This window comes from Actinoplanes sp. DH11, assembly GCF_020873875.1.
Lineage (GTDB): Bacteria > Actinomycetota > Actinomycetes > Mycobacteriales > Micromonosporaceae > Actinoplanes.
Map to the genome: position 1 here is coordinate 55,756 of NZ_JAHWGU010000001.1, position 112,010 is coordinate 167,765.

Consider the following 112,010-nt stretch of genomic DNA (forward strand, 5'->3'; position numbering starts at 1 on the left):
TGATCCGGGGCACCCGCTCGCCGGCCGTGAACTCCAGCGTCTCACCGGCCCGCACCGACCGCACCCCGTCGAGCACCGCGTCCCGCTCGATCACCACGGTGGTGGCGGCCGGGAAGACCGCGCCCTGCGGCGGCGTCGCGGCCGGGCGCCCGTCCGACTGCCACTGCAGAATCAGGAAGATCATGGGTACGGCCAGCGCGGTCAGCTTCAACCAGTACTGGAAAGCCTGCACGAACGTGATCGCCCGCATCCCGCCGAACGCGACGTTCGCGGTGACCACGACACCGACGAGCAGGGCGCCCCACGCGTACGACCCACCGGTGATCGTGGCGAACGTCAGGCCGGCGCCCTGGAGCTGCGGCAGCAGGTACAGACAGCCGATGAACAGCACGAACGCGGTGGCCAGCCGGCGCAACGCCCGCGACCGGAGCCGCACCTGGCAGAAGTCCGGCAGGGTGAACGCGCCCGACCGGCGCAGCGGTGCCGCCACGAAGAGCAGCAGGGCCAGGTAACCCGCGGCGAACCCGACCGGGTACCAGAGCATGTCGACGCCGTAGCAGAGGATCAGGCCGGCCACGCCGAGGAAGGACGCGGCCGAGAGGTATTCCCCGCTGATCGCCGCGGCGTTCCAGGCCGGGCTCACCGAGCGGGAGGCGACCAGGAAGTCCGAGGTGGTCCGGGCGAATCGGAGCCCGTACGCGCCGATCGCCACGGTCAGCAGCACCACGACGATCAGGCCGGGGCCGAGGTACGGGTTCATCGCTCGGACCGTCTCACTGCTCCGGCCTCCGGATCACCGCGGCGAAGTCCTGCTCGTTGCGTTCGGCCCAGCGCACGTACGCCGCGCCCACCCCGACCAGGAACGGGAACGACAGCAGCCCGAGCAGCAGCCACGGCAGGTGGACGCCGAAGACCCGGAACGTGGCGACGCCGGGTGCGGCCACGAACAACAGCGGCAGTGTGCCGAGCCCGGCCGCCACCACCAGCGACAGCCGCAACGCCAGCGCCAGCTGGGCCCGGACCAGGCCCTTGACCAGCGCCTCACCGATCGGTGTCTGCTCGGCGAGGTCGCTGGCGGCCCGGTCGGCGGCGTCGCGCCGGGCTGCCGCGTCGGCCAGCACCACCCGGGTGCGGTGGGTCGTGGGCTGATCGGCGGCCATGTCCGGCAGTCTGTCCGCCCGTCCGGAAATGTCAATACCGATGGATCAGGTGTGCAGCGGAAGTCGTACTTGGATGTGGCAGCCGCGGTCGCCGTCCGGCTCGACCACGGCGATGGTTCCCCGGTGCAGCTGGACCACCCAGCGGGCGATCGCCAGGCCCAGCCCGGTCCCGCCGCCGGTGGCCCGCTCGCCGCGGGTGAAACGCTCGAAAACCCGTTCCCGCTCCGCCGGCGGGATGCCCGCGCCCTGATCCACCACGGCGAGCAGCAGATCCTCGTCGCGGCGCTCCGCGCGGACCGTGACCATGCCGCCCGGCGGACTGTGCCGGGCCGCGTTGTCCAGCAGATTCGCCAGCACCTGGTGCAGACGCTCGCGGTCACCGGAGATCGCCATGCCCGGCGCGGAAACCTCGAACCGCACGTCCTGCCCGGTGCCACCGGCATTCACCGCCGCCGCGCGCACCGCCTCGTCCAGGAACGCCGGCACGTCGATCACGTCGCGGCGCAGCGGCATCACGCCGGCGTCCAACCTGGACAGGTCGAGCAGGTCGCCGACGAGCCGGCTGAGCCGCTGCGTCTGTGCCAGGGCGGTGCTCATCGTCGCCGGTACCGGCTCGGCCACCCCGTCGACGATGTTCTCCAGCACGGCCTGCAGCGCGGTGATGGGCGTACGCAACTCGTGCGAGACGTTCGCGATCAGCTCGCGCCGCTGCCGGTCCGCGGCCGCCAGGTCCGCGGCCATCTGGTTGAACGCGGCCGCCAGCTCACCCACCTCGTCCTGCGAACGGGTCCGGACCCGCCGGGTGTAGTCGCCGCGGGCCATCTCCCGGGCGGCCACCGTCATCTCCCGCAGCGGCACCGTCGCGCCGTGCGCCATCACCTGCAGCGTTGCCAGGCCCAGAGCTGCCGCGACGGCGATCCACAGCAGGTCGCCGCGATAGAAGTCGATGCTCCAGAGGAAGACCAGCAGACCCACGCCGCCCGCGAAGCCGAGGGCCAGCGACAGCTTCGCCTTGATCGAGCGGACCGGGTCGAGCGGCCGGGGCAGCCAGCCGAACAGCCGGGCGACGACGTCGTGGACGAACTGCAGGAACTGGGCGGTCACCGGCCGGCCTCCAGCGCGTACCCCACGCCGTGCACCGTGCGGATCAGGTCCGCACCCAGCTTGCGCCGCAGCGCCTTGATGTGGCTGTCGACGGTGCGGGTGCCCGAGGCGTCGGCCCAGCCCCACACCTCGGCCAGGAGCCGTTCCCGGGGCAGGACCGTCCGGGGCCGGCCGGCCAGATGCACCAGCAGATCGAACTCGGTCGGCGTCAGGTGCACCTCGACGCCGGCGCGCGTCACCCGCCGCTCCGCCGGGCTGATCTCCAGGTCGCCGAGCCGGATCCGGGACCCGTGCGCCGCGGCCACCCGGTCCGCCCGCCGGACCAGAGCGTGCACCCGGGCCGCGAGCTCGCGCATCGAGAACGGCTTGGCCATGTAGTCGTCGGCGCCCACCGCCAGCCCCACCAGCAGATCCGTCTCCTCGCCACGGGCCGTCAGCATCAGCACCGGCACCGGGCGGTCCGCCTGGATCCGCCGGCACACCTCCAGGCCGTCGAACCCGGGCAGCATCACGTCCAGCACCACGACGTCCGGCAGGGAGGTGCGGGCCGCCTCCACGGCAGCCGGCCCGTCGCCGACCACCCGGACGGCGAACCCCTCGGCGCGCAGTCGCGCCGCCACGGCATCCGCGATGGCGGGCTCGTCCTCGACCACCAGAACCCGCCGCTCGGCCGTCTCCACGCCCCGCCACCCCCGCCCGATCTTCTCCGCCGATGGCTCAGCAGCTTATTGACCTGCGGCGAAGGCGTGGAGGTGGAGTGGTGAACGATGTGTGGAGAAACGGATCAGCCTGTGGATAACTCTGTGGAGAACCCTGTGTACCTGTGGACAACCGTGTGGATTAGCGGGTCCAGTCGTGCTTTGCGGCCCGGATCAGGCGGTCCTTCAACTCCCGGGTGTGCCGGCGGCTGACCGGCAGCTCCACGCCGTCCACCGACACCACATAGCCCGAATTGGTCAGCCGCAACTCGGTGACCAGCTTCAACTGGACCAGGTACGACCGGTGAATCCGGGCGAACCCGGCGTTCGCCCAGCGTTCGGCCAGGGTGGCGAGCGAGACGCGGACCAGGTGGGAGGCCTCGCCGGTGTGCAACCGGGCGTAGTCGCCCTGCGCCTCCACCCACCGCACCGAGGAGCGCGGCAGCATCCGCGTCGTGCCGGCCAGTTCCACCGGGATCGCCGGCTCGTCCGGCGGCAGTGCCGGCGCCGGCGTCGCCCGCAACCCGGCGACCCGGCGCAACGACTCGCCCAGCCGCTCCGCCCGCACCGGCTTGCGCACATAGTCGGTGACACCCAGGTCGAACGCGTCCACCGCGCCGTCGTCGTAGGCGGTCACGAAGACGATCGCCGGCGGTTGCGCGAACCGGCGCAGGATCCGGGCCAGCTCCATGCCGTCCAGGCCCGGCATCCGGATGTCCAGGAAGACCGCGTCGACCTCGGTGTCCCGCAGCACCCGCAACGCCTCCGTCGCGTCACCGGCCCGGTGCACGTGGGCCACCCGGCCGTCCGCGTTCAGCAGATAGGCGAGCTCGTCGAGCGCCGGTGGTTCGTCGTCGACGGCCAGGACGACCAGACTCATGCCCGGACCCGTTTCATGCCCGCACCTGTGGGTGGAATTTCGGTACCCGCATGCTCACCCTCGTCCCCGCGCCGGGCGCGGTCTCCACCACCAGACCGTTGTGATCACCGAAGACGGAACGCAGCCGCTCGTCCACATTGACCAGACCGACGTGCTGACCGTCCTCCACGTCCGCGTTGTGCTGCGCTTTCTTCTGCCCGAAGACCGCCGGATCCATGCCGACACCGTCGTCCTCGACCGTGATGTGACATTCCGCGCCGGCGTCACGGGCCTCGATGCTCACCATACCGACGCCCGGTTTGCGGGACAGGCCGTGCCGGACCGCGTTCTCGACCAGCGGCTGAAGGCAGAGGAACGGCAGGCCCACCGGCAGCACCTCCGGCGCGATCTGCAACCGGACCTGCAACCGGTCGCCGAACCGGGCCCGTTCGATGGTCAGATAGCGGTCGATCGACCGCAGCTCCTCGGCGAGCGTGGTGAACTCGCCGTGCGCCCGGAACGAGTACCGGGTGAACTCGGCGAACTCCAGGATCAGCTCCCGGGCCCGCTCCGGGTCGGTGCGGACGAACGAGGCGATCGCGGTCAGCGCGTTGTAGATGAAATGCGGACTGATCTGGGCTCGCAACGCCCGCACCTCGGCCCGCGCCAGCCGCTCCCGCGACGACTCCAGTTCGGCGAGCGCCAGCTGCGAACCCGCCCACCGCGCGGTCTCCAGGGTGGCCTGCACCAGACCCGGCGCCGGTTGGTCGTCGGCCACCGCCACCAGCGCCGCCACGGCCGGTCCGTCCGGACCGTCCGGACCGGCGAGCGGCGCGATCACCGCACCGCGCACCACACAGTCCACCCGGTCACAGGGAAGGTCGGACCCGTTGAGGACGACCGAACGCCGCGTACCGGTGGCCCGGCGCGCGGCAGCGATCAGCTGGTCCTCGTGGTGGGAGCCGCGGCCGTCGTACCCGAGACAGCGTTCCTCGTCGACGATGGCCATCCCGACCGCGCCGACCAGGGTCCGCAGGTGCCGGACCGCCTTGCCGGCCGTCGCCGGGGTGAGCCCGGCTCGCAGCGGCTCGGCCGCGAGCGCGGCGGTGTGCAGCACGTCGTAGGTGGCGCGCTGCATCGCCGTCGCGATCCCCCGGCGCTGCCGCAGCCGCACCGTCCCGGCGACCGCGGCACCGAGCGCGGCCAGGACGGCCAGGACCGCCAGCACACTCCCCGCCTGTCCAGCCACGGGAGAGATGGTCGCGCGTCCCGCCCCGAAACGCCATCCCGCAGGGTCAGTAGGCGCCCTTGCGCTTCAGGACCACCCAGATCGTGCGCCACAGGATGCTCAGGTCGTAGGTGAGCGACCAGTTGTCGACGTAGTAGAGGTCGAGGCGGACCGCTTCGTCCCAGGAGAGGTCGGAGCGGCCGGAGACCTGCCACAGGCCGGTGATGCCGGGACGGACCAGCAGGCGGCGGCGGACGTCGCCCAGGTAGTCGCCGTCGTCGGCGGGCAGGGGACGCGGGCCGACCAGCGACATCTCGCCCTTGAGAACGTTGATGAGCTGGGGCAGCTCGTCGAGGGAGGTGGCGCGCAACTTGCTCCCGAACGGGAAGATGCGCGGGTCCTCCTTCATCTTGAAGAGCATGCCGTCGGACTCGTTGAGTTCCTCGAGCGTGGCCTTGCGTTCCTCGGCGTCGACATACATCGTCCGGAACTTCCACACCCGGAACGTGCGGCCGTCGTGGCCGACACGGGTCTGCCGGAAGAACACCGGGCCCGGGTCGGAGAGGCGGATGCCGAGGGCGATGAGGGCCAGGATCGGGCTGATCAGCAGCAGGCCGAGGCCGGCGGCGACCCGGTCCATCAGGTTCTTCACCAGCCAGCCGGGGCCGGAGAGCGTGGGCTCCTCGACGTGCAGCAGCGGCAGGCCCTCGATGGGGCGGATGTGCACGCGCGGGCCGGCGATGTCGGTGAGCTGCGGCGCGACCACCAGGTCGACGCCGGTGCCTTCGAGCTGCCAGGCCAGGCGGCGCAACTCGCCGGGTTCGTTGCTGGCCGAGCCGCACACCGCGATCGTGTCGGCGCTGACCTCGCGGACCAGCGAGAGCACGTCGCGGCCGGCGTAGACCGGGACCGGCGTCTCGATGCCGCGGGCGGCCGCGTACCCGTCGGTGAGGTGGATGGCGACCGGGATCAGACCGGCCGCGGGGCTGCGCGTGACGTGGGTGTAGACCTCGAGCGCCTCGGGCAGCGTGCCGACCAGGACCATCCGGTGCGCGCCGTGACCGGTGCGGCGCCGGGAGAAGTGCAGGACCTGCCGGGCCATCACCCGGTTCATCAGGATGAGCACCAGGGCGCTCAGCGACACCGTGGCGACCGTGCCACGGGACAGGTCGGCCTTGGTGGCGAACGCGAGCAGGGAGACGCCGGCGACGACGGTGACCGAGGTGCGGACGACCCGCTTGAACTCCTCGCTGCCCAGGCCCAGATAGCGGCGGTCGTAGGTCCCGTTGGTCCAGAGCAGGAGCAACCAGCCCAGGGGCAGCACGACGTAGGCGAAGAAGTTGAACAGCTCGATGCCGTCCAGGAAGAGCCAGGAGCGGTTGATGAAACCGCTCTTCGACTTCTCCAGGAACGAGTCGGCGATGTAACTGGCCACCAGGGCGGAGGCCAGATCGACGATCACCAGGGCGAAGGTGTAGGGCCGGTGCCAGCGGGACAACCGGCGGTGCTGCCGGGTCCAGGCGGATCTGGGTACGCCGTTGCTCGGTGGCGGCGGCTGCTGCCACTCGAAGCTGTCGTACCCCACGGGCTGGCTCCGGCTGCTGTCGGTTGTTGGGTGATGCAGGCTAGTCGTCACTTCGCCTACGTCCTCCCGCATCCGGAAAAAGATTACGCACCGCCACGACCTCCGGGCCGTCGGCGGGTCCGCCGATACCCGTTCGCGTCACAACGGTTGCCAGGGACCGGGCCACTATACCGATGGATCGGCCGGGCGGAAGGTGACGTTGGGGCGGCAATCCCCACATGCACGCACCGTGACCGATCGGTGGCAGATTCACCGGCCGGTTCACCGCACGAGCTTGGACAGGCGACGGTCGGCGAGCGGTTTCCCACCGGTCTGACAGGTGGGGCAGTACTGCAGGCTCTTGTCGGCGAACGAGACCTCGCGGACCGTGTCGCCGCAGACCGGGCACGGCAGGCCGGTCCGGGCGTGCACCCGCATCCCGGCTCGCTTCTCGCCCTTGAGTTCGGCTGCCTTCTGCCCGACGGACCGTTCCACGGCGTCGATTTCCACTGAGCGCATCGCCTCGTACAACGAAATGATCTGTTCGTCGGTGAGCTTGCCGGTGAGGGCGAACGGTGACAGCTTCGCGGCGTGCAGGATCTCGTCGGAGTACGCGTTGCCGATGCCGGCCAGCACCTCCTGGTCGGTGAGTACGCCCTTGACCTGCCCGTTGCGCTGTTTGAGGAGCTCGGTGAACTCGTCCAGGGAGACAGCCAGGGCGTCCGGGCCGAGGCGCGACACGCCCGGCACCTCGGCCGGGTCACGGACCAGGTAGGCGGCGAGCGACTTCTGGGTGCCGGCCTCGGTCAGGTCGAACCCGGAGCCGTCGTCGAGCCGCACCCGGATCGCGATCGGGCCGCTGCCGGGCTTGAGCGGCGCCGGTGACTTGAACGAGTCGCGGTAGTGCAGCCAGCCGGCCCGGGCCAGGTGGACGACGAGGTGCAGGTCGGGGCCGAGACCGACGTCGAGGAACTTGCCGTGCCGGCCGGCGCTCGTCACCGGCAGACCGGCCACGGCGGAGGGCGCCGGGTCGTACGTCTTCAGCGCGCTGAAAGAGGCGACTTCGAAGCGGTCCACGGTGTGGCCGAGCGCGCGCTCGCGAAGGTAGGCAGCGAGCGCCTCGACCTCGGGGAGTTCGGGCACCACCTCACGGTAGCGTCTCGCCCCATGAAGGTGGTGGTTGCGCACAACCGGTATCGCGAGGCGATCCCGTCGGGTGAGAACGTCATCGTGGACACCGAGATCGGCCAGCTGCGCGAGGCCGGGGTCGCGGTGGTGCCGTTCCAGCGGAGCTCGGACTCGATCGCCGGGATGCCGGCCGCGCAGAAGGCCCTGCTGCCGATATCCCCGATCTACGGCGCCCCGGCTCAGAAAGATCTCGCAAATCTGCTGAAAGTCGAGAAGCCCGACGTTCTGCACCTGCACAACCCGTACCCCCTCCTCTCGCCGTGGGTGATCCGCACCGCGCACGCGCACGGCGTGCCGGTGGTCCAGACCGTGCACAACTACCGGCAGGTCTGCTCCTCGGGGCTGTACTTCCGGGACGGCCACAACTGCCGGGACTGCCGCGGCAAGCTGCTCGGCTGGCCGGCGATCAAGCACCGCTGCTACCGCGGGTCGGCGGCGCAGAGCGCGATCATGGCGACCACGCTCGCCGTGCACCGGCCGACCTGGCGCTCGGTGGACCGCTACATCGCGCTCACCGACAAGATCGCGGCGCACCTGGTGGACTACGGCATCCCGCCCGAGCACATCGTGATCAAGCCGAACGGGCTGCCGGACCCGGGCACGCCGGCGCCGCTCGGGGACGGCTTCCTCTACGGCGCCCGCCTCTCCCCGGAGAAAGGCCTGGACCTGCTGCTCGACGCGTGGCGCCGGCACCCGGACGGCTCGCTGGGCGTGCTGCGGATCGCCGGGGACGGCGAGTTGCGGCCGCTCGCCGAGCAGGCCGCCGCCGACCGGTCGGACGTGCTCTACCTGGGCCCGCTGGACCGGGCCGGGATGACCGCGGCGCGTACCGCCTCGGCCGTGGTGATCGCGGCGCCGACCTGGGAGGACGTGCTGCCTACGGTGATCCTGGAGGCGATGTCGAGCGGCCGGGCGGTGCTCGGCACGGCGGTGGGCGGCATCCCGTACCTGATCGGTTCCGGACCGGAGGCGGCCGGTTGGCTCGCCGAGCCGGACCCGGCCGCGCTCGCCGCTGTGCTGCCGGTGGCCCGGGCGGGCGCCGCCGCCGCGGCCCGGGCGGCCCGGGAGCGGTACCTCCGCCACTTCCATCCCGACGTGCTCACCAAGCGGCTCATCGAGATCTACGCGGACCTGGATTCACAGCCGACGAACAGATAGTTCTCCCGGTGGCCGGGGAAATCCGCGACCGTGAACGAGCGATCAGGCATCTCCCGGCGGACACTGCTGACCACTTCCGCCGCCGCGGCCGTGCTGGCCGGCGGCGGCGGATTCCTCCTCGGGCGACGAGGCGACGGGACCACCACCGCGGCGGCCCCGGCGGCGCAGCCCGCCACCCCCGAGGCCAAGTACCGGTCCCGGCCCGACCTCGACACCCTTCCGGACGTCACCGTCACCACGCCGGCCACCGGCACCTCCGGCGGCTTCGTCTTCCTGACCCCGTTCGCCGGCAGTGCCCTGCGCGGGCCGCTGATCGTGGATGAGCGGGGTTCGCCGGTCTGGTTCCGCGAAGTGCCTGACCCGGCCACCGTCGCGATCGATTTCAAGCCGCAGACCTACCGCGGGCGTCCGGTGCTGACCTGGTGGGAGGGGACGATCGGCGGCACCGGCGGGCAGGGCGTCGGGCAGGGCGAGTTCGTCGTCGCCGACCAGTCGTACCGGGAGATCACCCGGATCCGGGCGGCCGGCACCGAACAGGCCGACCAGCACGACCTGGTGCTGACCACGCAGGGCACGGCGCTGTTCTGGGTGTACGACCCGGTGGCGTACGACCTCACCGGGCAGGGCGGGCCGGCCGACGGGGTGCTGCACGACGGCGTGCTCCAGGAGATCGACGTGGCGACCGGCCGGAAGGTCTTCGAATGGCGGGCCCGCGACCACATCGGCATCGACGAGTCCTATGCGCCGCTGCCGCAGGGCGACTCCGCCCACCTGCCCTACGACTACCTGCACCCCAACTCGGTGAGCGTGGACACCGACGGCCACCTGCTCTTCTCCGCGCGGCACACCTGGGCGGTGTACAAGGTGCACCGGCGGACCGGCGAGGTGATCTGGCGGATCGGCGGCAAGAAGTCGGACTTCCGGGTCGACGAGCGGTCGGCCTTCTCCTGGCAGCACGACTTCCAGCGGCGGCGCGACGGCAGTTACAGCGTCTTCGACAACGGCGCCGGGATCACCGTCGAACGGGACCACTCGCGCGGCCTGGTGTTCCGGGTCGACGAGAAGGCCCGGACGGTCACGTTCGCCGCCGAGTTCGTGCACCCGGAACGGCTGTCGGCGCCGACCCAGGGCAACTTCCGGGAGCTTCCCGACGGCGGGTCGTTCGTGGGGTGGGGCGAGAAACCGCACTTCACCGAGCACCACGCGGACGGCACCGTGCGACTGGCCGGGCACCTTCCGGCGGGCAACCAGTCGTACCGCGCGTACAAGGCGGAGTGGGCCGCGGCCGCCCACGACCAGCCGGCGCTGGGGCTGCGGGTGGAGGGCGGCAACACGATCGTCAGCGTCAGCTGGAACGGCCACACCGGGGTACGCCGGTGGCGCGCGCGCACCGGTGAGCAGCCGGGGAGGTTGTCGGCCGGGGCGGAGGCGGAGCGGTCCGGGTTCGAGACGACGTTCCCGGTCACCGGCATCCCGCAGTACGTGGTGGCGGAGGCGCTGGACGAGGCCGGTCAGGTGATCGGCTCGTCCAGCGCCATCCCGGTGCGGGTGTGATCCGTCAGCCGCGCAGCGCGGCACGCCCGGTGAAGGCGATGCTGGCGGCAAGGAAACCGCCGTTGATCAGGGTGAACAGCCCGACGAACCAGACCGTCAACTGCGGCGCCACGGTCAGCACCACGCCGGCCAGCGTCACCACGGCGCCGTAGTCGCGGATCAGTTTCACCGCGCGGACCGGCAGCGACTGGCTGGGCACCATACTCGACGCCTGGCTGCCGGTCTGCATCACCGAGGTGACCAGGTTGACCATCCAGGTGGCGGCGAAGGCGGCCAGCAGCCAGGCCGGGGTGTCCGGCTCCTGTGCCTTCGCCACCGCCGCCAGCGCGGCGACGAGCGACGACTGCACGGCGACGTCGCACAGCACGTCGAGCCGGCCGCCGGCCGGGCTGGCCTGCCCGGTCACCCGGGCCAGCTGGCCGTCGGAGCAGTCGAACGCGTACGCCAGCTGCCAGCCGATCAGCGCGAGCAGGCCGACCGGCGCCGCCCAGAAACCGTCGGCCACCGGCCCGGCCGCCGCGATCACGGCGAACGAGGTGATGCAGCCCAGACCGAGGTTGAACACGGTCAGGACGGTCGGCGACAGGTGGTGCTTGTGCGCGAACACCGCGATGCGCGAGCCGATCCGCTGACTGATCGCCTCACTGAAGAGGCCGCCGCCGCGATTGGCGGCGTAGTAGTCGGCAGCGGTCGGCGGGGCCTCAGCGGGCCGCGACGGCGTCGTCATACTCGGCCAGCCTCCGGTGGATCTCCTCGGGAGTCATCGCGAGGTGCTCCAGGATCGTGTAGCGGTCGGGACGGGTACGCGGTGCGAACTCGATCACCTGGACGAACTGCTCGGCGTCCAGGCCGACGTCACTGGGCGTCCGCGGCAGCTGGTGCCGGGCCAGGCAGTCGGCCATCTGGGCGAACCGGCGCTCGTCACCGCGCAGGAAGGTGCAGAAGAGCGCGCCGAGACCGGCCAGTTCCCCGTGCGACGCGGTGCCCGGGAAGAGCGAGTCGGTGGCGTGGATGATCTCGTGGCAGCCCCCGCTGCACGGCCGGCTGCTGCCGCTGACCGCCATCGCGAGACCGCTGGAGATCAGGGACTCGGCCAGCACCGTGACGAAGGCGTCGTCGTTCATGTCGCCGGGCATCGACAGGACGGCCTCGGCGCCCATCCGGGACAGCGAGGCGGCGAAGCCGTCGACCGGTTCGCCACGCACCTCGCGGCCCAGCTCCCAGTCGGCGAGCGCGCTGATGTTGCTGATCACGTCGCCGATGCCGGCCCGGTTGACGCGGTCCGGCCCGTTCTCCACGAAGTCCAGGTCGACGATGACGCCGAACGGGATGTGCACCCCGTACGACCCCTTGATCCCGTCGTTGACCAGGCTCGCCACCGGCGAGGCGATGCCGTCGTTGGCGAGGCTGGTCGCCACCGAGACCATCGGCAGGCCCCAGCGGCTGGCCGCGTACTTCGCGGTGTCGACGGTCTTGCCGCCGCCGATGCCGACCACCGCGTCGTAGTTGCCGGAGCGCAGCTTGTCGGCGAGCTCGAGCGCCGCGTCGAGCGTGCCGCCCGTGGTCACGTAGATGCCCGCCGAGGAGAGCGAGGGACGCAGCAGGTCGACGATCTGCTCGCCGATGCCCGGGCCGACCACCACGGCGACGTCGCCGCCGGCGGAGATCCGGCCGTCGGCAAGAATCTTGCCGAGGTCCGCGACCGCGCCACGCCGCACCTCGATGTGCAGCGGGGTCTGGACGCTACGGGCTAGTAGCGGCATGCGATTTCCCGCGCCTTGGCGAGGTCGTCGTGGTTGTCCACCTCGACCCACGGGAGGTCGCCGATCTCGGCGGCCCGGACCTCGCCGCCGCGGTTCGCGAACTCCTGGAAGCCGTCCTCGTAGTAGAGGTCGGGGTTGCGCTCGAAGGTGGTCTTGAGCGCGTCGGCCAGCGCGGACGCGGCGGACGCCTCGATGATGTTGGCGCCGATGTACTCGCCGTAGGCCTCGGCGGGCTCCATCAGCTTCGTAATCTTGGTGAGCTGGCCATCTTCATTGAAGACGGTCTTCATCTCCTCGTCGGCCAGCTTCTTCACAGTGTCGACAGCGAGAAGGATGCTGGGGCCGCGCTTGGCCAGCAGCGTCTGCTCCACGCTCACCGGGTGCACGGTGTCGCCGTTCACCATCAGTGCGCCCTGGGCGAAGTGGTCCCGGGCCAGCCAGAGGGAGTAGGCGTTGTTCCACTCCTCGGCCTTGTCGTTGTGCACGAGGGAGATCTTCACGCCGTACTTCTGCTGGAAAGCGTCGACGCGCTCCTCCACCGCGCCGGCGCAGTAGCCGACGACGATGGTCACGTCGGTCAACCCGGCGGCCGCCAGGTTGCGCAGCGAGATGTCCATGATCGTGGTCTCTCCGTCAACCGGGACCAGCGCCTTCGGGAGGGTGTCCGTGTACGGGCGCAACCTGCGCCCGGCCCCGGCGGCGAGTACCAGACCGATCATGGGGATGGTTCCTTCCAGCGAAGAGGTATGTGGTGCTGCCCCGCGAGGATAGCGGCATGTGTCCCAACAGCAGGACTCGCGAGGACCACAGGGAAAATGGTATAGACCCGGCTTCTAAGCTGATGGGCATGACCGCTGAGCAGCTGATCTCCTTTGCCCGTGGCGCCCCGTCGCTGGACATCGTCGACGTGGCGGGCCTGAAGGCCGCCGCCGCCCGTGCCTTCGACGCCGATCCGGCCGGTGTGACCGCCTACGGCACCTCCGTCGGTTACCTCCCGCTGCGGAAGTGGATCGCGGACAAGCACAACGTCTCCCCGGACCAGGTCATCGTCACGAACGGTTCGCTCCAGGCGGACGCGTTCCTCTTCGGCCACCTGGTGCGTCCCGGCGACGACGTGGTGGTGGAGAAGCCGACCTACGACCGGACGCTGCTCAACCTGCAGAACCTCGGCGCCAAGGTGCACCAGGTGACGCTCCGCGAGGACGGCATCGACATCGAGGAGCTGCGCGGCCTGCTCGAGTCCGGTGTCCGGCCGAAGCTCGCGCACATCATCCCGAACTACCAGAACCCGGCCGGCCTGACGCTGTCGCTGGAGAAGCGGCAGGCGCTGCTCGCCCTCGCCGCGCAGTACGAGTTCATCATCTTCGAGGACGACCCGTACGTGGACATCCGGTTCCGTGGCGAGCCGCTGCCCTCGATGCTCTCGCTGGACACCGAGAACACGGTCGTGCACGCCTCCAGCTTCACCAAGACCGTCTGCCCGGGTGTCCGGGTGGGTTACCTGGTCGGCCCGGCCGCGCTGATCGACGCGATCGCGAAGAAGGCCACCAACCTCTACATCTCCCCGGGCATGGTCTCCGAGGCGATCGTGCACCAGTTCTGCGTCTCCGGCGACATCGAGAAGTCGGTGCGCACGGTCAGCGCGGCGCTGGGCGAGCGGGCCCGGGTGCTCGCCGAGTCCATCCGCAAGCACATCCCGGGCGCGACGTTCACCGACCCGGACGGCGGTTACTTCCTCTGGGTGGACCTGCCCTCCGACGTGGATGTGGACAAGCTGTTCCCGGCGGCCATGAAGAAGGGCGTCGCGGTCGTCAAGGGCAGTGACTTCCTGCTGGACGGCGGCAAGAACTCGCTGCGCCTGGCGTACTCCGCGGTCACCGTCGACCAGATCGACGAGGGCGTGCGGCGGATCGCGGAGGCGATCGAAGAGGTTCGGGGCTGACGGCGTCCGCGCCGGTTCGGGTTCTTCCGAGCCGGCGCGGGGCGGACCGGGTAGCCTCGACGGGTTTGGCGATCCGGGGGAGGTTGGCATGACCGAGCGGGACACGGGCGCTTGGACCAGGGGCCGGCCTCTCGGCAAGCTCTGGGCCGCCCGGATGCGAGCGATAAACCCCTTCACCAGCAACGGCGACAACGGCGATCACCGCGTACGCACCGGTCCGCACGCGTTCGTCATCGACTGCGGCGTCTACGTGGCCGGCGAGCGGATGCCCGGTGAGTTCACCCCGGACCAGGCGCTGATCGAGGCGTCCCGGCGGGATGGTTTCGTCTGGATCGGCCTGCACGAGCCCACCGCGCACGAGATGGCGGCGATCGCCCGCACCTACGGGCTGCACGAGCTCGCCGTGGAGGACGCGGTCAAGGCGGAGCAGCGGCCGAAACTGGAGCAGTTCGGCTCGGTGCACTTCCTGGTGCTGCGTACCGCCCGCTACGTGCCGCACCAGGAGCTGACCGAGAGTTCTCAGGTGGTCGAGACCGGCCAGATGATGATTTTCATCGGCGAGCGGTTCGTGATCACGGTCCGGCACGGCGACGCGTCCGAGATGGCGCCGGTCCGGGCGGCCCTGGAGAGCGATCGTGCGGCGCTGCTGGAGCAGGGGCCGTGGGCGGTGGCGTACGCGGTGACCGACCGCGTGGTCGACAACTATCTCGAGGTGGCCGACCAGGTCGAGGCGGATCTGGACATCATCGAGGAGGGCGTCTTCTCCCGGGACCGGTCCGCACCGATCCAGCAGATCTACCAGTTGAAGCGGGAGCTCGTGGAGTTCCGCCGCGCGGTGGTGCCGCTGCAGCGCCCGCTCGCCGCGATCACGTCCAGCCACGGTCTGGTGCCCAAGGAGATCCGGCGGTATTTCCGGGACGTCCAGGACCACTTGACCCGGACCGTCGAGCAGGTCTCGTCCTACGACGACCTGCTCAACTCGATACTTCAGGCGCGCCTGGCCCAGGTGACCGTGGACCAGAACAACGACATGCGCAAGATTGCGGCCTGGGCCGGTATCGCCACGGTGTGGACCGCGTTCGCCGGCATCTACGGCATGAACTTCACCTACATGCCGGAACTGGACTGGAAGTACGGCTACCCCGGGCTGGTCGCCATCCTCTCGGTGATCACGGTGCTGCTCTACCGGGCCTTCCGCCGCAACGACTGGCTCTGATCATCGACGTTCGCCGATAGGATCGGCGGCGTGCACGAACTGCACTCGCATCGGTTCGCGGTGCAACGCGTGGTGTCCGCGGTGGTCGGTCACGAACCGGACCCGCCGCGCCCGCCGCTGCGCCGGGGCTGGGCGGCCGCGCTGGCCGGGCTGCTCGTGGCGGCTGTCGCGGTGGGTGCCGCCGCGGCGTACGGGCTGTTCACCGGGCACAGCCGGACCGTGGCCACCGATCCGGACGCGATCCTGCTCGACCGCCAGACCGGGACCCGCTACGTCTACCGGCCGGCGTCCGGGCGCCTGCACCCGGTGCTCAACTACACGTCCGGGCTGCTGCTGACCCGGGGGGACCGGCCGCGGCTGCGTACCGTGCGTGCCGATCGGCTGGCCGCGGTGCCGCTGGGTGAGCCGCTCGGCATCCCGGGCGCGCCGGACTCACTGCCGGCTGCGAAGGACCTGCTGACCGGGTCCTGGTCGGTGTGTGTGGCGGCGGGCGTGACGACGCTGCTGGTGGGCGCGGTACCGGCGGGTGGTGGCCGGCCGGACGGTCTGCTGACGCGCGACGGGGCCGGGCGGATCCAGCTGCTCGCCGAGGGCCACCGGTTCGCGGTCGCCGATGGGGCGCAGCGCGCGCTCGGCTGGTTCGGGCACCCGCCCTGGCCGGTGCCCTCGGCCTGGGTCGACGTGATCCCGGCCGGCCCCGAGTTGTCCGCGCCGCGGATCCCCGGCGCGGGCGGTCCCTCGGTGATCGACGGGCGTCCGGTGGGTCAGGTGGTGACCGACGGAAGTCAGTTCGCGGCGGTGCTGCGTGACGGCATCACACCGGTGAGCGCGTTGCAGGCCCGGCTGCTGGGCCCGGTGATCGCGATCGGCGCCGAATTCCGCCGGTTGCCGGCCTCCACCGCGCGCCTGCCCGCCGCGATCGGCCTGCCGGCCGGGATCCCCCGGCTGAGTGATGCCCCGGTGAGTGCGTGCGTCACCCTCGCGGGTGCGGATCAACCAGCGGTGGTACGGGTGGACGCGACGTTCCCGAGCGGCGCGGCACCGGCCGGGCCGACCCGGGTGGACCGGGTGCACGTGGCTCGCGGGCGCGGCGCGCTCGTCGCGCCGGCCGGTGACCCGGTGGACCTGGTCACCGACGCGGGCCTGCGGTTCCGGCTGTCGAGCCGGGACCTGCTGGCCCGGCTTGGATATGCGAAAGTCCAGCCGCTCCGGGTGCCGGCGGGGCTGGTCTCGTACCTGCCGGCCGGGCCGGCCCTGGATCCTGTCCGGGCCGGCCGAGCCTGACGGCGTTACCGGGGGTTCTGCTTGGTGGAATCGGCGACCGTGCCGTTGGCCGTGGTGTAGACGACCGGCTCGATCGGCTCGAACGCGGCGTCGTCCGCGCCACCGGCGTGCGTGGCGGGAGCCGGCTCGTACTCGTCCCACTGGGAGTCACGGCGACGCCGGGCGACGTACGCCGCGCCGAGGCCGACCGCGGTGCCGAGAAGCGCGTAACCGGCGAGCTTGCCCTTGCGGCTCGGCTTGCGCCCGGCCGCCTTCACGGCCTTCTTCTGGAGCTTCTCGGCGGCCTTGCGGTCCGCCTTGATCTCCTTCTTGCTCTGCTTCTTGGCCGTCTTGCCGGCCAGCCGGACGTTGTCCGTCGCCGCGGCCACCAGCGGGGTGAGCGCCGCGAGCGCGCTGTCCCAGCTGTCCGTGGCGGCGTCCTTCGCCTTGGTGGCAGCGGGCTGGACCCGGTCCCGGGCCGCGTTGAACTTGGGCGCCACCGTCGCACCCGTCTCCTGTGCGGCGATCGACGCAGCGCGCTTGAAGTGATCCACGCTCTGGCCGAGCTCGTTCCGCATCTTCGCCTTGCGGCTTCTACGGCGCAATGTTGCGAACACCAGTGCCCACCTCCTGTGGTCTTCTCCCAGGCCATGTTGCCTTCTCGGGTACCCCCGCGCGGCCGGATCCCCGACATGGGGGAGGATCCGAATTGACGAGAGCAATCCCATCACCGCAGACGGGAGTACCCGTGGCCGAGAACATTTACGCCACCCTGCACACCAATCACGGCCCGATCCGGCTTCAGCTCTTCCCGGATCACGCCCCGGCGACCGTCCGCAACTTCGTGGAGCTGGCCGAAGGCACCAAGGAGTACAAGGACCCGCGTACTGGTCAGACGGGCAACGGCCCCTACTACGACGGCACCATCTCGCACCGGGTCATCCCCGGTTTCATGGTCCAGATGGGTGACCCGACCGGCACCGGTCGCGGCGGCCCGGGCTTCCAGTTCGCCGACGAGTTCCACCCGGAGCTCAGCTTCGACCGCCCGTACCTGCTCGCCATGGCGAACGCCGGCCCGGGCACCAACGGTTCGCAGTTCTTCATCACCGTGGCGCCGACCCCGCACCTGAACCGCCGGCACTCGATCTTCGGTCAGGTCGCCGACGAGCAGTCCGCGAAGGTCGTCGACTCGATCGCCACCACGCCGACCGGACCGGGCGACCGGCCCCGTGAGGACGTCGTGATCGAGCGCGTGGAGATCGAGCGTTCCTGACCACTCCGGGTACCTTTGGTGCCATGAGTGAGGCTCCTTCGACCGCGCCGGTGTGTTACCGCCATCCGACGCGGGAGACGCTCATCACATGCAGCAGGTGTGGGCGACCGATCTGCACCAGCTGCATGAACGACGCGTCCGTCGGCCACCAGTGCCCGGACTGCGTCAACGAGGGACGTCGCAGCCAGCGGCCGGCACGCACCGCCTTCGGGGGCAGTCGTGCCGGCCACCTCGGCTACGTGACGACCGCCATCATCGTGATCAACTCGCTGGTCATGCTGGCGTCCGCGGTCATCGGTGGCCCCCGGGCGCTGGCCGGCTCCGGCAGCTGGTTCGGCCTGCTCGGCTCCGGCACCGGGCTCACCGACTGGGGCGAGGTGCTCGGCGTTGCGTACTACCCGGACGGCGAGCTGCACGGCATCGCCACCGGCGAGTGGTACCGGCTGGTCACCGGCATGTTCCTGCACTACGGCCTGCTGCACCTGCTGCTCAACATGCTGCTCGTGGCGCAGCTCGGCCGCTACCTGGAGGCCCAGCTCGGCCCGCTCCGGTTCGCCGCGCTCTACCTGCTCGCCGGTCTCGGCGGCAACGTCGCGGCCTACGTCTTCCAGGCGCCCAACCAGCCCTCGGCCGGTGCGTCCACGGCGACGTTCGGCCTGGTGATCGCGGTCATCGTGGTCAACCGGCGGATGATGCGCGACTCCAGTCAGCTGGTGCCGCTGCTGGTGGTGAACCTGATCTTCACCTTTACCATTCCGGGCATCTCGATCGCCGGTCACCTGGGTGGCCTGGTGGCGGGCGCGGCCGCGAGCGTCGCGCTGGTCTATGTGAACCGGCCCAACCGCGGCCTGAAACAGGCGATCGGCTGCACCCTGATCCTGCTGGCCATCGTCGCGGCCGCGGTCTATCGCACGCAGGGTCTGCTGGGTTAGCTTGGCTCAGCGGCGCAGGTCGGCCAGCTGGGTGACCACGTCCTGCGGGAGGGCACCCAGGTCGTTGGCGCTGTACAGGTAGAGGGCGTCGCCGGCGTCGATCTCCAGGAGCTCACTGCGCAGGCCGCGGCGGACGGTGCTGTCCACCCGTACTCTCTCGATCTTCGACCAGGGCAGATGCCGGCGGCGGGCCAGGCCGGTGACCACCGTGACGCCCTGAGCGTCCGCCGTCAGGCGGACCGGGATCAGCAGATCCCGCAGTGCCCAGCCGGTGAGGCCGGCCGCGGCCGCGATCGCGAGACCCCAGCGCACCGGGTCGCCGCCGCCGAACGCCGCGACCAGAACCAGCGCGGCGACCGCGCCCATCAGCTTCGTGACCGGGAGGACCGGCCTGACGCGCCACTGCATGACACAACTATGTCAGCGCGTCACAGAATGAACGGCACCACGCGTACCGCTTGGCTGTAATTCGATATTCAGCCGGGTCGCCGACTCCTCGTCCGTTCATCCCGCGTTGAACATCACATGGACGTGTTCGCCAGTACGTTCCACCAAGCCGCAGATGCCGGATCGGCCAGTCCGGCCGCGAATCGGCACATGACCGTCTTCCGAAGCTGCGTCGACCAGGACGACCCCGCAGTCCTGGTGGTCCGGTGCGCCAGGCCCGGCGCGCCGCTCTCCGGCGACTACCACCTGCTGCTGACCCAGCGCCGTCTCGTGGTGACCCAGGAGACGCGTGCGCTGCACCGGGTCCGCCTGCACCTCAATGCGAACCTGCGCCACCTGAGCAATGTGACGTGGCGCCTCGAAGGCTCCAAACCCGGCATCGAGCTGGCCGCCACGGCGGTGGACGGGGTGCGCGAGCGGTTCCGCCTTCGGCTGGGCGACACGGCGGCCGTCTGGCGGGTGGAAGACCTGCTCCGCCAGGTCTTCCACGGCCGCCGTGCCGAGCCCGCCCCCGCACCCGCGCCGGCCTCCTCCCCGGCTCCTGCTCCGGCGCCCGCCCCCGTGGCGGCGCCGGCGCGCCTCGCGTTCGCCTGAGCCGTCTCCGCGCCTTCGCCGGCCGCGCCTTCGCCGGCTCCGGGCCCTCGCGTTCGCCTGGATCCGGTTCGGCGCCCTCGCGGTCGTCGTCCTTTCAGAGGAACGCGCTTATCGACCGGCGCAGGCCGGCCGGGTCGAGGCCGTGCTCCCGGGCGTGATCGCGCCAGGTGCCGTACCGGCGCACCTCGGCGGAACCGACACCCAGGTGCAGCGCCCGGTGCCTGGTCGTGCGCAGCGCCCGGCTGACGTGCCGCGCCGAGGTGCCGGCCAGGTAGGGCTCGACGACGACGACCTCGTCCGACGCCGGGATGTCCACGTTCCAGGGGCGCGGCGTGTTGGTGTAGACCACCGTCACGTCGAGCCCCTCGGTCGCCTCCAGCACCGGGTCAAGCATCGGCCCGACGGCGACCACCGTGGCGCGGCCCCGGCGGAGGACGCTGCCGTCCGCGTACGCCTCCCGGTTCTCCCGCTCGGAGAGCCGCACATAGACCCGGTCGTCGTGCCGGACAGCCGCGCGGAGCAGCCCCGGCACTTCGTCGCGGTGGCCCGGCACGTGCACGGTCCAGCCTTCCAGCGTGTCCAGCAGGGCGACGTCACCGGGGGACTGATGCGTGTACCCCTCGGCTGCCGCGTCGTACGAGGCGCCGATGCTGACCAGCACCGCGCCGGCGTCCTGATGCCCGAGGTCCAGCTTGATCTGCTCGTAGGCCCGGTCGACGAGGAACGGCGCGTACGAGTGCAGGATCGGCCGCATCCCGGTGAGCGCCAGCCCGCCGCCGACCCCGGCCATCAACTGCTCGCGGATGCCGACGTTGAAGACCCGGTCCGGGTGGTCGCGCAGCGCCGGTTCGAAAGCGTCCCCGGAGATGTCCGCGAGCACCAGGGCGGTACGCGGTTCCTCGGCCAGCAGCGCCGTGGTGGTGGTGACGAATGTCTCGCGCATGACTTCAGCCTCGCTTCGGCTCGACGCGGGCGACGACCAGGTGCGGCCGGCCCGGCTCACGGAGGGCACGTTCGATCGCGTCGTGGTCGCGCCCGTCGACCACGTCGGCGCTCCAGCCGGGGAACCGGGTCTCGATCCCGCCCGGCCACCCGTGCGTGGACGACTGGTTGTCGATGACGACGGCGGTGAGGGCCAGTCCGGCGGCGGCGGCGTACGCGATCGCCTCGTGGTTCGAGCCCTCGTCCAACTCCGCGTCGCCGACCAGCACGAACGTCCGCGTCCGGTCGAAGCCCTGCGCCCGCAACCCGAGCGCGGTGCCGACGGCCAGACCCAGGCCGTGCCCGAGCGAACCGGTGCCGGCCTCGACGCCGGGAATCAGTACGCGGTCCGGGTGGTGGCCGAGCGGGCTGTCCCAGCCGCCGAGGTCGTCCAGCCACTCCTCGGGGATGAAGCCCTTCGCGGCCAGCACGGCGTAGTAGGCGGCCGGCCCGTGTCCCTTGGACAGCAGGAACCGGTCGCGGTCGGGTTCGTCGGCGGTCTCCGGCGAGATTCGCAGAACCCGGTCGTAGAGCACCCAGAGCACGTCCAGTGTGGAGTGGGCGCTCGGCGCGTGCTTGGCGTCACCGGTGACCCGGCTCAGCAGGTTGTGCAACGGATTGGTAGGTGCGCTGATAGCGGTCATGTGTCTAGGCTGCAAGTTGAAGTTAACTTCAGCTCAAGCCTTATGTCGGAGGACCGGATGGAGTCACTGACCATCGGCGAACTGGCCGTCCGCAGCGGTGTGGCGCCGTCCGCCCTGCGTTTCTACGAACGCGAAGGCCTGATCCACGCCAGCAGAACCGGCGGCAACCAGCGCCGATACGACCGCGCCGAACTGCGCCGGGTGGCCTTCATCAAGATCGCGCAGCAGGTCGGCGTCTCCCTCGACGAAATCCGCGAGGCGCTCGCCTCCCTGCCGGAAAACCGCACCCCCACGAAAAGCGACTGGTCCCGCCTCTCCGCCCGCTGGCGGCACCGCCTGGAGGAACGGATCGCCGTCCTCGAACGCCTCCGCGACCAGCTCACCGGCTGCATCGGGTGCGGCTGCCTGTCCCTGCAACGCTGCAAGCTGGTGAACCCCAGCGACCGCCTGGCCGACCGGGGCGCAGGCCCCCAGATGGTCCTGAACCCCCCTTCCCACTGAGCCCGCCCTTTCCGGGCGCCGCACCCCCGGATCACCGTCCAGCCGAAGCCGCCCGCGGCACATGAAGGCCCGCGTTCCCCGGTGGTCCCGGTGGCAGCAGCGGTGGCCTCGGCGTGGTGGCTCTGGATCCGGTTGCTCAGGTGGCACCGGTGGCCGTGGTGGTCTGGGTGTGGTGGCTGGCCGCGGTCGCCTGGGTGGCGTCGGTCGCACTGGTGGCCGGCGTGCGGCTGGCGCCCGTTGCTCCGGTGGCGGGCCTGTCATCGGTGGCCGTCGTTGCTTCGGTGGCGGCCTGTGGTCACCTTGGCTTCCGTTGCGGGGGTGGCGGCCCTGGCCGGAGGCCGTAGTGGCACTGGTGGGGCCGGTGGTGCGGTGCATGGCGAGATGTTGATCTGCTAGCGGTGCGAAATCGCTGTGATCAAGGGGTTGAAACCGCGATTTCGCATCGCTAGCAGATCAACACCGCCGGGCGGACGCCGCGCAGCCGACCGCAGGCGCTTGTACGACCGCAGCCGCTTGTTCGGAGGGACCTCAACGGAGCCGAGGGCAAGCAACAGCACGCCACACTCCGCTGCCTTGCCTGCCGCCGCACTGACATCCTGCGCGCCATGCTCCGAACCCTTTTACCAGCGCAAACCGGCAGAAAAGCCGGAACTCGCTCTCCAGTAAGCAGCACAGGAACCCTCGCCGTCGCTGCCGGCTTCGCTGCCGCCTGCCGTCGTCATCGCCGTCGTTGTCGCTGCCGCTGCTGTTGTCGCCGTCGGCATCGGCGTCGGCATGGGCCCGGTGGCCAGCCGCCTCAACTCGGACGCAGCGGCAACCACGCCTCGCCGCACGCTGCCGCAGATCGAACGCGGCCCCGGAATCCCCGAATCGGCCCGTTCGCCGCACGGGTCCAGCCGCCATGAGCACCCATATCAACCGCACACAGTCCCCGGCACGCCGTCCATGAACGATCAGCACCGGCTCGTGCTCGTCCGAAAGCATCGGCCAACGCACCGGTCAAGCGAGCCCACCAGCTGCCAGCTCGCGCTCAGCGCGTCCGCCGGGCTCGATCCGCACCCAGCAGCACGGCCGCACTATCTGGATGTCCCGCCGAACCAGCCACAGAACTCCCCGCCCCACCCGGTAGCACCCCGCGATTGCCGCCGGTGAGTTGGCAGACGTTTTCCGCCGCCGCGGGGTGTGCGGCGGCGGAAAAACGCCTACCAACTCACCGGTTACAAGGCAATCGCCGCGAAGCGAAGCGAAGCCAGCTAGTCGAGCGGAGGGCGTGGGATTCGAACCCACGAAGAGTTTCCCCTTACCGGTTTTCAAGACCGGCGCCATCGGCCACTAGGCGAGCCCTCCCGTGATGCCGCTTCAGTCTGCCACCCGCTCAGGTTTCTTGTCGTACCGGTGGGGCAGAGTCGGCCTCATGCACGCGATAGTGATCGAGGACAAGCGGCTGGTCTGGGCCGAGGTGCCTGACCCTGAGCCGAGGGATGGCGAGGTTGTCGTCGACGTGACGGCGACGGCGGTGAACCGGGCTGATGTGTTGCAGCGGCAGGGGTTTTACCCGCCGCCGCCGGGTGCGCCGGTTTATCCGGGGCTGGAGTGTTCCGGCGTGATCAGCGCGGTGGGGCCGGGTGTGACGGGTCACCACGTGGGTGAGCGGGTGTGTGCGCTGCTGTCCGGCGGGGGTTACGCGGAGCGGGTGGCGGTGCCGGCGGGGCAGCTGCTTCCGGTGCCGGCGGGGTTGTCGCTGGTGGAGGCGGCAACGTTGCCGGAGGTGGCGTGCACGGTGTGGTCCAACGTGGTGGACCGGGATCGGCTGCGTGCCGGTGAGACGTTGCTGGTGCACGGTGGTGGGAGCGGCATCGGGACGTTCGCTGTGCAGCTGGGTGTGGCGCTCGGCGCCACTGTGCTGGTGACGGCTCGCGGGGCGAAGCATGAGCGGTTGCTGGCGCTCGGTGCGTCGTTGGCGGTGGACTACACGACGGATGACTTCGTCCGGGCGGTGCGTGACTTCACCGGTGGCCGCGGCGCGGATGTGATTTTGGACATCGTGGGTGCTAAATATCTGGCCCGCAACGTCGAGGCGTTGGCGCCGGACGGCCGGATCACGGTGATCGGGATGCAGGGCGGTTCGTCCGCGGAGCTCGATCTGGGGGCTCTGATGGCGAAGCGGGGGCGGGTTTCGGCGACGTCGTTGCGGGCGCGGCCGCTCGAGGACAAGGCGCGGATCGTGGCGGGTGTCCGGGATCGGGTGTGGCCGCTGGTCGAGGCGGGCCTCGTGAAGCCGATCATCCACACCACGTTTCCGCTGTCGGAGGCGGCGGAGGCGCAGCGGCTGATGGAGTCCAGCGACCATCTCGGGAAGATCCTGTTGCAGAGTTGATCACTCTTCTGGGGGAAGAATCGCGGAGGTATATGCCCGATTAAGTCGGATATGCGGCGAGTCGTGACGGTATTCCGGGGTGTCGAACCCCAGCATGGACGGACAGCGCGTCCGTTGGTCGCGCTCTGCATCCGACCGCTGGGGGACTCCGTGACGTACGCACCGCACCGTTCCGCACCCGCCCACGCCGTCGGGTCGTACGACGACGGCCCGGAGCCGGGCTCGTCCGCGCTGCGGATGAAGCTCTGGATCGCCGGGGGGATCGTCGCGGTCGTCGCGCTGATCAGCTTCGGGGTCTGGGCGGTCGCGACCGCGGACCGGCAGCCCGCCGTGGTCGCCACCGGCGCCCCGGGTGCGGCGGCGGTGGCCGGCCACTTCGAATTCGCGGTGAAGGGTGTCCGATGCGGTCTGGACTCGGTGGGTCCGGACGGCTTGGAACAGCGGGCGGCAGGCCATTTCTGTCTGCTCGAGGTGTCGGTGAAGAACGGTGGCACCGAACCGGAGTTGTTCGACAGTGGTTCGCAGCGGGTGTATGACGCGAACGGCGTAGCGTACGCCGCCGCCGATCAGGCCGCGGTGTTTCTCAACGATCGCAACCCGACGTTGCTGAACGAAATCCCGCCGGGTGACACGGTTACCGGTGTACTCGCCTTCGACGTGCCGGTCGACGCCGAGCTTGTCGAGGTCTCGGTGCACGGGGCGCTGTCCACACCGGGCGTGCGCGTCACCCTCCCACCGGCCGGGTGACCGCAGCACGTTTATCTTTGGCGAGATCGGGGGGATCAATTAGCGGAATCCTGCCCCGGCTCATTCGATCTTGTGTTGGCATGGTCCACGGAATACGCATGGTTGTCCGGGTTCCCATTGCCCACCTTCGACGGAGGCAAAAGCACGGCATGCAGCATCCGCCGCGCTGTTGATGGGATTCGCGCGAGTGCCCCGGGCCTATTTCGGAGGCAACACTGCACGGTTCGTCCACCCGCCGGGTGCTGACCGCGGGCGCTATGGCGCTGGCTGTCATCGCGCCGGCCGTAGAGCCCGCCGACCACGCCGCGGAGGCCGTCGCCACGACGACACCGCAGGCCACGCCGGGCATGACTCCCGTTACGCGCCTCAACCCGGAACTGCCGCCGGCAGCCGGAGATCTTTTCAAGAGCGACAATTTGCTGAGGGCCCGGATGGCGGGTGACTCCCGGGTGTCCCGCTCGGTTCTCCGCCGGCCGGCGGTCCGGCCGGCCATCCCCCGGCGCGCGGCCGCGCTGAAGGTGACCCGCCCGGCACAAGCCCTGCGCCCGACAACGGCAAAGGCGACGGCGACGTCGACGGCAGCAGCAAGGGCAACGGCAGCAGCGAACGCGCGGGCCGAGCGCCTGGCGGCCGGAAACGCCCAGCGCCTCGGTGCGAGCACCGCGCAGACCCAGCGCTCGGCAACGAACGCGCAGACCCAGCGCTCGGCAACGAACGCGCAGACCCAGCGCTCGGCAACGAACGCCCAGGCCCAGCGCTCGGCAACGAACGCCCAGGCCCAGCGTCCGGCGAGGGCGGACGCGCGGACCCAGCGCCCGGCCTCGCGGAAGGCGGCACCGCGTCGCGTCGCGGTGCAGCAGAAGCGGGTGACGGTGGCCAAGCGCGGCGCCGTGTCGGTGCGCAAGACGACCCGGAGCACCACGGTCCGGCGGCTGCGGGCGGCCGGCGGCCGGGGCCTGAACGCGGTGGTCGCGTTCGCCCGTTCGCAGGTCGGCAAGCGGTATGTGCGCGGCGGTGAGGGACCGCACGGCTTCGACTGCTCGGGCTTCACGAAGCGGGCGTACGCCCGGGCCGGCTACCGCCTGCCGCACTCCTCGGGGGCGCAGGCCCGCCGGGCGCGTACCGTCCCGAGGTCCCAGGCCCGTCCTGGCGACCTGGTGGTCGGTCCCGGACATGTCGGCATCTACATGGGCCGAGGCATGATGATCGACGCCGGGAACAGCCGGACCGGGGTGGTCTACCGGAAGGTCTACCGGGGTCTGCGAGTGGCACGTCTGGGCCGGTAGGGCCGGACAGCAGCGGGCACCCGCCACTTGGCGGGTGCCCACTCGCTCGATCACCACCGGGCGCGGGGATCTCTGCCGCACGCACCCGGTCGGATGTCTGACAGAAGCATGACCCGGGACGCCTCAAGCCATGCGCACCACCTGTGCGTTTACCCGGTCGAGTGACAGGGCGCCGCAATGCGGACGAAAGACGCCTGTGACGTCGGACGGTTAATCTCAGGCGATCGTGGGAAAACCTGACCAGTTGCTCACCACGCCGCCGGAGGCCTTCATGAGTCTTGACCGCGCCACGGCTCCCGATCCGTACGATCTCTTGCCACAGGTCCCGTCCTTCGCGGTGACCAGCACGGACGTGACGGACGGGCAGCCGCTCGACGAGTTGTTCGCGCACACCAGCGTCGGCGGGAAGAACCTGTCGCCGCAGTTGTCCTGGTCCGGCTTCCCGGCCGAGACCCGCGGGTTCGTCGTGACGTGCTTCGACCCGGACGCCCCGACGGGCAGCGGCTTCTGGCACTGGGTGCTCGTCAACCTGCCGGTCTCGGTGACCTCGCTGGACCGCGGCGTCGACCCGCTGCCGGAGGGCGCGTTCTGCGTCCGCAACGACTACGGCGAGCAGAACTACGGTGGTGCCGCGCCGCCGCCCGGCGATCGCACCCACCGGTACGTCTTCGCGGTCCACGCGATCGACGTGGATCGCCTCGAGGTGACGCCGGACGCCTCCCCGGCGTACGTCGGCTTCAACCTCGCCTTCCACACGCTGGCCCGGGCCACCCTGCGCCCGACGTTCCAGGTCCGCGGCTGACCGGCGGGCACGACAAAGCTGAGGACACGAAAAGGCCGCCGGCTCGCCGGCGGCCTTTCACGTGCTCGTGCTTCACACCCCGCAGGGGTACGAGTCAGCGCGGCACCCGGGCGACGCAGAAGACCGACTGGCCGAACGGCGGCTTGACGATCCGCTCGGCGGCCTTGGTCACCGGGAGGACCACCGAGTCGTAGACCTTGACCATCGGGCCTTCCTTCGGCGCCAGCTTGAAGATGCTGGTGGCGCCGTAGTAGCCGATCAGGCCCAGGGCGTTCGCGTAGTGGATCTTCTCGATCTCCAGGCCGGCGTCGACGAACGCGGCCGAGAGGGTCTTCTTGGTGTAGCGCCGGATGTGGCCGGTCGCGATGTCGACCTGGCTCATCGCGAACATGAACGCCGGCACGATGATGATCACTCGGCCGCCGGGGCGGACCAGTTCCTTCATGCTGCGCAGGGCACCGACGTGGTCCTCGATGTGTTCGAGAACGTTGTACGACACGGCGGCGCTGTACTCCCCGTTCGCCTCGGAGGCGGGCAGGAGCATCTGCTTCACATCGATGTTCGGGTACTCCGCCATCCGCTCCTTGAGCAGGACGAGACGGTCGGGGTCGGCCTCGGTCGCGGTGAACCGCGGGAGGTGCTCCGACCACTCGATCGCGTAGTCACCGAGGCCGCTACCGATCTCGATCGGGTTGTCCCCGAGGTACGGGAGCGCGAGCTCGACGAACCACCGGCGGTGGTTCACGGCCGTTGCGAGGCCTTCGAGCACTTCGGACTGGATCCGCTGGTCTCCAGTGATGTCTGCCATAGGTGAGGTTCCCTCATCTTGCCGATCTGAGCTGACAGCGGGACCGGAGAAGTTAACCACTTGACGCGCCTATCCGAAAGTTGAGCACGGGTCGGCCCTGATTTTTTGGCCTGATTGAGACATAGGGCGATGGGACACTCGTACGGGTTACCGGCTGAAAGCTTCCTGGGTATGGACACTCCGGGAGCACGCGGAAAACACGCGTACATATCGGCTCTATCACGCATCGGCCGCACACTGCGGAACTCTTCCGAACCTCGGTTAGGCTCGCCGATGCTATGACGATTACGGGTTTTGACTCGACAGGCCAGTCGACCGGCGAGAACGTTCTCCCGTCCCGCCAGGTGACCGCCGCCGACGACCTGGACGCGGAGCTGATCGCCCTTGAGGGCGAAGTGCGGGCTGGTGCGCCGGCGGCTGCCGCGCCCACCGTGGAAAGGACCGAGGAGCAGGAGATACGCCCTGCTCCGCGCCGCCTGCCGTGGCGCGTGCTGTCCTGGCGTGACGTGTGCGCCATCGGCAGTTTCCTTGCCGTTGCCCTCTTCGTCACCGCGCCGTTGTGGCTCAATCTCGATCATGAGTTACGTGATGATCCACAAGATCAGGCATTCTTCGAGTGGATGCTGGCGCACGGTGCCCGCGTGCTCACGGATGGCGTCTATCCGTTCTTCTCGGACCGCCTGAATTACCCCGACGGGGTGAACATGATGGCCAACACCTCCGTGTTGGCCGTTTCCGTGCCACTGACGCCGATCACTCTCCTGTTCGGCCCGCATGTGTCGTTCAACGTATTTCTCACCGGCGCATTGGCACTAACCGGTACTTCGTGGTATCTGGTGCTCTCGCGCCGGTTCGTGTCATCCCGGCTGGCCGCGTGGGTGGGCGCGCTCTTCTGCACCTTCGCGCCGAGCATGGTGTCGCACGCCGGCGGCCACCCGAACATCGTGTCGCAGTTCCTCGTGCCGCTGATCATCTGGCGCACCCTGGAGCTGCGGGCGCCGCGCCGGGCGACGCGCAACGGGCTGATCCTCGCCGGGCTGCTGATCTGGCAGGCGTTCATCAACCTCGAGATCCTCTTCATGACCGCGGTCGGTGTCGGCATCTTCTGCGTGGTCATGGCGATCCTGCGGCGCAGGACCCACCGCGGCGAGGTGCTGACGTTCCTGCGCGGCCTCGGCGTCACCGCGGCTGTCACCCTCGCCGCGCTCGCCTACCCGCTGAGCGTGCAGTTCTTCGGACCGCAGAGCTACCACGGGCTCGCCGAGTTCGTCCGGCACTTCGGCGCCGACCTGGCCTCCTTCACGGCGTACGCGAGCCGGTCGGTGGCCGGCAACGAGGCGGTGGCGGCCGGCCTCTCGCAGAACCCGGCGGAGGAGAACGCGTTCTTCGGGTGGGGCCTGATCGTCCTCTTCGTGGGCCTGCTCGTGTGGATGCGGCGTACCCCCGCGGTCCTGATCCTCGGCGGTGTCGCCGTGCTCTTCGCCGCGATGTCGCTCGGGCCGCGCGTCTACGTCAACGGCGTGAACACCGGCATCCCCGGCCTCTGGTCGCTCCTGCACAGCGTGCCGATCCTCAACTCGGCCGTGCCGACCCGCTGGGCGATGGCTATCGCGCCGATGGTCGGCATCCTGCTCGCCCTCGGCGTGCAGCGGGCCGTCGACATGGTCCGGACCCAGCCGCAGAGCCGGGGCCCGGTCCGCGTCGCGATGATCACCGCGGTGGCGATGGCCCTCGTCCCGCTCGCGCCGACCCCGCTGCAGACCACGCCGATGGACCCGGTGCCCGAGTTCGTGACCACCGGCGCCTGGAAGCAGTACGTCGACGACAACCACACGCTCGTCGCGCTGCCGCTGCCGGACTCCAGCTACCCGGACCCGCTGCGCTGGACGGCGTACACCGGGCACGACATGCGCATCGCCGGGGCGTACGCGCTGCTGCCCAACCAGGATCCGCGCAACCCGGACGACCGGACCGCGATCTTCTCCCCGCCGTGGCGTCCCACCAGCGGCCTGATGGCGTCGATCCGGCAGGGCAACCCGATCCCGGAGATCACCGACACCCGGCGCGAGATGACCCTGGCCGACCTGCGTTTCTGGAAGGCCGGCGTGGTCGTGCTGACCCCGCAGGCCCGGGACATCGAGATGCTGCGGACCTTCTCTGAGCTGATCGGTTTCCGTCCCACCTGGACCGGCGGGGTGTGGATGTGGGACGTGCGGGCGCTCGTCGACAACCCGGACGCGATGGTCACCGCGATCGGCATGAAGTAGCCGGACAGGCCCGCCCCGGCATGGATGTGCGTAACCATGCCGGGGCTCTCGTCGTTCAGGGAGGAGGCAGTGTCCTCCCCGCGCCCCAAGGCATCGAAGGGTTTCGTTCGGAGGGTGGGCGCCGCCGTCACCTGGGCGACTGACGCGGCGGGAAGGGGCCACAAGTGCCGCATCTGCGGTTACCTCGACTCGGCCACGTGGCCGTCGCGGGAGGCGTTCTCTCCGTTCTCACCACCGCATTGATCAACTATGCGACCGCCGACGCGAAGTGGTGGCTCCTGGCCGGCCCGTGTGCCGCCGCCTCCATATTCTGGGGTGTCAAGAACAGCGGGGCCGACGGAAGCCAGGCGAGTTCCGATCCCGGTTGCGGGTCGAGCGCTGAGGGCAACGACGAGTCATGCCCGCAGGGCGGCCGTGCGAGTCCCATGAGGTCGCGAGCCGGGGCCATCCTCCAACAAGGCTTCTGGGCTGCTGTCGTCCTGACGCTGATCCTTTCCATCCCGCTGGCTATCCTCCCTGCCATCCGCGCGAGTACGACGCCGGAAGCGCTGCGCGTACGGATCGACCCCGCCAGTTATGAGGCGTCGAGCAGCGAGTGGTCCCTCGCCGGGCCGGTGTACGAGACCGGGTCCGAGCTGCTCAAGAACGGGTTCGCCAATGAGTACGTTCATGGGGCTGGCGCGGGGTCGATCAGGTACGAGGTTCGCATCGACCGGGTCGTCGGATCGACGGCAGGTTTGAGCGCTTACCTGTCCTCCGACAGTCGCCAGCACCGCAAAGGCAGTCAGCAGTCCGATGCCACGGTGATCATCAACGGTCATGAGCTCAACGTGCAGCGGGTCTCGCCCAAGGACGGCGAAGGCGAACTTCACGAGTGGAGGTTTGCCGTGGAGAAGCTCCGGGTCGGGGTCAACGTCATAGAGTTCCGGGTCGAGGCGAGAAGCGAGCTGCACAACGGCCTCTGCGTCTATGGCAAAGCGTTGGTGAAGGCCGAACCCGACAAGTGGGTCACGCTCGAGATGCTCGGGTGAGCCTTACTTGATGCAGCAGCCGGGGCAGACCTTCGGCTTGGGCAGGGTGAAGGCCAGGCAGCAGGTCTTGCGCCGGACATCCAGCTTGCCGTGCCGGCCGGGGTAGAGCTCGATCAGGTCGCGGACGCCCAGGACGCCGAGGAGCCGGTCGATGCTCTCCGCCGAGGAGCCGGGCAGGGCGTCCGCCGAGCGCAGCACGCCGTAGGCGATGCCCGACGCGAGCGAGCCGAGCAGGGTGCGCTTGCCGAGACGCACCTGGCCGTGGATGGCGTCGAGCAGTGGGCCGAGGTGCTCGTCGTAGACCGCCCGGCGGAACTCGGCCAGCAACGCGTCCTCGTCGGCGACGACGCGCACGTGCGGGTGACCGGTCAGCGCGAGCGGGTCGCCGGGCAGCACCGCCACGGTGGTGGCCGGCCGCACGCCGAGGGTGACGAGCGGCCGCGGGTCGTCGAAGTGCATGACCGCGTCGGTGGCGGTGAGCAGCGGGACGCGGCGCGCGGAGGCCCAGCCGAGAACGGCCGGGAGGGTGAGCCAGTAGGTGTACGCCTTCCAGGCGAGCGCGGCGGCGGCGTGCGGCTGTGCGTTCCACCGGCGGGTGGCGTTGCCGAGCAGGGTGTCCAGGTGGACGTCGGTGAGCCGGGCGGCAGGCGTCCAGCCGGCGAGGTCGGGGACCACCAGGTCGGGGGCCAGGCCGGGGATCTCGGTGCTGGTGCCGAACATGGCGCGGAGCGTGGCGGTCACCGGCGCGAGCGGCTGATCGGCGAGGCGCGAACCGGCGAGCTCCAGGGTGCTTGTCACGGGCGTTCACCTGCCCGCGGCGACACTCGTCGCTGAGTCACCGCAATCTCCTCGCCGGCTGGATCGGAAGAGCTCCAAGGCAACCCACCGTACCCGGTTAAGGGTAGCCTAACCACAGCAACTAGCGGGATCTTTCGGGCGAATACCCTCAGCGAGAATCACTTTACGTAGCGTTGCTGCCCGGATGGATTAGTCAAGGCATTTGTCGGCAACGCGCTACTAACGTCTTGCGGCCCCGAGTCCCGGCGACACTGAACTTGCCGTCGCGAAGGGGACATCCGTGATGACCACCTCGCCCATTGAACGGGCCGCAGATCAGTTCGTTACGGCGCTTGCGCAATGGCGGGTCGAGCGCGGGATGACAAAGAAGCAGCTTGCTGCGCGGATGGGTTTCGATCCCTCCTATGTCAGCCACGTCGAGGGCCGGCGACACAAGCCCACCGAGGACTTCGCCCGCCGTGCCGAGGCGGTGCTCGGTGCCGGCGGCATGATCTGGCAACGCTTCCAGGAGTACGACGAACTCCGTCACGCCCGCGGCTCGGCCCTGCACCGGGATCCGCCGGTGCCGGTCCAGTGGCTGCCGCCCGGGACCGGACTGGTCGTCGAGCAGGAGATCGCCGAACTGGCGTACACCGACGGAGCCTACCGCTGTGTGGTCCGCCGTGCGCTCTACAACGCCGGGGTCGAGCCGGTTACCCGCTATCTGGTGAAGATCGCCGTGGATCGTTACCCGCACGACCCGGCCGGTTCCAACCGCCACCACCGCGAGCATCCGCTCACCTTCGACGAGATGAACGTGCACGCGCTGGCCGGCGAGGGGATGGCCGCCGAGCCGATGCAGTGGCGGGTCAAGCTCGACCGGGACGCCGCCAAGGAGATCTGGCTGCTCTTCGCGAACGACCGCGGCCAGTTCCCGCTCTACCCGGGCGAACGGACGGTCATCGAGTACGCGTACACGGTCGGCGAGGAGAAATGGGGGCAGTGGTTCCAGCGGGCCGTCCGCCTGCCCACCCGCTCCCTGACCGTCCGGCTGAACTTCCCGGAGAGCTTCGAACCCCAGGTCTGGGGGGTGGAGGTGTCCCTCGCCGCCGAGGTGCCCGTCCGTACCCCGTTGGAACGCCGCACCGAGGGAGGTCGCGCCATCTTCGAATGGTCCACCGACGCGCCCCTGCTCAACGCCAGGTACCGGCTGGAATGGCGGTACCGAGGCGCCGACGCTCCGATCTACGACGAAACCGGGCCGCCGGAGCCGACCCTGCCACGTGCGTCGCACCGGATGCGCGGCATCGGCATCATCCAGCGCGGATCCCACCTGCTGCGGCAGCGGGCCCGGCACTTCCAGCTGCCCCGCGAGGGTGAAGCCGCCCAGGAGACCGTCACCCGGCTGCTTACCTCCCTCGGCCGCCTCCAGGACCTGCACGAGTTCAGCAAAGGTGTCGGCCTGGCCGCGCCACAGGTCGGCGTGCCGGTGGCGGCCGCCGTCGTGCAGCCACCCGAGTACGAGGCCGAACCCGTCGTCCTGCTCAACCCCCGCGTCGTCGGCGAATCCATCGAGTGCGACGAGCAGTACGAGGGCTGCCTCTCCTTCTTCGACTACCGCGGCCTGGTGTCCCGGCCGCTGCGGATCGACGTGGAACACGCCAGGTTCGACGGGACCAGGGTCGTCACCAGGTTCGATCGCGCCCTGGCCCGGCTGATCAGTCACGAGATCGATCACCTCGAAGGCCGGCTGTACGTGGATCGGATGGACCCCGACGCCAACCTGGTCCCCGTCGCGCAGTACCAGCAGACCGGCCGGCCCTGGGATTACTGACTTACTCGTTGAAACTGTCGTACTTTATGCGCACCGACGGCACCTGCAACTCGGCGAGCTTCTTCAGAGTGGACCGAACCATGCCGCCCGCTCCGGAGACGAAGAAGTCGTGTTCCTGCCACGGGCCGTACCGGGCCACCACGTCCGAGATCTCGCCCTGCTCGCCGGGGAAGGTCGGATCGTCGCTGCACGCGGTCACCACCGACAGCCAGGGATAACGAGCTGCCAGCCGATTGAGGTCGGCCAGGTCGTACAGGTCCTCCCGGGTCCGTGCGCCGAAGAAGACGTGCACCCAGCGGGTCCGGTTGTACCGGGTCAGCTCCTCGAGCAGCGACTTGATCGGCGCCAGGCCGGTGCCGCCAGCCACGAACACCGCGTCCCGGGTGGAACGGCGGTCCAGGGTCATCGACCCCATCGGTGCGGCCACTTTGATCATGTCGCCGACCTGGAGCCGGCGTACCAGTGCACTGGAAACCCACCCGGCGCCGACCGCACGCACATGGAAATCGATGGTGTTGTCGCGCCGCGGCGCGTTCGCCGGTGAATAGGTGCGCCACAGCCGCGGCTGGTACTTCGAGCACTCGATGCTCAGGTACTGCCCGGCGCGGTACTCCAGCGGCTGCATCGGCAGCACCGTGAAGACCGCGATGTCCTTGGCACGTCGCTCGTGCGCCACCACCTCGGCGTACCAGTAGGGTGGATTCTCGTCCGCCTCGGCGCCGGCCAGCATCTTCGAGGCGATCACCGCGTAGGCGTCAGCCCAGGCCTGGTCGTACTCGATGCTCCATTGCTCGCCCGCGAAAGCCCGCATCGCCTCGATCAGCGCACCACCCACGACCTCGTAGTGTTCTGGTTCCACGTGGAACTTGCGGTGATCGCGGCCCAGCGCGCGCAGGTACTCGCCGAACCGCTCCGGATCCTCGAGCGTCTGCACCGAGGTCACGATCGCGTTCAGCAGGCGGGCCCGCTGCACGTCCATGTGCACCGGAAACAGATCACGCAGATCCGGGTGCGACAGGAACATCCGTGCGTAGAAATAGCCGGCGACCTTGTCCTGATGTTCCTCGACGAGACTCCAGCTCTCCTTGAGCAAGCGTGCGAGGTCTCCCATGCATTCAGGGTGGTCAGCACAGTCGGGAACACGACGCACGCGTAGTGCGACTCGTCACCGCTCCCGGCGCGGCGCTTTGCCCGATCGGGGCCGTCCATGCCTGCCGTAAAGTTGCCGGGTGACACTCGAGGACCGGCAGCAGACCACCCGCCCGGCGTACACCGCCGAGATCGTCATCGTCCTGCTGCTGTCCCTCGGACAGTCCGCGGTCTATGCGATCGTCTCGCTGACGGCCAAACTCACCGCCGACCGGCCGCTCGCCCAGCAGACCGCCACCCTCAACCCCACCCAGTCGGCCCGGCCCTACCTGGACCTGACCTACCAGCTGCTCGGCATCTTCTTCGCGCTGGTCCCGGTGGCGCTGGCGCTGTACCTGCTGATGCGCGACCGCATCTCACCCACCCGTGAGCTCGGCATCGACTACCGGCGGCCCGCTTTCGACCTGAGCTGGGGCTTCGGCCTGGCCGCCGGCATCGGTCTGCCCGGCCTCCTGCTCGTCTGGGCGGCCCTGCAACTCGGGATCAACGCGCAGATCGTCCCGTCCGGCCTCCAGCCGTACTGGTGGGCCGTGCCCGTCCTGATCCTCTCCGCACTGCAGAACTCGATCCTCGAAGAAGTGATCGTGGTCGGCTACCTGATCACCCGGCTCCGGACGACCCGGCTGTCGATCGCGGCGATCGTCGCCATCTCCGCGGTCCTGCGCGGCTCGTACCACCTCTACCAGGGCTTCGGCGGCTTCATCGGCAACGCGGTGATGGGCGTGGTCTTCGCCCTGTTCTTCCTGCGCACGAAGCGCGTGATGCCGCTGATCGTGGCACACGCGCTCCTCGACATCTGCGCTTTCGTGGGCTACCAGTTGTTGCCGGACTCGTGGCTGTCCTGGCTGACCGTGTAGTCCCGTCTTCCCCTAGTCGTCCGTCGTCGTTCCGCTTCGGTCCCGCGGCGCCGTTTCGTCTTGGTCCTGCGGCGTTGTTTCGTCTTGGTCTTGCGGCGTCGTTTCGCTCTGAGCCTGCGTCGCCGTGTAGTGGCGCCGAGCCCTTGCCGCCGTGGCCGCCACCGCGGTGCGGCTGCCCAGGACGGCACCCACCACGCTCGCGCCGGGCAGCGCACGGTCGATCAGCCGCAGCGCGACCCAGGCCACCACCGCCGGAACAGCCGCCGGTGCGCAGAGCATGATGTCGTCGGCCCGGCGCGGATCCGCCGGATCCAACCCGTGAATCGCGGCCAGGTGCAACACCAGCTCGGCATGCGTGAGCGCGGCGCTGCCGGCAACAGCGATCGGAGCGTACGGGCCAGCGATCGCCCCCAAACCACCCCGCACTCCCGCAGACCGGGTGAAGCGGTCCACCGTGAGCCTGGTCAGCGCCTCCGTGGTAGCTGCCGGGTAGGCGGCGCGCAGGTCACCGACATGCTCCCGGATCTGAGGTCCGAGGGTGCGGACGGCCGCTTCGGCGAGCGTTCGCGGTGCCTGGGCGGGGTTGGCGGTGAGATCAGCCCAGAGACCGGCCGGGTCCAGGCGGGTAGTCCCCGCAGTCCGCGGTGTTGCCGTCTCGGCTTGCGCCACGGTCCGGGCGGTGGTCGTCGTAGCTTCCACCTGCGTGGCCGCTTCCGGGCGTGCCTGCGTGGCCGTTTCCGGGCTCGTTCGCGTGGTTGCTTGGGTGGCCGTTTCCGGGTTCGCTTGGGTGTTTGCCTGCACGGGCGTTTCCGGGCGTGCCTGGGTGACGGCCTCCGGGCGAGCTTCCACGGTTGGCGGCGGGGTTGCCTGCATGGCCCGTTGCGGCGCTGCTGGCGTGGTCGCTTCGGGAGCTGCCTGCGTGGTTGTCGGCGGGACGGTCGTCTCCGCCAGCGGGACGGCCTTCTTGGCGGGAGCGGACCTCTTCGCCGGTGTGGCCTTCTTGGCGGGTGGTGCGGCTTTCGTTTGCTTCACCGCTTTCGTACCTTTTGCCGGGACAGCCTTCTTGACGGCCGGCCTTGGTGTCGGAGCAGGCACCGCTGCCGCTTCTCCGGGCGTCGACGTCGCCGAGACCGCCGGGGTGGCTTCGGCTGGCCTGGCCGCCGGTTCCGTCGCCGTGGGTTCGCTGGCGGTGCCTTCCGTCGAGTTCGATCCGTCGGCCGCTGAGTCCGTCGCGGTGGGTTCGCTGGCGGTGGGTTCGCTGGCGGTGGTTTCCGCCGGGCTCGATTCGCCAGCCGCCAGGTCCGTCGCGGGCGGTCCGCCGGCTGCGGGTTCGGCCGGGGCCGGCTTGCCGGCCGAAGGTCCCGCCGAGCCGGCTCTGCGGGCCGCCGGCTTGGGCTTCGCGGCAGAAGGCCCCGGTTCCGCCGCTGCGGGCTTCTCCGGAGGGGCCGGCTGAGTAGGAACCGTGGCAGCGCCCGGCGCCGACGGGCGGCCGGGCCGCCGTGAACTCTTGCGAGCCGGTTCGGCGGCAGCCTCTGAAGAGTGACCTTCAGCACTGGCACCGGGACGCGGTGGCTGGAAAGTAACCGCCGGCGGTGCACCGCGACGCCGGGAACGGGCGGCGGGCTGCTCGGCGGAGGCCGGTTGCTGGGGCGCGGCGAACGGCGCCCGCGGATCCCGGGCGCGCGGCGGCGTGTTCTCCTCCATCGAACGGAGCCTAGTCCCTGCCGCGACGTTTCGCCTGTTGACGACCCCTTAGGGAGATCTTACGTGTGCCGGAAGTGGCCCTCTTTGTGCGACGTCCCACGGGTCCGGTATTGTCAAGCCTCGGTGACCCACGGGCCACCGGGGAGACTTCGCCTAGTCTGGTCTATGGCGCCGCACTGCTAATGCGGTTGGGGTTTTAAAGCCCCTCCCGGGTTCGAATCCCGGAGTCTCCGCGCGAAAGTCGGTGTTGTAGGCTGACTGAGCACTGAGAGAGCGCCCGTAGCTCAATGGATAGAGCATCTGACTACGGATCAGAAGGTTAGGGGTTCGAGTCCCTTCGGGCGCACTTCCTGAAAATGCCGTGACCTGCGGAAACGCGGGTCGCGGCATTTTTGTTTCCCATGGGATGCCTGCCGGGATCCCGTTATTTGGGACATGGTGATCCTGTGGTGATCGGTTGTTCTGGATTGGCCTATCGGTCCTCGTGGTGACCAGGGCTTTTGCGTCCGGGTGCGTCCAGAGCCGTGTCGGTGGCCTGTTTGGTGCGTCCCACGTTGCCGGCTGGGGTCAGGCCGCTTGAGCTGCGGCGTTGCCTGGTGAGCTGGACCTGTGGGTGGGTGCACCCGGGAGTGATCGAACCGCGTCCGATCGGAGCTGAAGAGTTCGTTTAGCGGCGCACTTCTCGCTGCCGGGTGATCCGGCGGTTGATCGGCTGTTCGGCCGCGTATTCACCGCGGATCTGGATGCTTCGCCGCAGGCCACCAATAGCACTTGATCTATGCCTCGAGTCACGCGATCGTTCGTGCACCAGCCGGGGTGAGGTGACCGGTCGGCACCGTGGCGGACGGATCGCAAGTCGGCCTTCGCTGTGGCAGCGTCGCCGGGCTCCTCGTTGCGGGGAGTCCGGCGCGTGGCGTTCGTTCGTCGTGATGTGTACGTACGATCGAAGGCGGGAGGTGGGTCGGATGGTAGGGGTGAATGGTGCGCCGCCAGGATCGCGGTATGCCGATCAGCGGCACTATGTCGTCCCGTCGAACTTGGCTGACCTGCGGGGCCCGGTTGGCGGCACGGTGACGCTCGACCGGTCGCTGGACTGGTCCGGTGACGCGACCTATGACCTGGACGATGCCGGAGACCGGCAGTTGATGTACCAGACCGTGCTCAACCAGGCGGCGACGGCAGAGGACTTGTGCCGCTGGCTTGACTGCGGAGTTCTGCGCCGGCTGTGGCCGGAGCTCTGGCTTCCCTCACGGTTGCGGGCGCTCTGGCAGTCGCGCTTTCCTGAGCTGGCCGTTCCGCCGCGGGCGCTGGCCGGCTGAGCGTGGATCCGGGTCTTCTCAAGCTGGCGGAGATCGCTCTTCGGGTGGCTGGTAGGTACGGGTTCGCTCTGGCCGGTGGGTATGCCGTTCAGGCGCACGGCCTACTTGAACGGCCGAGCGAAGACATCGATCTCTTCACCGCTTGGGAGCGCCGCGGTGAGTTCGCGGCGGCGGTGGAGGCCGTTGTCGGCGCCTATCGTGCCGGCGGGTATGCCGTGGAGGTCACGCAGCGGTTTGAGACCTTCGCCCGGCTTGCGGTAACGGATCCCAGTGGGCCGGAGGGACCATACAAGGTGGAGCTGGCGGCGAGCTGGCGTTCGTTGCCGCCGGTGATGATGGATGTCGGACCGGTCCTGCATGTCGATGACGTCGTGGCCGGCAAGATGTCCGCGTTGTTCACCCGGGCGGAGCCGCGGGACTTCCTCGACGTCGATGCCGCTGTTATCTCGGGCCGCTACACCTACGAGCAGTTGCTCGAGCTTGCTGAGCAGGCCGATGCCGGATTCGACCGCCGAGTTCTGGCCGACCTGTTGGCGATGTTGCCGCGGTATCCGGATCGGCGCTTCGCTGCCTATGGCGCCACTCCGGATCTGATTGCTGGGATGCGAGGACGTTTCGCGCAATGGCGCGAGCAACTCCTCGCCGGCCAATAGAAGCGGGCTGAGCGTGGCTCAGCCGGTGGAGTGGGTGCCTTGCCGGTATTGCTGCCACAACTCCGAGGCCGCCACGATGCCGCGTGTCCAAGGATCGATGCTGCCGGCACCGATCTCTGCCCACATCCTCGCGTTGGCTTCGGCGAACGCAGTGACGCCCTCGATTGTCGCCGTTCGCCAGGCCGGGATTTGGGCTGCCCACCATTCAGCTTGCTCGGGACGGTGGCCGGCGGTGATCAGCCAGCTCACCCAGTAGGCGGCGTCGAGCCATGCCGCGCCGCGCGTCGCCCAGCCCCAGTCGACGATGCGGGCCTCGTCGTCGCCGACGATGACGTTGGCTGGGTTCAGGTCGGTGTGCAGCAGGCTCTCGCCGGCGAAATGGTGAAGCAGGCCTTCGCTGGTGTAGGCAGCGAGTCGCTGCTCAGCCAACCGGAGTGTGATGCCCGGACACGGCAGTTCCCCGATGCGGCCGATGAGCCGGGCGACGTGTCCGAGGTCGTTCGAGTCAGGCGTGTAATCGGCGCGGTGCCCGTCGAGGGCCTCGAAGATGAGGACGTCCCAGCCGTCCTCGACGATCCGCGCGATCAGGGCGGCGCCCACGGTGTCGACGTGCGGTGCGATCTGTGCTTCGCGCCGTTGGGTCCAGGCCCAGCGGTGCTCGGACGGTAGTGCCTTGAGAAAGTAGTCGCCATCGGGTGTGTGCAACCGTGCGGCGATGGCGCTGTTGAGGCCTTCGGTCGCTGAGTCGGCGTCGGTGATGACCGGGTCGACGACGTCGCTGATGCGGTCTCGGACAGAGGCCGGCAGTTGCCGGTAGGTGATTCGTGTCGGCGACAAGGTGTGTGGTCCTCGGCGGATAGGTGGGTGCCCGGACCGCCGCGCCCATGGCGCGACGGCGGTCCGGAACGCTGATAGGTCAGTTGTACGGGTTGTCGTCGCCGCAGCCGCGCTGGTTGCCCGCGGAGATCTGGTCGACGGTGGTGAAGACGATGCCTGCCGGTTCCGACCGGCGGGCCTGCGGCAGGACTGATGTCGGGGCGGCGGTCGCCTCGGGACGGCGTGTGATCTGAACCGGGGTCGGGCTCATGATTCCTCCTTGTTCCCGTGCTGGCAGTAGTGACTCAGTGGTGCCTCGCCGCCTGGTAGACCTTGGCCATGGGTCGGCATACCCGGCAGGTGGACGACAGGGTGCAGCCGGAACATCCACCCGTGCGAAGCATTTGGGCGTCTGCGATCGCGGGCAGGCGCAGTAGGCCTTGCGGCCCTTCGGTAATGATGTTGATCGGGTTCTCCCTGCCGACCTTGCACATGGTCGCGTTGCCGTGCGGGTCGACGTGGAAGCTGGTGTGCCCGGCCGGGCAGCCCTGGAAGATCGCGGACTTGTCCAGGTAACCGGGCGTCTGGGAGTCGAGGGTTGAGGCGCTGCCGCTGTAGGTCGGCGAGATCGACCCGAACTCTTTGAAAGGCAGGCCGAGGTCGCGTACCAGAGCACGCATCTCGTTCAGCTCGTCGATGTTGTGCTTGGTGATGATGATCGTGACTTCGACCGGCAGTGTTGGCCCTGCTGCTGAATGTTGTCGACGCGCCGGTCGTGGCGAGGGTCGGCACCACGTGGATGAGCATCGACTCCGTCCGCAAGTCCGAGGGCCGCTACGTCCTGGAACTCGATCCCGAGGACATGCAGACGGCTGTTGAACATCTCGTCATCGACAGCGCAACGGCGGCGAAGGCCAGGGCCATGCCGACGAAGAACGACGAAGCAGCAGACGCGAAAGGGGCATCGGATGTTTGAGGCGATCGTCAGCCCACAAGAGGACCAGTTCGTCGCCGTCCGACCCGGTCAGCCTGCCGCGATGCAACTGCCGGCCGCGCTGTACGCCATGCTCGCCGACCTGGCCGACCAAAACGGCGTCGTGCCCGACTGGTTCGCCGACGCCGCCGCACAGGCCTGGACCGTGAACCTGCGGCACCGGCCCGTTCGCGACGCGCTACTGGTCCGGCCTCCCTCGACGCTGCCCGTGACCTACTGCCGCGCCTCATGGGAGATCAACCTCGGTTGCAACTTCTCCTGCGAGCACTGCTATCTGGAGACCCGCCCGTTCGCCGGCCTCGACCTGCCCGAGAAGCTGCACCTGATCGAAACCCTGCGCGACATGGGCGTTCTCTGGTTCCAGATTACCGGTGGCGAACCCCTGATCGACCCGCACTTCGCACCGGCGTACCGAGCCGCCCACGACGCCGGAATGATGCTCGAAGTCCTGACGAACGGTTCCCGCCTCGCCCGGCCGGAAATCCTCGACGTCTTCCGGGCCTCCCGCCCGCACAAGATCACCGTCTCGATGTACGGCGCGAGCCCGGAGACCGCGTACGCCCTCACCTGGACCAAGAGCGCGTTCAAGAACACCTACGCGGGACTGGTGGCAGCCGCGGATGCAACAGTCCACTGCGGTTCTCAGCCGGCGCCCGCCCGGTCATGTCGCGGCTTCCCGGGCGGTCCAGCCGAGAAACCGCTCGTAGAGGTCGGGCGGCGGCCCGCTCATCCGGGCTGCCCAGTCGTCGATTGCCTCGAGCAGGTACGAGCCGAGCAGGACCGACAGCCCGTGGGGGAAGTTCTGGTACTGCTCGGCGAGTTCGACTTTGGCGATGGCGCACGGCCACGGCTCGCCGCATATCTTGCAATCCCAGGCCGGTCGCTCTCCTTGGTGGTCCGTCCGCGGCGTCAACATCGCCCGCCTCCCACGGCTCGGGCCGGCGTCATTGCTGCCTCGCAGCAAACAGTTCCTGGCCGCTGCGCCCGGCGACGGGAACCCGCCGGGCGGAGATGAGCTCCGGACGACTCGCTCCCGGCTGGCGCACCGGTAGCCGCAGGCTCCGCGAGAAGATCACCACCGCGCTCTCCCGCCGCCAACACGGCCCCGGCGAATCACACGCCAGGCAACGCCCCGATGCGCTCGACGTCACATGCTCGTCAAGCGTCATCTGAGCTCGGCTGAGTAGTTGCTCGGCCGACACCGCGTAGTACGTGTTCCCCGCCATGCTGTCCTCCCTGCCGCCGAGGCCCGGCCGGTCACCCACCGCCACGGAGGCACTGCTCACGTAGCGGCGGGGAGTCATCGCCGGTATCGCTCATGAGGCGGCCGGAACTCGTGGGCCGCCGTCTGCTTCGCTGCTGATCGCCATGCGTTGTGATCGAGAGTGGCGGGCCGGTGGCCCGTAGTGAAGGCGACAGTCGTCAGCCGCCGTCAGCCGACGCTGACCAGCAGCGGAGTACGCCCATACGAGTCTGCGGATACTGTGCGCTCATGAGCGCGGAGCCGAAGCGAGCCAGTGAATGGACCATCCACGGAGAACGCGTCATCGACGACACGCGCCGCGCGGTGCTGAGCATCGCCGACGTGGAACTACCCGACGGCGTGCGGTTCGAGCAGTACGTCCTGCGGATCCCAGGTGCGGCCATGGTCATCGCCCTCGACGACGAGCAGCGCGTACTGATGATGTGGCGGCACCGCTTCATCCTCGACCGCTGGGTCTGGGAGCTGCCCGGCGGCTACCTCGACCCCGCGGAGGAGCCGATGGCCTGCGCCGCCCGTGAAGTCGAGGAGGAGACCGGCTGGCGGCCGCGCAGCATGGAGAAGCTGGTGTCCTACCAGCCCATGGTTGGCACCATTGACCAGGACAACGTCGTCTACCTGGCCCGTGGGGCCGACTTCACCGGTGCGGACCCGGACGTCAACGAAGCCGAGCGCATCGGCTGGATCCCCCTTGACGAGGTCCAGCAGCACATCGACAACGGGACGATCGTCGGCGCTGGCTCCGTGGCAGGTCTGCTCGCCGTACTTCTGCTGAAAGCGACTGGCAAGCTCTAAACGCTCTGCAACAGCGGAGCCGCACGCTCGGTGAACTCCCGCACAGCGGGAAGCCCGGCATGCTTCGAGAGCCGGTCCGCCAGGTCGGCCAAATAGTCGCGAGCCCGTGAGGAGTGCAGCCCCTCCACCGCGTCGACGGCCTCGACGCCTACCCGGGCGGCCTCCTCCACCTCACCGGTCTGCACGTGCGCCACCGCCAGCAGGACAAGGTTGAACTGACGCCCCCGGGCGTACTGCCGCCCGTCCATGTCGAGGGACCTGGTGGCGAACCGCTGCGCGAGGTCACCCCGGCCCAGAGCCGTGAAGCAGTGCCCGAACTTCGCCGCCAGATACGACTCGTCGAAGTAGCCGATCCACTGCGGCTCGCTGCTCCTGTCCGCCTTGTCGAAGATGCTCTCCGCCCGGCTCAACGCAGTAGCGCAGGCAGCCTCGTTCCCACCGACCGCGTATCCCTGGGCTTCCAGCACCGCCGACTCCGCCTGGATCGCGGCGATGCCGACCTCCGTCGCCGCCCGCCCCGCAGCACGAGCCAGATCAACCGCCTCGTCCGAGGCCCGCAGGTAGGCGGCCTGATGACTCATCGCCGCCAGGATCTCCGCGCCCAGCGCCCGGTCTCCGGCACCGGCCGCAAGCCGAAGGGCCTGGATGAGGTACCGCTGGGCCAGTCCGTGCATGCCCGCGTCATAAGACGCCCAGCCGGCCAGTTGCGTCATCTCCGCCACCGCGGACAGCAATTGACGGCCGGTCGCGGCGTCGTAGCGGCCATTGACCAGGTCAGTGACGTCACCGTCGAGGAAGCGCACCAAGCTCTCCCGGATGTGGCCACCGCCGAACTGGTTGTCCAGCGTGCGATACGTCGAGGTCATCCGCCGCACGGTCTCCACGTCAGGTATCCCGATGAGTCGTTCCCCCGTACCCGAAGGCTGCTCGTCGAACGAGGCCATCAGCCATCGCATAGCCGGAGGAAGGAACGCCGTCGCGCTGAATCCGACACGCCGAAGAAGGTCTCGCCGCTGCATATCGCCTCGCCAAAGATCCACGGCGACATCAATGCCGTGCCGCCAATCCGGCGCGAACTGTAGCCCGGTCGGCGCGCCGGCACCCGTGGAATCGACATCGACAGGCTGTAAGCCGCTGTCGGCTGACATTTCCTGAACCATGGCGGACAGTCGTCCACCCGCGTTGAGCGCGCCATCGAGCAGCACCGCTACCGAAACACTTGGCCGCTTGGTCCCGGTCTCCAGGTCCCACAAATAACCGTGCGAACAGTGGATCATCTGACCCAGTCGCCGCAGCGATACACCTTGCTGTTCGCGCAGCTCCTTGAGCTTTCGCGAGAAATTGGGATCGACGACGACGGTCCGTCTCGGCATGATTCGCTCCCCAGGCTTTAGCCGAGAAGATCGGCTTTTGCATTCCCTTGGTCGCGTAGCTTGTGCGAACGATACCGGACCCATTTCGATCCATCCGGCCTCGATCGGTGTGAACAGCCCGTAGCTCACGCACCGCCTCCGCGCTGGTGGACTCCCGTGCCAGGACGACGAGCCGGAGCTCCGGGTGGTCGTGCAGCAGGGCTGCAGCGGCGAACCGTCCGATCCCTCGGGTAGCGCCGGTCATGACCAATGTGTGCATATCGTTCTCCTTTTGACTCGGCTGGCAACGTCAGCACAGGTTCAAGGCCAGGAGCCGCACGCCGAGGTTCGCGGGCAGAAGGCGACACGGGCGCGGCTGGCAAAGCCGGACATGGCATCGCCGGCTTCGGACTTTCGCCGGCTGGCGCCGGTCCGGAACATGGCCAGCGTGGTGGGCGACGGTGTGCTGTGGCGATGCCCAGCGGAACGTTTGAACAGCTCAGCGATGCGCCTCGAGCCATCCCTGAACTTCCGCGATCACCCGTGGGTCTGGTTCGCCCAGTTCGTCGGCGAACTTCGGCGAAATGTTCATGGTGTGCCCGATGCCCGGGTAGATGATCACCTTGTGGTCTTTGTTGCCGGCCGCTGCCATGGCGGCGTCTGCGGTGAGCGCTGCTCGGGCCGGGGTTTCCAGGTCGTTCTCACCGTTGAGTAAGAGCGTTGGGCCGGAGAACCGGGGCAGTGCCTTCCCAGCATCCGGGAACCGGGCAAGGTCTTGGATGTATCTGACCAGGAAGGGGTCCAGGCCGGGGATGGCCGGGTACGCGTCGATTCCGGTGATCGTGCGCAGCACCGCGCCGGCCTCTGTGTCGATGGCGATCTGACCGTCGTGGTTTCGGTCGGTGCTTGCCTTGACCATCTTGCCGTCGAGCAGGACGGAGCGGAACAGGTCGGCGACCGGTTGCGGCTGGCCCACCAGGCCGTCGGTGGCTTCGGTGGCGGTCAGCCGGCCGTCGCCGTCGATGTCGAACTCGTCGTGTAATTGCAGCGGCAGGCGACCGTAGATCTGGAACGTCAGGAGTTCCTTGACGGGCTTGCCGAGGACTGCCATCGCGACCACCCCGGCCGGTTTCGGGATGCCGAAGTTGTGCGGGTCGGCGGCGAGGTTGGCGGCCACGTTGGTGCCTTCGCTGTGGCCGATCAGGAAAATCTTCGAGGGGTTCACTCGCGGTGATTTGGCCGCGAACCGGAGCACCGTGGCAGCGTCCTGCTGGGTCCGGTCGTAGGGGCGCTTCGGCTCCGACTGGGCGGTATCAGTGGTGGTTGTCGGCCCGATGTCGCTCACCCCGCGCTTGTTGAAGCGCAAGGTCGCGTAGCCCGCACGGCCGGCTGCCTGCGCAAGCCCTACGAAGGTCGAGCCCTTGCCGCCCGGCAGCGTCTGGTTCATATCGTTGCGTCCGCTGCCGTGCAGGAGCACGACCAGCGGTAAGCGTCCCTGGGCAGCGTTTGGATAGGTCAGTTCGGCCTTGGTGACCCAGCCGTGGCCGAGGTCGATCCTTACTTGCTCGCGGGTGATGTCGTCCCAGCCGGACGACGAGGCGGGCTGGGAAGGTACGTCGGCGTTGGCGGCCCCCGCACCCGCGGTGAGCAGAGCGGCGCCGGCGAGAACGATGAGCAGCTTTCTCATGTCAATTGTCCTTGTTCGGCGAGGGCCGACATCGTCAGGTGGGGCCGCGCCGTCGATCGGAAAGACGCGGCTCCACCTGACGAACGGGCTCAGCGGGCGTTGCAGAGGGCGTGGTCGACCAGGTCGGTGGTGATGTCCACGGTGGGCATCGGCACGCCGAGGTCCGGTTTGAGCGAGTCGGTGTTGATCGACACGGTGACGCTGCGGGAACCGTCCGGGGTGACGCCGTTGCGGGTCATGAAGCCAGGGATGTCGCCGCCGTGGCTCCAGTAGCCGCCGCACGAGTTGTCCGACCACACGATGCCCAGGCCGTACCGAGCGCCGGGCCACCTGGCTCGCAGCCTGTCATCGGTCTCCACGGTGCGCAGCATCTCGGCGAGCTGGGCGGGCTTGAGTACCTTGCCGGTCATCAGTGCCCGCAGGAAGGTGTTGGCGTCGTCCGCGGTGCTGATCATCTCGCCGGCGGGGCCGGCCAGGGACGGGTTCAACAGCGTGGCGTCGATCGGTTCGCCGTAGCGGGGATCCTCCGGCGTTGCGTCCGGGCCGGGGAACCGCTGGTAGCCCACCGGGTGTGGGCGGGGGATGGTCGGGGTGGTGCCCGGCAAGTAGGTGTCGCGCAGGCCGAGCGGCCGCACGATTCGGTTGCGGACCTCCTGCTGCCAGGTCCGGCCGGTGACCTTCTCGATGATCATCGAGGCGACGACGTAGCCGGTGTTGGAGTAACTCCACCGCGTGCCCGGCGCGAAGTCGGCCGGGAACTGCATGGCAAGACCGACGAGTTCGGCGTTCGTCCAGGTACGCAGGCGCGACTGCTGGAATCCCTCCTCGGTGCCCAGAGCGGCCATGGCGTTGGTGTACTCGGGCAGACCGCTGGTGTGCTGCAGAAGTTGCCGCACGGTGATCTTCCGGCCGTCGTTGCCCTTGTCCTGGATCAGGCCGGGCAGGAACCGTTCGACCTTGTCGTCCAGCGACAGCTTGCGCTCGCCGACCAGCTGCAGCACAGTCGCCGCCACAAACGGCTTGGTGTAGCTGCCGATCCGGAACTTCGCCTCCCACGCGATCGGGGCGCGCTTTGCGACGTTGCCGTATCCGCTGCGCACCTGCACGTCTCCGCGCGAGGTGTCCAAGGCGACCAGCACACCCGGCGCGCCGTACTTGCGCAGTCCATCGGCGTCGGCCTGCAGAGTGGCGCTCAGGCTCGGCCGGAACGCGGCTGGCGTCAACGAGCTGGGGGTCGTGGCCTGAGCGGCTCCGATACCGACGACGGCGGCTCCCGCTATCGTCGCCGCGACCATGACGGTCACAAGTGATTTCCTCATGCCGACGACGCTAGAGAGATCGATGAGAGAAAACGTCACCACTCAGTGGACACTCGTCTGTCCCTCTCACGAGGGACAGGAGGTCCGCCACACTGATGTCGGCCCGTGGCCGGCCTCGAACCAGACGGTTGCGAGCTCAAGGTGTACACGGTGACTTCGCCCGGCGCGCGCTGAACCGGGTGAAGTTCGTCGGCGAGACCCTGCGGGCGGTCCTGAAGGTCCTGGCCGCGGCCGCACCGGCATGGCCGGCGCCGCGCTTGATACAGGCTCGGCCGAGCGCTACGGCGCCCGCATCGACTCGCATCGGTTCCCGAAGGGTGACGACGTGCGGACCTGCTGGGCCGAGCAGGTCGGCCGGGACGGCTACCTGATCCTGTACGCGGTCACCGCCAGCGGCGCTCCCGGGTGGCTGCGCGAGATTCCGCAGTGCAGGTCCCGGCTCAGCTGTGGGAGCAGTAGTCGCTGCGGCAGGGGCCCCGACGTCGTGCCGCACTACTACCGGGCCGGCAAGCTCTCGTTGGGGTTCGTACTCGCATGCTCGTTCAACTCGCTGTTCAAGGCCGAACTCGTCCGCAACAAAGGCCCGTGGCGCGGCCTCGACGACCTGGAGATGGCCACCGTCGAATACATCGACTGGTACAACGACCGACGCCTGCACGGCGAACTCGGACACGTCCCACCCGCCGAACACGAAGCCCTACACGCGATGACCCACCCGGTCACCGCACCCCTGGAAACCAGCTAACCAACTCTCCATCAAACCCGGGGCTTGACAAGCCAGGGGTGTTTGGCTGTCCTGAGCGCAGAAGGCCACAGGTCACCGGTCTGGGTCACGAACTGGTGAGATCTTGATGGTCGCTGTCGCGCGCATGTGGGTTCGCTCGCCTTGCCTGCCGAGCAGTGCGAGGATCTCGGCTGGCTGTGTACCGGCGGTGCCGAACCAATGCGGTGCGCGCGTGTCGAACTCTGCGGCTTCGCCCGGCTTGAGCAGCATCTCTTGTTCGCCGAGTATCAGTCGTAACTCGCCGTTGAGGACGTACAGCCACTCGTAGCCGTCATGGGTGGTCAGTTCGGGCACGGCGGGTGAGCCTTCGCCGGGCAGAATGAGTTTGTAGGCCTGGATGCCGCCGGGTCTGCGGGTCAGTGGGATCAGGGTCTTGCCGTTGCGTACCACCGGCCGCAGGTGGACGCGCGCGTCGCCTGTGGACGGCCCGCCCAGCAACTCGTCGACCGAGACGGCATGCGCCTCAGCCAGAGCGAGCACCTGTTGGAGTGTGGGCTGGCGATGGCCCTTCTCCAGCCGAGACAGGGTACTGACCGGGATGCCACTGGCCAAGGACAAGCTGGCAAGGGTCGCACCGCCACGTTGCCGTAACGCTCTCAGACGTGGGGCCAAGTTGCGCAGAGTCTCGTCGACGACAGACATCGTTCGAGTTTGACAGATCAGCAAATGTTGCCGTGGATTGCCGGCCCACCGTTCACGCTGGGCCGATCCCCGATGTCCTGGAGTAAGAATGCGCCCCTCAATGGCCGGCCGCCTGGCCGTGCTGTTCCTGACCCAGATGATGCTGGTGGTCGACACCACCATCGTCAACGTCGCTCTTCCCAGCATCGGCGCACAGCTCGGCTTCTCCGCTGCCGGATTGAGCTGGGTAGTGACGGTGTACGCCCTGTTCTTCGGCGGCCTCATCCTTCTCAGCGGCAGGATCGGAGCGTTGGTCGGCGCCCGCCGTGCCCTGCTGACCGGTGCTGGAGTCTTTGTCGTCGCGTCGCTGGCGGGTGGTCTCGCGTTCTCGCCTGGAATGTTGATCGCCGCGCGGGCGTTCCAGGGTGCCGGTGCTGCACTGGCTGCGCCGAGTGTGCTGGTGTTGCTGACCGCCATCACCAAACCGGGTCCGCAGCGGGCACGGGCGATGGCCCTGTTGGTGCTGGCCACCGCATGCGGTGCTGCTGTGGGGCTGATCATCGGCGGCCTGCTCACCGGAGCTTTCGGCTGGCGGCCGGTGATGTTCGTCAACGTGCCAATCGGTGTCGCAATCATCGCGGGCGGACTGTTCTTCCTGCAGGAGCTTCCACGGCAGTCACAGAAGTTGGATGCCGGCGGAGCGTTCACCCCGGTATGGCATGGGCGGTGTACGACTCGACTGCCGTCACCGCCTTGATTCTGCCGTCGATCGTCCTTGGTATCTCTGCCGGCCTGACCTTCGCCCCGGTCACCGGCATGATCATGAGGCAGGCCCCGGACGGCAATAGCGCTGCGGCCGCAAGCCTGCTGCAGGGCCTGCAGCAACTCGGCGGCGCCATCGGCCGGTCCGTGGTCATCGGCGGTGGCCACAGCTACACCGGGGCCTTCCTCACCACTGCCCTCTTCCCGCTCATCGCCCTCGCGCTGTTCACCGGCGGCGCACGGCGGATCGATTCACTGACAGCAACCTCGAAGGGACAATCGTGAAGATCTTCCTCACCGGCGCGGCCGGCTACATCGGCGGTGCCGTCGCCACCCGCCTGGTCGCCGACGGGCACGACGTTCGGGGCTTGATCCGTGATCCGGCCCACGAGCCACTAATCACCGAGGCTGGCGTCACCCCGGTACACGGGGATCTCGACGACTCCGACCTGCTGGCCGCAGAGGCGAACCTCGCCGACGGCGTGGTCAACGCGGCTAACAGCGATCACCGCGGCGCGGTCGAGACGTTCTTGCAAGCCCTACGCGGCACGGGCAAGCCACTCGTGCACACCAGCGGATCCAGCCTCATCGCTGACGACGCGAAAGGCGACTACACCGCTCCGAAAGTCCACGACGACATCGAACAGGTCGTCGCCGGCTCCCATCCCATCCGGCAGGCCCGCTTCGCGATCGACACCATGCTGGTCGACGCAGCAGACGACGGGATACGAACCGTTGTCCTGTGCAACTCATTGATCTACGGCACCGGACGGGAACCCCGGCCGGACACCGTGCTCCTCCCTCCGTTGGTCAACCAGGCCCGTGCCAGCGGAGTCGTGCGCGTCGTCGGGCAAGGCCACAACCGCTGGTCGACCGTCCACATCAACGATGTGGCGGCGCTCTACTCCCGCGTCCTCTCCGATCAGACCGCGTCCGGCTTCTACTTCGTCGAGGCCGGCGAGGCCTCGTTCGCCGAGATCGGAGCCGCGATCGCCGACCGCCTCGGTTTGGGGCCCGTCCAACCTTGGAGTCTCGCCGAGGCATCGCAAGAATGGGGCGCGGGGTTCGCCCGGTTCGCTCTCGGATCGAACAGCCGGATACGAGCAACCCGCGCCCGGCAACTCGGCTGGACCCCTGCACATACCTCCGTCGCTGCCTGGATCCGGGACGAGATGAGAGCCGACTGACCAACGCCCAGAGGAGCCGCTTGAACAGGTGATGGCCGCGGGCACCGATGTCCACCGGCCACTCGGCGGACCCACAGGGAGGATAAGCACAGGCTGACGGCGGCGCCTCAGCCTGCATCTGACCGCGCTTCCTGCCGGCCGCCTACGCCGGGGCACCGGTGGTCATGGCGTGCCGACCCGCAGCGCCGGCTCCGGCGCGAGGACCGGAAGCGATACGCAGTCAGGCGCTGCAACCCACGACGGCGCCCGGCCACCCACAGTGCCCGTCACGGCCGCCCGCCGCGGCCCGCCCGAGGTAGACGACCGTCTCGGCACTGCGGGCCACCCGCGAGATCACCTCGAAGTCGGCGAGGGATCCCCGGGAGGCCCCGAAGATCGCGGTCAACGTGTCCATCCATGCCGGCGGGCTAACCGGACGGTACGCCCCACGCTGTGTCCCGCACCATTTGTCAGGGCTTGCTCACGCACAGTTACGAGACGATTACTTCGATGGTTGGTGCACCCCTAGAGGCCAGTCGGACCGTTCTTCCCCCGAACAAGGAGGCATCCGATTTGAGATCCGATGACGAACAAGCGTTCCGCGAGTTCGTGACCTCGCAGATGGCGTCGCTGCGCAAGCAGGCCTACATGACCTGTGGCGACTGGCACACGGCCGAGGACGCCGTGGCCAACGCGCTGGTCAAGCTCTATCCCCGCTGGCGCAAGCTGGAACGACCCGACCTGTACGTCAAGACCATGGTCTACCGCGCCGCGATCGACGAGACCCGTCGGCCGTGGCGGCACGAACGGGCGGCCGGCGATGGCATGCCGGAGGTGGCACTGCGCGACCCGGCGGGCATGACCGACGAGCGCCTGCGCCTGCGGGCGGCGCTGGAGGCGGTGCCCGCCCGCCAGCGGGCCGCCGTCGTCCTGCGCCACTACATGGGCCTCAGCCTGGAGGACACGGCCAGCGCCCTCGAGTGCACGGTCGGCACGGCGAAGAGCCAGGCCTCCCGAGGGCTGGCCAAACTGCGCGAGCTGCTCGCCGCCGAACGCATCAATCTCACCGGGGAGCCGATGGAGGAATGGACCAATGCAGTTGCATGAATTCGTGGACGCCGTGACGGCCGACGAGCCGCCGATGTCCCGCACCGCCGACGACATCATCGCGGCCGGCCGGCGGGCCGAGCGGCGCCGGCGGGCCGGGTTCGCGTCGGCCGGGGCGGCCGGCCTGGTCGCGGTCGCGGTGGCCGGCGCGTTCGCGCTGCCCACGTTCGGCTCGTCCGGCGACGCCGCGCCGGGCACCACCGTCGCGGCGGGCGCCACGGCGGCGCCGACCGCCGCCGCCACGTGGGCCGAGGCGGCCCCGTTCACATGGACCTTCCAGGGCTTCGAAGCCGGCCCGTTTCACGTGCAGGACCCGATCGTGGCCTCCACGGCCTACCAGATCGCCTCGGTCTACCAGGACGGCCGCACCTCCAACGACAAGTCGGTGTCGGGCGACGAGGCGGCCCGCGCGATGGCGGACAAGATGAAGGGCAAGACCAAGCCCACCCTGTACGCCTACCTGACCGTCTACCGCCCGGGCGCCTTCGATCCGGCCGGGATCCGCGCGGGCAAGCAGGTTACCGTGGCCGGGCACCGCGCCGTGCAGGCCAACCTGCCGACCGGGCTCGACCCGAAGAACCCGCTCGAGCCGGGCAACAAGCTGTTCGCGTGGGAGTACACCACGGGCGCCTGGGCCGCCGTCACATCGATCTCCAACGACGACGACGCCCCGTCGTTCGCCGACTTCGCCATGCTCGTCACCGGCCTCAAGCCGAGCAAGCCGACGCCGGCTACGGTGCCGTTCGAGGTCGGCTACGTGCCGGCGGGCTACGAGCCGCTGCAGGTCGGCTCGCACGCCATGCCCGGCCTGGACGGCATCTCGTCGGCCCGCGACGGCAACTACGGCGGCGCCACCTACACCCGCCCGGCGCTGCCCGCGTCCGGCCTGACCGCGCCGTTCGACTCCGGCGAGGACGCCATCACCGACGGCTTCCACATCTACGTCACGCCGAGCCGCAACTCCAACCAGTCGGCCCAGGCCGGCAAGTCGAAGTGCTACGACGGCGGCTTCTGCAACGTCTGGAGCGTCGACGGCAAGGTCCAGGTGCAGGTCAGCGCCCAGACCACCGGCAACAAGCTACCGATGTCGGAGCTGCAGAAGGTCGCCGCGTCGATCAAGGTCGCCGACGTGGCCAAGGAGTCCACCTGGACCCCGGCCGCAGGCGCCCTGCGCCCGTAACCCCGCACCCCGTCCCCACGGCGGCGCCGCACCTTGCGACGCCGCCGTTGCGGAACCCATGACGAGGTCTTTGTGTTGCTCGTTCCTCTAGCCGAGTGCGTTACGTACAGAGCCTTTGGCTACGTGCTTAGTGTCCCGCGCCGAAAATTCGGCTTCAAAACCGGGCGAGTGATTCGAGGATCTCTTCGGCGGTCTTGGTCCAGATGAACGGTTGCGGGTTCTGGTTCCAGGCGGTGATCCAGGCTCGGATGTCGGCTTCCAGGGCTTGGACGCTCTTGTGGGCGTCGCGGCGGATCCTCTGGTCGGTGAGGAATCCGAACCAGCGTTCGACCTGGTTGATCCAGGAGGAGCCGGTCGGGGTCGAATGCATGTGAAACCGGGGATGCCGGGCGAGCCAGGCCGGATCGCCGGGGTCTTGTGGGTGCCGTAGTTGTCGCAGACCAGGCGCACGTCCAGGTCGGGCGGGACCTGTCTGTCGTGGCGATGAGGAACTGCTTGAACTCGGTGGCCCGATGCTGGCGGTGCAGTTCACTGATCACCGTGCCGTCGGCGATGTTGAACGCCGCGAACAGGCTGGTGATGCCGTTGCGGTAGTAGTCGTGCGTGCGCCGTTCAGGCATATTTCGGTTACAGTGCGTTACTCCTGTGCGGTGTTCGGCGCGCCGGTCAGAGCGTCCACGGGGCCGTGCAGGATGGTGCTCAGGGCGGTGACGGGCGGCCGGTCCTGGGCGAGCCGTCTGCGGGTGCCGGGGCCGTGTCGCGTCGCCTTGTTCTGGGCGTGTCCGGTGGCGGTCGCGGGCGCTGCGGATCCGGATCCGCAGGAGCCGGCTTCACCGCGGTGTGGTGATCGCTGCCGACGGCAGCCCGTCTGGCCGGACGGAGACATCCGGTTCACGAGGCTGTTTCAGGAAAGCCGGAGCCGGAGCCGGCGGCGCCAGCAGAGGGGTTACCGCCGGATCAAGCAAGGGGGATCGCGATCGTGCCGGAAGCCCTCCCACGCCGGCTCCGCTACCACCATGTGGTCCGCGCGAGTGCCGCCGGCCAGCCCGGTGGATCCTCACAGAGTCAGGCGAGAGGGCTGCCCGCAGCTCTAACACCCACCATGCAGGGCTGACGGGGCTCCTAAAGCGAGGTTCCTCAAATGGGCGACTATCGGTTCGAAGTGTCTTCAGCGTGACGATTGATGCAGTAGAGGTCGTCGCGCGAAGGCGGTGATTGCTGTGCCTGCTCCGGTCGTTGCTCGTCGCGCTGTGGACGACGTCGAGCGGGCGCGGGTGCGCAAGCTGGCGGTGGCCAGGCATGCGCCGGTGGATTGGGTGGTGCGGGCCAGGATTGTCGCAGCCTCGTGGAGGGGTGCTCGGTGCCGGCGATCGCCGGGCAGGTCGGATGTCACGCGCGGACGGTGCGGTCGTGGATCCACCGGTTCAACGCCGAGGGAGTCCCTGGCGCTCACCTACAAGGAGTTTGAGCTGCTGAAATACCTGCCCAGCACCCGGGCCGGGTGTGCAGCCGCGATCAGCTGCCGCGCGAGGTGTGAGGTTACGACTACTTCGGCTGCACCCGAACCATGGATTTCCACGTCCGGCGGTTGGGGCCAAGCTGGGCCCCCGCTGCGAGACGATGATCGGCACGGTACGCCAGGTCGGCTACAAGTTCGTGAGACCCAGCAGCACGCAGTCCACGCCGGATGCCTGGGACCAGTCGCTCATCGATTCGCTGCGCCTCGACCCGGTTGCGCGATAGCGGAATCCAGGTCCCACCGATCGGGGGATGACGAGGCCGGCCCCGGGGTAGCCAGCCTGTCACCACCGACTGGATGATCGGCGGGCGCCACGGCGACGCGGCATTCGGCCGAATCGCCATTCCGGGGCGCCCGCATACGGCGAAACCGTGCCCCAGCAGCGATGTTTTCACCCGGTGATCCACGAGCCCGCCGTGACCTCGCGGCTACCGTCGGCGTTGAAGCCTCGAGGCTCAACCACGCCTCGAGGAATATCGTCTATAACCGGACGAGTCATCGCCCGGAAGTGCAAGGATGGCCGTGACACCCTTAGAGACGGCGTGGCACTATGACCCGATGTCCCTGGGGAAACGTCGACACCAATGGATGCTTGACCGTGGCCAAATGGGGAGGGCGTGAGTGGTCTCATCGCCTTCCACCCTGGTGCCGACTCCTGACGGCAGGAGACTAGGCGTCGAGATATCCGGAATGGAACCCGGCTCGACGGTCTTCCTCATGCACGGCACACCGGGCAGCCGCCTCGGCCCCAAGGTCCGCCCCATCGTTCTGCACCAGCTCGGGGTCAGGCTCGTGTGTTACGACCGGCCGGGCTACGGCGATTCGGACCGCCGCAAGGATCGCACCGTCGCGGACGCCGCGGAGGACGTCAGGCACATCGCGAACCACCTCGGCGTCGACACCTTCTCCGTGGTGGGCCGCAGCGGTGGGGCGCCGCACGCACTGGCCACCGCCGCAATCCTCGGCGACCGGGTTGACCGGGTGGCCGCGCTCGTCACCCTGGCACCCCCGGACGCGCCCGACCTCGACTGGTACAGCGGGATGACCGACGCCAACGTCCGTGACTACTCGCACGCCGACAACGACGAGGCGAAGCTCATCGAGAGCCTGCGCCTTCAGGCCGATCGGGCCAAGCGCGATCCCGCCAGCATGCTGGACAACCTTCGCTCGCAGATGACCCAGGCGGATCAATCAGCGGTGCGGAGCTCCACGATTCAGGGCCTGCTGACCGACACCTATCGCGAGGCGATGCGCGTCGGGCCCTACGGTTGGATCGACGACGTCCTGGCGCTGCGCCGCGAGTGGGGGTTCGAGCCCGGGAAGATCCTGCAGCCGGCTCTGTTCTGGCATGGCGAGCGGGACAATTTCGCACCGGTCGAACACACCCTGTGGCTCGCTCGCCAGATCGAGAACGCGGAAGTCCGCATCCAGCGAGACACCGCGCATTTCGGCGCGATGGGGATCCTTCCCAGCGTCCTCGGCTGGCTGACCGGATCAGGGCACCGGCCCTTGCAGTCCATCGGCCCCTATTACGCCAATCCACGGTAGACCCCGGCGCGAGCACTGTAGGCGGTTGGTCACTGGATGCTAGTGTCGGCCCTCTCCGGTGACGTGATCGTAGGGGGCGGGCAGTGTCCAAGGAGCTTCCGGAGACGCCGGACGCTCCCCTGTTCTTCGTCAGTTACCGACGATCGTTCATTCCGGACCGACCCACCGTTGCCGGCCGCCCCTATGGCAAAGAGATCCTCCAGTTCTTCGACGACCTGACGGATGACGTCGGGGAACTGATCGGCGCCCCGCTGAACTACAAGCCCGGATACCTGGACCGCGCTGACAGCTTCGGAACGGAGTGGGAGCGCCAGCTGCTCACCGCGATCGGCACCTGCCAGGTGCTGGTCTGCCTGCTGTCCGAGCCGCTGTTGCGGGACAGCGAGTGGTGCGCCCGGGAGTGGCACGCCTTCGCCCGGCGCGAGATCATCCGCGACCCGGCCCTGGCGCGAGAGCACCAGCGCGCGATCGTGCCGGTGATCTGGATGCCGCTGCACCCCACCCTGGAGCTTCCGAAGAGGGTCTCCCAGATCGGCATCTACTTTCCGCCCGGCTTGCCTGATCCTGGTTATGAGACGGCATATCGCGAGAACGGACTGCTCGGCCTCATCCGTTCCGGCCAGCACACGGCTTACCGCGCCATCGTCTGGAAGATCGCGATGCACGTGGACCACGTACGCCGGTCGTGTCTGGTCAGACCGGATGTGCCGGCGGACAGCTCCATCCTGTCGACGGACTTCGAGGAGGATGTGTGACACCATCCGATCCGGCTCGATACGCGTTCTACCTCAGCTATGCGAGGACGGCCCCGATGGGCCCGGGGACGCCGGGGGACGGCGACAGCACGGTGCGCGACCTGTTCACCAGGCTGTCCGATGAGGTCCGGGCACTTCTCGGCAGCAACAGTCCCCCGGTCGTGGGGCACTTCGACGACATTGACCAGCCGTCGGCCGACTGGAAAGCGGACCTGAGCCGGGCGCTCAGTCATGCGGACGTCTTCGTGGCGTTGTACTCGCCGAAGTACTTCAACAAGACCCTCCCTCTGCAGGAGCGTGCCGCCTACATGCGACGGCTGACCGGGCGGGAGCGGGCACTGCGCCTGCTCCCGGTTCTCTGGGTGCCGTGGGAACCCTGGAATCATCAGGAGGAGCGGCTCGCGTCGCTGACGCTGGACACCCAGGCCGAGGCTTACAAGGAGAACGGCCTGCGGGCGCTGTGTCGGCTGGCCGCTTACGAACCGGCGTACCACCAGATCGTGGGCACCCTGGCTCGCCGGATCGTCGCCATCACCAAGGCCGCCGGGCCGCGCCCGGCCACCCCGGCGGTGATCGACGACGCGGAGGCGCCGGAGCCCGGCCCGGCCGGAATGCGGCTCACCGTCATGGTGCTGGCGCCGGTCCGCGCCACACTCCCCCGCGACCGGCCCCGAGCCGGTTACGGTCAGCTCGCCGTCGAGTGGCATCCGTTCAGGGACGAGACGCCGCTCTCACCGGCGCAGATGGCCGCCAACCTCGCCGAGCACCGCCATCTGGCGCCTCGGCTCACCGACGCGCAGATCGGATTCGGGCCGCTGGCCGAAGGCGCGGTTCTGGTGCTCGTGGATCCGTGGATCCTGGACTCGCCGGGGGGACGCGAGATCGTGGACGCCGTCGCGGATCGGCTGCCGGAATGGGCCGAGGTAGTCGTGATCGCCGACAGCGACGACCCCCAGTACCGCGATCGGGGGGCGGAACTCACCGCCACCTTGAACGTTATGCTGGGCAGCGTCCGGCGACAGGTGCGACGCATTCTGTACGCCGATCAACTGGTCGAGAGAATGCCGATCGTAATCGACGAGACCCTCCGGGCATATCTGAAGACGGCGCCCGTCTTCCTGCCCAAGGGCGCTGTGGTTCCGATGCCCAGGATCACCGACGATGCTGGTCCATCCCAGGAAGAGGACATCGATGACTGAGAACCGCGATGGCACCGTTGTCACGTTCTATTCGTACAAGGGTGGCACCGGCCGGACCATGGCCCTGGCCAACGTGGCCTGGATCTTGGCGAGCGCGGGTCATCGGGTGCTGGTCGCCGACTGGGATCTGGAATCACCGGGATTGCACCGATTCTTCCACCCGTTCCTTCGACGGAGCGCCATGCAGGACGCCGACGGCGTCGTCGAGATGGTCAACCGCTACGACGAGGCCACCCGGCGGGACGCCGACCGGCCCAGCGACTGGCAGGCCGAATACGCGCGGGTCAGCCAGTTCGCGTTCTCGCTGGATTGGAAGCACTTCCCCTCGGGCGGCAGCATTGATTTCATGCCGGCCGGCCAGAACAACACGAGTTACGCCCGGAGCGTCTATGAACGCAACTGGGACGAGTTTTACGACAAACTCGATGGCGGAAAACTGTTCGACGCCTTGCGCGCGGACATGAAAAAGAACTACGACTACACGTTGATCGACAGCCGGACCGGCGTGAGTGACGTCGCCGGAATCTGTACGCGCCATTTGCCGGACGTGCTCGTCGACTGTTTCACCTTCAGCGACCAGGGCATCTACGGTGCTGCGGAAGTCGCCGCGAGCATCGGCCTGAGCGTACGCCCGGTCCGCGTTCTGCCGGTGCCGATGCGCGTCGACTCCGCCGAGAAGGAACGCGTCGACGCCGGCCGGTTCCTCGCTCGTGAGCGATTCGCCGGGCTGCCGGCCGGCATGGAGGCCTCCGAGCGGGATCGATACTGGGCGACGGTCGAGGTTCCGTACCGGGCGTTCTACGCCTTCGAGGAGACGCTGGCAACCTTCGGTGACCAGCCCGGCGTGCCCACCTCGATGCTGGCGTCCTACGTCGCCCTGGCCGGATACCTGACCGACGGGGTGGTGACCGAACTCCCGGCGATGAGCGAGGATCTCCGCATCCGCACCGTGGCGCAGTTCGCCCGGCGGGTGACCCCGGCCGAGGAGAAGGTCGATCTGAGGTACGCCCCGGTCGATCGCCTGTGGGCGGAGTGGGTGTCCGATGTGCTGCAGGCGGCCGACATCACGGTCACCATGGTGGAGACGGGCATTCGAGCCGACCCGGGCACCGAGGGCGCACGCCAACTGAGCCTGGTGTCCCAGGCCAACGCTGAAGCCGAGGCCGCGCGGATCTCCCTCGACCGCCCTGACCCGCGCGCTCCCCTCGTGGCCTACATCGCCGACGTGCGGCCGTTCCGTGGCCGCGCCGCCGAGGACAACGCGTTCCTGTTCGGGCAGCCGGAAGCGACGGCCATCGAGCGCCTTCTCAAGCTGGTTCGCCGGCCGACGGCCGAGATCGATATGAGCCGGATCGGCGTCCGGTTTCCCGGCACGCCGGCCGCGGTGTTCAACGCCCCGATCCGCAACATGCTGTTCACCGGCCGCGAAGGGGACCTTCTCCGACTCCGCGAACAGTTGCAGGATCAAGGCGCCAGCGCGCTCTTGGGCAACCAGTCGGTGGCCCTGCAGGGCATGGGCGGCATCGGCAAGACCCATGTGGCGCTGGAGTACGCGCACCGGTTCCGCAACGCGTACGACGTGATCTGGTGGATCGACGCCTCCGACGTCCCCTCCCTGGACACCCAACTGGCGACGCTGGGCAAGCGCGTCGGGTTGGGCGAGGAGGGCACGATCGCCGATCAGGCCGCGGCGCTGCTGCAGAAACTGGAACGCGGCGACGTGGTCGACCGCTGGCTGGTGGTCTTCGACAACGCGGAGGACATCGAGAAGGTCAAGCCGTACCTGGCGTCCGGGCCGGGCGGCCACGTGCTGATCACCGCCCGCAACCGGCAGTGGTCGGAGCATCAGGCGACCATCCAGATGGACGTCTTCCAGCGCGCGGAGAGCGTGGCGCACCTCCAGCAGCGGCTGCCCACGATCCGCAAGGAGCACGCCGGCCGGATCGCCGAGCTCCTCGGTGACCTGCCGATCGCGGTCGCCGCCGCGGGCGCGTGGCTGGCCGAGACCGGGGCGCCGGTCGAGGACTATCTGCGCGACATTCAGGAGCGGCCGGACGGCGTGCTGTCCAGTCCCGGTAACCCGTCGGTGGAGAAGACCTGGGACCTGTCGCTGTCCCAGCTCCGGGAGACCTCGGCCGGGTCATACCGCCTGCTGCAGCTCTGCTCGCTGCTCGCGCCGGAGATCTCGCTCGAGTTGATCTACGGCGACCGGATGGCCGAGGTCCTGCGTCCCTTCGACCCGGCCGTCACCGAGACCGCCTATCGATGGTCGCTCGTCCACACGATCAGCAAGCTGGCGCTGCTGCGGCTGGACGTGTCCAACCGCCGGGTGCACGTCCACCGGCTCCTCCAGCACGTGGTCAAGCAGCGCATGTCGGAGGAGGAGATCGCGGCGACCCGGCTCGAGGTGCACGCCGTGCTGGCCGCCGCGCGGCCCCGTGACGACGTCGACAACCCGTTGACCTGGCCACGATTCCAGATGATCTGGCCGCACATCGAGCTGTCCGAGGCCTATGAATCGCGCGATGAGGCGGTCCGCCGCCTCATCATCGACCGGGTGCGCTACGTCTGGTTGACCGGTGACAACAAGGGCGCGCGCGCCTTCGCCGAACGCCATGTCGAGCGATGGCAGGACCTGATGGACCGGCTGATCACCGACGAGGAACGCGATTCGCTGCGGCGTCAGATCCTGCACCTGCAATTCAACCTGGGCAACATCGTCCGCGACGAGTTCGCGTTCGCCGAGTCCCGCGCGCTGAACGAGAAGGTGCGGGCCGAACAGAGCGACCTGCTTGGCGCCAATCATCCGCACACTCTGATGACAGCGGGCAGCCTCAGCGCCGACCTGCGTGCCCTCGGGCTCTATGCGGAGGCTCTGGAGCAGGACAAGGTCACCTATGCCGCCTGGTCGACGGTCTTCGGCGAGGAACATCCGCGCACGCTGACCGCACTGAACAACCTCGCCGCGTCCTATCGGCTCGTCGGCGACTTCAGGTCCGCACGCGAGCACGACCAGACGGTGTACCAGCGCAGCACCGCCAATCTCGGCGACGACAGTCCGATGACGCTGCTGGCCGGCACCAACCTCGGCCGTGACCTGCGCGAAGCGGGCGATTATCGGGGCTCGGCCGAGTTGCTCGCCCAGCTCGCTGAGCGATTCCGGGCCGCCGTCGGCGAGCGGACCCCGCGGTACTACAACCTACTGGTCAACCAGGCCGTGTCGATGCGCAGCGCGGGCCAGATCGATGAGGCGGCGCCGCTGCTCGAGAGGGCGTACGAGCAGTTGAACCACCTGCTGGGCCCGGACAAGCCGGATACCCTCGGCGCCCGGCTGAGTCGTGCGGTGAACCTACTGGCGAGCGGCGAGGTGGACAGTGCCGGCTCGGAGTTCGAGTTGATCGACGGCTCGTACGAGCGATTCGGCCTGAGCGACACCCACCCGCACCGCCTCGCCTGCGCGACGAACCGGACCGCGACGGCTCGCGCGGCGGGCGACCTCGTGCGTGCCCGCAGTCTCGCCGAGCACGCCAGCCGGGGCCTCGTCACCGCGCTCGGGCCCGAGCATCCGTACACGATCGCCGCGGGCATGAATCTGGCCATCGTGCTGGCCGAGCAGAACGACCTGGCCGGCGCGCGGGAGAAGTTCGAGTCGCTGCTCCGGGAGATGCACGACGTGCTCGGCCCGGACCATCCCGACTCGCTGCTGTGCGAGGGAAACTTCCTGCTGGTCCGCCGCGAGCAGGAGGGCCGGCGGTACGAGTCGGAGCTCAACGACGTCGTCGCCCGGCTCATCTCCTCGCTGGGCGCGGAGCATCCCGCGGTAGGCGCTCTGCGCGAGTCCCGGTACCTGCCCCGCACCTTGGACCCGCATCCGTTCTGACCGTTGCATCCCATCGAATTGCTAGATCAAGAATTTTCCCACCACATCACATATTCGCAGCATGCCACCGTTGCCGGTGACGCGATTGCAAGATCGCGATTATCGACGTCATGGTGGCTGGTTGTTCACGGACGGCGGACATGCGATCCTGTGAATGCCAGACCGCCGAGACAGATGCCGGTTTGGCAGGAGGTATGGAGGTCACAATGACTGTCGTCCACTCGGACGAAACGCGCGACGCGACCGATTGGGCGGCCACGCCCGACGTGTCCGCCGAGCCCGTCACGCCGCTGGACGCGGACGACGGCACCATCGTCGGCCGGTGCGCCGACCAGGTGCTGAGGTCGCTCGACGACCCCGACGGCGTCTTGAGCGCATTCAGCTCGCTCACGCCTCCGCCGAATCCCTGAGGCTTGCCATTGACTCCCGCCACGCTGTTCGACCGTGTCCGGGACGTCCAACGCACCATGGCGCCCTGGCCCTATGCCGAACTCGACGTCGAGGCGCTGAAGGCCACCGGCTGGCGCCCGAAACCGTTCAGCGAGGTCATCCTCAAGGTCCATCAGCGCTGCAACCTGGCCTGTGACTACTGCTACGTCTACGAACACGCTGATCAGAGCTGGCGGGACCGTCCGCCGGCGATGCCCGGCGAGGTGCGTGACGCCGCGATCGCGCGGATCGCGGCGCATGCCGGGCGACACGGCCTGAAGGACCTGCGGGTGGTGCTGCACGGTGGCGAGCCGATGCTTTATGGCATCGACCGGCTGACCACCCTGGCCGAGTCCCTGCGCCGGGCGGTGCCGCCCGGCTGCCACGTCGAGATCGGCATGCAGACCAACGGCGTGCTGCTGACCGAGGCGACGGTCCGCGCCCTGGTGGCCCATCGCATCAGGGTCGGCATCAGCCTCGACGGCACCGCGGCCGGCCATGATCAGCACCGCCGGTTCAAAGACGGGCGTGGGAGCTTCTCGGCCGTCGCCCGCGGGATCGAGCTTCTTCGCCGCCCGGAGTTCCGCAGTTCGTACTCAGGACTTTTGACAACGATGAACGTCAATATCGATCCGGAACTCGGATACCAGCAATTGATGGCCTTCGAGCCGCCGGCGATGGACCTTCTATTGCCGCACGCGACGTGGAGTGATCCGCCGCCACGACCGATGGGCGCACCCTCGTACGCCGAGTGGCTTATCGCATTCTTCGATCGCTGGTACGCCGATCAGTCGCCGACACGCGTCCGCCTGTTCGAGTCGGCGATCCGGGTCCTGCTCGGCGGCCGCAGCGACAGCGAACAACTCGGGCTCAGCCCGTCCGGCGCCATCGTCATCGAGTCGGACGGGGATATCGAGCAGGTCGACGCGCTGAAGGTCGCGTACCCGGGCGCAGCGGCCACCGGCCTGAACGTCCGCACCGACGACCTCGACGCGGCCCTCGACGATCCGGGTGTGGTGGCACGGCAGATCGGCCGGGCGGCGCTGGCCGACGAGTGCCGGGCGTGCCCGCTCGTCGATGCGTGCGGTGGCGGGCACTACGTGCATCGCTACCGCGCCGGCGCGGGCTTCCGGTCGCCTTCGGTCTACTGCACGGACCTGGACGTCTTCGTCCGGCACGTGCAACGGACGGTGTCGGCCGATCTGCGTAGGAGACGATCTGTTGACGGTTTATAGTCTGGCGCCGGCGATGTTCGACCGGATCGGCAGCGGTCTCGGCGGCGCCGCGGCGGTGAACCGGCTCACCGAGGTCCGGCGGAGCCGGCACCTCATCATGCTGCGGCGCCTGCTCACGCACTGGCCCGGTGACTCGGAGCCGCTGCGTGACGTCCTGGAACGGTCCCGGATCGCCGCACCGGATCGCTTCGCCGACGTGGTCAGCGCGCCGATGGTCGGTGGCTGGGCGGCCATCGCGGGCCGCGGCGTCACCCGTGACCCCGCGGACGTGCAGGCGATGGGACATCTGGCCGCCATCGCGCTGGTGGCGGCCGCCGCCGCGGAGATCGACGCCTCGGTCCGGATCCCGGTGCACCACGGCGCGGCCATGCTGCCCGGTCTCGGCGCGGTCGTGGCCGGCGGCCACCACGAACTCGAGGCGACGACGAGCCACGGCCGCATCGTGGTCTTCGTCGACGGCGCCGGGCTCGAGGTCCCGGCGGATCCGGCGGGCGAGGCCCGGGGATGGCTGCCGCTGCGCAAGCTGGACGGCGGCACGTCCCGGGTCGACCTGGAGGACCTGCACCCGTACCGGCACGGTCACCACACGCCACCGGCCGGGCGGCTCAGCACCGAGGACGCCAAACGGTGGGAGGCCCTGTTCGGCGAGACCTGTCAGCTGCTGACCGACCATGTGGCACCGCGAGCCGTCGAGCTGAGCGCCGGGATGAGCTCACTGGTGCCGCTGCACCGGGTGAATCCCGACGCGGCGCAGAGCGCGTCGCTGCGTCACGTTTTCGGCGCGTGCGGGCTGACCCAGCCGCTCTCCGCCCACGACTTCGCGGTGACGCTGGTGCACGAGTTCCAGCACTCGAAGCTCAGCGCGTTCCTGGACATGTACCAGCTGACCGATCCCCGCGACCGGCGTCTGCATTTCGCGCCCTGGCGCGTCGATCCGCGACCGCTGGCCGGCCTGTTACAGGGGGTTTACGCCTTCGCCGGCGTCGCCGACACGTGGCGGTCGCTGCGTGACGAGGTCACCGAGGCGGAACTCCGGTTCGCCGAGTCCCGCCTCCAGGTGGATCGGGGCCTGACCGCCATCGAGCGGTCCGGCTCGCTCACCCCGGACGGCGTGCGGTTCACCGCGGCGCTGCGCCGCACCGCCGACGAACTGCTCGCCGAACCGGTCGCCCCGGGCGCCGCCCGGTCCGCCGAGCGCCTGCTGGCCGACCTCAAGGCCGGCTGGGAGGCGCGCAACACCCTCGACGCCGACGTCACCGCGCCACGACGAGCGTGATCAGCCCGATGACCGCCAGCGCACCGTAGAACGGCGCGATCGACCAGGACAGCCACACGTCCGCGCCGGGAAACCATCGGGCCAGGCCGCGCCGGACCTTCGCGCCGAACGTCGTCGCCGCCGGGCCCGCGTCCTCGGCGTCCGCGGGGTTGAGCGAGAAAGATGGAATGGTTTTGGTCCCACGCGCCACCGCGTCGTAGAGCCGCCGGTACGCCTTCTCCTGCCGCAGATAGTTGGCGTCGAGGAGCGAGAAGAGCAGCACGGCCGCGATCCCCAGCAGGGCGATCGCGAACGCCTTCTTGGTCAGCGCGAACCCGTAGGTCGCGGTCACGACCGGGAGCAGCCACCCTTTCGCCGTGCTCGACGCCGCCGACATCCGCGTCACGACGGCCTGGATGTAGTCGAGATGCTTGCGCCGGTCGTCCGCGGCGATGCCCGGCTGCGTCACCGCTCCCCCACAGCCAGGCACTCGCGCCGCACGGACTGCCAGACGTCGTCCGTTCCCGGTGCCCGCCTCGCGGCCGGCCAGATCGGGCCCATCCGATCGTCAGTCCACCGCGGGACGATGTGGACATGCAGGTGGAACACCGTTTGCGTGGCCGCCTTGCCATTGGACTGAATGATGTTCAACCCCTCCGGATCGGTGGCTCGCCGGACCGCTTCCGACAGCCGCAACGTCGCGCGCGCCAGGTGCGCGGCAACGTCACCGTCCAGTGACCACAGATCCGGGACGTGTCCGCGTGGCACCACCAGCGTATGACCCGGTGTCGCGGGCTCCAACGGCAGAAAAGCGACCACATGCTCGTTCCGGAACACCTCGCGCGCGCCCGGATCCTCGCCCCGGACGATCCGGCAGAAGGGGCACCCGAGTTGATCGTTGTCAGTCACCGTGCGAGTGTGCCCGTCCGAGCCGTGGGAAAGAACCCTGACCAGCCGGGACATTCGAAAGAAAGATCAAGTGGAATTCTCCGGTACGGGTAATCGCCTGCGTACGTCCGCCATTCGCTCGATGTCAGTTCCCGCCCCACCATGCGGCAGACATGCGCGACGTCCTCTTCGGTGCCGAGTCGATAGCCGGTGATGGCCCTGTCGCGCGCCACCAGAAGCGCGGTGCCGTCGGCGTTGAAGAGCACCCCGTTCGACTCCAAATTCTCGACCTGCCGCACCAACTCGCCGCTCCGCAGGTCGCGAACCTCGATCGGGTTGAAGGTCTTGCCCGGCTCTGCACCTCCAACGCGATCATGGTGCCCTGCCGGTCGAACGGGGCGACGCCGGTGGCGGTGAAGGTCCGGGGCACCGTCGGTTCTCGAGGTCCCAGAGCGACACGGAATCCTTGCCCGTCACCCCCGTCTCGGGAACGAATCCGTCTCCGAGCGGAACGGATATGACAGCTCCGGGCGCGGTGTTCACGAAATAGGCGCGGGCCTCCTCGGCAACGGCGAGAAAAGACACCCGCCGCGCCGAAGCCGGTGCGCATAGCCGTGGGTCGACTTGACCCGAGGCCTCTAATACTGCAACGGCACTTCATCTCAATGGATCGCCTCGACGTTTGTAGTGGCTCAGGCGGGCCTGGTGTTGGCGTCGTCGTCGCCACCGTGACCACCACCAAACGTGTTTGGGCTGGTGGCGGCGGACGGACAGTGCGGCGAGCAGGCGCCGGATCTCCGGTATCGTGTAGCCGATCATCATGTCGTGACCGCTGCTGTTTGCTGTTGCGCGGTCAAAGTCCGGGCGACGACGAGCCAGGCGTAAGCGCGCATCGACAAGGTGATGTGGGCATACCAGGCCCGCCAATCTCGGACCTGGTATTCGGCCAGGCCGGCGGGGCGTCGGTGGCGAGTTCGTAATGGCCGCGGCGGAGGTTCTGCATAGGCGGCTCAGTCCGGCGATAATGACCTGTGCCGAATGGCTGTGACCAGCGGAAACGCGGGTCGCAGCCATTCTTGGTTTCCCACGTCTGGGCGCGCGGATTCCGCTTCGTGGCACTGTGGTGATCCGACGGTCGCCACCGCGCCATGCGGCACGCCTTGCTCGGCGTCGCCTTTCTCGCCACCGAACTGTCAACGCGTCGAGCCCCCCGCACGCCACCCGCTGCGGCGATGTTCCGCCCGTGAAGGGCTCGATCAGACGAGCCGGGACCTCCTCGACGTCGATGCCGCTGTGTTCTCCGGCCGGTACGGGTCATGCAGCGCCGGGTCGCTCGCCGGCCTGTCGTCCGGCCGTGCCCTGACCTGATGCTCTCCGGCGGCGTTGGTGCGCCCGGCTCCGCCAGGTGAGCAGCAGGCCGCCGATCATGGCGGAGGCAAGGGATCCGATCAGGATGCCGGCTTTGACGGGCTCCGATTGCGGGGTGCCGGGGGCGAAGGAGAGTTCCCCGATCAGCAGCGCGACGGTGAAGCCGATCCCGGAGACCACGGCGACGGCCAGCAGGTCCAGCCAGGTGACCCTCTGGTCCAGGGCCGCTCGGGTAAGGGTGACCAGCGCGAACGTTGCCAGCATGATGCCTAGGGGTTTGCCGGCCACGAGCCCGAGGATGACGCCCTGTGCGGCGGGTTCAGTCAGGGTGGTTGCCAGGGCGTCCGGGCTCAGGCTGACTCCGGCCGCGAACAGGGCGAAGACCGGGACGGCCAGCCCCGCCGACACCGGACGCCAGCGGTGTTCCCAACGTTCGGCCACGCTGCGATCCTGCCCGTCCCGGGCCAGCGCGGGAACGGTGAACCCGATCAGGACGCCGGCGATCGTGGCATGGACTCCGGACAGGTGCATGAAGGCCCAGGCCAGGACGGCGAGCGGGACCAGGATCCAGGCGGTGACGTGGCGACGGGTCAGGCCGGCGAGAACACCGATCGTCAGGAGGGCCGCGCCCAGCCACCCGAAGGCCAGGCCGTCCGCGTAGAGCACCGCGATGACGACGATGCCGAGCAGGTCGTCGACGACGGCGAGGGTGAGCAGGAAGGCCCGCAGCGCGATGGGCAACCTACGGCCGAACAGGGTGAGGACAGCCACCGCGAAGGCGATGTCGGTGGCGACCGGAATGGCCCAACCGCCCATCGAAGGGCCGCCGTGGGCCAGGTTGACGAGGGCGTAGACGGCGGCCGGCGTGATCATGCCGCCGACCGCGGCGACGATCGGGACCGCTGCGGTGGCGGGATTGCGGAGCTGGCCCGTGACGAATTCGCGCTTGAGTTCCAGGCCGACGACGAAGAAGAAGATCGTCAGCAGTCCGTCGGTGGCCCAGTTCGCGACGGAGAGGTTCAGGTGCAGGCTGGCGGGGCCGACCACGGTGTTGCTCAGGTCGGTGTAGGAGTCGCGCCACGGTGAATTGGCCCAGATAAGGGCCAGCACGGTCCCGATGGCCAGCAGGATCGCGCCGGCGTTCTCGGCCCGGAGGGTGTCGGTGAAGTTGCGCCTGCCGCCAGGCGACAGGCTGCCGAAGGCGTTTATCGTTCGGTCGTTCATCGGGGCGGTGACCGGGTGCGGGGCCGGATCAGCCGGCAGCGCGAGCAGCGACGATTTGCGCGAGGGTCGCCTCGACAACCGCGAGCCGGGTCGCCACGTCGGCGTCGACAGGGCGGATGCCGAACTTCAAGCCGATGCGCGGGGTGTCACCCACCGCGCGGAGGGTTTCGGCGATTTCGTCGGGCCCCAGCAGGGAGGCCTCGGAAGCGGCCAGGGCGGGTGCGTCACCGCGGCTGGGGATGTGCATGTCGGTCCAGGCGGGCCCCCACATGGTGTCCTCGCCGGTCGCGCCGGAATAGATGTAGGCCCGCAGCAGCCCGGCGTCGGTGACGGCCTGGATGTGCTCCATCGGCAGCCGTGTTCCGTGTCCCTCGATGGCGCAGCGGCCCCAGTTCAGGCTCATCCCGAGAACGCCTGCGGGCAGGCCGAAGGATTGGACGACAGCGATCTCGTCCGCCAGCGGGAAGAAGCCCTTGGCCGGTGTCTGGCCGGGAACGTAGGCGTCGCAGTGCTCGACCAGGAGTTCGGCGCCGGCCCGGTCCCAGGTCAGGATCTCGGTGAGGGATCGCTGGAACGCTTCGAGGGAGCCACCGCGGGGGCCGGGGGAGGTGTGCACCTCGATCGCGACCACCCGCCGGGTCCCGTACTCGGCGGCGAGGCTGACGGCCAGGTCGCATGCCCGCCCGACGTCACTCAGCGCCCGCTTGCGTTGCACGTCGTCGGTCGAGGCCAGACCGTAGTTCGGAGTGTCGCCGAGTGCGGCCATCATCGACGGCACGAGCGAGACGATCAGGTCGTGTCCCGGGTTGACGTGTGCCCGGATCCAGTCCGGCTCGAGGGTTCGGGCGCCGGACGGGAACAGGGCGAACTCCAGGCCGTCGATGTCCAGCCTGGCAGCCGCGTCGTAGAAGGCGTCTTCAGCGTCGGGATCCGTCGGCGCGGAGATGTACGCGGACAGGAACATGCCGGCGAGGTTGGTCATCGATTCCTCCGTGGAGTGGGGTGCCAGGACAGCAGCCGCGACCGCAGGCCGGAGCTGTCTCTTGGCGGGGTGTTGGTGATCACAAAAAAGTGTTGACGCTTCGGTTACCCCTGGTTATGGTTCCGTTCGACGGAACGCGGTTCCACGTGAGTCTTGCACCGAGATCGAGTGTCCCGCAAGGACCGTCCTCAACCCCTCAGGGCCCCCGCTCCCGGGACCGCCCTCGGACCTGCGGACCGCCGTAGTGCGGCACGCGCTGGTGTACCGAGAAGGAGTCAGCATGAGAAGGAACAAGGTCGTTACCTTCACCGCCGCGGCCATGGTCGCCGCGTTCGCCCTGGTGGGGTGCTCAGCCGGCGACGGAACGAGCAGCAAGGGCGACACGAAGGACGGCGGTGCGAAAGCCGAGAAGACCCTCAAACTGGCGTTCAACCAGCAGCCGAATCACCCGCAGTTCATCGCCCTCGACGCCATGGGTGAGCGGCTGAAGCAGCGGACTGCCGGCAAGTACGACATCGAGGTCTTCCCGAACGAAACCCTGGGCACGCAGAAGGACACCGTCGAGCTGGTCAAGGCCGGCACCATCGAGATGTCGATGGTCGCCGCGCCGCTGATGGAGAGCTTCAACAAGGACTTCATCGTCTTCAACCTGCCGTTCACGTTCGACTCGCAGGAACACCAGCGGAAGACGACGAACGACCCGGCGATCGTCTCCGAGCTGTACTCCTCGCTGGACAGCCAGGGCCTGCGCGTGCTCGGTTCCTTCCACGGCGGGGTGCGGAACATGTACACCTCGAAGAAGCCGATCAACACGCCCGCCGACATGAAGGGCCTGAAGATCCGCGTCATCGAGTCGGACACGAACGTCGAGATGATGAAGCTCATGGGCGGTAGCCCGGCCCCGATGGGAATGGGTGAGGTCTACACCGCCATTCAGTCCGGGGTGCTCGACGGCGCCGAGAACAACGAACTCACGTACGCCAACGTGAAGCACGCCGAGGTCGCCAAGTTCTACAGCTACACCCGGCACCTGATGCTCCCCGACTACCTCCTGATCAACCCGAAGGTCCTGGACGCGATGCCCGAGGACGTCCGGAAGATCTTCCTGGAGGAGATCGCCGTCGCGGTCGAGGAGGAGGGACAGCTCTGGGGTCAGGAGATCCCCCGGTCGAAGGCCCTTGCCGAGAAGGCCGGTGCGCAGTTCAACGAGGTCGACGCGGCCTCCTTCACCAGCCTGATCGCCCCGCTGACGCAGCAGAAGCTCGACAACGACAAGATCCGCGGCATCCACGCCAAGGTTCGTGCGGCCGCCAAGTGAGCCGGCGATCCGGGTGGGTGACAGCAGGAGGGCTGGCGGGATGACCGCAGTCAAGAATGTGTTGGATCGAGTGCTCGGCTGGTGCTGCATCGTGTTGTTCGCGGCCCTGGTGCTCGATGTCGGCTGGCAGGTGTTCGCCCGGCAGGTGCTGGACGCTCCCAGCGGCTGGTCGGAGGAGTTGGCCAAGTACCTGTTCATCTGGCTCGGCCTGCTGGGCGGAGCCTGGGTCTTCGGCGAGCGCGGGCACGTCGCGGCCGACCTGGCAGTCCAGCGGATGCCGGAGAAGGTTCAGCGTGTCACCGCCGTCCTCGTTCAGTTCGCCACGCTGATGTTCGCGGCGCTCACCCTGATCTGGGGCGGTTACCGGGTGGTGCACCTGACCTGGGACCAGACCCTGACCGGACTACCGGTGAATGTCGGGTGGATGTATCTGGCCCTGCCCATCTCCGGCGTGATCACCGCGTTCTACGCCATCTACCACACGATCTCGATCAGCAAGGGCGACGAGGTCCCCATCGACCTGGAAGCCGAGACCGCGCTGTCGTAGGAAGGAGGAATTCATGGAAGCTGCAGCACTTGCGGGTCTCGTCCTGGTCGGCGGCATCGCCGTTCTGCTGCTGATCGGAGCCCCGATCAGCGTCGCGGTCGGGTTGTCCTCGACGCTGGCCATGTTCGTCGTGGTCGGCTTCGACAACGGGGCGCTCACCGCGGCACAGCAGATGTTCCGCGGGATCAACTCATTCGCACTACTGGCCATCCCGTTCTTTGTGTTAGCCGGTGTGATCATGAGCCAAGGCGGCATCGCCTTGCAGTTGATCAATGCCGGCAAGGTGCTGGTCGGCCGGGTGCCGGGCTCGTTGCCCCAGACCACCGTGGCGGCCAACACCCTGTTCGGGGCGGTCAGCGGTTCCTCGATCGCGGCGGCGGCCGCGATCGGCACCACGATGGGCCCGCTGGAGGCCAAGGAGGGGTACAACAAGAACTTCTCCGCGGCGGTCAACGTCGCCTCTGCCCCGGGCGGGATGCTGGTGCCGCCCAGCAACCTGATGATCGTGTACTCGCTGGTGTCGGGATCTTCGGTCGCGGCCCTGTTCGTGGCCGGGTACCTGCCCGGACTCCTGTGGGCGGTCGCCTGCTCCGCCGTCGTGTATCTCTACGTCCGCCGGCACCCCGAACTGCGGGAGACCCAGCGGGTCGGCCTCCGCGAGGGCGCCCGGGTGCTGCTCATCGCCCTGCCGTCGCTGCTGCTTATCGCCGTGGTGATCGTCGGCATCCTGGCCGGCTTCTTCACCGCGACCGAGTCCGCTGCCATCGCGGTGTTCTACTCGGCGATCCAGTCGGCGTTCTACCGCACGATCAAGCTCCGTGACGTCCCGGGCATCCTGCTGGAGTCCACCAAGATCACCGCAGTGGTCATGTTCCTGATCGCCGTTTCGACGATCATGGGCTTCGTCCTGTCCTTCTCGAAAATTCCCGAGCTGGTCTCGGACGCGATGTTCGGGTTCAGCGAGAACCCGGTCGTGCTCCTGCTGCTGATCGCGGTCATCCTGCTGATCGTCGGCTGCTTCATGGACGCCACCCCGGCCGTCCTGATCTTCACGCCGATCTTCCTGCCGATCGTGACCAGCTTCGGCATCGACCCGATCCACTTCGGCATAATGATGATCTTCAATCTGAGTATCGGCACCATCACCCCACCGGTCGGGACCGTGCTCTTCGTCGGAGCGAAGGTGTCCGGCCAGCCGATCGAGGGCATCGTCCGCCAACTGATGCCGTTCCTGGCGGCGCTGACGATCTGCCTGATCATCGTGATCTTCACACCGGGGCTGTCGCTCTGGCTGCCCGAACTCTTCGGCCTCATGCCCTGATCGAGGTCGGCCGACCTGAATGAGCTTCCACCACATCCCAAGGAGAACGATGGAACAGCGTTACGCCACCAGCCCCGAGCACATCCCGGGCATGGACACCGAGGAGCTGCGTGACCGTTACCTCGTGCCCGGCCTGTTCGTCGACGATGACGTCAACGCCCTGTACACGCACCACGATCGGGTAGTCGTGGCCGGCGTGAAGCCGGTGACCAAGCCGGTCGCACTCCCGACGTTCCCGGAGATTGTCAGCCCATACTTCTTCGAGCACCGCGAGGCCGGGATCGTCAACGTCGGCGGCCCCGGAACCATCACCGTGGACGGCACCAAATACGAGGCCCAGCACGGCGCGTGCCTGTACGTGGGGCGCGGTGCCGTCGACGTGGTGTTCGAATCCGGTGACGCGGCGGGCGAGGCGGGCCCGGCCCGGTTCTACCTGTTCTCCGCTCCGGCACACACGACCTACCCGACAACCTTCGTGGCTCCCGGCGAGGGCACCGTCCGGGAACTCGGCGACCCGGAGCAGTCGAACCGGAGAACCCTGAACCAATACATCCATGAGAACGGTGTACGGAGTTGCCAGGTGGTCATGGGCGTCACCACCCTGCACACGGGCAGCATGTGGAACACGATGCCCGCGCACACCCACGCCCGGCGGACCGAGGTCTACCTGTACTTCGATCTGCCGGCCGATGCCCGGGTGGTCCACCTGCTCGGCGAGCCCACCGAGACCCGGCATCTGGTGGTCGGCAAAGAGGAGGCGGTGATCTCGCCGAGTTGGTCGGTGCATTCCGGTGTGGGCACCGCGAGTTATAGCTTCGTGTGGGCGATGGCAGGAGAAAATCAGTCGTTCGACGACATGGATGGCTTCGCCATCGCCGACATGCGCTGATCAGACGCCCTTCAGTTAGGTGAGTTCATGACCAACGAAACGGTCCGAATGGCCGACCAGCTGCTTACCGGCGGTGCCAACGCGAGCGAGAAGACCCTGCTCGTCCTGGAAGCGGTCATGACTCATGCGCGGTTCTCGGAGGTGGTCGAGGCGACAGGTCTCGCCAAGGCCACCACACACCGCATCCTGGCGACCCTGATCGACCGGCGGTTCGTCACTGTCGCGCCCGACGGCGGCTACCTGCCCGGCCCGAAGATCCTCTCGCTGGCCGGGCAGGCCTTGCGGCGGATCGACATCTCCGCGATCGCACAGCCTTTCGTCGACGCTCTGGTCGATCAGGTGCATTGCACGGTCCACGTCGGCGTGGTCAACGGCGACGAGATCATCTACCTGATCCGTGCCGATTCGGACAAGCCATACCGGATGCCGTCGCGAGTCGGTCTTGCGATTCCCATGCACACATCGGGCATCGGGAAGGTGGTGCTCAGCGGGTACAACGACCACGAGCTCCACCGATTCGTGGCTCGCGCGGAACTGCCGGCCCTGACCGGGAACACGATCACCACCCTGGACGCGTTGCGGGCCGAGCTCGCCGAGATCCGCGCGGTGGGATACGCATTCGACCGCGAAGAGAACGTGCCCGGGGTCATCTGCGTGGCGGCACCGATCCGGGACTCGACCCACAAAATCAACTACGGAATCAGCATCTCGACCCTGACGATCGAACACACTCTCGAGCAACTGGAGGCGATGGCCCCACTGGTCGTCGAGAGCGCCGCGCAGATCTCAGAAGCCCTCGGATTCACCCCCACATCGTCTTTTGTGCCACCTGAAGGAGCCTATCCATGACGCGCCCAGCCGGCAGTCCTGCCGCGTACCTCACCCGCAGCTTCAGCCTGGAGGGAAAGGTCGCAGTGGTGACTGGCGCCGGCCGGGGGATCGGGCTGGCGATCGCGGAGTCGTTGGCCGCCGCGGGTGCTGACATCATCGGCGTCAGCCACAACATGCCGTCCGGCGCCAGCGAGACCCGATCCCTGGTGGAGCGGCTGGGGCGCACCTTCACCCCCGTGCGAACCGATTTCTCCATCCGGCCGGACGTAACGGCGCTGGCAGCCGATCTGGCAGGCCGCGAAGTCGACATCCTGGTCAACAACGGCGGCACCATCCGTCGGACCCCGGCTGCGACGCATTCCGACGACGACTTCGACCACGTAATGGATGTCAACCTCCGCGCGACCTGGGTGCTGTCCCGCGAGATCGGCCGCTCGATGCTCGAGCGCGGCCACGGGAAGATCGTGAACATGGCATCCATGCTGAGCTTCCAGGGCGGAGTGAACGTCCCGGGTTACACATCGTCCAAGTCGGCTGTCGCCGGTCTGACGAAGGCACTGGCGAACGAGTGGGCCGGTCGGGGCGTCAACGTCAACGCCGTCGCTCCCGGCTACGTCGCCACCGACAACACCCACGACCTGCGCCGAGACCCCCAGCGCAGCGGCGAGATCCTCGGTCGGATCCCCGCCGCACGCTGGGCCGAGCCCGCCGATATCGCCGGCGCGGTGCTGTTCCTCTGCTCCAGCTCAGCCGACTACGTCAATGGAGCCATCCTTCCGGTCGACGGCGGATGGCTTGCCCGCTGACGCCGGCATTCACAAAGCTCGCACGAACCGGTGAGTTCGGCGACTCCGTTCCATCGAGCATCCGCGGCTCGCGGTGGAGATGGCCGAACACCCGCGCACGATTCGCGACGCCGGGACGCTCCCCGGCCTGGAGAAGGTGATCCGATGAAAATCTTCGAGGAACATCCCATTGTTCCGGTCGTCGTTCTCGATGACGAATCCCGGGCAGCGGACCTGGGACGGGCACTGGTGGGCGGCGGGCTGCCGATCGCTGAGGTCACGTTGCGTACGCCGGGGGCGCTCGCAGCGATCGCCACGATGGCGCGCAACAAGGACTTGCTGGTCGGGGCGGGGACCGTGCTCACCCCCGAGCAGGCGACGGCCGCTGCGGAGGCCGGTGCCCGCTTCGCCGTCTGCCCGGGGCTGTCCCGCGCCGTGGTGGAGCGGTGCGGCGCGCTCGGATTGCCCGTACTCCCGGGGGTGGCCACCGCGACGGAAGTCCTGGCCGCCCGGGAAATCGGCCTGGAGGCCGTCAAGTTCTTCCCGGCCGAGACTTCGGGAGGAGCGCCGGCTGTGGCCGCGCTCGCGGCGGTCTTCGGCGACATGCGGTTCGTGCCGACGGGCGGTATCACCGCGGCCAATGCCGGTGACTATCTCGCGCTGCCCTCGGTGCTCGCGGTCGGCGGTTCCTGGATGGTGCCGCGCTCGGCTGATCTCGACCAGATCCACGAGCTCATCGGAGGGGTGCGTGACGTCATTGCGGCTGCGGGACGCTGATTCCTGCAGGTACGACCTGGTCAGTCTCGGTGAGGTGATGCTGCGCCTCGACCCGGGCGAGGGGCGGGTACGGACCACGCGGACGTTCCGGGTCTCCGAGGGCGGCGGCGAGTACAACGTGGCCCGCGCGCTGCGGCGCGTTTTCGGGATGCGGACCGCGATTGTCACGGCGCTCGCCGACAACGAGGTGGGGCGGCTCGTCGAGGACTGCATGCTGACCGGCGGGGTGGACACGTCGCTGGTGCGCTGGGTGCCCTATGACGGGATCGGTCGTACGGTACGCAACGGGCTCAACTTCACCGAACGCGGTTTCGGGGTACGGGGAGCGCTGGGGGTGTCCGATCGTGGTCATAGCGCAGCGTCACAGATGCGCCCTTCCGACGTGGACTGGGACCACCTGTTCGGGGTCGCCGGGGTGCGGTGGTTGCATACCGGTGGAATCTTCGCGTCGTTGTCGCCGGTGGCGGCTTCCACAGTCCGCACCGCTGTCGAGGCCGCCCGGCGGCACGGGACCGCGGTGTCGTTCGACGTGAACTACCGGCCCAGTCTCGGTAATGACCTGTTGCCCGACGTGCTGCCGTTCGTGGACGTACTGATCGGTGTGCGCGACGTCGAGTCGTACCCGGAGACACCCGTTGTCGCGACCACCACACGGCGGGTGGTGAGCGCCAGTCGTAACGACTTCGGCGCCGTGGCCTGGTCGCCGTCGACCGGCGTTGTGCGAGCCACGGAGAGGCCTGACCTGGACGTGCTGGACCGGGTCGGCTCAGGTGACTCGTTCGCCTCCGGGTTGATCTACGGATTGCTCTGCGGGCGTCCGCTTCAGATCGCTGTCGAGTACGGCGCGGCACACGGTGCGCTGACGATGACCACTCCCGGCGACACTTCGATGGCCACGGCTGCTGAGGTGATGGCACTCGCCGGAGGTGCCAGCGCCGCGGTGACCCGTTGAGCGTCACGATGGCGAGTCCCTTCGGGCGCACAGACGATCAAGGCCGTGACCTGTGACGTCGTCCGGGATGCTCGGTCCCGGGCTGCGCCGCACAGGCAAGATCAAGTGACACTGGATCGGGGCGGCGCGAGACGGTGGTGATCTCTAATATGTGGCGCGATGATCTTCCTGCGGGGAAGGAACCCTTTGCTCCCTCACTCCATCTCCTGGCGGGTCCTCGGTGGACTGGCCGCGACCGCGGTGTCGGTCGCCGGCCTGATTGCCCCGGCCTATGCAGCAGATGCTCCGGCCCACAACGCGGCGCTCGTCGCGAATACGTCGGTTGACGACATCAAGCCGGTGATCGAGGACGCGGGCCTGGCCGTGTACGACGCGGTCGCCTACACCACCTACTTCTGGCCTTGGGTGCGGGACAACGTCAAGGTCACGAGGCTCGAGGTCACGGGCTCGCCCGCTTCCGCACGCGCCACCTGCACGCCGCGTACCTCGTCCGACACCTGGGCGTGCAAGATGACCCAGGAGGTCGCCGACGGCACCGAGGCCAAGAACGTCGTCACGATCAAGGCCTACGACGCGGCCGGCAACGCCAGCGAGCCGGTCAGCACCCCCGTGCTCGTGGACCACAAGTTGCCCGAGTACACGGTGTCGCCCGCGCCGGGGACGTCGGTGCGGTCCGGCCCAATGACCATCGAGCTCAACGGCGTGCCAGCCGACATGACAGAGGTACGGGTCTTCGACCGCGATGCCGACAAGGTGCTCGCCACCCTCACCAGTGCGCCTTGGCGTTACGTCTGGAACGCGTCGGACGATTCGTCGCCCATCTTCGTGGCCGTCGACAAGGTCGGGAACCCCTGGAATGTCGGCGCCGACTACATCGTCGATGACAAGTCACCGGTCATCAACCAGGTGAGCACGGTCAGTCGATACCTGCCGAACCGGCTGGACACCGGCAAGGGCTGGGCCGGCACCAAGGCCCTCCTGGAATACTCGGCCTCCGACGAGTCGCCGATTGCCCGTACCGAATGGTGGGTCAATGGGGTCCGGGCCTCGACCGCACCGCGTTTTGCCTGGGACACGCGCGCCATCACCGCCCCGACCGCACGGGTGGAACTGCGTCTCACCGATGCGGCGGGCAACACCGCGGCGAAATCCTTCACCGTGAACATCGACCGGACTGTTTCGGCGACAGTCGTCGCACCGGCGCAGAACACGCTGGTCAGGGGCACGTCGTTCGTCACTTCGGTCAAGGTCGGCGACCCACGCGGCCGGGCCTGGAGCACGCTCCTGTCGCCGGCCCGCCTTTCGGGCTCGCGGACGTCGGCCAGGGTGACGGCCGGCAAGGACGGCACGAAGACGATCATATGGGAGGTCGCCGACCGGCTCGGCAACGTCGCGCAGTTCAAACGGACCGTGATCGTCGACAACACCGCCCCGGCGGCGTCGTTCAAGAGCGCTCCGAAGAACAACACGAAGCGGACCAAGACCTTCACCGTCACCGCCAACGCGAGTGACCGGAACGGCATCGGACGCGTCGAGCTGCTGATCAACGGCAAGAAGGTGGCCACCGACCACCGGGCCGGTTGGCGTTTCACGATCAACCCGAAGAAGTACGGCAAGAAGTTCACCGTCCAGCTTCGCGTTTACGACCGGGCGGGCAACAGCAAGCTGACGACCAAGCGGACCTACCGCCGGTAGTCCTCTCGGCATGACGGCTGCGGCTGATGGCGACATCGGTCGCGGCCGTCATGAGGCAGCGCTACGACACAGATGCCCTTGGCCGGCGTCGTTGCTCGCCCTCACCACCGTCACCGAGCGCTGATGCATCAGCGGGGCCTTGTCCCCCGTGCGAGCTACCCGCAAGTGTCCACTGCACGGTGACGATTCTGGGGCTGAGAATTCATAGGTTTCTTCGTGTCCGCGGCGTCCGGCCGCGGATTGCGAAGGAGTCACCATGCGATTCGTCAAACAGCTTCTCGCCGTCGTCGCCGTCGCCCTCGTCGGTGGGCAGGGCGCCGCCGCCGTCGAGGGCAACTTCTTCCTCACCTTGGTGATCGGCGCTGCGACGGCCGTACTGGGCGTGGTCGTCTACCGGTGGGTGGTGCGGCGCACCGAGCACCGCCCGCCGACCGAGCTCGGGATGGACGGCTGGGGCGGGAAGCTGGGCCGCGGGACGCTCATCGGCTTCGCCATGTTCGCGGCGGTGATCGCCAATATCGCGTTCCTCGGCGGCTACCACGTCGAGGGCTGGGGCTCGCCGACCGGAGCGCTGGGTCTGCTCGGGTTCATGGCGGCCGCCGCTGTCACCGAGGAGTTGCTGTTCCGGGGGGTGCTGTTCCGGATCATCGAGGAGCGTACGGGCACCTGGATCGCTCTCGCTCTGACCGGTGTGGTGTTCGGCGCGATGCACCTGGCGAACCCGGACGCCACCCTGTGGGGGGCGACCGCCATCGCGATCGAGGCGGGGTTCATGCTGGCCGCCTGCTACGCCGCCACCCGGAACCTGTGGGTCCCGATCGGTCTGCACTTCGGCTGGAACTTCGCCGCCGGCGGCGTCTTCAGCGTCGTGGTCTCGGGCAACGGCGAGTCGAAGGGGCTGCTCGAGGCCTCGACGTCGGGTCCGGTCGCGGTCAGCGGCGGCGCCTTCGGGCCGGAGGGAAGCCTGTACGCGGTGCTGGCCGGCGTGGTGCTGACCGTGGTGTTCCTGTGGCTCGCCAAGCGCCGCGGGCACATCGTCCCGCGCCGCCGCCGCACGGCGCAGGCCCCGGCGACCGCTACAGTCACCCAGTGATCAAGCTCCGGAGGCTCCCGGATCTGTGGCGGCAGTGGCCGGTCACGGTCCGGGATCTCCCGCTCGCCCTGGCCTTCGCCCTCGCGGTGATCGTCCCGGCGCTGGAGCAGCAGCGGACGCAGCTCGGTGGCCTGCCCGACCGCCCGTACGACGCACTGACCGTCGGTGTCGTCGCCTTGGAGTGCCTACCGCTGGCCGTTCGCCGCCGGTGGCCGGTCGTCTGCCTGGCGCTGGTGTTTCTCGGCTTCGCGATCGACCAGCTCCGCGGTTACCACACCACCGCGGGTGCCGCACTCGCCATCGCGCTCTTCAGCGCGGCGGCCTACGTGGAACGGCACCGCTGGGTCGTCGTGGGTCTCGCCTCGGCGGCGTACGTGGCCCTGGCAATCTCCCTCGACCGGCTCGGTTCGGTTGAGGGCGTCGCCGGCTTCACCACCTTCTACCTGCTGATGGCGCTCCCGTGGGGCGTCGGGGCGTGGCTGCACCAGAACCGGGCCGCCGAGGCGGAACGACGCCGCCATGTCGAAGAGGTCACCCGTGCCGCGGAGCGCACGCGCATCGCCCGGGAACTGCACGACGTCGTCACCCATCACGTGACGGCGATGGTCGTGCAGGCCGAGGCGGCGCGCTACCTGACGGGTGCCCCGGACAGACTGGACCAGACCTTGACCGCGATCACCGGCACCGGCCGCCGGGCCGTCGGTGACCTGCGGCAGCTGCTCGACCTGCTCAACCCGGATCACAGCACAGGCGACCCGCGTACGCCTTCCGTCGGTGACCTGGACACCCTCGTCAACCAGACCCGGCAGGCCGGGCAGCCGGTCGAATTCGTCCGCAAGGGCACGCCGGCGGCGGCGACCGGCAGCGCCGAGGTGGCGGCGTACCGGGTGGTGCAGGAGGCGCTGACCAACGCGCTGAAGTACGCGCACGGCAGCCGGACCACAGTTCACGTTCATCACGGGAAAGGGGAGACGACCGTGGAGATCAGCACCGACGGCTCCGGATCCGGCAGCGCGTCCCCGGGCGGCAGCGGGCGCGGCCTGGCCGGGCTCCGCGAGCGGGTCACCGTCCTCGGTGGCGACTTCAGTGCGGGCGCGCAGACCGGCGGCGGCTTCCTCGTGCGGGCCCGGATCCCGGCCGGAAACCCGTCGTGACCACGCCGATCCGGGTGCTGGTCTGCGACGACCAGGAGCTGATCCGTGCCGGCTTCGCGACGATCATCGACGCCCAGCCCGACATGGAGGTCGTCGGCGAGTGCGGCGACGGGCGCGCGGCGGTCGGCCTGGCTGCCCGGCTACGGCCGGACGTGGTGGTGATGGACGTCCGGATGCCGGTGCTCGACGGCATCGAGGCGACCCGCCTGCTGGCCGGCGCCGGTGTCCCCGAGCCGGTGAAGGTCCTGGTGGTGACGACGTTCAACCTCGACGAGTACGTGTACGAGGCGCTGCGCGCGGGCGCCAGTGGCTTCCTGCTCAAGGACGCCCCGCCGGGGCAGTTGCTGGGCGGCATCCGCACGGTCGCGACGGGCGCCGCGCTGCTGGCCCCGGAGGTGACCCGGCAGCTGGTGGGCCGGTACGCGGCCCGCATCCGCCCGGCCGAGGGCGACCCGGGCGGCGGCGCGCTGACCCCGCGCGAGCTGGAGGTTCTCCGGCTCATCGCGGAGGGCCTCTCCAACAGCGAGATCGCCGCGGCGCTGGTGATCAGCCAGGAGACGGTCAAGACGTACGTGTCCCGCATCCTCACCAAGCTCAACCTGCGCGACCGGGTGCAGGCCGTGGTGTACGCGTACCGCCGGGGCCTGGTGACCTGAGCGGCCCCGTACGCCAAGCCTGATCTGCGCGGCCGAATCACCACCTGGCGTTGTTAGGGTGGTGGTGCCGTGCCGGCGCCGCGGCTCGGCGCTGGAAAGATGCTTGGAGCGAGGTGGCAGCTGTGTCGACCGGCACCCGACGGGCCCGTGAACGTGCGAACACGCGCGAACGGATCATCGAGGCCGGGTTGCGCGTCCTGGAGAGCGAGGGCGTGTCGGCGCTGACGATCCGGCGCATCGCCACCGACGTCGAATACGCCGCGCCCATCGTCTATCAGCATTTCGCCAACAAGGACGCACTCCTGCTGGAGCTGGCCGCCCACGGGTATCGCCTGATGCTGGCTGAGCTCGAACACACCGCCGAAGAGCCCGACATCGACCGGCGCATGATGCAGCTCGCGTCCGAGTACGTCCGGTTCGCCGGCGAGCACCCGCACCTGTATCAGGTCATGAACGGTGGTGCCGTCGACGCGCAAGATCGCCGACGGGCGGCGGCCGCCGCCATCGCTGTCCTGGAAGAACTGGTGACCGCATGGTCGGCCGCCCACGACGTGGTCCTGGCCGATTTCGATGACGCCTGCGACATCATCTGGGGCACGCTGTACGGCATAGCCTCGCTCGGCTACCTCGACACTGTCGGCAATGAGCGGGCCCGGCGGCTCGCCCAGCAGGCGCTGCGCACGTTGCTCCGCGGCTGGCGGACCGACCTGCCGGAGAACGGGTAAGCACCGGAACGGCTGCTTCGGAATTGATTGCTGAGATGCGCGAACGTTTCGCGCAATGGCGCGAGCAACTTCTCGCCGGCCGATAGAAGACAGCTGCGCCCCGCCCAGGCGCTGCGGTTGCGGCGCCGCGATGCAGCGGCTGGGACATCAGGTGGGTGCCTCCGGCGGAGGCGGTTCCGCGCTGATCGGGGCGGAACCGCCTCGGGGAACTGTCAGGAGGTGTAGTAGCCGGCTTCGAGGTCCTCGAGCAGCGTCGGCCCGGTCGGTTCCCAGCCCAGCAGTTCGCGGGTGGCGGCGCTGGAGGCGGGCTGGTCGCCACCGACCAGGTCGCCGAAGGGACCCATCCGTGCGGGGGCGACGGACGTCGCCGGCAGGCCGGTCTTGGTGGCGATGACTTCGGCGACCCGCCGCATCGGCACGCCCTCCTCGGCGACCGCGTGCAGCACGGAGCCGGCGGGGGCCTTCTCCAGGGCGAGCCGGAACAGCGGGCTGACGTCACTGCGGTGCACGGCCGGCCAGCGGTTCTGGCCGTCGCCCACGTACGCGGCCACGCCCAGCTGCCGGTCGAAAGCGACAAGCATGGCGATCAGGCCGTGGTCTCCTTCGGCGTGCACGGTGCGTGGCAGCCGGACCAGGCCGGAGCGGATTCCCCGCTCGGCCAGAGCCAGCACGGCTTCGGCCGTGGCGGCGCGAGCACCGGCGGGCCCCGAGTCGTTCATGGCGTCGGTCTCCAGGGCGGCCCGGCCGGCCACCATCGGGGTGCCGGAGGCGGCGAAGAACGCCTTGCCGCTGCCCTCCAGGGCTGCGGCGACCTTGGTCAGCAGTTGAAGCTCGTTCTGGACCGTCTCCCCGAACTTCGAGAAGTCGAGTGTGAACGCCAGGTGGGCCACGGCGTCGGCCTGCTTCGCCTGTTCCACGATCACGTCGTGGTCGGACATGTCACCCCGCACGACACTGCCGCCGGCGGCGAGGATTTTCTCGGCGGAGGAGTCCGAGCGGGCGAGCCCGACCACCGTGTGACCCGCTGCCACCAGGTCCTTGGTCAGCGCTGTCCCGATCCAGCCTGATGCGCCCGTGATGAAAACCTGCATGGTGTGACCTCCGTGGGAATGGAGAGAAGGGCCGTCACGCATCGTGATGTGACTGCGTTTCATCAACGTAGCCGATGTTACTCAGTAACATCAACCTGCGGATGTGACTGAGTTACATCAACTAGGATGGCGCCCATGGCGAGGTGGGATCCGGACGCGCGGGGGCGACTGCTGCGGGCAGCGATCGAGTTGTTCACCGAGCAGGGCTACGAGACGACGACCACGGCACAGATCGCCCAGCGGGCCGGTCTGACGCGGACGACCCTTTTCCGGTTGTTCTCCGACAAGCGCGAGATCCTGTTCCAGGGTCAGGGCGCACTCATCGCAGGCGCGACCGAGGCGATCCACCGGGCACCCGCTGACGCGTCCGCCGGCGAGGTACTCACCGCCGGGGTGACGGGACTGGCCGGCGTCCACACGGCTGAGCAGCGGGAAACAGGCCGGCTGCTGGCTCCGCTCATGGCCTCGAGCCCGGAGTTGCAGGAGCGCGCCGCCTTCAAGCGCGACACCATCGCACGGGCGATCGAACACGAACTCTCCGAGCGGTTCGAGGATCGGCGCCTGGCGGGCGTTCTGGCTGACATCGGTGTGCGGTCCTACTACGCCGGATACGCCTCCTGGATCGCCTCCCCGGACGACCTCCCGCTCACCCTCCTGGTCCAGCAGGAGCTCGCCGAGCACAGTGCCGCGCTGCGCCAGATCCTCGTCGAGTGAGAAGGGCGCAGGTCAGGCGGACGTATCTGCCGCCGCCGGCACCTTTGAACCACTTCGGCGGGCCGGGTCCGTCATCCGGTGCATCATCTTGGCGGTCGAGCGTCGGCTGATCAGGCGCATCAAGCTCACAGCGGCCCGGTTGGTCGCGCCGTCGATGACACTCGGACCCGGGTTGCGGCTCTCGAGGTGAGCGAGGGCGGTGGTGACGACATCTTCAGGCGTACGCATCTTCGCACCGGCCGTGGCATCGTCGGTTCCGACGACCGCGTTGAACTCCGTGCTCGTCGCCCCGGGTGACAGCACGAACGTGGTGACGCCGGTCCCGCGTAGCTCCGCCCAGAGGGATTCCGTGAAGCTGAGGACGAATGCCTTCGCGGCCCCGTACACGGCCATGCGGGGTGTTGGCGCGTAAGCGGCCATGCTCGCGACGTTGATCAGGAATCCGCCTGCCGCGATGATGTCGGGCAGGAACGCCGCGCTGAGCTGCACAGGCGCGGAGACGTCGACGGCTATCTCCTGCGCCAGGCGGGCGGGGTCCTCGTCGATGAAGTCGCCGAAGGTGCCGAAGCCGGCGTTGTTGATCAGACTCGTCGCGCGGACCCCCGCGGCATCGGCGGCTGCCTTCAGGTCGCGGCCCGCAGTCGGCGAGGTGAGGTCGAGTGCGATGACAGTCGCGGTGATCCCATGGGCCTTCTCGAGCTCGCCGGCCAGCGCTTCGAGGCGATCGACGCGGCGCGCCACGAGGATCAGGTTCGATCCGCGGGCGGCCAGGGACCGCGCGAAGGAGGCGCCGATCCCGGAACTCGCTCCGGTGACGATGACGGTGTGGCCGCAGTAGTCCGTTCGGGGCATCTGAACTCCAAAGGTGAAGGGTCACCGAGAATGCATCGTATGCCCATCTGGCACCGAGTGCCAAGCAGGCATTTCGATTATGGTGGTGGCATGAGCAAGCAGGAGAGCCTTTGGACGCGATCCCGGCAGGCGGTCTACGCCGAGATCACGAGCGTTGCCATGAAGCTCTTCCTGGAGCAGGGGTTCGAGCAGACGACGATCGACCAGATCGCTGCGACCGCCGCCATCTCGCGGCGATCCTTCTTCCGGTACTTCGGGACGAAGGAGGACATCGTTCTCGGAGATCTGGCGAGCCAGGGGATCCTCATGCGCGACACCCTGGAGGCGATCCCCTTGTCGGTGGCGCCCTGGGAGGCCATCCGGGAGGCGCTCCGCCGGGTCGGAGGGCTGACTCAGGAGCCGGACGTCATGCTCAAGGTCGCCAAGATGATGTACGAGACACCCTCGTTGCGGGCCCGCAGCATCGAGAAGCACCTCCAGTGGCAGGAGCTGCTCGTGCCGAACATCCGGCTGCGGCTCGGCCTTGACGCCGACGACCGACGCGACCCGGCAGCGGATGCGATCGTCTCCAGCGCCATCGCCTGCCTCGATGTCGCAGGGCAGATCTGGACGCGGACCGGTGGGACCGCCGACCTCGCCGACCTCTACGACCGCGCGGTCCTGGCCGTCCGGGCTCCCGATGACAGGACGGCCTGAACCGAGTTCAGGCCGGGAGTGGCGACAGCGGCATCCCGGATGCTCCGACCGGGACCGGTAAAGGTCCTGTTCCATCGGCAGTGCTCGAAACAATCAAGGCCGTGACCTGCGAGAAGGTCACGGCCTGAATGGTGTTGCACACTCGGCTGGTGCTGTGCGGACGGCGTTACTGGGTGGCGGTGTCGTTGCCGGGGCCGCCGACCAGCTTGTCGTTGCCGAAGCCGCCGGAGAGGTTGTCGTTGCCGGTGTTGCCGTAGAGGGCGTCGTTGCCGTTGCCGCCGAGCAGGAAGTCGTTGCCCGCGCCACCGTGGATGGTGTCGCCGCTGTCGGGCATCTCGCCGTCGAGGTCGCCGCCGATGAGGTCGTCGTGACCGGCCTCGCCGTACAGCTTGTCCTTGCCCGGACCGCCCTCGACGTGGTCGTTGCCGGTGCCGCCGCGGAGGGTGTCGTTGCCGCTGCCGCCCTGGACGTCGTCGGTGCCGGCGCCGCCGGTGAGGGTGTCCTTGCCGGTTCCGCCGTAGACGGTGTCGTTGCCGGTTCCGCCGTTGGCGGTCAGGCGCACCGCGGTGTGGTTGTCGACGAAGTCGTTCTTGTCACCGAGCGTGACGTTGAGTCCGGTGGGCTTCTTGGTGGTGCACTTGACCTTGGTCTTGTCGCCCTTGACCGCCTTGCAGCCCTTGCCCGCCTTGATGGCGACCTTGTCGTTCAGGGTGATGGTCCGGCCGGAGATGGTGATGGACAGCGAGTTGGCCTGGCCGGCGGCCGCCGTGAATCGGACGACGGTGCTGTTCTTGCCCACGACTTCGGCCTTGGCAGCCGACGCGGCCTGAGCCGGAGAGGCGAGGAGAGCGGTCGTGACGGCGGTGGCGATGCCGATGACAGCCAGCTTCTTACGGTTCGAACTGAACATTGGATCCCCATCCCTAGCTGCTGATATGGAGACCCTATGAGGATGTGAGAGCTGTTCGTCTCCCGCTTTCGTGTCACACCGCAGAAGGCGGCGCGGCGGGTGTCGGCTCGGACGCCTAGAAAATCTGGGTTGAACGCACTAGACATTTTCGGAAGACGTGGCTAATGTTTCTCTCGTCGGGAGCGAAGATCGCTCGAGATACCGACGAATCATGACCGAGCGTCAAGCAGGGCCCGGACCGTTCGTGGCTCGCTCGGCATCGCGGTGGAGATGTGTCACCGCCCGGAGTTCAGTACGGCATGTGCACCACAAGACCTTGACGTAATTCCAGGTCAGGGCAAATGCAGGCGGGGCTGAGGCTCGGTTTGGGGCTCCGGCTGATGAGAGATCACCTGCTGTACGTGTACGGGGCCATGAGGTTCGCGTGGGGTTCCGGCACCAGCAGGTCGTACGACAGCACCACAGGCGATGGAAGCAGAGGAAAGGGAGGGCCGAGCACCGTTGGATCGCCCGCCGTCACAGAACGTCGTTTCGTTCTGGGGTGGACGGTCACGCTTATGCGATCCTCGCGCCGCACGCCGCTGACGGTGGCAGGCGCGGAAAAGACAAGCCGGCGAACCTGCCGGTAGATGGTGTATTCAACCCGTAACCCCGGGCCCCGGCGCTGCACGCGCCGGGGCCCTCGTCGTGCGGGCCGCCGTCGGTTGCGCCGCGCGGGCGCGAAGTCCCCGTTGGCGACCTGCCGCACCGGATCCCGCCTATGCTGCGTCGCGTGAGCGAGAGCGCGATGAGCAGTATGGATCTTGATGATGTGCTGCTCGCCGTGGAGAAGGCCGCCCCGGTCGACGCCGTGGAGGCGGTGACCCGCAGCATCGGGGCGCGGCTGGACGCGCTGTGGGTGTCGTTCCTGGTGGCGGACATGAGCGGCCGTGCCCTGGTGAGGCTGGCCCACAACGCGATCGGCGAGGTGGGCGACGGCCGCCGGCAGGATCGGGACGTGGCTCTGGTGCTGCCGTTCGACGGCGGCCCGCAGGAACAGGCGCTGCGGGCCCAGCGGGTGCTCGTCGAGCAGATCGGTGACCGGTACGTCGTCCGGGCACCCGTCACTCAGCGGGGTGAAGCGATCGGGCTGCTGGAGATGGCCCTGTCGGCAGCCCCCAGCGACGAGGCCGTGCAGCGGGTGTCGCGGGCCGCGCACACCCTGGCCTTCGTGGTGATCGCCAACCGCCGGCACACCGACCTGTTCGAATGGGGTCAGCGGACGACGCCGTTCACGCTCGCCGCAGAAATCCAGCGGCGGCTGCTGCCCGAGTCGTTCACCTGCGAGGCCGACTCGTTCACCCTGTCGGCGTGGCTGGAACCGGCGGCGAACATCGGCGGGGACACCTTCGATTACAGCCTGGCGCGTGACCTGCTGCACCTGAGCGTCACCGACGCGGTGGGCCACGGTGTCGACAGCGCCCTCACCGCGACCCTGTGTGTCAGCGGGCTGCGCAACGCCCGTCGTCGCGGTGCCACCCTGCACGAGCAGGCGCTGGCGGCGAACCAGGCGATCCTGGACAACAGTTCCCCCGGGTCACTGTTCGCCACCGGACTGCTCGGCCGCCTCGATCTGACGACCGGGACCCTGGACCTCGTCAACGCCGGGCATCCGGCGCCGCTGCTGGTCCGCGCCGGAACCGTACGGCCCGTGGCGTTGCCGGCCAACCGGCCGCTCGGGGTGCTGCCCCGCAAGCCGTACCGGGAAAGCCGGCTCTCCTTGCAGCCCGGTGACCGTCTGGTGATGCTCACGGACGGCATGCTGGAACGTGGTGCCGCCGGGCTCGATCTGCCGGATCGGCTGCGGAACCTGGTCGCGCTGCATCCCCGCGAGGTCGTCCGGGTCCTGGGCGACCTGGTCCTCGACGTCGCCGGTCCGGTCCTGCCCGACGACGCCTGCCTCTTGGTCCTGGATTGGCACGGCGGCCACGGCGACACCCGGTCCACCGCGGCCGGCGCCGACCCCAGCCGGGCCAGCGGCACCGTTCATCCCCTGCCGAACGGGGCAGTCTGAGGGTTCAGGAGGTCGAGCCGAGGCGGTCCACTGCGGCCTTGGCGTCGATCAGGCTCGCACCGGTCCGCTGACGGTAGAGCTTGATGGCGGCGACATCTCCACTCCGGGCGATCTCGCCGGCGATCTCGGCGCGCAGTTCCTCGGAGTCCGGGTGGTGGCTCGGGGCGGTGGCGCGTGCGCGGCGCCGGAGCAGCGCGGCGGCGATGAGCAGCAGCAGGCCGACGGCACCGGCGGCAATGATGGCAGTCGTCATTCTTCGGACTCCTTCTGATCGATGCGCGAACCCGCGACGGTAAAGGTAGCCACAGCGGTAAAGGGGTCCGCGGCGGTGGAGGAAACCCTGGCGGCCAGGGGATCTGCGGCCGCGGAGGGATTCGGGGTCTCGAGGAGCGCCCACGTCAGCGCCTCGGTGAGCCACGTCTCGGACTGGTCAAGGGTCCAGCCGAGGTCGTCGGTGCGGATGAAGTAGGCGGCATTGCAGAGGTGCAGCCACAGGATGTCGGTGGCCCGGGCGGCGTCCACGCCCGGACGGAGGGCGCCCATCGCGGCCAGTCGGTCGGCCACGAGCCGGAAGCCGCCGCGCATGCTGTCGTGTGCGATGGCGAGGCTTTCCCGCACACCCGGCTCGCGCGGGGCGGCCGCGACGACCTGCCGCATCAGCCCCGACCACTGGTCGAACGTGGTCCGGGTCGCGTGGATGAGGAAGCCGAGCAGTTCCCGCGGGTCGGTGATGGCCTGGATGCGGGCGATGGTTCCGGTGATGTCCTCGGCGGTGGTGCCGGCCGTGATGAGGGTGCGCAGCAGGCCGTGCTTGCCGCCACCGACCGCGTAGACGGTTGCCGGCGCGACCCGGGCCGCCGCCGCGATCTCCTCGACCCGCGTCTCGAAGTATCCGTTGCGGACGAACAGGTCACGAGCGCTGTCCAGGATCGCCTGGCGCGTCAGCCGCGCGTACTCCGCTCTTCTGCCGCGTGGAGCGGACCCGCCACGTCCGGATGCCATGCGCTGATCATAGCTGCTACGTTTCATCAGAGTTAGCTCTATTGAGCAGAGCTGAGTATGACGGAAGCGGAAGAAGAGGTGCTGCGATGCGAGCGGTGTGGTTGCGAGAGTTCGGTTCACCAGCGGTTCTGCACGTGGAGGACACCGCCGAGCCGACGGTCGCGTCCGGGCAGGCACTGATCGGCGTGGAGTTCGCCGGGATCACGTGGATCGAGACGTCGTTCCGGGCGAGCGGCTTCGGGCCGTTCCCGGCGCCGCCGATGATCCCGGGCAACGGGGTCGGCGGAACCGTGCTGGCCGTCGGGGATGACGCGGACCGGCACTGGGTCGGCAGGCGGGTGGTTGCCGGCACCGGCGGGTCCGGCGGCTACGCGGAGCGGGTGGCTGTCGGCACCGGCTCGCTGATCGGCGTGCCGGACGGCGTGGCGACGGACGAGGCGGTCGCGTTGCTGGCCGACGGGCGTACCGCTCTGATGATCATGGCGGCGGCGGATGTCCGGCCCGGCGACCGGGTGCTTGTCGAGGCGGCGGCCGGCGGCGTCGGTTCGCTGCTCGTGCAGCTGGCCGTGGCGGCGGGCGCGCGGGTCGTGGCGGCCGCCGGCGGGGCCTACAAGGCCGGCGTGGCACGCGACCTCGGTGCGCACGCCGCTGTCGACTACCGCGAGGTCGGCTGGGCCGACGAGGTGCGCGCGGCGGCCGGCGGTGTCGGGAGTGGCGACGGTGTCGGCGGTGTCGGCGGTGTCGACGTCGTGCTCGACGGCGTCGGCGGTGACATCGCCACCACCGCCTTCGACCTGCTCGCCGACGGCGGCCGGATGATCAGTTTCGGGTTCAGCGCGGCGGCCGGCTGGCCGGACATCTCCGACGAGGTCGCCGCGCGCCGCGGGATCCGCGTGCAGCGCGGCGTCTTCGGACCGCCCGACGAACAGATCCGCCGCACCACCGAGGCCCTCGCCCTGGCCGCGTCCGGCGGGTTGCGGCCGGTCATCGGTCAGTGGCTGCCGCTGGAGCGGGCCGCCGAGGCCCATGCCGCGATGGAGGCCCGTTCCGTCGTCGGCAAGACCGTCCTGACCGTCTGAACCCATCTTCCGGAGAGAATCATGCGCATTTTGTTCTCCAGCGTTCCCGCCTTCGGTCACCTGATCCCGATGCTTCCGCTCGCCGCGGCCGCCCGCCGGGCCGGCCACCGGGTGGCCCTGCTCACCCACCCGTCCATGAGTGGTGCCGCTCCGGATCTGGATCTGCTTCCGGCCGGGCCCAGCATGGCCGAGACCCTCGAGGACGTCAGCCGCCGGACCCGGCTGGACGCCCTCGATGACATGGCACAGGGCGCGGTGGAATTCTTCGTCGAGTCCCGGCTCACCCTCGGCGCCGACGAAGCGCTCGCCGCGGCCGAGGATTTCCGCCCCGATCTCGTCGTCGCGGACATGGTCGATTTCGTCGGCCAGCTCGCCGCCGCAGCCCGCGGTGTCCCGTTCGCCGTGCACGGCTCGACCCTGCCGCTCGCCGAGCCGCTGGCCGTCGCTTTCGAGCGGGCCGTCACCGCGAGGTTCGGGCAACGGTCGGTGACCCGCGGCGCGCCTGTCGCCTACGTCGATCCGTGGCCGGCGAGTCTGCTGCGGCCCACCGACCGGTACCCGGTCACCCGGATCCCGATCCGGCCGCAGCCGCACAGCGTGCCGGGTCAGGCGTGGTCCCGGCCCCGGTTCGCCGGCCGGGAGGACCGGCCGGTGGTTCTGGTGACCCTCGGGACGGTGGTGGAGGACGCCACGATTCTCGGCTCGATCATTTCCTCGCTGGCCGAGTTCGACGTCAACATCCTGGTCGCCGCCGGTGGGACCGGCGAGCAGACCCATGACAATGATCGCGTACGCGTGACCGGCTTCGTGCCCATGGAACAACTCCTCGCCGCGAGTGACCTGGTCGTGGGCGCCGCGGGTGCCGGAACGCTGCTCGCCACCCTGAGTGCGGGCCTGCCGACGGTCCTGCTTCCGCTGGGCCTGGACAAGCCGGTCAACGCCGGCCGGGCGGCCGCCGCGGGCGTGGGACTCGTGGTCACCGACCCCGGTGACGTCGGTGCGGCCGTGGGGACGGTGCTGGCGGACCCGTCGTACGCCGCCGCGTCCGCGGCCGTCGCCGGCGAGATGGCCCGCACGAACTCCCCCGGGACGGTCCTGGAGACCCTCCTGCGTCTGGCCGGCGGTAGGGAGAACCCCACCATGATCTCGGGTGGTGGCCTCATGGGCGTCACTGAGCAGCGGAAATAACGTGGAGTCATGATCAACACCCTCCCGTCGACGCTGGCGCCGGCAATATCGGTGCGGGGCCTGAGCCGTACCTACGGAAACGGCCCGACCATGGTGCGTGCGGCCGACGGCATCGACATCGACTTCCCGCCCGGCACCTGGACCGCCGTGATGGGACCGTCCGGCTCGGGCAAGTCCACGCTCCTGCACTGCGCCGCCGGCCTGGAGCGGGTCGACGCCGGCCGGGTCATGCTCGGTGACACCGACCTCACCACCCTCGACGACGACGAACTGGCAGTGCTGCGCCGTACCCGGATCGGCTTCGTCTTCCAGAGTTTCAACCTGATCGGCTCGCTGACCGCGGCGCAGAACGTGGCGCTGCCGCTACGCCTGCAGGGCCGCCGGCCGCGGCGCACCGAGATCACGGACGCCCTCGCCGCGGTGGGTCTGTCGGACCGGGCCCGCAGCAAACCGCGCCAGCTCTCCGGCGGTCAGCAGCAGCGGGTCTCCGTCGCCCGCGCCATGGTCACCCGTCCGGAGGTCCTCTTCGCCGACGAACCCACCGGCGCACTGGACACCGGTTCGGCCCGAGGCGTCCTCGACCTGCTCCGCAGCACCGTGGAAGGTGGACAGACGATCGTGATGGTGACGCATGATCCGGTCGCCGCCGCCCGCGCGGACGCCGTGGTGTTCCTGCGCGACGGGCGCATCGTGGACCGGCTCGTCACCCCCGGCGTCCGCGAGGTCACCGACCGCCTCGTGGCGCTGGAGCGCTGACATGATGCGACTGAGCTGGGCCGGTCTTCGCGATCGCCGGTCGCTGTTCCTCGGTGCCGTGCTGACCGTCTGCGCCGGCGTCGCGCTGGTCCAGTCATCTCTGCTGCTGCTCGTGACGGCTGCCACCCTGGACCCGCCGGCCGGTGCCTCGCCGATCGCCCGGATGCGGTTCGCCGAGAGCAACGAGGCCCTGGTCGCGGTGCTGGCCGTCACCCTCGGGCTCGCCGGGCTGCTCGCCGTCTTCATCATCGCCTCCACGTTCGCCTTCGCGGTCGAGCAGCGACGCCGGGAACTCGCGCTGCTGCGCATCGTCGGCGGCAGCCGCCGGCATCTGCGACGCCTGCTGCTCGGCGAGGCCCTGCTGCTCGGCGTCGCCGGTACGGTCGCCGGTGTCCCCACCGGCATCGCGGCCATGGCGGCGCAGGCCGCGCTGCTGCACCGCCTCGGTCTGGCACCGGACGGCTTCACCGGCCGGTGGCAGGGCTGGGTCGTGCCGGTCTCCGTCGGCACCGGCATCGTGCTCGCCCTGGCCGGCGTCCTGATCGCCGCCCGGCGTGCGGCGCGGATCCGTCCGCTGGACGCGCTGCGCGAGGCCGACGAGGTCACGAGCGGGATGACGCCCGTACGCCTGTCGCTCGGTCTGATCGCCGCAGCCGGTGCACTTGTCCTCATCGGACTGTCGCCGGTCGGCGGCGCCGTCGGCGGCCAGGCGATGGCGACAAGCGTCTCGGTCTGTGCCGTGATCTCGCTGAGCCTGCTCGGACCCGCCCTCGCCGGTGGTCTCGCGCGGCTCCTGCCGGCCGGCGCGACCGGGCCGCTCGGACTGCTCGCCGTGGCGAACGTCCGCGACGACGCGCGCCGCGCCGCCTCGGTCGCCGCTCCCCTCGTCGTCCTGACCGGCCTGCTGCTCGGGCAGGCCGGTGCGGCGTCCACGTTCACCGCGGCCGGCCGGGCGGAGCAGCGGCACGACACCCGGGCCGACCTGGTGGTCGAGGGGACCGGTACACCTCTGACGCTGCCACCGGCGACCGGTGTGGCCGCCACCGAGACGCAGGTGCCCGTCGCTCTGACCACCGGCAGCGGGGACATGGCCTACACCAGGATCACCAGCGGGCTGGTGGTCGACGCCGGCGCGTACACCCGCGTCCACCCGGACGCCGGTGACCTGACCGGCCTGCGCGGCGCCGTCGTGGCGGCCGGCCCGGGTGCCGACGGGTTCTCGCCCGGTGACACCGTCGGCATCCGGGTCGGCGACACCGACCTGGGCCGGTTGCCCGTCGTGGCGGCGGTGCCCCAGCGGATCGGCGGCGGGGCGTCGGTGCTCCTTCCGGCCGGGCTGCTCACGGCCGGTCAGCTCGCCGACGCGCCCTGGCGCTCGTTCGTCACCCTCGCGCCGGGTGCCGGCCACGACGACGTCGCCGACGCCGTCCCCGGCAGCGCGACGCTCGTCGGCGTGGAACAGTGGTTGCGGCAGGACGGAGCGGCGCGGACCTCGTCCAGCAACGCCGTGCTCGTCGCGGTCATGGGTCTCGGCGCGTTGTACGCCCTGATCGGCGTCGTCAACTCGGTGGTGATCACCGTCGGTGCCCGGCGCCGGGAGTTCGCCGCCGCCCGCACCGCCGGGCTCACCCGCGCCCAGGTCGTCCGCACCGCCGTCACGGAGTCCGCGCTGGTCACCGGCTTCGGGCTGCTTCTCGGCGGGACGGCCGCCGCCGGCACCCTGCTGGCCGCCCTGATCACCACCGGAGCCGTCTCCGGCCGCCCGACGCTCGATCTACCGTGGACGCTTGCCGGCGCGGTCGTCGGGTGCGGTTTTCTGATCACCGCGGCGACGAGCGTCCTGGCCTCGCGAGCGGCAACCCGGGAGCGGCCGGTGACACTGCTGGCCGCCCGCGAGTGACAGCCGGCAGCGAGCGGCGCCCGGGGTGACAGCCGGCAGTCAGCGGTGCCCTGGGTGACGGCCGGGAGCCGGCGACGACTCAGGCCGGCCCGCGGAGGGCGTCGACCGGCTGCATCCGCGCCGCCCGCATCGCCGGATAGGCCCCCGCCAGCAGCCCCACCACCGCGCCGACCAGCGGGGATGCGGCAGCCAGGGTCCCGTCGACCACCGGTGTCCACTGCCGGGTGACGCTGATGGCGACGACGGCCAGCACACCGGTGCTGGCGCCGACGATGCCGCCGAGCAGGCCGATCACGGTGGATTCGAGCAGGAACTGGGCGGCGATGTGCCGGCGGCGGGCACCGAGCGCGCGCCGCAACCCGATCTCGGCGGTGCGTTCCATGACGGTGACCAGGGTGACGTTGGCGATGCCCAGCGCGCCCACGACCAGCGACACCAGGCCGAGGATCAGCAGCAGGCCGCTGACGTCCTGGGCCACCCCGGTCCGCAGGGACGCCGGATCCGGCGGGGCGTCGACCTGCAGCGCGGCCGGATCGTTGGGCGCCAGGGCGATCGGGGCCTGCGCGGCGATGAGCGGGGCGCCGCCGAGCGCGGTGGTGATCGATACCGTGGTGATCGGGCCGAGCCGCAGGTCGTCGTCGGCGGTCGTCCACGGCAGGATGACGGCGGTGCCCAGCGTCTGCTGGTCGGCGCGGCGGACCGCCCCCAGGACGCCGATCACCGTGAAGGGCCGGCCGTCGACCAGGACGGCGGGCTGGTTGTCGATCCGGGTGAGGCCGAGCTGGTTAGCGGCCTCGGCGCCGAGGATCGCGACCCGGTCGTGGCGCCGCACGTGGCCGGTGTCGAAGAACCGGCCGGCGGCGACGTCGGCGCGGGCCGTGTCGAGCAGGGTGGGTGTGGCGCCGACGACGGGCAGCAGCCGGTCCAGGATGCGGGTCGGGTCCTTGACCGCGTTGGCGCGTACCGGTAGATCCTTGCCCTCCTCGGTCCGGGAGTAGGCAGCGACCGCGGTGACCCCGTTCAGCCGGGCCACGTCGTCGGTCGCGGACCAGCGCACCACCGGTGGCGCGTCCGGATCGCCGGCGCGCGGCACGTGCACCGTCACCTCGGTCGCGGTGGCCGCGTCGAAGCGCCCGGCGATCTGGTTGCCCGCCGTGGCGGAGACGCCGAGGGTGGTGACGAGCGTGCCGATGCCCATCACGATGCCGACGACGGTGAGCACGGTCCGGGCCGGCCGGGCGCCCACTCCGCTGACCGCCTCGGCGACCAGGTCCTTGACGGACAGCCGGCTCATCGGGTCACCACCTCGCTGAGGCGGCCGTCGGTGATGCGTACCTGCCGGTCGGCCCGCCCCGCGACCGCGAGGTCGTGGGTGATCACCAGGAGGGTGGCGCCGCCGGCGCGCAGCTCGTCGAAGAGGTCGAGCACCGCGGCGGTGTTGCTGCTGTCGAGGTTGCCGGTGGGCTCGTCGCAGAGCAGCAGTGCCGGGTCGCCGACCAGCGCGCGGGCGATCGCGACCCGTTGCCGCTCGCCGCCGGAGAGCCGGCCGGGCAGGAACTCGTGCCGGTGACCCATGCCGACGCGAGCCAGCGCGGCCACCGCCCGTTCCCGGCGCACCGCGGCCGGGACGCCGGTGTAGAGGCCGCCGAGCATCACGTTCTCCACGACGGTCCGGTACATCAGCAGGTGGAAGGACTGGAAGACGAACCCGATCCGGGAGCCGCGCAGCTCGGTGCGCCGCCGGTCACCCAGCTCGGTGGTCTCCACGCCTTCGAACCGGTACCGGTCGGCGCTCGGCACGTCGAGCAGACCGAGCACGTTGAGCAGGGTCGACTTGCCGGAGCCGGACGGCCCGATGATGCCGAGGTAGTCACCGCGGCCTACGCGCAGATCGATGTCGACAAGCGCGGTCACCGGCGGGTCGGTGGGGAAGGTGCGGCTGACGCCGGTCAGTTCGAGGACGTACGTCATGAGCCGCTCACCACCACGCGATCACCGGCCGTCAGCACGGCACCGACCTCCGGGGTGACCTGGACGTTGCCGGCAGCAGTGAGTCCCAGCTCGACCGGCACATCGCGCGTCCGGTCGCCGGCCGCCTGCACGGTGACCCGGGCCTGCCCGTCGGAGGCGGTGAAGACCGCCGACACCGGCACGCTGAGAACCTCCCCGCCGGTGTCGCCGACCCGGATCCGCACGGTGATCGTCTGCCCGTTGAGCGCGGCCGCCTTCGCCCGGTCCGTCGGCTTCAGCTGGATCGGGATGCCGGGCGCCGCGGGACTTTCATCCTGCTCCGCGTCGGCGGCGGTGCTGACGGCGTACTCGGCCCCCATGCCGGTCAGGGTGGCGCCCCAGGTCTGGCCGGCCGGGCCCTCCAGGGTGGCGGTCATGCCGGTCTTGAGCAGCTCCGCGTCCTCGGCCGACACGGTCGCGTTCACGACCAGGGCCGGGTCGGCGACGGTGCCGACCGGTCCGGCCGGCGCGGTGCCGGCCTTCGCGGTCACCGTGGTCAGCCGGATCGGCAGCTCGGGCAGGAAAAGGATCTCGCCGCTGGGGATGCTGACACCGTAGGTGCGGCGGAACTCGGCGAGGTCGGCCTTCGCGTCGGCGAGCGGCCGGCCGCCGGCCTCGGTCGCGTCCGTGACGGCCCGTTCCAGCAGGCGGAGCTGGGCCCGCTGATCGGCGGCCGGCTTCGCGGCCTCGTACCCCTTCCTGGCGTAGAAGGCGCTCACCGCGTTCAGGGCGCTGTCGTTGAGCGTCCCGGAGGCGGTGAGCCCGCGACCCGGCATCAGCCGCCGCATGGCGGCCCGTAACTGGCGCACGTCGTCGCCCTGGCTGCCGCGGAGCAGGGTCCGGTACATCGGGACCTTGCCTTTGAGTACGAAGACCGGCCGCCCATTGATCTCCAGCAGGACGTCTCCCTCGCGCAGGGTCCGGCCGGCCGTGGCGGTCTTGGTGACCAGCTGCGGGCCGGCCTCACCGGCGCCGCCGGCCACCGTGCCGGTCAGCGTGATCGGCTGCGCCTTGCCGTAGGTGACCGACCCCTGGGTGGTCACCGCCGAGGTGAGGTTGCGTTTCTCCACCGGCACCGTGATCAGTGACGCGGCGGGCGGGCGCCGGTCGGCGGCCGCGTCCGCCGGCGACTTCACCTGACTGGCGGCGAACCAGCCGGCCGCGCCCGCGGCCACGGCGACGGCGGTGCTCAGGGCCACGACCCGGACCGGGCCCCGGCGAGGGAGACGAGGGCGCACGGTCAGCCGGCCCCGCCGCCGCGGACGGCGACCTCGGCGTACTCGGTGCGGGCGAGGGTCGCGTACTCGCCGCGGCAGTCCACGTCGGCGAGGGACGCCTTGATCTCCTCGGCCAGTGCGGTCTTCGCCTCGGTGGCGCTGACCTGCTTGCCGCCCATGATCGGTGCGTTGATCAGGTCGAAGACGCCGTTGTCGATCCGGCCGGGCTCGGTCGAGGCGACCTGGTAGCCCTTCTCGCGCAGGCAGTCACCGTATTTCTGGGCCGCCCGCACTACGGCGGGGTCGGTGCGGTACTTCTCGTACTCGCGCTTCGCCTTCGCCTGCTGCTGCGGGTCCGGATCGCTCGACCCGAACACCTTCGCGTAGGCGTCGTCGGAGCAGCCCGGGGTCGTGCGTCCCGCCTTGGGTTCCGCCGTCAGCGCTTCGTCCCAGGCCTTCTGCCGGGCCGGGTCGAGCGCCTCACGGATCTTGTTGTTCGGGTTGTTGCCCGGTTTCATCTCCGGCTGCTTGACCATCGGGTCGTCCGGGAACACCTGGGCGCTGTAGATGCCGAAGCCGTACTTCTGCCGGTACTGCCGGAGCTCGTCGTCGGTCTTGAGCAGGCTCGCCGTGCCGGTGAACTCGGCGGACCGGGAACTCATCTCGAACGGCGGCGGTACCTCGTACTGGAAGCCCTTCTCCTTCATGCAGTCGGCGATCAGTTTTTCGGCGGTCTGCCGCTTGCTCGCCTCGTCGGAGAGTTCGCCGGTGGCCGCGGCCGTGGTCGTACCGGAGGCCGGTTCCGTTCCCGCGCCGGAGCCGGTGGTCCCGTCGGTACTGCTGCCGCAGCCGGTCAGCAGGGCCAGGCCGGTGACGGTCGCGGCAAGGGAGATCAACGTTCGTCGCATGCGGAGAACTATCCGAGAACGGGCATGACGGCAGCGTAAGCGTCGTCTTTACGCTTCCTTTACCGGTCGCCCGCCGGCCCGCCCACGGCCGGCAGGACCACCTCGATGCGGAGGCCGTCGCGCCCGGTCGAGTGCCCGCTGATCGTGCCGTCGTGCGCGTGCACGATCGACCGGGCGATGGTCAGGCCCAGCCCCACGCCGCCGCTGTGGTCGATGCGAACCCCGTTGAGCCGGCGGAACGGCTCGAACAGCCCGGCGACCGTTTCGGCCGGCACGTCGTCGCCGGTGTTCTCGACGACGAGCGCCGGGTGGTGCCCGACGGTGACGGTGATCGTGCCGCCCGGCCGGTTGTACTTGATCGCGTTCTGCAGCAGGTTCGTCACCAGCCGTTCGAGCAGCACCTGTTCGCCGATCACCGGGCGCGGTGTCAGGTGGGCGGTGATGGTGACGCCCGCCTGCGCGGCTCGGTTGCGGTGCTCGCCGACGACCGCGCCGACGATGGCGTCCAGGGCCAGTTCGCTGCGGGAGGCCAGCCCGCGGTCGCTTTCGCTGAGCACGAGCAGCGCCTCGATCAGGCGTACATTGCGCTCGTTGGTCTCCAGAAGTTGCTCGGTGAGCACCCGCAACTTCTCCGGGCCGGGTGCGCGGGCGAGCCCGACCTCGATGAGGGTGCGCTGCACGGCGAGCGGGGTACGCAACTCGTGCGAGGCGTCCGCCGCGAAGCGCCGCTGCGACTCGTAACCCACCGCCACCCGGCTGATCATGTCGTTGACCGCGTCCGCCAGCGCGGCCATCTCGCCGTGCCGGGAACCGGCACGCAGCCGGTACGCGAAGTTCTGCGGACCCAGAGCCCGGATCTGCGTCGCCAGCTCCCGGATCGGCCGGACCGCCCAGCGCAGCGCGAACAGGGCTGCCACCAGCATCGCGACCAGGACGAGGACCAGCGCCAGCCGGTACGAGTTGTCCTGCTCGACGCCGGCCCGGCACAGGAGGGCGCGCGAGACGGTACGCCCGTCGGTCACGCAGATCCGGACGAATCCCTTCTGCAACCACCCGCCCAGCCCCGCGGCGATGTCCCGGGACAGGTACGTGCCGGCCACCAGCAGCAGGCAGATCAGGGTGGCCCGGCGGAGCGGGGAGCGCAGCGTCATCGGCCGAGCCGGTATCCCACCCGGGGCACGGTGTGGATGACCGCCGGCTCGCCGAGCTTCTTCCGCAACGTCATCACGGTGACCCGGACCGTGTTGGTGAACGGGTCGGCGTGCTCGTCCCACGCCTGTTCCAGCAGGTCCTCCGCACTCACCACGGCGCCGTCCGCCCGCAGCAGCACCCGCAGCACCGCGAACTCCTTGGGTGACAGCCGCAGCGGCAACCCGTCGCGCGAGACGGTGTGCCGCGGGATGTCGAGCACGATGCCGTCCCGTTCCAGCACCGGCCGCTGCGCCTGGTTCGCCCGCCGGCCCAGCGCCTGCACCCGCGCCACCAGCTCGGCGAAGGCGAACGGCTTGGTCAGGTAGTCGTCGGCACCGAGGCCCAGCCCTTCGACCCGGTCCCGGATCCCGGCCGCCGCGGTGAGCAGCAGCACCCGGGTGTCGAGGCCGGTGTCGACGACATGCCGGCACACCTGGTCGCCGGTGGCGCCCGGCATGTCCCGGTCGAGGACCGCCACGTCGTACCGGTTGACATCCACCCGTTCCAGGGCGGCGTCACCGTCGTACACGACGTCCACGGCCATGGCGAAGTCCCGCAGACCGTCGGCGATCGTGTCCGCCAGGATCCGCTCGTCGTCCGCGATGAGTACGCGCACCTCAGCACCACCTCCGACCGGACACCGTCGCATGATCAGCATAAAAGTTCGATAAGGGCTCCCGACGTGCCAACGACAGGACCTGAGCTGCTCGGACGAGTACGGGGTGGGCCGGCTTACGACCGGTGACCGGCCCCGGCGTCCGCGGTGATCAGGTGGCGCAGATCCGCACCGCAGCGGGCCGTGAAGATGAGCATCCGCTGCCGGCGATCGTGACTGAAGACGACCTCGCAGTCGAAGTCCAGCCGACCCGCCCGGGGATGCAGCAGCGACGTGGTCTCCTGACGGCAGAGCCGTACGTCGTGGTTCTCCCAGAGCCGGCGGAACTCCGCGCTGCCCGCGCGCAACGCCGTGATCAGCTGGGTGGCCTCGGTGGGGTCGGGTTCGAGGTCGGCCGCCGCCCGGACGCTGGCGGCGAAGGTCGCGCTCTGGTCGTCGTGGATGTCGGCGGGATAGATGCCGCGCTCCTGCGGCACCAGGAACCAGCGGAAGTAGGCGCTGCGGGCCAGCCCGGTGTACTGCGTCTGGTCGCCGAACAGTTCCCGGCCCAGGCAGTTCTGCCGCAGCGTGTGACCCAGGTTCGAGATGACCAGGGCCGGGTTTCCGTCGAGCGCGTCCAGCACCCGGCACAGCCCCGGGTCGACGTCGGCCAGGGGCGGCGTCTGCTGCGGCGGATTGTGCCCGATCAGGTGGAACAGGTGGTCACGTTCGTCGACGGTCAGCTCCAGCGCCTGGGAGAGCGCCGACGCCACCTCGGGTGACGGTCGCGGCCCGCGCCGCTGTTCCAGCCGGGTGTAGTAGTCGATGGAGATGTAGGCGCGCTCGGCGACGTCCTCGCGGCGCAGGCCCTGCGTGCGGCGGGCCGTGCGGCGTGCCGGTGCGAGCGCGGCGCGCCGGTTCCGTAGGAAGTCGGCCAGGTCCTCGCGTCTCACGAGCCGATCTTAGGGGGTCTCCGCCAGGGACTGCTGATCCCTGGTCCGGCCACCTCGGCGCATGTCACCGTTCGGCGTCTTGCGGAAATGGGGAGAAGCCGAGTGGTACTGAAAGTGCACGTGCCGGCCGCCATGGTTCACGGCGATGTCGACGAGGGCTACGGCCCGGTGGCCGACGCGTTCCGGCGGAACTTCGCGCGGAAGCGGGAGATCGGCGCCGCCTGTGCGGTCTACCGCGACGGCCGGAAGGTGGTCGACCTGTGGGGCGGCTATCGCGACGGCACGACGCGCGAGCCGTGGGAACGCGACACGATGGTGCCGGTCTTCTCGACGACCAAGGGTGTGTCGTCGACGGCTGTCGCGCTGCTGCACTCCCGCGGCCTGCTCGACTACGACGAGCGGGTGGCGGCGTACTGGCCGGAGTTCGCCGCCGCCGGCAAGGCGGACGTGACAGTACGTCAGCTGCTCTCGCACCAGGCCGGCCTGTCGGTGATCGACAAGCCTCTCACGCTGGCGGACCTGACCGGGTCGCCGGCACTGGCGGCGGCGCTTGCCGAGCAGCGCCCGGCCTGGACGCCGGGTGAGCGGCACGGCTATCACGGCACGTCGCTCGGCTGGTACGAGAGCGAGCTCATCAGCCGGATCGACCCGCAGGGCCGCCACCTGGGGCGGTTCTTCGCCGACGAGGTGGCGGCGCCGCTGGCTCTCGACTTCCACGTCGGCCTGCCCGCCGGCACCGATCGCCGCCGGATCGCCCGGATACACGGTTTCCGGACCTGGGAGATGATGCTGCACGTCAACGCGATGCCGCCGGCCTTCGCCTTCGCGTTCGCGAACCCGCGCAGCCTGAGCGCCCGCACCTTCGGAAACCCGCGGGTGATCGGCGTCCCGGACAACATCAACCGGCCGGACGTGCAGGCCGCCGAGATCCCCGCCGTCAACGGCATCGGGTCGGCGCGCTCGATCGCGCGGCTCTACGGCGAGGCCGCGACCGGCGGGGCCGGGCTCGGGCTCACCGCCGCGACGCTCGACGAGCTGAAGCGTCCGGCGCAGCCGCCGTCGCGAGGACTGTTCGACCAGGTCCTGCGGCTGCCGACCCAATACTCGCTGGGGTACGTGAAGCCGTTCCCCGCGTTCCGCTTCGGCTCCGCCTCGGGCACGGCGTTCGGCACGATGGGGCTGGGCGGCTCCTTCGCCTTCGCCGACCCGGACACGGGTACGGGTTTCGCCTACGCCATGAACCGAACCGGTTTCCACCTGTGGGACGACCCCCGCGAGGTGGCGCTGCGTGACGCGCTGTTCACCGAAGTGCTCGGCGAGGCCAGGCAACGACCCGACGCGACCGGCGCCCGGGCCCGCCGGCGAGCCCCGCGATGACTCCGCAGGCCGGCCGATTCCTGACCGTCGTTCCCACCACCACATCGGAGTACCACGTGGACAAGCCCGTCCCGGATGGCCGTGGCCGGTGACTCCGTCGGCGGCAACATGGCGATCGCCCTCACCCTGACCGCCAAGCAGCGGGGCGACGTACCGCTCGCCGGGCAGGTGCTGTTCTACCCGGTCACCGACGCCGGCTTCGACACCGGCTCGTACCGGCAGTTCGCCGAGGGCTACTTCCTGCGCCGCGACGCCATGCGGTGGTTCTGGGACCAGTACACCACCGACCCGGCCCGGCGTGCCGAGATCACCGCGTCGCCGCTGCGCGCCACCACCGAGCAGCTGACCGGGCTGCCGCCGGCGCTCGTCATCGTCGCCGAGGCCGACGTCCTGCGCGACGAGGGTGAGGCGTACGCCAACCGGCTGCGCGCCGCCGGCGTGCCCGTCACCGCGGTGCGCTACCAGGGCGTCATCCACGACTTCGTGATGCTCAACGCGTTGCGCGAGACCCGGGCGGCCGAGGGCGCGATCCGCCAGGCCGCCGACTTCCTGTCCACCGTCCTGTCGACCCGCTGAAAGGCTCTGTCATGAAACCCACCATCGTCCTCGTCCACGGCGCGTTCGCCGAGTCCGCCAGCTGGACCGGCGTGATCCGGCGGCTGCACGCCGACGGTCACCGGGTCGTCGCCGTGCCGAACCCGCTGCGCAGCCTCGCCGGTGACGCCGCCGTCGTCGCCGGCGTCCTCGCCACCATCGACGGGCCGGTCGTGCTCGCCGGGCACTCCTACGGCGGGGCGGTCATGTCCAACGCCGCCGTCGGCCACGACCACGTCAAGGCCCTCGTGTTCGTCGCCGCCTTCGCGCCCGAGGCCGGCGAGAGCATCGGCGAGCTGTCCGGCAAGTTCCCCGGCGGCACCCTCGGCGAGACCCTGACCGAGGTGCCGCTGCCGGACGGGACTGTCGACCTCTACATCCGGCAGGAGCTGTTCCACCAGCAGTTCACCGCCGACGTCCCGGCCGAGCAGGCCGCCGTCGACGCGGCCGCCCAGCGCCCGCTCAACACCACGGCCCTGAACGAGGGATCCGGCGAGCCGGCGTGGAAGACCGTGCCGTCCTGGTTCGTCTACCCGGAGCTGGACCTCAACATCCCGCTCGCGGCGCACCGTTTCATGGCAGAGCGCGCCGGGGCTCGTACCACTGTGGAACTGCCCGGCGCCTCGCACGCGATCCCGGCCTCGCAGCCCGGCGCCGTGGCCGAGGTCATCCTCCAGGCGGCCGCCTCGGTCGGCTGACGCCTGCCGGTCCGCCCTCTGTCACCGACATTCGATTGGAGCAACCGATGCGCATCCGCATCCCCAGGATGGTGGCCCTCGCCGCCGCAGTCGTGCTGGCGGGCGTCACGTCCGTGTCCGGCACATCCGCCGCGACAGCCGGTACGCCGGCTCCGGCCAAGCCGACGATCGTGCTGGTCCACGGCGCGTTCGCCGACGCGGCCAGCTGGAGCGGGGTGATCGAGCGGCTCCAGCGGCGCGGTTACCCGGTGGTCGCCGCCGCCAACCCGTTGCGCGGGCTGGCGTCCGACGCCGAGCACGTCCGGACCGTCCTCGACTCGGTGCGGGGGCCGATCGTGCTCGCCGGTCACTCGTACGGTGGCGCGGTGATGACCAACGCCGCCACCGGTGACCCGGACGTCAAGGCGCTCGTCTACATCGCGGCCTTCGCTCCCGACCGGGGGGAGAACGCCCTCGCGCTGTCGAACAAGTTCCCGGGCAGCACTCTCGGTGCGACGCTCGCGCCGGTGGGGCTCGGCGACGGCACCGCTGACCTCTACATCCGGCAGGACCTGTTCCGGCAGCAGTTCGCCGCCGACGTGTCCCCGCGGCAGGCGGCACTGATGGCCGTGACGCAGCGGCCCATCCGGGACGCGGCGCTCAGCGAGGCGTCCGGGAAGCCGGCGTGGGCCGGCATCCCGTCCTGGTTCCTGGTCGCCGGCGCCGACCGCAACATCCCGGTCGAGGCCCAGCGCTGGATGGCCGGCCGGGCCGGCTCGCGCAAGACCGTGGAGATCCGCAAGGCGTCGCACGCCGTCGGTGTCTCGCACCCGGGCCCGGTGGCGGACCTGATCGTCCGCGCCGCCACCGCGCGATGACCTGAGTGCACGCACGCTCCCCGGTGCCGCTCGACCAGCCCGGTCGATCAGCCCGGGGAGCAGACGTCGTTGCGCCACGCCCAGGCGGCGATCTCGACACGGTTGCGGGCGGCGAGTTTGCGCTGCACGTTGGCCAGGTGCGTCTTGACCGTCGACAGTGTCACGTAGAGCCGCCCGGCGATCTCGTCGTTGGTGTGCCCGTGCGCGACGAGCCGAACCACCGCGAGCTCGCGTTCGGTGAGCGGCTCGGTGGGCGGCGCCTCCGGGACCTCCGCGGCGGCGTCGCGGCGCGGTGCGAGATGAGCGAGCAGGCGTACGGTCACGGCCGGCGAGATGAGGGTGGTGCCGGCGGCGGCCGCGCGTACCGCCTCCACCAGCAGGTTCGGTGACGTGTCCTTGAGCAGGAAACCGCAGGCGCCGTTGCGCAGCGCGCGGTACACGTACTCGTCGAGGTCGAAGGTCGTCACGATGAGGACGTTGAGCGGGTCCCGGACGGCCGGGCCGGCCAGCAACCGGGTCGCCTCCAGGCCGTCGAGCCTCGGCATCCGGATGTCGAGCAGGCACACGTCGGGGCGCAGCCGGCGGGCCTGCTCCACGGCCGTCTCACCGTCCGCCGCCTCGGCCACCACCTCCATGTCCGGCTGCGTGCCGAGGATCATGCGGAAGGCCGTACGAATCATGTCCTGGTCGTCGGCCAGCAGAAGCCGGATGGTCATCGGAATCCCTTCACGGCTGCCCGGAATCCGAGCCGGCGCACGCCCGGGGCCTGTTCGGTGATCGGCAGGACCGCGGTGACCTGCCAGCCCGGCCCGGCCGGTCCGGCCGTCAGCTCTCCGCCCGCGGCCCGGACCCGCTCGCTGAGCCCGGTCAGACCGAAGCCACCGGCCGGCACCGGCGACACGGCAGCCGTCGCGTCGTTGCGCACCGACACCTCCGCGAAGCCGGGCCGATCGGAACGGATGCGGACGCGGATGTCGATCCGCGGCGTCCCGGTGGTGTGGCGCAGCACGTTCGTCAGCGCCTCCAGGACGGTGTGGTGTGCGGCGTCGAGGGTCGCGCCGGGCAGCGGCCGGTGGGCCAGCGACTCGTCGACGGAGATGACCGGCGCGGGGTACCCGGGCGGCAGGGTGTTGGTGACCGCGGCGAGCATCTCGGCCAGGTCGTCGTGGACGGGCGCGGCCGCCGGTGTCTCGTCACGCAGGATGCCGACGAGCCGGCGCATCGACGTGAGTGCCTGACCGCCGGCCCGCTCCACATCGGCCAGCAGGGCGTCCAGGTCCTCGGGCGAGGGCGCGGCACCCGAACTCGTGACGAACCTGATGGCCCGCGTCTGCGCGACGATCGCTGTCACGTGATGGGCGACGTAGTCGTGCAGGTCGCGGGCGTGGTCCAGGCGCTCCGCCTGCCGGGCCATCCGGTCGGCGTCGGCCCGGCGGCTCTCCAGCAGGCGCAGGTAGAGGCCGAGCAGCGCGACGAACAGCACCCAGGCGGTCAGCACGATCGCCAGCAGGGCACCGTCCTGCGACATCGTCCGCACGTTCACCGGGTGCAGGAAGACCCGTACCGGAAGAATCCCGATCGCCAGCATCGCCAGGGCCGCCGGCGCCGCCGCCCGCCGCACCGGATGCTGCATGACCAGGCGGATCACCGCCACCGACAGCGCGGCGAACTCCACGATGCCGAACGTGTGCTCCGGCCGCAGCGACGGCACGAGCCCGCAGGCCGCGGAGACCGTGACGGACACCGCCGCGGCCGCCGCGACCGCGGGCGGGCGGGCCTCGGCGAGCAGCACCACGGCTACCGCGAGCAGCCCGCTGACGACCATGCCGAGCGTGGCGGGCAGCGTGGGGCCGTCCAGACCTTCGACGACGACGAGGACCGCGGCCACGACGGCGAACAGGCCCACCAGCACCCGCTGCGGTCCCCGGAGCCCCGGGAAGATGATCAGCACAGGACGTGACGGTACGACACCCGTACCCGGTCGCCCTCGTTCTTTCGGCCGAGCCACCGGGATGCCGCTCGGTTACCCGGCTGAGGTGGGACCCGGCCCCGGCGCCGCACGATCGAACCGCACCCGAGGAGCGGAGACGATCGTGGCGACGACAGTGCAGGCCGTGGGCCTGCGAGTGAGAACGGGCCGGTACGTGGCCGTGGACGGGGTCGACCTGAGTCTGGGCGCCGGCGTCCACGGACTGCTCGGCCCCAACGGCGCCGGCAAGACCACCCTGATCCGGGCGCTGGCCACCGTGCTGCGCCCGCACGACGGGGAGTTGCGGTTGCTGGGGCAGCCGATGGACGGGCGGCCCGACCTGCGTGCGGTCCGGCGCGGCCTGGGCTACCTGCCCCAGGAGTTCGGCTACCACCCGCGGTTCACGGTGACCGAGTTCGTCGAGTACATGGCGTGGCTCAAGGAGGTTCCGGGTGCCGGGCGCGGCCGTGCCGTGCGGCGCGCGATCGAGCGGGTGGGCCTGGCCGGCCGGGCGGACTCGCGGATGAAGGCGCTCTCCGGTGGCATGCTGCGGCGCGCCGGCATCGCGCAGGCCATCGTCAACGAGCCGGATCTGCTGCTGCTCGACGAGCCGACCGTGGGCCTCGACCCACAGCAGCGGCTCGACTTCCGGCAGCTGCTGCGTGAACTCGGCGCAAACTCCTGCGTCGTCGTGTCGACCCACCTGGTCGAGGACGTGGCTGCCGCCTGCACGAGTGTCGTGCTCGTCGACGCCGGCCGGGTCGTGCTGCACGGCACGCCGGACGACATCGCGACGGCCGGCGGTCCGGACGACGCCGGGGACAGCCCGATCGAGCGCGGCTACTCGGCCCTGATCAAGCGGCACCGGGCGGACCTGGCGGTGGCCCGATGATCGGCATCCTGGGGATCGAGCTGCGCCGCTCCACCGCCGTCCTCGCCGGTGCCGTGACGGCCGTGCTCGGCGTGGCAGGTCTCTACGTGCTCGCGCTCACCGGGCAGACCGAGTTGTGGGACCGGCAGTGGAACCTGCTCGCCGCCTTCCAGCGCGTCCTGCTGGTGATCCTCTGGCCGCTGGCCCTGGCGGCGGGTGCCTGGCAGGCCGGCCGGGACCGGCGCGACGGGATCGAGGAGTTGCTCGGCACCACCCCGGCTCCCGGCCGGCGGCGGAGGCGGCCGGCGGCCGTGGCCACCGCGCTCTGCCTGACCGCCGGCTACCTGCTCACCCTGGCCGCCGGGGCGCCGAAGGTCGCGGCCGTCGCCGGTCACCCGGGCAGCGGCTGGCCGGCGGTGACGCTCGTCGGCGTGCTCGCGCTTGTCGCCGCGGGATGCCTCGGCCTGGGCATCGGCAGGTTGCTGCCGTACGCGTACACCCCGGCCGTGCTCGGCGCGGGCAGTCTCGCCGCGCTGCTCGCGGCGATCGAGGTCACCAAGATCGGGGAGGTCGCGAAACCCGGGCCGGCCCTGCTGCTGCCGTTCTTCACCAGCACCCTCTCCGAGTTCCAGGCGGTCGCCGGCCCGGTCAGCGCCGGCCAGGCCTGGTGGCTCGGCGGGCTGGCCGCCGGTGGCCTGGTACTTCATCTCGCGACGAACCGGCTGGTCCGGCTGCTCGCCGTCGTCCCGCCCGCGCTCGGCCTGGTGCTCGCCGCCCCGATGCTCTCCGTCACCAGGGCGGAGGCCTTCCCCGTCGACCCGGCCGCGGTCGCCGAGGTCTGCACCACCGACGGCGGGCCACGGGTCTGCGTGACCGCGGCGCACAGCCGGCGACTGCCCGCCCTCGTCGCACCGGCCCGGGACGCGGTGCGGCTGCTCGCGAAGCTGCCGGACCCGCCGGTCTCGGTGCACGAGGCGGTGCCGGATCTCGGCCGCCCGCAACCGGCGTCCGCGGCGTGGCTGGACAGCGACAACCTCGGGCAGGCGGGGGATGCCGCCGACCTGACCGCCCGGATCCTGGCCGGCGCGGGCACACCCCTCTGCACCGGCGCCGGCGACAGCGCGTACCCGGACGTGTTGCGTGCCCGGGCCGTGGCGGCCGCCTGGCTGTACGGCAGCCACCCGGTGCCCGGGCAGACCTTCGCCGCCGACGAACTGGCCCGCCGCGACGCGATGTGGAAGACGTTCACCGCGCTGCCCGCCGCCGAGCAGCAACGCCGGGTCGCCGCGGTACGCGCGGCCGGCCTGACCTGCGGTGATCAAGCGGCCGCCCTGGGCATCGGAGCCGCCCGGTGACCACCTTCGCCCTGTTCCTGCGCTCCCGCGAGGTGCCCGGCGGGGTGCTGTGCGCGGTCGCGGCGATGGCCGCCGTCGCCTGGCTCGGCAGCGGCGAGGCCCAGCCGCGGCACGCCGTGACGGCCGCCGCGCTCGCCGTGGCGCTGGGTGTCGCCGTCCTCGGTCACGGCCTCGGCGGGCCGGACAGCACCCTGGACGCGACCGCGGCGATCCGCTGGACGCCCCGCCGGGCGCTGCACCTGGCCGCCATCGCGGTGCTCGCCGCGGCCGTGGTGACGGCCGTGGCGACCGCACCGGCCGGCGTCGTCCTGCGGGACGCGGCCGGCTTCACCGGGCTCGCCGCCCTGGCCGCGACGCTGTTCGGCCGCCGGCTCGCGTGGAGTCTGCCGGTCGTGACGGGATGCGTGTCCGCCGGGATCCCGGCCGTGCCGGAACCGTTCGCGCTGTACCTGCTCACCTGGGCGGGCCAGCCGCCGGAAAGCGTCGCGGCCGGCACGACCGCAGCGATCCTGGCGGTCACCGGTACCGCCACCTACGTGATCCGCGGACCGCGCCGGATCAGCTGACCGGTGCCTGTCATCCGCGGCCGTGCCGGGTCAGCCGACCGGCGGGTCAGCCGGTCGGCGGATCGGTGTGCTCCGGTGGCGCAAGCATCGGCGTGAGTCCCGCGACCGTGGCGATCTGCCGGACGACGGGAGTCAGGCCGGTGGCGGTCACCGTGACGCCGCGGGCCTGTGCTGCCTCGTACACCGTCAGCAGGACCCGGATGCCCGCCGCGTCCAGCAGCGGCACCCCGGCCAGTTGCAGGGTGACCCGCCGTCCGGCGGGTTGCCGGCAGACGAGGTCCAGCAGCGCGGTACGCAGCCGGTCGGCATTGTCGCGGTCCACCTCACCGCGGACCCGGATCTCCACCTGCCCGGCCGGCCCGGACACCGCCGTGACCTGGAACGACTCGTCCTCGTCGCCGGAACCGGGCCAGCGCGGCACCCGATCTGTGAGCAGGCCCGCGCGCAGCCAGGTCAGCACCCGCGACAGGATCCGGGAGATCTGCATCTGCGAGACGCCGATCTGCGCGGCGATGTCGGCCTGGGTGCGGCCGCCGTAATAGACGGCGACCACCACCTGCCGTTCCCGGGCGGGCAGGCGCGCGATCAGTTCGGTGACCGTGAGCCGGTCGGCGACCTTCTCCACCTCGGCGTCCACGTCACCGAACAGGTCACCGAACCGGCCGCCGCCGTCGCTGATCGGCATGTCGAGGGAGACCGAGCGGTAACCGGCCGACGCCGTCCGCGCCCGGTCGAGTTCACCGACGGTGATGCCGGCTCGCTGGGCCGTCTCGGTGTCGGTGGGTCGCCGGCCGAGTTCCCGCGTCAGTTCCGCCTCGTGGCGGGTGGTGGCCATCGCCAGTTCCTGCATCGAGCGGGACACGTGCACCGCCCAGCTCCGGTCACGCAGGTGCCGTTTCAGCTCCCCGACGATGGTGTACATCGCATAGGCGGTGAAGGATCCCCGCTCCGGTGCGTAACGGTCGACGACTTTGACCAGGCCCATGCGGGCCACCTGCTCCAGGTCGGCCAGCGGCTCCGCGCCACCCCGGTACCGGCGAGCGAGACGATCGGCCATCGGTATCGCCGCGCTGATCATCTGGTCGCGGAGCAGGCGTGCCCGTACGCCGTCGGCGTCCTCTCTCGCGTGCGCGTAGCGTTCGGCGATCTCGTCGAGATCCTCCAGCCGGGTGTCCGTGGTCCGCGTGCCTCCGGGAGGCGTGACCCGTCGATCGAACGACATGCCATCTCCCCTGTGTTGACCCTTTCCGGCCGAGTCCCCACATCGGACTCGTCCAAACCGCGCCGGACGATCGGTCCGGCCGGCCGGCCTCAGGCCACCATCAAGCCGGGTACGGAGCCGTGCTCGGCCAGGTGCCGCACCGCTTCACCGATCGGGATCGGCTCCGGTCGCCGGCGCGTCACCGCGGCGCGCCGGACGAAGTCGGTCGCGTGCCCGGCGGCCGTCGGCAGCGTCGGGTACCGCCTGGCGAGGAGGTCGCTCACGGTGCCGCCGCGGCGGGCGAAGGCGGCGACCGACCGCCATTGTGCCAGCGTGGCGATCCTGTCGTGTGCTGTTCCGGGTGGTTCCGGCAGCACACTGATCCGGTCGTAGGGCCGGCTGCCGGCGAGCCACAGTTCCGCGGCGTCGGCGACCGGGCGCGACGACGACTCACCCCAGTACGGCACCATGCCGGCGTCGAGCATCTCCCAGGGGTCGGTCATCCGGCCGGTGCTCACCACGGCGTGCGACGCACCGTGCTGCGGTGGCCACCACGTCCGGTACAGATCGGCGACGGCGGCACTGAACGACCGCGGATCGGTGTAAAGCACCCGGTGACCGGCCGAGCCGCTCGCCGCGGCGAGCTTCCGGAGCTGGGATTCGACAGCCGGCTCGCCGCTGGTCTCGGCGTAGTTCCTGGATGTGCCGGCCCAGGGGCCCGACCAGTCCTCGGCGCCGACCCGGCGCAGCAGCCGCCGGAAAGCCTCGTTCTCGCCGCGGTAGTCGGCCTCGCCCCAGCCACTGGTCGGCGACCCGATCTGGAAGCTGTATCCCGGCGGTCCGTCGAGCACGGGCCAG

At 69.6% G+C, this 112,010-nt stretch carries 113 protein-coding genes, 3 tRNA genes and 2 pseudogenes (2 of these 118 only partly in view); 67 read left to right on the plus strand and 51 right to left on the minus strand.

All coding sequences use genetic code 11. The features are described 5' to 3' along the window. The 8 genes from LPA41_RS00280 to LPA41_RS00315 form a co-directional block, all read right to left on the minus strand. Positions 1-760, minus strand: partial view of a cation acetate symporter gene (locus LPA41_RS00280; RefSeq protein ID WP_229067389.1) — the 5' end (the start) only. The gene continues 866 nt to the left of window position 1, outside the view; the window shows 760 of its 1,626 coding nt (coding positions 1-760); the start codon lies at positions 758-760; its stop codon lies beyond the left edge, outside the window. A gap of 13 nt (positions 761-773) precedes the next feature. Then, on the minus strand, positions 774-1,160 hold the full coding sequence (locus LPA41_RS00285) for a hypothetical protein (protein WP_229067390.1): 387 nt from the start codon (positions 1,158-1,160) through the stop codon (positions 774-776). Between the two features lie 45 nt (positions 1,161-1,205). Beyond that, positions 1,206-2,264, minus strand: a complete 1,059-nt coding sequence (locus LPA41_RS00290) for a HAMP domain-containing sensor histidine kinase (protein ID WP_229067391.1) — start codon at positions 2,262-2,264, stop codon at positions 1,206-1,208. Beyond that, entirely contained in the window at positions 2,261-2,944 is a 684-nt protein-coding gene (locus tag LPA41_RS00295; protein WP_229067392.1) for a response regulator transcription factor, read from the minus strand. Before LPA41_RS00295 ends, LPA41_RS00290 begins: the two co-directional genes overlap by 4 nt. Before the next feature lie 160 nt (positions 2,945-3,104). Continuing rightward, positions 3,105-3,842, minus strand: coding sequence for a LytTR family DNA-binding domain-containing protein (locus LPA41_RS00300; RefSeq protein WP_229067393.1), 738 nt, complete (start codon positions 3,840-3,842; stop codon positions 3,105-3,107). 13 nt (positions 3,843-3,855) lie between these two features. Continuing rightward, positions 3,856-5,049 (minus strand): sensor histidine kinase, encoded by a 1,194-nt coding sequence (locus tag LPA41_RS00305; RefSeq protein ID WP_374238099.1) that lies wholly within the window; start codon positions 5,047-5,049, stop codon positions 3,856-3,858. Between the two features lie 67 nt (positions 5,050-5,116). Then, positions 5,117-6,706, minus strand: a complete 1,590-nt coding sequence (locus tag LPA41_RS00310) for a sugar transferase (RefSeq protein WP_229067395.1) — start codon at positions 6,704-6,706, stop codon at positions 5,117-5,119. Between the two features lie 189 nt (positions 6,707-6,895). Then, positions 6,896-7,756, minus strand: coding sequence for an Fpg/Nei family DNA glycosylase (locus tag LPA41_RS00315; protein ID WP_229067396.1), 861 nt, complete (start codon positions 7,754-7,756; stop codon positions 6,896-6,898). Between the two features lie 24 nt (positions 7,757-7,780). On the opposite strand from LPA41_RS00315, the gene LPA41_RS00320 reads away from it, so the two are divergent. Together LPA41_RS00320 and LPA41_RS00325 are read left to right on the plus strand one after the other, a co-directional pair. Further along, the gene (locus LPA41_RS00320) at positions 7,781-8,959 is read left to right on the plus strand and encodes a glycosyltransferase (protein ID WP_229067397.1); all 1,179 of its coding nucleotides are present in this window, start codon (positions 7,781-7,783) and stop codon (positions 8,957-8,959) included. 30 nt (positions 8,960-8,989) lie between these two features. After that, positions 8,990-10,513, plus strand: coding sequence for an arylsulfotransferase family protein (locus LPA41_RS00325; protein WP_229067398.1), 1,524 nt, complete (start codon positions 8,990-8,992; stop codon positions 10,511-10,513). Positions 10,514-10,517: 4 nt separating this feature from the next. On the opposite strand, the gene LPA41_RS00330 is transcribed toward LPA41_RS00325, so the two are convergent. Genes LPA41_RS00330 through LPA41_RS00340 form a run of 3 tightly spaced genes read right to left on the minus strand, consistent with a single transcriptional unit; the run spans position 10,518 to position 12,995 of the window. Next, positions 10,518-11,240, minus strand: coding sequence for a CDP-alcohol phosphatidyltransferase family protein (locus LPA41_RS00330; protein ID WP_229067399.1), 723 nt, complete (start codon positions 11,238-11,240; stop codon positions 10,518-10,520). Beyond that, on the minus strand, positions 11,215-12,276 hold the full coding sequence (locus tag LPA41_RS00335; protein ID WP_229067400.1) for an iron-containing alcohol dehydrogenase family protein: 1,062 nt from the start codon (positions 12,274-12,276) through the stop codon (positions 11,215-11,217). Before LPA41_RS00335 ends, LPA41_RS00330 begins: the two co-directional genes overlap by 26 nt. Further along, on the minus strand, positions 12,264-12,995 hold the full coding sequence (locus tag LPA41_RS00340) for a sugar phosphate nucleotidyltransferase (protein WP_229067401.1): 732 nt from the start codon (positions 12,993-12,995) through the stop codon (positions 12,264-12,266). Before LPA41_RS00340 ends, LPA41_RS00335 begins: the two co-directional genes overlap by 13 nt. A 128-nt stretch (positions 12,996-13,123) precedes the next feature. On the opposite strand from LPA41_RS00340, the gene LPA41_RS00345 reads away from it, so the two are divergent. The 3 genes from LPA41_RS00345 (at position 13,124) to eccB (ending at position 16,718) form a co-directional block, all read left to right on the plus strand. Then, positions 13,124-14,218 (plus strand): PLP-dependent aminotransferase family protein, encoded by a 1,095-nt coding sequence (locus LPA41_RS00345; RefSeq protein WP_229067402.1) that lies wholly within the window; start codon positions 13,124-13,126, stop codon positions 14,216-14,218. Positions 14,219-14,306: 88 nt separating this feature from the next. Beyond that, complete coding sequence (locus LPA41_RS00350) at positions 14,307-15,434, plus strand: magnesium and cobalt transport protein CorA (protein WP_229067403.1); 1,128 nt, start codon at positions 14,307-14,309, stop codon at positions 15,432-15,434. Between the two features lie 30 nt (positions 15,435-15,464). After that, entirely contained in the window at positions 15,465-16,718 is a 1,254-nt protein-coding gene (gene eccB / locus LPA41_RS00355; RefSeq protein WP_229067404.1) for a type VII secretion protein EccB, read from the plus strand. A 5-nt stretch (positions 16,719-16,723) separates the two neighbouring features. Here eccB and LPA41_RS00360 read toward each other — a convergent pair whose 3' ends face one another. Continuing rightward, a complete protein-coding gene (locus LPA41_RS00360; protein WP_229067405.1) occupies positions 16,724-17,275 on the minus strand; it encodes a hypothetical protein in 552 nt (183 codons plus the stop codon). Positions 17,276-17,445: 170 nt separating this feature from the next. Between LPA41_RS00360 and LPA41_RS00365 the strand changes: the two genes are divergently transcribed. After that, positions 17,446-17,970: a peptidylprolyl isomerase gene (locus tag LPA41_RS00365; RefSeq protein WP_229067406.1), complete on the plus strand. Its 525-nt coding sequence runs from the start codon at positions 17,446-17,448 to the stop codon at positions 17,968-17,970. A 23-nt stretch (positions 17,971-17,993) separates the two neighbouring features. Further along, positions 17,994-18,902, plus strand: a complete 909-nt coding sequence (locus LPA41_RS00370) for a rhomboid family intramembrane serine protease (protein WP_229067407.1) — start codon at positions 17,994-17,996, stop codon at positions 18,900-18,902. A 6-nt stretch (positions 18,903-18,908) separates the two neighbouring features. On the opposite strand, the gene LPA41_RS00375 is transcribed toward LPA41_RS00370, so the two are convergent. Beyond that, positions 18,909-19,310, minus strand: a complete 402-nt coding sequence (locus LPA41_RS00375; RefSeq protein WP_229067408.1) for a PH domain-containing protein — start codon at positions 19,308-19,310, stop codon at positions 18,909-18,911. 117 nt (positions 19,311-19,427) lie between these two features. Between LPA41_RS00375 and LPA41_RS00380 the strand changes: the two genes are divergently transcribed. After that, on the plus strand, positions 19,428-19,943 hold the full coding sequence (locus LPA41_RS00380; protein ID WP_374238084.1) for a hypothetical protein: 516 nt from the start codon (positions 19,428-19,430) through the stop codon (positions 19,941-19,943). 94 nt (positions 19,944-20,037) lie between these two features. Here the strand turns inward: LPA41_RS00380 and LPA41_RS00385 are convergent, their stop codons facing one another. Both LPA41_RS00385 and LPA41_RS00390 read right to left on the minus strand, forming a co-directional pair. After that, positions 20,038-20,886 carry a transketolase family protein gene (locus LPA41_RS00385; protein WP_229067409.1) on the minus strand — a complete coding sequence of 283 codons (849 nt, stop codon included), beginning with the start codon at positions 20,884-20,886 and terminating at the stop codon, positions 20,038-20,040. Positions 20,887-20,890: 4 nt separating this feature from the next. Continuing rightward, entirely contained in the window at positions 20,891-21,568 is a 678-nt protein-coding gene (locus LPA41_RS00390; protein WP_229067410.1) for a thiamine pyrophosphate-dependent enzyme, read from the minus strand. Between the two features lie 57 nt (positions 21,569-21,625). Here LPA41_RS00390 and soxR point away from each other — a divergent pair, with 57 nt between their 5' ends. After that, on the plus strand, positions 21,626-22,069 hold the full coding sequence (soxR, locus tag LPA41_RS00395; protein WP_229067411.1) for a redox-sensitive transcriptional activator SoxR: 444 nt from the start codon (positions 21,626-21,628) through the stop codon (positions 22,067-22,069). A 1,262-nt stretch (positions 22,070-23,331) separates the two neighbouring features. Here soxR and LPA41_RS00400 read toward each other — a convergent pair. After that, positions 23,332-23,416, minus strand: a tRNA-Ser gene (locus tag LPA41_RS00400). Positions 23,417-23,483: 67 nt separating this feature from the next. On the opposite strand from LPA41_RS00400, the gene LPA41_RS00405 reads away from it, so the two are divergent. From LPA41_RS00405 to LPA41_RS00420, 4 genes are all read left to right on the plus strand, one after another. Continuing rightward, positions 23,484-24,446, plus strand: a complete 963-nt coding sequence (locus tag LPA41_RS00405) for an NAD(P)H-quinone oxidoreductase (RefSeq protein WP_229067412.1) — start codon at positions 23,484-23,486, stop codon at positions 24,444-24,446. 150 nt (positions 24,447-24,596) lie between these two features. Then, positions 24,597-25,193, plus strand: a complete 597-nt coding sequence (locus tag LPA41_RS00410; RefSeq protein ID WP_229067413.1) for a DUF4352 domain-containing protein — start codon at positions 24,597-24,599, stop codon at positions 25,191-25,193. 257 nt (positions 25,194-25,450) lie between these two features. After that, positions 25,451-26,479 (plus strand): C40 family peptidase, encoded by a 1,029-nt coding sequence (locus LPA41_RS00415; protein WP_229067414.1) that lies wholly within the window; start codon positions 25,451-25,453, stop codon positions 26,477-26,479. Positions 26,480-26,750: 271 nt separating this feature from the next. Next, a complete protein-coding gene (locus LPA41_RS00420) occupies positions 26,751-27,281 on the plus strand; it encodes a YbhB/YbcL family Raf kinase inhibitor-like protein (RefSeq protein ID WP_229068073.1) in 531 nt (176 codons plus the stop codon). Positions 27,282-27,375: 94 nt separating this feature from the next. Here the strand turns inward: LPA41_RS00420 and LPA41_RS00425 are convergent, their stop codons facing one another. Next, positions 27,376-28,089, minus strand: a complete 714-nt coding sequence (locus LPA41_RS00425) for a bifunctional 2-polyprenyl-6-hydroxyphenol methylase/3-demethylubiquinol 3-O-methyltransferase UbiG (RefSeq protein WP_229067415.1) — start codon at positions 28,087-28,089, stop codon at positions 27,376-27,378. 374 nt (positions 28,090-28,463) lie between these two features. On the opposite strand from LPA41_RS00425, the gene LPA41_RS00430 reads away from it, so the two are divergent. Together LPA41_RS00430 and LPA41_RS00435 are read left to right on the plus strand one after the other, a co-directional pair. Beyond that, entirely contained in the window at positions 28,464-30,356 is a 1,893-nt protein-coding gene (locus tag LPA41_RS00430; protein ID WP_374238100.1) for a hypothetical protein, read from the plus strand. A 197-nt stretch (positions 30,357-30,553) separates the two neighbouring features. Next, a complete protein-coding gene (locus LPA41_RS00435; protein ID WP_229067417.1) occupies positions 30,554-31,387 on the plus strand; it encodes a hypothetical protein in 834 nt (277 codons plus the stop codon). A gap of 3 nt (positions 31,388-31,390) precedes the next feature. Here LPA41_RS00435 and LPA41_RS00440 read toward each other — a convergent pair whose 3' ends face one another. Continuing rightward, the gene (locus tag LPA41_RS00440; protein ID WP_229068075.1) at positions 31,391-32,107 is read right to left on the minus strand and encodes a hypothetical protein; all 717 of its coding nucleotides are present in this window, start codon (positions 32,105-32,107) and stop codon (positions 31,391-31,393) included. Positions 32,108-32,468: 361 nt separating this feature from the next. Between LPA41_RS00440 and LPA41_RS00445 the strand changes: the two genes are divergently transcribed. Then, complete coding sequence (locus tag LPA41_RS00445) at positions 32,469-33,998, plus strand: peptide deformylase (RefSeq protein WP_229067418.1); 1,530 nt, start codon at positions 32,469-32,471, stop codon at positions 33,996-33,998. Between the two features lies 1 nt (position 33,999). Here the strand turns inward: LPA41_RS00445 and LPA41_RS00450 are convergent, their stop codons facing one another. Beyond that, positions 34,000-35,109 (minus strand): globin domain-containing protein, encoded by a 1,110-nt coding sequence (locus LPA41_RS00450; protein WP_229067419.1) that lies wholly within the window; start codon positions 35,107-35,109, stop codon positions 34,000-34,002. Positions 35,110-35,227: 118 nt separating this feature from the next. Between LPA41_RS00450 and LPA41_RS00455 the strand changes: the two genes are divergently transcribed. After that, entirely contained in the window at positions 35,228-36,004 is a 777-nt protein-coding gene (locus LPA41_RS00455) for a CPBP family intramembrane glutamic endopeptidase (protein ID WP_229067420.1), read from the plus strand. Positions 36,005-36,016: 12 nt separating this feature from the next. On the opposite strand, the gene LPA41_RS00460 is transcribed toward LPA41_RS00455, so the two are convergent. Continuing rightward, positions 36,017-36,877: a hypothetical protein gene (locus LPA41_RS00460; protein WP_229067421.1), complete on the minus strand. Its 861-nt coding sequence runs from the start codon at positions 36,875-36,877 to the stop codon at positions 36,017-36,019. 46 nt (positions 36,878-36,923) lie between these two features. Here LPA41_RS00460 and LPA41_RS00465 point away from each other — a divergent pair, with 46 nt between their 5' ends. The 5 genes from LPA41_RS00465 to LPA41_RS00485 all read left to right on the plus strand — a co-directional run bounded on the left by LPA41_RS00465 (position 36,924) and on the right by LPA41_RS00485 (position 39,680). Beyond that, positions 36,924-37,457 carry a hypothetical protein gene (locus LPA41_RS00465; protein ID WP_229067422.1) on the plus strand — a complete coding sequence of 178 codons (534 nt, stop codon included), beginning with the start codon at positions 36,924-36,926 and terminating at the stop codon, positions 37,455-37,457. A 393-nt stretch (positions 37,458-37,850) separates the two neighbouring features. Then, positions 37,851-37,941 (plus strand) — tRNA-Ser (locus LPA41_RS00470). Positions 37,942-37,981: 40 nt separating this feature from the next. Further along, positions 37,982-38,054 (plus strand) — tRNA-Arg (locus LPA41_RS00475). 724 nt (positions 38,055-38,778) lie between these two features. Then, complete coding sequence (locus tag LPA41_RS00480) at positions 38,779-39,027, plus strand: hypothetical protein (RefSeq protein WP_229067423.1); 249 nt, start codon at positions 38,779-38,781, stop codon at positions 39,025-39,027. Between the two features lie 2 nt (positions 39,028-39,029). After that, positions 39,030-39,680, plus strand: a complete 651-nt coding sequence (locus LPA41_RS00485) for a nucleotidyl transferase AbiEii/AbiGii toxin family protein (protein WP_229067424.1) — start codon at positions 39,030-39,032, stop codon at positions 39,678-39,680. Positions 39,681-39,698: 18 nt separating this feature from the next. On the opposite strand, the gene LPA41_RS00490 is transcribed toward LPA41_RS00485, so the two are convergent. From LPA41_RS00490 to LPA41_RS00500, 3 genes are all read right to left on the minus strand, one after another. Then, the gene (locus LPA41_RS00490) at positions 39,699-40,517 is read right to left on the minus strand and encodes a phosphotransferase (protein WP_229067425.1); all 819 of its coding nucleotides are present in this window, start codon (positions 40,515-40,517) and stop codon (positions 39,699-39,701) included. Positions 40,518-40,596: 79 nt separating this feature from the next. Continuing rightward, on the minus strand, positions 40,597-40,767 hold the full coding sequence (locus LPA41_RS00495) for a hypothetical protein (RefSeq protein WP_229067426.1): 171 nt from the start codon (positions 40,765-40,767) through the stop codon (positions 40,597-40,599). A 34-nt stretch (positions 40,768-40,801) separates the two neighbouring features. Further along, positions 40,802-41,176 carry a hypothetical protein gene (locus LPA41_RS00500; RefSeq protein ID WP_229067427.1) on the minus strand — a complete coding sequence of 125 codons (375 nt, stop codon included), beginning with the start codon at positions 41,174-41,176 and terminating at the stop codon, positions 40,802-40,804. Positions 41,177-41,232: 56 nt separating this feature from the next. Here LPA41_RS00500 and LPA41_RS00505 point away from each other — a divergent pair, with 56 nt between their 5' ends. The 3 genes from LPA41_RS00505 to LPA41_RS00515 all read left to right on the plus strand — a co-directional run bounded on the left by LPA41_RS00505 (position 41,233) and on the right by LPA41_RS00515 (position 43,546). Then, a complete protein-coding gene (locus LPA41_RS00505) occupies positions 41,233-41,472 on the plus strand; it encodes a hypothetical protein (RefSeq protein ID WP_229067428.1) in 240 nt (79 codons plus the stop codon). After that, on the plus strand, positions 41,465-42,505 hold the full coding sequence (locus LPA41_RS00510; RefSeq protein WP_229067429.1) for a radical SAM protein: 1,041 nt from the start codon (positions 41,465-41,467) through the stop codon (positions 42,503-42,505). The genes LPA41_RS00505 and LPA41_RS00510 overlap by 8 nt, the downstream gene beginning before the upstream one ends. A 477-nt stretch (positions 42,506-42,982) precedes the next feature. Then, a complete protein-coding gene (locus LPA41_RS00515) occupies positions 42,983-43,546 on the plus strand; it encodes an NUDIX hydrolase (protein WP_229067430.1) in 564 nt (187 codons plus the stop codon). On the opposite strand, the gene LPA41_RS00520 is transcribed toward LPA41_RS00515, so the two are convergent. The 3 genes from LPA41_RS00520 to LPA41_RS00530 all read right to left on the minus strand — a co-directional run bounded on the left by LPA41_RS00520 (position 43,543) and on the right by LPA41_RS00530 (position 47,904). Further along, positions 43,543-44,919 carry a helix-turn-helix domain-containing protein gene (locus tag LPA41_RS00520; RefSeq protein WP_229067431.1) on the minus strand — a complete coding sequence of 459 codons (1,377 nt, stop codon included), beginning with the start codon at positions 44,917-44,919 and terminating at the stop codon, positions 43,543-43,545. The genes LPA41_RS00515 and LPA41_RS00520 overlap by 4 nt on opposite strands. Before the next feature lie 478 nt (positions 44,920-45,397). After that, positions 45,398-46,585, minus strand: a complete 1,188-nt coding sequence (locus LPA41_RS00525; RefSeq protein WP_229067432.1) for an alpha/beta fold hydrolase — start codon at positions 46,583-46,585, stop codon at positions 45,398-45,400. An 89-nt stretch (positions 46,586-46,674) separates the two neighbouring features. After that, positions 46,675-47,904, minus strand: a complete 1,230-nt coding sequence (locus LPA41_RS00530) for a serine hydrolase (RefSeq protein ID WP_229067433.1) — start codon at positions 47,902-47,904, stop codon at positions 46,675-46,677. Between the two features lie 325 nt (positions 47,905-48,229). Here LPA41_RS00530 and LPA41_RS00535 point away from each other — a divergent pair, with 325 nt between their 5' ends. Beyond that, positions 48,230-48,649 carry an integrase core domain-containing protein gene (locus LPA41_RS00535; RefSeq protein WP_229067434.1) on the plus strand — a complete coding sequence of 140 codons (420 nt, stop codon included), beginning with the start codon at positions 48,230-48,232 and terminating at the stop codon, positions 48,647-48,649. 72 nt (positions 48,650-48,721) lie between these two features. Here the strand turns inward: LPA41_RS00535 and LPA41_RS00540 are convergent, their stop codons facing one another. Beyond that, positions 48,722-49,330, minus strand: coding sequence for a helix-turn-helix domain-containing protein (locus tag LPA41_RS00540; RefSeq protein WP_229067435.1), 609 nt, complete (start codon positions 49,328-49,330; stop codon positions 48,722-48,724). A gap of 100 nt (positions 49,331-49,430) precedes the next feature. Here LPA41_RS00540 and LPA41_RS00545 point away from each other — a divergent pair, with 100 nt between their 5' ends. The 3 genes from LPA41_RS00545 to LPA41_RS00555 are packed head-to-tail and all read left to right on the plus strand — an operon-like array spanning position 49,431 to position 51,258. Further along, positions 49,431-50,066 (plus strand): MFS transporter, encoded by a 636-nt coding sequence (locus tag LPA41_RS00545; RefSeq protein ID WP_229067436.1) that lies wholly within the window; start codon positions 49,431-49,433, stop codon positions 50,064-50,066. Continuing rightward, positions 50,036-50,356: a hypothetical protein gene (locus LPA41_RS00550; protein WP_229067437.1), complete on the plus strand. Its 321-nt coding sequence runs from the start codon at positions 50,036-50,038 to the stop codon at positions 50,354-50,356. The genes LPA41_RS00545 and LPA41_RS00550 overlap by 31 nt, the downstream gene beginning before the upstream one ends. Next, a complete protein-coding gene (locus LPA41_RS00555) occupies positions 50,353-51,258 on the plus strand; it encodes an NAD-dependent epimerase/dehydratase family protein (RefSeq protein WP_229067439.1) in 906 nt (301 codons plus the stop codon). The genes LPA41_RS00550 and LPA41_RS00555 overlap by 4 nt, the downstream gene beginning before the upstream one ends. 220 nt (positions 51,259-51,478) lie before the next feature. On the opposite strand, the gene LPA41_RS00560 is transcribed toward LPA41_RS00555, so the two are convergent. Next, complete coding sequence (locus LPA41_RS00560; RefSeq protein WP_229067441.1) at positions 51,479-51,652, minus strand: hypothetical protein; 174 nt, start codon at positions 51,650-51,652, stop codon at positions 51,479-51,481. Between the two features lie 158 nt (positions 51,653-51,810). Between LPA41_RS00560 and LPA41_RS00565 the strand changes: the two genes are divergently transcribed. Further along, entirely contained in the window at positions 51,811-52,344 is a 534-nt protein-coding gene (locus tag LPA41_RS00565; RefSeq protein WP_229067443.1) for a SigE family RNA polymerase sigma factor, read from the plus strand. Continuing rightward, positions 52,331-53,524 carry a hypothetical protein gene (locus LPA41_RS00570; RefSeq protein WP_229067444.1) on the plus strand — a complete coding sequence of 398 codons (1,194 nt, stop codon included), beginning with the start codon at positions 52,331-52,333 and terminating at the stop codon, positions 53,522-53,524. Before LPA41_RS00565 ends, LPA41_RS00570 begins: the two co-directional genes overlap by 14 nt. Positions 53,525-53,678: 154 nt before the next feature. On the opposite strand, the gene LPA41_RS00575 is transcribed toward LPA41_RS00570, so the two are convergent. After that, positions 53,679-53,894: a hypothetical protein gene (locus tag LPA41_RS00575; protein ID WP_229067446.1), complete on the minus strand. Its 216-nt coding sequence runs from the start codon at positions 53,892-53,894 to the stop codon at positions 53,679-53,681. 990 nt (positions 53,895-54,884) lie between these two features. On the opposite strand from LPA41_RS00575, the gene LPA41_RS43170 reads away from it, so the two are divergent. The 9 genes and pseudogenes from LPA41_RS43170 to LPA41_RS00615 all read left to right on the plus strand — a co-directional run bounded on the left by LPA41_RS43170 (position 54,885) and on the right by LPA41_RS00615 (position 65,365). Further along, positions 54,885-54,992: a helix-turn-helix domain-containing protein gene (locus tag LPA41_RS43170; RefSeq protein ID WP_374238101.1), complete on the plus strand. Its 108-nt coding sequence runs from the start codon at positions 54,885-54,887 to the stop codon at positions 54,990-54,992. Next, a pseudogene (locus LPA41_RS00580) lies at positions 54,967-55,267 on the plus strand (helix-turn-helix domain-containing protein); the annotation flags it as partial. The gene LPA41_RS43170 and the pseudogene LPA41_RS00580, both read left to right, overlap by 26 nt. A 466-nt stretch (positions 55,268-55,733) precedes the next feature. Then, a complete protein-coding gene (locus tag LPA41_RS00585) occupies positions 55,734-56,591 on the plus strand; it encodes an alpha/beta fold hydrolase (protein WP_229067448.1) in 858 nt (285 codons plus the stop codon). Positions 56,592-56,674: 83 nt separating this feature from the next. After that, on the plus strand, positions 56,675-57,346 hold the full coding sequence (locus LPA41_RS00590; protein WP_229067450.1) for a TIR domain-containing protein: 672 nt from the start codon (positions 56,675-56,677) through the stop codon (positions 57,344-57,346). After that, complete coding sequence (fsxC, locus tag LPA41_RS42880; protein ID WP_229067451.1) at positions 57,343-58,545, plus strand: FxsC protein; 1,203 nt, start codon at positions 57,343-57,345, stop codon at positions 58,543-58,545. The genes LPA41_RS00590 and fsxC overlap by 4 nt, the downstream gene beginning before the upstream one ends. Beyond that, the gene (gene fxsT / locus LPA41_RS00600) at positions 58,538-62,425 is read left to right on the plus strand and encodes an FxSxx-COOH system tetratricopeptide repeat protein (RefSeq protein WP_229067453.1); all 3,888 of its coding nucleotides are present in this window, start codon (positions 58,538-58,540) and stop codon (positions 62,423-62,425) included. Before fsxC ends, fxsT begins: the two co-directional genes overlap by 8 nt. A gap of 206 nt (positions 62,426-62,631) precedes the next feature. After that, on the plus strand, positions 62,632-62,835 hold the full coding sequence (locus LPA41_RS00605; protein ID WP_146617039.1) for a hypothetical protein: 204 nt from the start codon (positions 62,632-62,634) through the stop codon (positions 62,833-62,835). Between the two features lie 3 nt (positions 62,836-62,838). Next, positions 62,839-64,089, plus strand: coding sequence for an FxsB family cyclophane-forming radical SAM/SPASM peptide maturase (locus tag LPA41_RS00610; protein WP_229067455.1), 1,251 nt, complete (start codon positions 62,839-62,841; stop codon positions 64,087-64,089). Beyond that, a complete protein-coding gene (locus LPA41_RS00615) occupies positions 64,076-65,365 on the plus strand; it encodes an HEXXH motif-containing putative peptide modification protein (protein WP_229067457.1) in 1,290 nt (429 codons plus the stop codon). Before LPA41_RS00610 ends, LPA41_RS00615 begins: the two co-directional genes overlap by 14 nt. Here the strand turns inward: LPA41_RS00615 and LPA41_RS00620 are convergent. From LPA41_RS00620 to LPA41_RS00645, 6 genes and pseudogenes are all read right to left on the minus strand, one after another. Further along, positions 65,343-65,813: a hypothetical protein gene (locus tag LPA41_RS00620; protein ID WP_229067459.1), complete on the minus strand. Its 471-nt coding sequence runs from the start codon at positions 65,811-65,813 to the stop codon at positions 65,343-65,345. The two genes, LPA41_RS00615 and LPA41_RS00620, sit on opposite strands and share 23 nt — an antisense overlap. Then, positions 65,810-66,253, minus strand: coding sequence for an HIT family protein (locus LPA41_RS00625; protein WP_229067461.1), 444 nt, complete (start codon positions 66,251-66,253; stop codon positions 65,810-65,812). The genes LPA41_RS00620 and LPA41_RS00625 overlap by 4 nt, the downstream gene beginning before the upstream one ends. Beyond that, positions 66,250-66,534: a hypothetical protein gene (locus LPA41_RS00630; protein WP_229067463.1), complete on the minus strand. Its 285-nt coding sequence runs from the start codon at positions 66,532-66,534 to the stop codon at positions 66,250-66,252. Before LPA41_RS00630 ends, LPA41_RS00625 begins: the two co-directional genes overlap by 4 nt. Positions 66,535-67,050: 516 nt before the next feature. Beyond that, positions 67,051-67,197: pseudogene (locus LPA41_RS00635) on the minus strand (IS701 family transposase); the annotation flags it as partial. Positions 67,198-67,546: 349 nt separating this feature from the next. Next, positions 67,547-68,824 (minus strand): Na+/H+ antiporter NhaA, encoded by a 1,278-nt coding sequence (gene nhaA, locus LPA41_RS00640; RefSeq protein ID WP_229067464.1) that lies wholly within the window; start codon positions 68,822-68,824, stop codon positions 67,547-67,549. Between the two features lie 28 nt (positions 68,825-68,852). Beyond that, the gene (locus tag LPA41_RS00645; RefSeq protein WP_229067467.1) at positions 68,853-69,806 is read right to left on the minus strand and encodes a DUF4862 family protein; all 954 of its coding nucleotides are present in this window, start codon (positions 69,804-69,806) and stop codon (positions 68,853-68,855) included. A 280-nt stretch (positions 69,807-70,086) separates the two neighbouring features. Here LPA41_RS00645 and LPA41_RS00650 point away from each other — a divergent pair, with 280 nt between their 5' ends. The 13 genes from LPA41_RS00650 (at position 70,087) to LPA41_RS00710 (ending at position 82,549) form a co-directional block, all read left to right on the plus strand. Further along, positions 70,087-71,124, plus strand: a complete 1,038-nt coding sequence (locus LPA41_RS00650) for a TRAP transporter substrate-binding protein (RefSeq protein ID WP_229067468.1) — start codon at positions 70,087-70,089, stop codon at positions 71,122-71,124. 40 nt (positions 71,125-71,164) lie between these two features. Next, complete coding sequence (locus LPA41_RS00655; protein ID WP_229067470.1) at positions 71,165-71,671, plus strand: TRAP transporter small permease; 507 nt, start codon at positions 71,165-71,167, stop codon at positions 71,669-71,671. Between the two features lie 13 nt (positions 71,672-71,684). Next, entirely contained in the window at positions 71,685-72,992 is a 1,308-nt protein-coding gene (locus LPA41_RS00660) for a TRAP transporter large permease (RefSeq protein WP_229067472.1), read from the plus strand. A 49-nt stretch (positions 72,993-73,041) separates the two neighbouring features. Continuing rightward, a complete protein-coding gene (kduI, locus tag LPA41_RS00665; RefSeq protein WP_229067473.1) occupies positions 73,042-73,881 on the plus strand; it encodes a 5-dehydro-4-deoxy-D-glucuronate isomerase in 840 nt (279 codons plus the stop codon). Positions 73,882-73,908: 27 nt separating this feature from the next. After that, positions 73,909-74,730, plus strand: a complete 822-nt coding sequence (locus tag LPA41_RS00670) for an IclR family transcriptional regulator (RefSeq protein ID WP_229067474.1) — start codon at positions 73,909-73,911, stop codon at positions 74,728-74,730. Beyond that, the gene (locus tag LPA41_RS00675; protein ID WP_229067476.1) at positions 74,727-75,518 is read left to right on the plus strand and encodes an SDR family oxidoreductase; all 792 of its coding nucleotides are present in this window, start codon (positions 74,727-74,729) and stop codon (positions 75,516-75,518) included. Before LPA41_RS00670 ends, LPA41_RS00675 begins: the two co-directional genes overlap by 4 nt. A 144-nt stretch (positions 75,519-75,662) precedes the next feature. Beyond that, complete coding sequence (gene eda, locus LPA41_RS00680) at positions 75,663-76,274, plus strand: bifunctional 4-hydroxy-2-oxoglutarate aldolase/2-dehydro-3-deoxy-phosphogluconate aldolase (protein ID WP_229067478.1); 612 nt, start codon at positions 75,663-75,665, stop codon at positions 76,272-76,274. After that, positions 76,246-77,226, plus strand: a complete 981-nt coding sequence (locus LPA41_RS00685) for a sugar kinase (RefSeq protein ID WP_229067480.1) — start codon at positions 76,246-76,248, stop codon at positions 77,224-77,226. The genes eda and LPA41_RS00685 overlap by 29 nt, the downstream gene beginning before the upstream one ends. 186 nt (positions 77,227-77,412) lie before the next feature. Continuing rightward, positions 77,413-78,921, plus strand: a complete 1,509-nt coding sequence (locus LPA41_RS00690; RefSeq protein WP_229067482.1) for an Ig-like domain-containing protein — start codon at positions 77,413-77,415, stop codon at positions 78,919-78,921. A 256-nt stretch (positions 78,922-79,177) separates the two neighbouring features. After that, on the plus strand, positions 79,178-80,014 hold the full coding sequence (locus tag LPA41_RS00695; protein ID WP_229067484.1) for a CPBP family intramembrane glutamic endopeptidase: 837 nt from the start codon (positions 79,178-79,180) through the stop codon (positions 80,012-80,014). Next, positions 80,011-81,168: a histidine kinase gene (locus LPA41_RS00700; RefSeq protein WP_229067485.1), complete on the plus strand. Its 1,158-nt coding sequence runs from the start codon at positions 80,011-80,013 to the stop codon at positions 81,166-81,168. The genes LPA41_RS00695 and LPA41_RS00700 overlap by 4 nt, the downstream gene beginning before the upstream one ends. Further along, on the plus strand, positions 81,165-81,824 hold the full coding sequence (locus tag LPA41_RS00705) for a response regulator transcription factor (protein WP_229067486.1): 660 nt from the start codon (positions 81,165-81,167) through the stop codon (positions 81,822-81,824). The genes LPA41_RS00700 and LPA41_RS00705 overlap by 4 nt, the downstream gene beginning before the upstream one ends. Positions 81,825-81,946: 122 nt before the next feature. After that, positions 81,947-82,549 carry a TetR/AcrR family transcriptional regulator gene (locus LPA41_RS00710; RefSeq protein ID WP_229067488.1) on the plus strand — a complete coding sequence of 201 codons (603 nt, stop codon included), beginning with the start codon at positions 81,947-81,949 and terminating at the stop codon, positions 82,547-82,549. Between the two features lie 212 nt (positions 82,550-82,761). Here LPA41_RS00710 and LPA41_RS00715 read toward each other — a convergent pair whose 3' ends face one another. Beyond that, positions 82,762-83,640 carry an SDR family oxidoreductase gene (locus LPA41_RS00715; protein ID WP_229067489.1) on the minus strand — a complete coding sequence of 293 codons (879 nt, stop codon included), beginning with the start codon at positions 83,638-83,640 and terminating at the stop codon, positions 82,762-82,764. Positions 83,641-83,775: 135 nt separating this feature from the next. On the opposite strand from LPA41_RS00715, the gene LPA41_RS00720 reads away from it, so the two are divergent. Then, a complete protein-coding gene (locus LPA41_RS00720; protein ID WP_229067490.1) occupies positions 83,776-84,354 on the plus strand; it encodes a TetR/AcrR family transcriptional regulator in 579 nt (192 codons plus the stop codon). A 12-nt stretch (positions 84,355-84,366) separates the two neighbouring features. Here the strand turns inward: LPA41_RS00720 and LPA41_RS00725 are convergent, their stop codons facing one another. Beyond that, positions 84,367-85,206, minus strand: a complete 840-nt coding sequence (locus LPA41_RS00725; protein WP_229067491.1) for an SDR family oxidoreductase — start codon at positions 85,204-85,206, stop codon at positions 84,367-84,369. Between the two features lie 90 nt (positions 85,207-85,296). On the opposite strand from LPA41_RS00725, the gene LPA41_RS00730 reads away from it, so the two are divergent. After that, entirely contained in the window at positions 85,297-85,902 is a 606-nt protein-coding gene (locus LPA41_RS00730) for a TetR/AcrR family transcriptional regulator (protein WP_229067493.1), read from the plus strand. A 166-nt stretch (positions 85,903-86,068) separates the two neighbouring features. Here LPA41_RS00730 and LPA41_RS00735 read toward each other — a convergent pair whose 3' ends face one another. Then, entirely contained in the window at positions 86,069-86,812 is a 744-nt protein-coding gene (locus LPA41_RS00735) for a calcium-binding protein (RefSeq protein WP_229067494.1), read from the minus strand. A 772-nt stretch (positions 86,813-87,584) separates the two neighbouring features. Between LPA41_RS00735 and LPA41_RS00740 the strand changes: the two genes are divergently transcribed. Further along, a complete protein-coding gene (locus tag LPA41_RS00740; RefSeq protein ID WP_229067496.1) occupies positions 87,585-88,865 on the plus strand; it encodes a PP2C family protein-serine/threonine phosphatase in 1,281 nt (426 codons plus the stop codon). Positions 88,866-88,869: 4 nt separating this feature from the next. On the opposite strand, the gene LPA41_RS00745 is transcribed toward LPA41_RS00740, so the two are convergent. Together LPA41_RS00745 and LPA41_RS00750 are read right to left on the minus strand one after the other, a co-directional pair. After that, positions 88,870-89,118: a hypothetical protein gene (locus LPA41_RS00745; protein WP_229067497.1), complete on the minus strand. Its 249-nt coding sequence runs from the start codon at positions 89,116-89,118 to the stop codon at positions 88,870-88,872. Next, positions 89,115-89,867: a TetR/AcrR family transcriptional regulator gene (locus LPA41_RS00750; RefSeq protein WP_229067498.1), complete on the minus strand. Its 753-nt coding sequence runs from the start codon at positions 89,865-89,867 to the stop codon at positions 89,115-89,117. The genes LPA41_RS00745 and LPA41_RS00750 overlap by 4 nt, the downstream gene beginning before the upstream one ends. Positions 89,868-89,953: 86 nt before the next feature. Here LPA41_RS00750 and LPA41_RS00755 point away from each other — a divergent pair, with 86 nt between their 5' ends. From LPA41_RS00755 to LPA41_RS00770, 4 genes are read left to right on the plus strand one after another with little or no spacing between them, the layout of a single operon-like run. After that, on the plus strand, positions 89,954-90,946 hold the full coding sequence (locus tag LPA41_RS00755; protein WP_229067502.1) for a zinc-binding dehydrogenase: 993 nt from the start codon (positions 89,954-89,956) through the stop codon (positions 90,944-90,946). Between the two features lie 21 nt (positions 90,947-90,967). After that, on the plus strand, positions 90,968-92,134 hold the full coding sequence (locus LPA41_RS00760) for a glycosyltransferase (protein WP_229067504.1): 1,167 nt from the start codon (positions 90,968-90,970) through the stop codon (positions 92,132-92,134). A gap of 9 nt (positions 92,135-92,143) precedes the next feature. Then, on the plus strand, positions 92,144-92,890 hold the full coding sequence (locus LPA41_RS00765) for an ABC transporter ATP-binding protein (protein WP_229067505.1): 747 nt from the start codon (positions 92,144-92,146) through the stop codon (positions 92,888-92,890). 1 nt (position 92,891) lies between these two features. Then, complete coding sequence (locus LPA41_RS00770; RefSeq protein ID WP_229067507.1) at positions 92,892-94,790, plus strand: FtsX-like permease family protein; 1,899 nt, start codon at positions 92,892-92,894, stop codon at positions 94,788-94,790. 79 nt (positions 94,791-94,869) lie between these two features. Here the strand turns inward: LPA41_RS00770 and LPA41_RS00775 are convergent, their stop codons facing one another. From LPA41_RS00775 to LPA41_RS00805, 7 genes are all read right to left on the minus strand, one after another. Beyond that, positions 94,870-96,084, minus strand: a complete 1,215-nt coding sequence (locus LPA41_RS00775) for an ABC transporter permease (RefSeq protein ID WP_229067509.1) — start codon at positions 96,082-96,084, stop codon at positions 94,870-94,872. Continuing rightward, positions 96,081-96,761 (minus strand): ABC transporter ATP-binding protein, encoded by a 681-nt coding sequence (locus tag LPA41_RS00780; RefSeq protein ID WP_229067511.1) that lies wholly within the window; start codon positions 96,759-96,761, stop codon positions 96,081-96,083. The genes LPA41_RS00775 and LPA41_RS00780 overlap by 4 nt, the downstream gene beginning before the upstream one ends. Then, positions 96,758-97,999 (minus strand): hypothetical protein, encoded by a 1,242-nt coding sequence (locus tag LPA41_RS00785; RefSeq protein ID WP_229067513.1) that lies wholly within the window; start codon positions 97,997-97,999, stop codon positions 96,758-96,760. Before LPA41_RS00785 ends, LPA41_RS00780 begins: the two co-directional genes overlap by 4 nt. Before the next feature lie 41 nt (positions 98,000-98,040). Continuing rightward, positions 98,041-98,925 (minus strand): hypothetical protein, encoded by an 885-nt coding sequence (locus LPA41_RS00790; RefSeq protein ID WP_229067519.1) that lies wholly within the window; start codon positions 98,923-98,925, stop codon positions 98,041-98,043. A gap of 59 nt (positions 98,926-98,984) precedes the next feature. Beyond that, positions 98,985-100,076, minus strand: coding sequence for a HAMP domain-containing sensor histidine kinase (locus LPA41_RS00795; protein WP_229067521.1), 1,092 nt, complete (start codon positions 100,074-100,076; stop codon positions 98,985-98,987). Beyond that, the gene (locus LPA41_RS00800; protein WP_229067522.1) at positions 100,073-100,732 is read right to left on the minus strand and encodes a response regulator transcription factor; all 660 of its coding nucleotides are present in this window, start codon (positions 100,730-100,732) and stop codon (positions 100,073-100,075) included. Before LPA41_RS00800 ends, LPA41_RS00795 begins: the two co-directional genes overlap by 4 nt. 116 nt (positions 100,733-100,848) lie before the next feature. Further along, complete coding sequence (locus LPA41_RS00805; protein WP_229067524.1) at positions 100,849-101,664, minus strand: helix-turn-helix transcriptional regulator; 816 nt, start codon at positions 101,662-101,664, stop codon at positions 100,849-100,851. A 102-nt stretch (positions 101,665-101,766) separates the two neighbouring features. On the opposite strand from LPA41_RS00805, the gene LPA41_RS00810 reads away from it, so the two are divergent. From LPA41_RS00810 to LPA41_RS00825, 4 genes are all read left to right on the plus strand, one after another. Then, positions 101,767-103,041 (plus strand): serine hydrolase domain-containing protein, encoded by a 1,275-nt coding sequence (locus LPA41_RS00810; protein WP_229067526.1) that lies wholly within the window; start codon positions 101,767-101,769, stop codon positions 103,039-103,041. A gap of 75 nt (positions 103,042-103,116) precedes the next feature. Then, positions 103,117-103,617, plus strand: coding sequence for an alpha/beta hydrolase (locus LPA41_RS00815; protein ID WP_374238085.1), 501 nt, complete (start codon positions 103,117-103,119; stop codon positions 103,615-103,617). 11 nt (positions 103,618-103,628) lie between these two features. Further along, positions 103,629-104,333 (plus strand): alpha/beta fold hydrolase, encoded by a 705-nt coding sequence (locus LPA41_RS00820; protein ID WP_229067528.1) that lies wholly within the window; start codon positions 103,629-103,631, stop codon positions 104,331-104,333. Positions 104,334-104,380: 47 nt separating this feature from the next. Beyond that, complete coding sequence (locus LPA41_RS00825; protein WP_229067530.1) at positions 104,381-105,190, plus strand: alpha/beta fold hydrolase; 810 nt, start codon at positions 104,381-104,383, stop codon at positions 105,188-105,190. Between the two features lie 47 nt (positions 105,191-105,237). Here the strand turns inward: LPA41_RS00825 and LPA41_RS00830 are convergent, their stop codons facing one another. Together LPA41_RS00830 and LPA41_RS00835 are read right to left on the minus strand one after the other, a co-directional pair. After that, the gene (locus LPA41_RS00830) at positions 105,238-105,906 is read right to left on the minus strand and encodes a response regulator transcription factor (RefSeq protein ID WP_229067532.1); all 669 of its coding nucleotides are present in this window, start codon (positions 105,904-105,906) and stop codon (positions 105,238-105,240) included. Then, the gene (locus LPA41_RS00835) at positions 105,903-107,141 is read right to left on the minus strand and encodes a histidine kinase (protein WP_229067534.1); all 1,239 of its coding nucleotides are present in this window, start codon (positions 107,139-107,141) and stop codon (positions 105,903-105,905) included. Before LPA41_RS00835 ends, LPA41_RS00830 begins: the two co-directional genes overlap by 4 nt. A 142-nt stretch (positions 107,142-107,283) precedes the next feature. On the opposite strand from LPA41_RS00835, the gene LPA41_RS00840 reads away from it, so the two are divergent. The 3 genes from LPA41_RS00840 to LPA41_RS00850 are packed head-to-tail and all read left to right on the plus strand — an operon-like array spanning position 107,284 to position 109,951. Then, positions 107,284-108,051, plus strand: coding sequence for an ATP-binding cassette domain-containing protein (locus LPA41_RS00840; RefSeq protein ID WP_229067536.1), 768 nt, complete (start codon positions 107,284-107,286; stop codon positions 108,049-108,051). Next, positions 108,048-109,385 (plus strand): hypothetical protein, encoded by a 1,338-nt coding sequence (locus tag LPA41_RS00845; protein ID WP_229067538.1) that lies wholly within the window; start codon positions 108,048-108,050, stop codon positions 109,383-109,385. The genes LPA41_RS00840 and LPA41_RS00845 overlap by 4 nt, the downstream gene beginning before the upstream one ends. Continuing rightward, the gene (locus LPA41_RS00850; RefSeq protein ID WP_229067539.1) at positions 109,382-109,951 is read left to right on the plus strand and encodes a hypothetical protein; all 570 of its coding nucleotides are present in this window, start codon (positions 109,382-109,384) and stop codon (positions 109,949-109,951) included. The genes LPA41_RS00845 and LPA41_RS00850 overlap by 4 nt, the downstream gene beginning before the upstream one ends. Before the next feature lie 46 nt (positions 109,952-109,997). On the opposite strand, the gene LPA41_RS00855 is transcribed toward LPA41_RS00850, so the two are convergent. After that, the gene (locus tag LPA41_RS00855; RefSeq protein ID WP_229067541.1) at positions 109,998-111,173 is read right to left on the minus strand and encodes a sigma-70 family RNA polymerase sigma factor; all 1,176 of its coding nucleotides are present in this window, start codon (positions 111,171-111,173) and stop codon (positions 109,998-110,000) included. An 89-nt stretch (positions 111,174-111,262) separates the two neighbouring features. Continuing rightward, positions 111,263-112,010 carry the 3' portion of a hypothetical protein gene (locus LPA41_RS00860; RefSeq protein WP_229067542.1) on the minus strand. Its footprint extends 632 nt past the window's final position, so only the last 748 of its 1,380 coding nucleotides appear in the window; the start codon falls outside the window, past its right edge; it ends in the stop codon at positions 111,263-111,265.

Coding starts and splice junctions, on each gene's coding strand:
- kduI (WP_229067473.1), top strand. CDS start 73,042: ATGGAACAGCGTTACGCCACCAGCCCCGAGCACATCCCGGGCATGGAC.
- LPA41_RS00425 (WP_229067415.1), bottom strand. CDS start 28,089: ATGGCAGACATCACTGGAGACCAGCGGATCCAGTCCGAAGTGCTCGAA.
- LPA41_RS00815 (WP_374238085.1), top strand. CDS start 103,117: ATGGCCGTGGCCGGTGACTCCGTCGGCGGCAACATGGCGATCGCCCTC.
- LPA41_RS00345 (WP_229067402.1), top strand. CDS start 13,124: ATGACCGCTGAGCAGCTGATCTCCTTTGCCCGTGGCGCCCCGTCGCTG.
- LPA41_RS00855 (WP_229067541.1), bottom strand. CDS start 111,173: ATGTCGTTCGATCGACGGGTCACGCCTCCCGGAGGCACGCGGACCACG.
- LPA41_RS00440 (WP_229068075.1), bottom strand. CDS start 32,107: ATGTTCGGCACCAGCACCGAGATCCCCGGCCTGGCCCCCGACCTGGTG.
- fxsT (WP_229067453.1), top strand. CDS start 58,538: ATGACTGAGAACCGCGATGGCACCGTTGTCACGTTCTATTCGTACAAG.
- LPA41_RS00545 (WP_229067436.1), top strand. CDS start 49,431: ATGGCCGGCCGCCTGGCCGTGCTGTTCCTGACCCAGATGATGCTGGTG.
- LPA41_RS00540 (WP_229067435.1), bottom strand. CDS start 49,330: ATGTCTGTCGTCGACGAGACTCTGCGCAACTTGGCCCCACGTCTGAGA.
- LPA41_RS00405 (WP_229067412.1), top strand. CDS start 23,484: ATGCACGCGATAGTGATCGAGGACAAGCGGCTGGTCTGGGCCGAGGTG.
- LPA41_RS00765 (WP_229067505.1), top strand. CDS start 92,144: ATGATCAACACCCTCCCGTCGACGCTGGCGCCGGCAATATCGGTGCGG.
- LPA41_RS00660 (WP_229067472.1), top strand. CDS start 71,685: ATGGAAGCTGCAGCACTTGCGGGTCTCGTCCTGGTCGGCGGCATCGCC.
- LPA41_RS00375 (WP_229067408.1), bottom strand. CDS start 19,310: ATGCAGTGGCGCGTCAGGCCGGTCCTCCCGGTCACGAAGCTGATGGGC.
- LPA41_RS00830 (WP_229067532.1), bottom strand. CDS start 105,906: ATGACCATCCGGCTTCTGCTGGCCGACGACCAGGACATGATTCGTACG.
- LPA41_RS00460 (WP_229067421.1), bottom strand. CDS start 36,877: ATGCAGGCAACCCCGCCGCCAACCGTGGAAGCTCGCCCGGAGGCCGTC.
- LPA41_RS00330 (WP_229067399.1), bottom strand. CDS start 11,240: ATGACGACGCCGTCGCGGCCCGCTGAGGCCCCGCCGACCGCTGCCGAC.
- LPA41_RS00450 (WP_229067419.1), bottom strand. CDS start 35,109: ATGGGAGACCTCGCACGCTTGCTCAAGGAGAGCTGGAGTCTCGTCGAG.
- LPA41_RS00385 (WP_229067409.1), bottom strand. CDS start 20,886: ATGCGCGAGACATTCGTCACCACCACCACGGCGCTGCTGGCCGAGGAA.
- LPA41_RS00575 (WP_229067446.1), bottom strand. CDS start 53,894: ATGCATTCGACCCCGACCGGCTCCTCCTGGATCAACCAGGTCGAACGC.
- LPA41_RS00525 (WP_229067432.1), bottom strand. CDS start 46,585: ATGAGAAAGCTGCTCATCGTTCTCGCCGGCGCCGCTCTGCTCACCGCG.
- LPA41_RS00605 (WP_146617039.1), top strand. CDS start 62,632: ATGACTGTCGTCCACTCGGACGAAACGCGCGACGCGACCGATTGGGCG.
- LPA41_RS00510 (WP_229067429.1), top strand. CDS start 41,465: ATGTTTGAGGCGATCGTCAGCCCACAAGAGGACCAGTTCGTCGCCGTC.
- LPA41_RS00390 (WP_229067410.1), bottom strand. CDS start 21,568: ATGACCGCTATCAGCGCACCTACCAATCCGTTGCACAACCTGCTGAGC.
- LPA41_RS00530 (WP_229067433.1), bottom strand. CDS start 47,904: ATGAGGAAATCACTTGTGACCGTCATGGTCGCGGCGACGATAGCGGGA.
- LPA41_RS00380 (WP_374238084.1), top strand. CDS start 19,428: ATGGACGTGTTCGCCAGTACGTTCCACCAAGCCGCAGATGCCGGATCG.
- LPA41_RS00730 (WP_229067493.1), top strand. CDS start 85,297: ATGAGCAAGCAGGAGAGCCTTTGGACGCGATCCCGGCAGGCGGTCTAC.
- eda (WP_229067478.1), top strand. CDS start 75,663: ATGAAAATCTTCGAGGAACATCCCATTGTTCCGGTCGTCGTTCTCGAT.
- LPA41_RS00795 (WP_229067521.1), bottom strand. CDS start 100,076: ATGACGCTGCGCTCCCCGCTCCGCCGGGCCACCCTGATCTGCCTGCTG.
- LPA41_RS00750 (WP_229067498.1), bottom strand. CDS start 89,867: ATGGCATCCGGACGTGGCGGGTCCGCTCCACGCGGCAGAAGAGCGGAG.
- LPA41_RS00300 (WP_229067393.1), bottom strand. CDS start 3,842: ATGAGTCTGGTCGTCCTGGCCGTCGACGACGAACCACCGGCGCTCGAC.
- LPA41_RS00725 (WP_229067491.1), bottom strand. CDS start 85,206: ATGCCCCGAACGGACTACTGCGGCCACACCGTCATCGTCACCGGAGCG.
- LPA41_RS00370 (WP_229067407.1), top strand. CDS start 17,994: ATGAGTGAGGCTCCTTCGACCGCGCCGGTGTGTTACCGCCATCCGACG.
- LPA41_RS00720 (WP_229067490.1), top strand. CDS start 83,776: ATGGCGAGGTGGGATCCGGACGCGCGGGGGCGACTGCTGCGGGCAGCG.
- LPA41_RS00570 (WP_229067444.1), top strand. CDS start 52,331: ATGCAGTTGCATGAATTCGTGGACGCCGTGACGGCCGACGAGCCGCCG.
- LPA41_RS00415 (WP_229067414.1), top strand. CDS start 25,451: ATGGCGCTGGCTGTCATCGCGCCGGCCGTAGAGCCCGCCGACCACGCC.
- LPA41_RS00755 (WP_229067502.1), top strand. CDS start 89,954: ATGCGAGCGGTGTGGTTGCGAGAGTTCGGTTCACCAGCGGTTCTGCAC.
- LPA41_RS00775 (WP_229067509.1), bottom strand. CDS start 96,084: ATGAGCCGGCTGTCCGTCAAGGACCTGGTCGCCGAGGCGGTCAGCGGA.
- LPA41_RS00825 (WP_229067530.1), top strand. CDS start 104,381: ATGCGCATCCGCATCCCCAGGATGGTGGCCCTCGCCGCCGCAGTCGTG.
- LPA41_RS00585 (WP_229067448.1), top strand. CDS start 55,734: ATGGAACCCGGCTCGACGGTCTTCCTCATGCACGGCACACCGGGCAGC.
- LPA41_RS00340 (WP_229067401.1), bottom strand. CDS start 12,995: ATGATCGGTCTGGTACTCGCCGCCGGGGCCGGGCGCAGGTTGCGCCCG.
- soxR (WP_229067411.1), top strand. CDS start 21,626: ATGGAGTCACTGACCATCGGCGAACTGGCCGTCCGCAGCGGTGTGGCG.
- LPA41_RS00670 (WP_229067474.1), top strand. CDS start 73,909: ATGACCAACGAAACGGTCCGAATGGCCGACCAGCTGCTTACCGGCGGT.
- LPA41_RS00715 (WP_229067489.1), bottom strand. CDS start 83,640: ATGCAGGTTTTCATCACGGGCGCATCAGGCTGGATCGGGACAGCGCTG.
- LPA41_RS00845 (WP_229067538.1), top strand. CDS start 108,048: ATGATCGGCATCCTGGGGATCGAGCTGCGCCGCTCCACCGCCGTCCTC.
- LPA41_RS00735 (WP_229067494.1), bottom strand. CDS start 86,812: ATGTTCAGTTCGAACCGTAAGAAGCTGGCTGTCATCGGCATCGCCACC.
- LPA41_RS00745 (WP_229067497.1), bottom strand. CDS start 89,118: ATGACGACTGCCATCATTGCCGCCGGTGCCGTCGGCCTGCTGCTGCTC.
- LPA41_RS00350 (WP_229067403.1), top strand. CDS start 14,307: ATGACCGAGCGGGACACGGGCGCTTGGACCAGGGGCCGGCCTCTCGGC.
- LPA41_RS00320 (WP_229067397.1), top strand. CDS start 7,781: ATGAAGGTGGTGGTTGCGCACAACCGGTATCGCGAGGCGATCCCGTCG.
- LPA41_RS00770 (WP_229067507.1), top strand. CDS start 92,892: ATGATGCGACTGAGCTGGGCCGGTCTTCGCGATCGCCGGTCGCTGTTC.
- LPA41_RS00420 (WP_229068073.1), top strand. CDS start 26,751: ATGAGTCTTGACCGCGCCACGGCTCCCGATCCGTACGATCTCTTGCCA.
- nhaA (WP_229067464.1), bottom strand. CDS start 68,824: ATGAACGACCGAACGATAAACGCCTTCGGCAGCCTGTCGCCTGGCGGC.
- LPA41_RS00560 (WP_229067441.1), bottom strand. CDS start 51,652: ATGGACACGTTGACCGCGATCTTCGGGGCCTCCCGGGGATCCCTCGCC.
- LPA41_RS00780 (WP_229067511.1), bottom strand. CDS start 96,761: ATGACGTACGTCCTCGAACTGACCGGCGTCAGCCGCACCTTCCCCACC.
- LPA41_RS00650 (WP_229067468.1), top strand. CDS start 70,087: ATGAGAAGGAACAAGGTCGTTACCTTCACCGCCGCGGCCATGGTCGCC.
- LPA41_RS00655 (WP_229067470.1), top strand. CDS start 71,165: ATGACCGCAGTCAAGAATGTGTTGGATCGAGTGCTCGGCTGGTGCTGC.
- LPA41_RS00500 (WP_229067427.1), bottom strand. CDS start 41,176: ATGCGTGCTCTGGTACGCGACCTCGGCCTGCCTTTCAAAGAGTTCGGG.
- LPA41_RS00675 (WP_229067476.1), top strand. CDS start 74,727: ATGACGCGCCCAGCCGGCAGTCCTGCCGCGTACCTCACCCGCAGCTTC.
- LPA41_RS00695 (WP_229067484.1), top strand. CDS start 79,178: ATGCGATTCGTCAAACAGCTTCTCGCCGTCGTCGCCGTCGCCCTCGTC.
- LPA41_RS00360 (WP_229067405.1), bottom strand. CDS start 17,275: ATGCGGAACGAGCTCGGCCAGAGCGTGGATCACTTCAAGCGCGCTGCG.
- LPA41_RS00445 (WP_229067418.1), top strand. CDS start 32,469: ATGACCACCTCGCCCATTGAACGGGCCGCAGATCAGTTCGTTACGGCG.
- LPA41_RS00790 (WP_229067519.1), bottom strand. CDS start 98,925: ATGCGACGAACGTTGATCTCCCTTGCCGCGACCGTCACCGGCCTGGCC.
- LPA41_RS00760 (WP_229067504.1), top strand. CDS start 90,968: ATGCGCATTTTGTTCTCCAGCGTTCCCGCCTTCGGTCACCTGATCCCG.
- LPA41_RS00520 (WP_229067431.1), bottom strand. CDS start 44,919: ATGCCGAGACGGACCGTCGTCGTCGATCCCAATTTCTCGCGAAAGCTC.
- LPA41_RS00335 (WP_229067400.1), bottom strand. CDS start 12,276: ATGCCGCTACTAGCCCGTAGCGTCCAGACCCCGCTGCACATCGAGGTG.
- LPA41_RS00515 (WP_229067430.1), top strand. CDS start 42,983: ATGAGCGCGGAGCCGAAGCGAGCCAGTGAATGGACCATCCACGGAGAA.
- LPA41_RS00820 (WP_229067528.1), top strand. CDS start 103,629: ATGAAACCCACCATCGTCCTCGTCCACGGCGCGTTCGCCGAGTCCGCC.
- LPA41_RS00285 (WP_229067390.1), bottom strand. CDS start 1,160: ATGGCCGCCGATCAGCCCACGACCCACCGCACCCGGGTGGTGCTGGCC.
- LPA41_RS00310 (WP_229067395.1), bottom strand. CDS start 6,706: ATGCGGGAGGACGTAGGCGAAGTGACGACTAGCCTGCATCACCCAACA.
- LPA41_RS00495 (WP_229067426.1), bottom strand. CDS start 40,767: ATGAGCCCGACCCCGGTTCAGATCACACGCCGTCCCGAGGCGACCGCC.
- LPA41_RS00645 (WP_229067467.1), bottom strand. CDS start 69,806: ATGACCAACCTCGCCGGCATGTTCCTGTCCGCGTACATCTCCGCGCCG.